Annotated in this window: 106 protein-coding genes, 3 tRNA genes, 2 pseudogenes and 1 riboswitch (2 of these 112 running past the window's edge); of the genes and pseudogenes, 62 read left to right on the top strand and 49 right to left on the bottom strand. The window is 62.1% G+C overall.

Features of this window, described 5'->3' with window-relative positions; translation table 11 throughout:
• A protein-coding gene (dapD, locus tag KYK29_RS15805; RefSeq protein WP_254691866.1) for a 2,3,4,5-tetrahydropyridine-2,6-dicarboxylate N-succinyltransferase crosses the window boundary here: on the bottom strand, positions 1-396 show its 5' portion. The gene continues 465 nt to the left of window position 1, outside the view; 396 of the gene's 861 nt are visible here — the first part of the coding sequence; it begins with the start codon at positions 394-396; its stop codon lies off the left edge, out of view.
• A gap of 168 nt (positions 397-564) precedes the next feature.
• On the opposite strand from dapD, the gene KYK29_RS15800 reads away from it, so the two are divergent.
• Complete coding sequence (locus tag KYK29_RS15800; RefSeq protein ID WP_254691865.1) at positions 565-1,467, top strand: LOG family protein; 903 nt, start codon at positions 565-567, stop codon at positions 1,465-1,467.
• 58 nt (positions 1,468-1,525) lie between these two features.
• On the opposite strand, the gene KYK29_RS15795 is transcribed toward KYK29_RS15800, so the two are convergent.
• A complete protein-coding gene (locus KYK29_RS15795; protein ID WP_254691864.1) occupies positions 1,526-2,233 on the bottom strand; it encodes an EF-hand domain-containing protein in 708 nt (235 codons plus the stop codon).
• Positions 2,234-2,372: 139 nt separating this feature from the next.
• Complete coding sequence (locus KYK29_RS15790; RefSeq protein WP_254691863.1) at positions 2,373-3,068, bottom strand: pyrimidine 5'-nucleotidase; 696 nt, start codon at positions 3,066-3,068, stop codon at positions 2,373-2,375.
• A 98-nt stretch (positions 3,069-3,166) separates the two neighbouring features.
• Here KYK29_RS15790 and KYK29_RS15785 point away from each other — a divergent pair, with 98 nt between their 5' ends.
• Complete coding sequence (locus tag KYK29_RS15785; protein ID WP_254691886.1) at positions 3,167-4,069, top strand: DMT family transporter; 903 nt, start codon at positions 3,167-3,169, stop codon at positions 4,067-4,069.
• Positions 4,070-4,084: 15 nt separating this feature from the next.
• On the opposite strand, the gene argB is transcribed toward KYK29_RS15785, so the two are convergent.
• Positions 4,085-4,972: an acetylglutamate kinase gene (argB, locus tag KYK29_RS15780; protein WP_254691862.1), complete on the bottom strand. Its 888-nt coding sequence runs from the start codon at positions 4,970-4,972 to the stop codon at positions 4,085-4,087.
• 180 nt (positions 4,973-5,152) lie between these two features.
• On the opposite strand from argB, the gene KYK29_RS15775 reads away from it, so the two are divergent.
• Positions 5,153-5,857, top strand: a complete 705-nt coding sequence (locus KYK29_RS15775) for an anti-sigma factor (RefSeq protein WP_254691861.1) — start codon at positions 5,153-5,155, stop codon at positions 5,855-5,857.
• Positions 5,858-5,875: 18 nt separating this feature from the next.
• Here the strand turns inward: KYK29_RS15775 and yihA are convergent, their stop codons facing one another.
• The 4 genes from yihA to rpmH all read right to left on the bottom strand — a co-directional run bounded on the left by yihA (position 5,876) and on the right by rpmH (position 9,048).
• Positions 5,876-6,529, bottom strand: a complete 654-nt coding sequence (gene yihA / locus KYK29_RS15770; protein ID WP_254691860.1) for a ribosome biogenesis GTP-binding protein YihA/YsxC — start codon at positions 6,527-6,529, stop codon at positions 5,876-5,878.
• A gap of 157 nt (positions 6,530-6,686) precedes the next feature.
• Positions 6,687-8,486 carry a membrane protein insertase YidC gene (yidC, locus tag KYK29_RS15765; RefSeq protein WP_254691885.1) on the bottom strand — a complete coding sequence of 600 codons (1,800 nt, stop codon included), beginning with the start codon at positions 8,484-8,486 and terminating at the stop codon, positions 6,687-6,689.
• Entirely contained in the window at positions 8,486-8,878 is a 393-nt protein-coding gene (gene rnpA / locus KYK29_RS15760; protein ID WP_254691859.1) for a ribonuclease P protein component, read from the bottom strand. Before rnpA ends, yidC begins: the two co-directional genes overlap by 1 nt.
• Before the next feature lie 32 nt (positions 8,879-8,910).
• Entirely contained in the window at positions 8,911-9,048 is a 138-nt protein-coding gene (rpmH, locus tag KYK29_RS15755; RefSeq protein ID WP_119257473.1) for a 50S ribosomal protein L34, read from the bottom strand.
• A gap of 309 nt (positions 9,049-9,357) precedes the next feature.
• On the opposite strand from rpmH, the gene KYK29_RS15750 reads away from it, so the two are divergent.
• The 3 genes from KYK29_RS15750 (at position 9,358) to KYK29_RS15740 (ending at position 13,137) form a co-directional block, all read left to right on the top strand.
• On the top strand, positions 9,358-11,259 hold the full coding sequence (locus tag KYK29_RS15750) for a methyl-accepting chemotaxis protein (protein WP_254691858.1): 1,902 nt from the start codon (positions 9,358-9,360) through the stop codon (positions 11,257-11,259).
• A 207-nt stretch (positions 11,260-11,466) separates the two neighbouring features.
• Entirely contained in the window at positions 11,467-12,930 is a 1,464-nt protein-coding gene (locus KYK29_RS15745; RefSeq protein WP_254691857.1) for a sensor histidine kinase, read from the top strand.
• Between the two features lie 130 nt (positions 12,931-13,060).
• A tRNA-Arg gene (locus KYK29_RS15740) sits at positions 13,061-13,137 on the top strand.
• Between the two features lie 243 nt (positions 13,138-13,380).
• Here the strand turns inward: KYK29_RS15740 and KYK29_RS15735 are convergent.
• Both KYK29_RS15735 and KYK29_RS15730 read right to left on the bottom strand, forming a co-directional pair.
• Positions 13,381-13,584 (bottom strand): GcrA family cell cycle regulator, encoded by a 204-nt coding sequence (locus tag KYK29_RS15735; RefSeq protein WP_254691856.1) that lies wholly within the window; start codon positions 13,582-13,584, stop codon positions 13,381-13,383.
• Positions 13,581-13,802: a hypothetical protein gene (locus KYK29_RS15730; RefSeq protein ID WP_254691855.1), complete on the bottom strand. Its 222-nt coding sequence runs from the start codon at positions 13,800-13,802 to the stop codon at positions 13,581-13,583. Before KYK29_RS15730 ends, KYK29_RS15735 begins: the two co-directional genes overlap by 4 nt.
• Before the next feature lie 264 nt (positions 13,803-14,066).
• Here KYK29_RS15730 and KYK29_RS15725 point away from each other — a divergent pair, with 264 nt between their 5' ends.
• The 3 genes from KYK29_RS15725 to KYK29_RS15715 are packed head-to-tail and all read left to right on the top strand — an operon-like array spanning position 14,067 to position 15,715.
• A complete protein-coding gene (locus KYK29_RS15725) occupies positions 14,067-14,312 on the top strand; it encodes a helix-turn-helix domain-containing protein (protein WP_254691854.1) in 246 nt (81 codons plus the stop codon).
• Positions 14,309-14,743: a hypothetical protein gene (locus KYK29_RS15720; protein WP_254691853.1), complete on the top strand. Its 435-nt coding sequence runs from the start codon at positions 14,309-14,311 to the stop codon at positions 14,741-14,743. The genes KYK29_RS15725 and KYK29_RS15720 overlap by 4 nt, the downstream gene beginning before the upstream one ends.
• Positions 14,744-14,794: 51 nt before the next feature.
• Positions 14,795-15,715 carry an HIRAN domain-containing protein gene (locus tag KYK29_RS15715; protein WP_254691852.1) on the top strand — a complete coding sequence of 307 codons (921 nt, stop codon included), beginning with the start codon at positions 14,795-14,797 and terminating at the stop codon, positions 15,713-15,715.
• On the opposite strand, the gene KYK29_RS15710 is transcribed toward KYK29_RS15715, so the two are convergent.
• The 13 genes from KYK29_RS15710 to KYK29_RS15650 form a co-directional block, all read right to left on the bottom strand.
• Positions 15,712-16,131 (bottom strand): PIN-like domain-containing protein, encoded by a 420-nt coding sequence (locus KYK29_RS15710; protein ID WP_254691851.1) that lies wholly within the window; start codon positions 16,129-16,131, stop codon positions 15,712-15,714. The genes KYK29_RS15715 and KYK29_RS15710 overlap by 4 nt on opposite strands.
• Complete coding sequence (locus KYK29_RS15705; protein ID WP_254691850.1) at positions 16,128-16,820, bottom strand: hypothetical protein; 693 nt, start codon at positions 16,818-16,820, stop codon at positions 16,128-16,130. The genes KYK29_RS15710 and KYK29_RS15705 overlap by 4 nt, the downstream gene beginning before the upstream one ends.
• An 81-nt stretch (positions 16,821-16,901) precedes the next feature.
• Positions 16,902-17,381, bottom strand: a complete 480-nt coding sequence (locus KYK29_RS15700; RefSeq protein ID WP_254691849.1) for a TubC N-terminal docking domain-related protein — start codon at positions 17,379-17,381, stop codon at positions 16,902-16,904.
• Positions 17,378-18,859 carry a DUF3631 domain-containing protein gene (locus KYK29_RS15695; RefSeq protein ID WP_254691848.1) on the bottom strand — a complete coding sequence of 494 codons (1,482 nt, stop codon included), beginning with the start codon at positions 18,857-18,859 and terminating at the stop codon, positions 17,378-17,380. The genes KYK29_RS15700 and KYK29_RS15695 overlap by 4 nt, the downstream gene beginning before the upstream one ends.
• Complete coding sequence (locus KYK29_RS15690) at positions 18,856-19,776, bottom strand: DUF7146 domain-containing protein (protein WP_254691847.1); 921 nt, start codon at positions 19,774-19,776, stop codon at positions 18,856-18,858. Before KYK29_RS15690 ends, KYK29_RS15695 begins: the two co-directional genes overlap by 4 nt.
• Positions 19,773-20,087 (bottom strand): winged helix domain-containing protein, encoded by a 315-nt coding sequence (locus KYK29_RS15685; protein WP_254691846.1) that lies wholly within the window; start codon positions 20,085-20,087, stop codon positions 19,773-19,775. Before KYK29_RS15685 ends, KYK29_RS15690 begins: the two co-directional genes overlap by 4 nt.
• Positions 20,088-20,187: 100 nt before the next feature.
• On the bottom strand, positions 20,188-20,373 hold the full coding sequence (locus tag KYK29_RS15680; RefSeq protein ID WP_254691845.1) for a helix-turn-helix transcriptional regulator: 186 nt from the start codon (positions 20,371-20,373) through the stop codon (positions 20,188-20,190).
• Between the two features lie 265 nt (positions 20,374-20,638).
• On the bottom strand, positions 20,639-21,844 hold the full coding sequence (locus KYK29_RS15675; RefSeq protein WP_254691844.1) for a tyrosine-type recombinase/integrase: 1,206 nt from the start codon (positions 21,842-21,844) through the stop codon (positions 20,639-20,641).
• An 82-nt stretch (positions 21,845-21,926) separates the two neighbouring features.
• Positions 21,927-23,504, bottom strand: a complete 1,578-nt coding sequence (locus KYK29_RS15670; protein ID WP_254691843.1) for a recombinase family protein — start codon at positions 23,502-23,504, stop codon at positions 21,927-21,929.
• Positions 23,501-23,845 carry a hypothetical protein gene (locus KYK29_RS15665; protein WP_254691842.1) on the bottom strand — a complete coding sequence of 115 codons (345 nt, stop codon included), beginning with the start codon at positions 23,843-23,845 and terminating at the stop codon, positions 23,501-23,503. Before KYK29_RS15665 ends, KYK29_RS15670 begins: the two co-directional genes overlap by 4 nt.
• Before the next feature lie 148 nt (positions 23,846-23,993).
• On the bottom strand, positions 23,994-24,311 hold the full coding sequence (locus tag KYK29_RS15660; protein ID WP_254691841.1) for a hypothetical protein: 318 nt from the start codon (positions 24,309-24,311) through the stop codon (positions 23,994-23,996).
• A 326-nt stretch (positions 24,312-24,637) separates the two neighbouring features.
• A complete protein-coding gene (locus KYK29_RS15655) occupies positions 24,638-25,159 on the bottom strand; it encodes a helix-turn-helix transcriptional regulator (protein ID WP_254691840.1) in 522 nt (173 codons plus the stop codon).
• Positions 25,160-25,684: 525 nt separating this feature from the next.
• Positions 25,685-26,281, bottom strand: coding sequence for a recombinase family protein (locus tag KYK29_RS15650; protein ID WP_254691839.1), 597 nt, complete (start codon positions 26,279-26,281; stop codon positions 25,685-25,687).
• Positions 26,282-26,492: 211 nt separating this feature from the next.
• Here KYK29_RS15650 and KYK29_RS15645 point away from each other — a divergent pair, with 211 nt between their 5' ends.
• The 7 genes from KYK29_RS15645 (at position 26,493) to KYK29_RS15615 (ending at position 30,536) form a co-directional block, all read left to right on the top strand.
• Positions 26,493-26,831 (top strand): hypothetical protein, encoded by a 339-nt coding sequence (locus KYK29_RS15645; protein WP_254691838.1) that lies wholly within the window; start codon positions 26,493-26,495, stop codon positions 26,829-26,831.
• On the top strand, positions 26,828-27,580 hold the full coding sequence (locus KYK29_RS15640; protein WP_254691837.1) for a hypothetical protein: 753 nt from the start codon (positions 26,828-26,830) through the stop codon (positions 27,578-27,580). Before KYK29_RS15645 ends, KYK29_RS15640 begins: the two co-directional genes overlap by 4 nt.
• Positions 27,581-27,667: 87 nt before the next feature.
• A complete protein-coding gene (locus tag KYK29_RS15635) occupies positions 27,668-28,222 on the top strand; it encodes a hypothetical protein (protein WP_254691836.1) in 555 nt (184 codons plus the stop codon).
• 70 nt (positions 28,223-28,292) lie between these two features.
• Positions 28,293-28,568 (top strand): hypothetical protein, encoded by a 276-nt coding sequence (locus KYK29_RS15630; protein WP_254691835.1) that lies wholly within the window; start codon positions 28,293-28,295, stop codon positions 28,566-28,568.
• A gap of 259 nt (positions 28,569-28,827) precedes the next feature.
• Entirely contained in the window at positions 28,828-29,175 is a 348-nt protein-coding gene (locus KYK29_RS15625) for a type II toxin-antitoxin system RelE/ParE family toxin (RefSeq protein WP_254691834.1), read from the top strand.
• Positions 29,172-29,495 (top strand): helix-turn-helix domain-containing protein, encoded by a 324-nt coding sequence (locus tag KYK29_RS15620; protein WP_254691833.1) that lies wholly within the window; start codon positions 29,172-29,174, stop codon positions 29,493-29,495. The genes KYK29_RS15625 and KYK29_RS15620 overlap by 4 nt, the downstream gene beginning before the upstream one ends.
• A gap of 111 nt (positions 29,496-29,606) precedes the next feature.
• Complete coding sequence (locus tag KYK29_RS15615; RefSeq protein ID WP_254691832.1) at positions 29,607-30,536, top strand: HNH endonuclease; 930 nt, start codon at positions 29,607-29,609, stop codon at positions 30,534-30,536.
• Between the two features lie 6 nt (positions 30,537-30,542).
• Here the strand turns inward: KYK29_RS15615 and KYK29_RS15610 are convergent, their stop codons facing one another.
• The 8 genes from KYK29_RS15610 to KYK29_RS15575 form a co-directional block, all read right to left on the bottom strand.
• Positions 30,543-32,951: a nucleoside triphosphate pyrophosphohydrolase gene (locus KYK29_RS15610; RefSeq protein WP_254691831.1), complete on the bottom strand. Its 2,409-nt coding sequence runs from the start codon at positions 32,949-32,951 to the stop codon at positions 30,543-30,545.
• A 3-nt stretch (positions 32,952-32,954) separates the two neighbouring features.
• Positions 32,955-33,521 (bottom strand): hypothetical protein, encoded by a 567-nt coding sequence (locus tag KYK29_RS15605; protein ID WP_254691830.1) that lies wholly within the window; start codon positions 33,519-33,521, stop codon positions 32,955-32,957.
• The gene (locus KYK29_RS15600) at positions 33,514-34,152 is read right to left on the bottom strand and encodes an HIT family protein (RefSeq protein ID WP_254691829.1); all 639 of its coding nucleotides are present in this window, start codon (positions 34,150-34,152) and stop codon (positions 33,514-33,516) included. Before KYK29_RS15600 ends, KYK29_RS15605 begins: the two co-directional genes overlap by 8 nt.
• Positions 34,153-34,339: 187 nt before the next feature.
• Entirely contained in the window at positions 34,340-35,746 is a 1,407-nt protein-coding gene (locus KYK29_RS15595; RefSeq protein ID WP_254691828.1) for a type IV secretory system conjugative DNA transfer family protein, read from the bottom strand.
• On the bottom strand, positions 35,743-35,973 hold the full coding sequence (locus KYK29_RS15590; protein ID WP_254691827.1) for a hypothetical protein: 231 nt from the start codon (positions 35,971-35,973) through the stop codon (positions 35,743-35,745). Before KYK29_RS15590 ends, KYK29_RS15595 begins: the two co-directional genes overlap by 4 nt.
• Positions 35,970-36,494: a hypothetical protein gene (locus KYK29_RS15585; RefSeq protein WP_254691826.1), complete on the bottom strand. Its 525-nt coding sequence runs from the start codon at positions 36,492-36,494 to the stop codon at positions 35,970-35,972. The genes KYK29_RS15590 and KYK29_RS15585 overlap by 4 nt, the downstream gene beginning before the upstream one ends.
• 22 nt (positions 36,495-36,516) lie before the next feature.
• Complete coding sequence (locus KYK29_RS15580) at positions 36,517-37,800, bottom strand: relaxase/mobilization nuclease domain-containing protein (RefSeq protein WP_254691825.1); 1,284 nt, start codon at positions 37,798-37,800, stop codon at positions 36,517-36,519.
• Complete coding sequence (locus tag KYK29_RS15575) at positions 37,797-38,234, bottom strand: hypothetical protein (protein WP_254691824.1); 438 nt, start codon at positions 38,232-38,234, stop codon at positions 37,797-37,799. Before KYK29_RS15575 ends, KYK29_RS15580 begins: the two co-directional genes overlap by 4 nt.
• Before the next feature lie 618 nt (positions 38,235-38,852).
• Between KYK29_RS15575 and KYK29_RS15570 the strand changes: the two genes are divergently transcribed.
• From KYK29_RS15570 to KYK29_RS15535, 8 genes are all read left to right on the top strand, one after another.
• Complete coding sequence (locus KYK29_RS15570) at positions 38,853-39,701, top strand: sulfotransferase family 2 domain-containing protein (RefSeq protein ID WP_254691823.1); 849 nt, start codon at positions 38,853-38,855, stop codon at positions 39,699-39,701.
• Between the two features lie 525 nt (positions 39,702-40,226).
• Complete coding sequence (cysD, locus tag KYK29_RS15565; RefSeq protein ID WP_254691822.1) at positions 40,227-41,126, top strand: sulfate adenylyltransferase subunit CysD; 900 nt, start codon at positions 40,227-40,229, stop codon at positions 41,124-41,126.
• Positions 41,126-43,027, top strand: a complete 1,902-nt coding sequence (gene nodQ, locus KYK29_RS15560) for a bifunctional sulfate adenylyltransferase/adenylyl-sulfate kinase NodQ (RefSeq protein WP_254691821.1) — start codon at positions 41,126-41,128, stop codon at positions 43,025-43,027. Before cysD ends, nodQ begins: the two co-directional genes overlap by 1 nt.
• The gene (gene cysQ, locus KYK29_RS15555; protein WP_437437263.1) at positions 43,008-43,832 is read left to right on the top strand and encodes a 3'(2'),5'-bisphosphate nucleotidase CysQ; all 825 of its coding nucleotides are present in this window, start codon (positions 43,008-43,010) and stop codon (positions 43,830-43,832) included. Before nodQ ends, cysQ begins: the two co-directional genes overlap by 20 nt.
• A 9-nt stretch (positions 43,833-43,841) precedes the next feature.
• Positions 43,842-44,633 carry a sulfite exporter TauE/SafE family protein gene (locus tag KYK29_RS15550; protein WP_254691820.1) on the top strand — a complete coding sequence of 264 codons (792 nt, stop codon included), beginning with the start codon at positions 43,842-43,844 and terminating at the stop codon, positions 44,631-44,633.
• A 79-nt stretch (positions 44,634-44,712) separates the two neighbouring features.
• Positions 44,713-45,768 carry a glycosyltransferase family 2 protein gene (locus KYK29_RS15545; protein ID WP_254691819.1) on the top strand — a complete coding sequence of 352 codons (1,056 nt, stop codon included), beginning with the start codon at positions 44,713-44,715 and terminating at the stop codon, positions 45,766-45,768.
• Between the two features lie 138 nt (positions 45,769-45,906).
• On the top strand, positions 45,907-46,602 hold the full coding sequence (locus tag KYK29_RS15540; protein WP_254691818.1) for a sulfotransferase family 2 domain-containing protein: 696 nt from the start codon (positions 45,907-45,909) through the stop codon (positions 46,600-46,602).
• Positions 46,603-46,828: 226 nt separating this feature from the next.
• Positions 46,829-47,725, top strand: coding sequence for a hypothetical protein (locus KYK29_RS15535; protein ID WP_254691817.1), 897 nt, complete (start codon positions 46,829-46,831; stop codon positions 47,723-47,725).
• Positions 47,726-47,797: 72 nt separating this feature from the next.
• On the opposite strand, the gene KYK29_RS15530 is transcribed toward KYK29_RS15535, so the two are convergent.
• Both KYK29_RS15530 and KYK29_RS15525 read right to left on the bottom strand, forming a co-directional pair.
• Positions 47,798-48,811: a glycosyltransferase family 2 protein gene (locus KYK29_RS15530; RefSeq protein WP_254691816.1), complete on the bottom strand. Its 1,014-nt coding sequence runs from the start codon at positions 48,809-48,811 to the stop codon at positions 47,798-47,800.
• Positions 48,808-50,502 carry a beta-1,6-N-acetylglucosaminyltransferase gene (locus tag KYK29_RS15525; RefSeq protein ID WP_254691815.1) on the bottom strand — a complete coding sequence of 565 codons (1,695 nt, stop codon included), beginning with the start codon at positions 50,500-50,502 and terminating at the stop codon, positions 48,808-48,810. Before KYK29_RS15525 ends, KYK29_RS15530 begins: the two co-directional genes overlap by 4 nt.
• 335 nt (positions 50,503-50,837) lie before the next feature.
• Here KYK29_RS15525 and ytfQ point away from each other — a divergent pair, with 335 nt between their 5' ends.
• From ytfQ to KYK29_RS15475, 10 genes are all read left to right on the top strand, one after another.
• Entirely contained in the window at positions 50,838-51,800 is a 963-nt protein-coding gene (gene ytfQ, locus KYK29_RS15520; protein ID WP_254691814.1) for a galactofuranose ABC transporter, galactofuranose-binding protein YtfQ, read from the top strand.
• A gap of 107 nt (positions 51,801-51,907) precedes the next feature.
• Positions 51,908-53,455, top strand: coding sequence for a galactofuranose ABC transporter, ATP-binding protein YtfR (ytfR, locus tag KYK29_RS15515; RefSeq protein WP_437437262.1), 1,548 nt, complete (start codon positions 51,908-51,910; stop codon positions 53,453-53,455).
• Positions 53,452-54,507, top strand: coding sequence for an ABC transporter permease (locus KYK29_RS15510; RefSeq protein WP_254691813.1), 1,056 nt, complete (start codon positions 53,452-53,454; stop codon positions 54,505-54,507). The genes ytfR and KYK29_RS15510 overlap by 4 nt, the downstream gene beginning before the upstream one ends.
• Positions 54,504-55,493, top strand: a complete 990-nt coding sequence (gene yjfF / locus KYK29_RS15505) for a galactofuranose ABC transporter, permease protein YjfF (protein WP_254691812.1) — start codon at positions 54,504-54,506, stop codon at positions 55,491-55,493. Before KYK29_RS15510 ends, yjfF begins: the two co-directional genes overlap by 4 nt.
• A gap of 56 nt (positions 55,494-55,549) precedes the next feature.
• A complete protein-coding gene (locus tag KYK29_RS15500) occupies positions 55,550-56,251 on the top strand; it encodes a FadR/GntR family transcriptional regulator (protein WP_437437261.1) in 702 nt (233 codons plus the stop codon).
• A 185-nt stretch (positions 56,252-56,436) separates the two neighbouring features.
• Positions 56,437-57,645, top strand: a complete 1,209-nt coding sequence (locus KYK29_RS15495) for an alpha/beta hydrolase (protein WP_437437266.1) — start codon at positions 56,437-56,439, stop codon at positions 57,643-57,645.
• 163 nt (positions 57,646-57,808) lie between these two features.
• The gene (locus KYK29_RS15490) at positions 57,809-58,843 is read left to right on the top strand and encodes a proline racemase family protein (protein WP_254691809.1); all 1,035 of its coding nucleotides are present in this window, start codon (positions 57,809-57,811) and stop codon (positions 58,841-58,843) included.
• Positions 58,844-59,010: 167 nt separating this feature from the next.
• Positions 59,011-59,439, top strand: coding sequence for a DoxX family protein (locus KYK29_RS15485; protein ID WP_254691808.1), 429 nt, complete (start codon positions 59,011-59,013; stop codon positions 59,437-59,439).
• Positions 59,440-59,597: 158 nt separating this feature from the next.
• On the top strand, positions 59,598-60,296 hold the full coding sequence (locus tag KYK29_RS15480) for an orotate phosphoribosyltransferase (protein ID WP_254691807.1): 699 nt from the start codon (positions 59,598-59,600) through the stop codon (positions 60,294-60,296).
• 66 nt (positions 60,297-60,362) lie between these two features.
• Complete coding sequence (locus KYK29_RS15475; RefSeq protein ID WP_254691806.1) at positions 60,363-61,292, top strand: carbohydrate kinase family protein; 930 nt, start codon at positions 60,363-60,365, stop codon at positions 61,290-61,292.
• 121 nt (positions 61,293-61,413) lie between these two features.
• Here the strand turns inward: KYK29_RS15475 and pgi are convergent, their stop codons facing one another.
• On the bottom strand, positions 61,414-63,039 hold the full coding sequence (gene pgi / locus KYK29_RS15470; RefSeq protein ID WP_254691805.1) for a glucose-6-phosphate isomerase: 1,626 nt from the start codon (positions 63,037-63,039) through the stop codon (positions 61,414-61,416).
• A gap of 99 nt (positions 63,040-63,138) precedes the next feature.
• Positions 63,139-64,851: a long-chain-fatty-acid--CoA ligase gene (locus KYK29_RS15465; RefSeq protein WP_254691804.1), complete on the bottom strand. Its 1,713-nt coding sequence runs from the start codon at positions 64,849-64,851 to the stop codon at positions 63,139-63,141.
• A 292-nt stretch (positions 64,852-65,143) separates the two neighbouring features.
• Here KYK29_RS15465 and KYK29_RS15460 point away from each other — a divergent pair, with 292 nt between their 5' ends.
• Positions 65,144-66,331, top strand: coding sequence for an AI-2E family transporter (locus tag KYK29_RS15460; protein ID WP_437437260.1), 1,188 nt, complete (start codon positions 65,144-65,146; stop codon positions 66,329-66,331).
• A gap of 111 nt (positions 66,332-66,442) precedes the next feature.
• Here KYK29_RS15460 and KYK29_RS15455 read toward each other — a convergent pair.
• Together KYK29_RS15455 and KYK29_RS15450 are read right to left on the bottom strand one after the other, a co-directional pair.
• Positions 66,443-66,518, bottom strand: a tRNA-Thr gene (locus KYK29_RS15455).
• Between the two features lie 114 nt (positions 66,519-66,632).
• Complete coding sequence (locus KYK29_RS15450; protein WP_254691803.1) at positions 66,633-67,601, bottom strand: NAD(P)H-dependent flavin oxidoreductase; 969 nt, start codon at positions 67,599-67,601, stop codon at positions 66,633-66,635.
• A 386-nt stretch (positions 67,602-67,987) separates the two neighbouring features.
• Between KYK29_RS15450 and KYK29_RS15445 the strand changes: the two genes are divergently transcribed.
• Positions 67,988-69,052 carry a biotin transporter BioY gene (locus tag KYK29_RS15445; protein ID WP_254691802.1) on the top strand — a complete coding sequence of 355 codons (1,065 nt, stop codon included), beginning with the start codon at positions 67,988-67,990 and terminating at the stop codon, positions 69,050-69,052.
• Positions 69,053-69,055: 3 nt separating this feature from the next.
• Here KYK29_RS15445 and ppk2 read toward each other — a convergent pair whose 3' ends face one another.
• Positions 69,056-69,937: a polyphosphate kinase 2 gene (ppk2, locus tag KYK29_RS15440; protein ID WP_254691801.1), complete on the bottom strand. Its 882-nt coding sequence runs from the start codon at positions 69,935-69,937 to the stop codon at positions 69,056-69,058.
• Positions 69,938-70,087: 150 nt separating this feature from the next.
• Between ppk2 and KYK29_RS15435 the strand changes: the two genes are divergently transcribed.
• The 7 genes from KYK29_RS15435 (at position 70,088) to phoB (ending at position 77,835) form a co-directional block, all read left to right on the top strand.
• Positions 70,088-71,389 (top strand): ATP-binding protein, encoded by a 1,302-nt coding sequence (locus KYK29_RS15435; protein WP_437437265.1) that lies wholly within the window; start codon positions 70,088-70,090, stop codon positions 71,387-71,389.
• A gap of 189 nt (positions 71,390-71,578) precedes the next feature.
• On the top strand, positions 71,579-72,613 hold the full coding sequence (locus KYK29_RS15430; RefSeq protein ID WP_254691799.1) for a PstS family phosphate ABC transporter substrate-binding protein: 1,035 nt from the start codon (positions 71,579-71,581) through the stop codon (positions 72,611-72,613).
• Positions 72,614-72,726: 113 nt separating this feature from the next.
• Complete coding sequence (pstC, locus tag KYK29_RS15425; protein WP_254691798.1) at positions 72,727-74,211, top strand: phosphate ABC transporter permease subunit PstC; 1,485 nt, start codon at positions 72,727-72,729, stop codon at positions 74,209-74,211.
• Positions 74,212-74,234: 23 nt separating this feature from the next.
• Positions 74,235-75,536: a phosphate ABC transporter permease PstA gene (gene pstA / locus KYK29_RS15420; protein WP_437437264.1), complete on the top strand. Its 1,302-nt coding sequence runs from the start codon at positions 74,235-74,237 to the stop codon at positions 75,534-75,536.
• 13 nt (positions 75,537-75,549) lie between these two features.
• A complete protein-coding gene (pstB, locus tag KYK29_RS15415) occupies positions 75,550-76,365 on the top strand; it encodes a phosphate ABC transporter ATP-binding protein PstB (protein WP_254691796.1) in 816 nt (271 codons plus the stop codon).
• Positions 76,366-76,411: 46 nt separating this feature from the next.
• A complete protein-coding gene (gene phoU, locus KYK29_RS15410; RefSeq protein WP_254691795.1) occupies positions 76,412-77,137 on the top strand; it encodes a phosphate signaling complex protein PhoU in 726 nt (241 codons plus the stop codon).
• 14 nt (positions 77,138-77,151) lie between these two features.
• Positions 77,152-77,835, top strand: coding sequence for a phosphate regulon transcriptional regulator PhoB (phoB, locus tag KYK29_RS15405; RefSeq protein WP_254691794.1), 684 nt, complete (start codon positions 77,152-77,154; stop codon positions 77,833-77,835).
• Between the two features lie 172 nt (positions 77,836-78,007).
• Here the strand turns inward: phoB and KYK29_RS15400 are convergent, their stop codons facing one another.
• On the bottom strand, positions 78,008-78,535 hold the full coding sequence (locus KYK29_RS15400; RefSeq protein WP_254691793.1) for a GcrA family cell cycle regulator: 528 nt from the start codon (positions 78,533-78,535) through the stop codon (positions 78,008-78,010).
• A 424-nt stretch (positions 78,536-78,959) separates the two neighbouring features.
• Between KYK29_RS15400 and KYK29_RS15395 the strand changes: the two genes are divergently transcribed.
• The 3 genes from KYK29_RS15395 (at position 78,960) to KYK29_RS15385 (ending at position 82,321) form a co-directional block, all read left to right on the top strand.
• The gene (locus KYK29_RS15395) at positions 78,960-80,153 is read left to right on the top strand and encodes an aspartate aminotransferase family protein (protein ID WP_254691792.1); all 1,194 of its coding nucleotides are present in this window, start codon (positions 78,960-78,962) and stop codon (positions 80,151-80,153) included.
• 72 nt (positions 80,154-80,225) lie between these two features.
• The gene (gene argF, locus KYK29_RS15390; RefSeq protein ID WP_254691791.1) at positions 80,226-81,137 is read left to right on the top strand and encodes an ornithine carbamoyltransferase; all 912 of its coding nucleotides are present in this window, start codon (positions 80,226-80,228) and stop codon (positions 81,135-81,137) included.
• Positions 81,138-81,322: 185 nt separating this feature from the next.
• The gene (locus KYK29_RS15385) at positions 81,323-82,321 is read left to right on the top strand and encodes an Hsp33 family molecular chaperone (protein WP_302795572.1); all 999 of its coding nucleotides are present in this window, start codon (positions 81,323-81,325) and stop codon (positions 82,319-82,321) included.
• Between the two features lie 126 nt (positions 82,322-82,447).
• Here the strand turns inward: KYK29_RS15385 and apaG are convergent, their stop codons facing one another.
• On the bottom strand, positions 82,448-82,840 hold the full coding sequence (gene apaG, locus KYK29_RS15380; RefSeq protein ID WP_254691790.1) for a Co2+/Mg2+ efflux facilitator ApaG/CorD: 393 nt from the start codon (positions 82,838-82,840) through the stop codon (positions 82,448-82,450).
• Between the two features lie 122 nt (positions 82,841-82,962).
• Positions 82,963-84,147, bottom strand: coding sequence for an O-succinylhomoserine sulfhydrylase (locus KYK29_RS15375; protein ID WP_254691789.1), 1,185 nt, complete (start codon positions 84,145-84,147; stop codon positions 82,963-82,965).
• A gap of 43 nt (positions 84,148-84,190) precedes the next feature.
• Positions 84,191-84,269, bottom strand: a riboswitch (SAM riboswitch).
• Positions 84,270-84,346: 77 nt separating this feature from the next.
• Here KYK29_RS15375 and KYK29_RS15370 point away from each other — a divergent pair.
• On the top strand, positions 84,347-85,456 hold the full coding sequence (locus KYK29_RS15370) for a 2'-deoxycytidine 5'-triphosphate deaminase (RefSeq protein ID WP_254691880.1): 1,110 nt from the start codon (positions 84,347-84,349) through the stop codon (positions 85,454-85,456).
• A gap of 77 nt (positions 85,457-85,533) precedes the next feature.
• A tRNA-Gly gene (locus KYK29_RS15365) sits at positions 85,534-85,607 on the top strand.
• Between the two features lie 187 nt (positions 85,608-85,794).
• Here the strand turns inward: KYK29_RS15365 and KYK29_RS15360 are convergent.
• Positions 85,795-86,691: a LysR substrate-binding domain-containing protein gene (locus KYK29_RS15360; protein ID WP_254691788.1), complete on the bottom strand. Its 897-nt coding sequence runs from the start codon at positions 86,689-86,691 to the stop codon at positions 85,795-85,797.
• A 104-nt stretch (positions 86,692-86,795) separates the two neighbouring features.
• Between KYK29_RS15360 and KYK29_RS15355 the strand changes: the two are divergent.
• The 5 genes and pseudogenes from KYK29_RS15355 to KYK29_RS15335 all read left to right on the top strand — a co-directional run.
• Positions 86,796-86,945, top strand: a pseudogene (locus KYK29_RS15355) (aldo/keto reductase); the annotation flags it as partial.
• 16 nt (positions 86,946-86,961) lie between these two features.
• Complete coding sequence (locus KYK29_RS15350) at positions 86,962-87,756, top strand: SDR family NAD(P)-dependent oxidoreductase (protein ID WP_254691879.1); 795 nt, start codon at positions 86,962-86,964, stop codon at positions 87,754-87,756.
• Positions 87,757-87,841: 85 nt separating this feature from the next.
• Positions 87,842-88,480, top strand: coding sequence for a glutaredoxin 2 (gene grxB / locus KYK29_RS15345; protein ID WP_254691787.1), 639 nt, complete (start codon positions 87,842-87,844; stop codon positions 88,478-88,480).
• A 541-nt stretch (positions 88,481-89,021) separates the two neighbouring features.
• Positions 89,022-89,225 carry a hypothetical protein gene (locus KYK29_RS15340; RefSeq protein ID WP_254691786.1) on the top strand — a complete coding sequence of 68 codons (204 nt, stop codon included), beginning with the start codon at positions 89,022-89,024 and terminating at the stop codon, positions 89,223-89,225.
• 56 nt (positions 89,226-89,281) lie between these two features.
• The gene (locus KYK29_RS15335) at positions 89,282-89,920 is read left to right on the top strand and encodes a hypothetical protein (protein WP_254691785.1); all 639 of its coding nucleotides are present in this window, start codon (positions 89,282-89,284) and stop codon (positions 89,918-89,920) included.
• A gap of 52 nt (positions 89,921-89,972) precedes the next feature.
• Here KYK29_RS15335 and KYK29_RS15330 read toward each other — a convergent pair whose 3' ends face one another.
• Positions 89,973-91,943, bottom strand: coding sequence for a glycosyltransferase family 2 protein (locus tag KYK29_RS15330; protein WP_254691784.1), 1,971 nt, complete (start codon positions 91,941-91,943; stop codon positions 89,973-89,975).
• 92 nt (positions 91,944-92,035) lie between these two features.
• Here KYK29_RS15330 and KYK29_RS15325 point away from each other — a divergent pair, with 92 nt between their 5' ends.
• On the top strand, positions 92,036-92,914 hold the full coding sequence (locus KYK29_RS15325; protein ID WP_437437259.1) for a transporter substrate-binding domain-containing protein: 879 nt from the start codon (positions 92,036-92,038) through the stop codon (positions 92,912-92,914).
• Between the two features lie 12 nt (positions 92,915-92,926).
• On the opposite strand, the gene KYK29_RS15320 is transcribed toward KYK29_RS15325, so the two are convergent.
• The gene (locus KYK29_RS15320) at positions 92,927-93,592 is read right to left on the bottom strand and encodes a S24 family peptidase (protein WP_254691782.1); all 666 of its coding nucleotides are present in this window, start codon (positions 93,590-93,592) and stop codon (positions 92,927-92,929) included.
• Positions 93,593-93,870: 278 nt separating this feature from the next.
• Between KYK29_RS15320 and KYK29_RS15315 the strand changes: the two are divergent.
• The 4 genes and pseudogenes from KYK29_RS15315 (at position 93,871) to KYK29_RS15300 (ending at position 97,870) form a co-directional block, all read left to right on the top strand.
• Positions 93,871-94,746, top strand: a pseudogene (locus KYK29_RS15315) (DMT family transporter).
• A 128-nt stretch (positions 94,747-94,874) separates the two neighbouring features.
• The gene (locus KYK29_RS15310) at positions 94,875-96,371 is read left to right on the top strand and encodes a sensor histidine kinase (RefSeq protein ID WP_254691781.1); all 1,497 of its coding nucleotides are present in this window, start codon (positions 94,875-94,877) and stop codon (positions 96,369-96,371) included.
• Complete coding sequence (locus KYK29_RS15305) at positions 96,368-96,814, top strand: response regulator (protein ID WP_302795571.1); 447 nt, start codon at positions 96,368-96,370, stop codon at positions 96,812-96,814. The genes KYK29_RS15310 and KYK29_RS15305 overlap by 4 nt, the downstream gene beginning before the upstream one ends.
• Entirely contained in the window at positions 96,815-97,870 is a 1,056-nt protein-coding gene (locus KYK29_RS15300; protein WP_254691780.1) for a histidine kinase dimerization/phosphoacceptor domain -containing protein, read from the top strand.
• Positions 97,871-97,906: 36 nt separating this feature from the next.
• Here the strand turns inward: KYK29_RS15300 and KYK29_RS15295 are convergent, their stop codons facing one another.
• From KYK29_RS15295 to KYK29_RS15285, 3 genes are all read right to left on the bottom strand, one after another.
• Positions 97,907-100,114 carry an FAD-dependent oxidoreductase gene (locus tag KYK29_RS15295; protein ID WP_254691779.1) on the bottom strand — a complete coding sequence of 736 codons (2,208 nt, stop codon included), beginning with the start codon at positions 100,112-100,114 and terminating at the stop codon, positions 97,907-97,909.
• A gap of 13 nt (positions 100,115-100,127) precedes the next feature.
• The gene (locus tag KYK29_RS15290) at positions 100,128-101,336 is read right to left on the bottom strand and encodes an acetyl-CoA C-acetyltransferase (protein WP_254691778.1); all 1,209 of its coding nucleotides are present in this window, start codon (positions 101,334-101,336) and stop codon (positions 100,128-100,130) included.
• 85 nt (positions 101,337-101,421) lie between these two features.
• On the bottom strand, positions 101,422-103,218 hold the full coding sequence (locus tag KYK29_RS15285) for an acyl-CoA dehydrogenase (protein ID WP_254691777.1): 1,797 nt from the start codon (positions 103,216-103,218) through the stop codon (positions 101,422-101,424).
• A gap of 453 nt (positions 103,219-103,671) precedes the next feature.
• Here KYK29_RS15285 and KYK29_RS15280 point away from each other — a divergent pair, with 453 nt between their 5' ends.
• The 4 genes from KYK29_RS15280 (at position 103,672) to rnk (ending at position 110,222) form a co-directional block, all read left to right on the top strand.
• Positions 103,672-107,409: a peptidoglycan-binding protein gene (locus KYK29_RS15280; protein WP_254691776.1), complete on the top strand. Its 3,738-nt coding sequence runs from the start codon at positions 103,672-103,674 to the stop codon at positions 107,407-107,409.
• Between the two features lie 323 nt (positions 107,410-107,732).
• Positions 107,733-108,659, top strand: a complete 927-nt coding sequence (locus KYK29_RS15275) for a sulfite exporter TauE/SafE family protein (protein ID WP_254691775.1) — start codon at positions 107,733-107,735, stop codon at positions 108,657-108,659.
• The gene (locus tag KYK29_RS15270; protein ID WP_254691774.1) at positions 108,656-109,453 is read left to right on the top strand and encodes a TIGR02186 family protein; all 798 of its coding nucleotides are present in this window, start codon (positions 108,656-108,658) and stop codon (positions 109,451-109,453) included. The genes KYK29_RS15275 and KYK29_RS15270 overlap by 4 nt, the downstream gene beginning before the upstream one ends.
• 340 nt (positions 109,454-109,793) lie before the next feature.
• Entirely contained in the window at positions 109,794-110,222 is a 429-nt protein-coding gene (gene rnk, locus KYK29_RS15265) for a nucleoside diphosphate kinase regulator (RefSeq protein ID WP_254691773.1), read from the top strand.
• Positions 110,223-110,288: 66 nt separating this feature from the next.
• Here the strand turns inward: rnk and pdeM are convergent, their stop codons facing one another.
• Positions 110,289-111,014 carry a ligase-associated DNA damage response endonuclease PdeM gene (gene pdeM / locus KYK29_RS15260; protein WP_254691772.1) on the bottom strand — a complete coding sequence of 242 codons (726 nt, stop codon included), beginning with the start codon at positions 111,012-111,014 and terminating at the stop codon, positions 110,289-110,291.
• Positions 111,014-112,486, bottom strand: the 3' portion of a protein-coding gene (locus KYK29_RS15255) for a ligase-associated DNA damage response DEXH box helicase (RefSeq protein ID WP_254691771.1). Its footprint extends 1,059 nt past the window's final position; 1,473 of the gene's 2,532 nt are visible here — the last part of the coding sequence; its start codon lies beyond the right edge, outside the window — the gene reads right to left on this strand; the stop codon is at positions 111,014-111,016. Before KYK29_RS15255 ends, pdeM begins: the two co-directional genes overlap by 1 nt.

Raw genomic sequence — 112,486 nt, 5'->3', positions numbered from 1 at the left:
CGGCATGAGAACCGCGCCGGGCGCGATATAGGCGGAATGGCGGACCACGCAATTCGGCACGGCGCGGAAGCCGGCCCTTTCGAATTCGTTGATGCTCCAGCCGTCGAACTTGGAGGGCACCTTGTCCCACCAAGCCGACTGGCCGGGACCGCCCTTGACGATTTCCATGGGGTTCAGGCGGAAGGAAAGGAGCACGGCCTTCTTCAGCCACTGGTTGACCGTCCAGTTGCCGTCGGCCCCGCGCTCGGCGACGCGCGCCTTGCCGCTGTCGAGCAGGTTCAAAGAGGCCTCGACCGCCTGGCGGACCTCGCCGCGCGTCGATGTGCTGATGCTGTCGCGTTCCTCGAAAGCGCGTTCGATTGTGGCGGAGAGGGTGGAGAGATCGGGCGTGCTCATCGGAATTCCTTAAACTTCGACACTTACTTTCGGTGTCGGGATGCCGGAAGGTCGATTTCATCGAACTGCGAACTGCTCTAGAGCAAGTGGCGGGAAAGATGAAGCCCTTTCGGGCGGATCATGGTTCGCGACCTTGGCGCGAAATGGAAAGGCAGGACAGGAAAAGACATGGCAAGACTGAAGAAGAAGAATCTCCGCCGCAGGGACGGCGTCTGGGACCCATTGGCCGACAGCGCGCAGGACAAGCGCCGCGCCCTGGCGATCCCGCAGACGCCGCAGTCGGCCGATCCCGCCTATCGGCTCGCCTATATCGACGACGATTTCCTGTGTCGCGAGGAACTGCGGCCGGTGCGCCTTCAGCTGGAACTGCTGAAGGTGGAAATGATGCTTGCCGAGCGCGGTATCAAGTCGACCGTCGTGATGTTCGGCGGCGCGCGCATCCCCGCGCCCGGCACGGCGGCCTGGGCGGCCCGCAACGAGACGCAGCGCGTCAATCTGGAAGCCGCCTCGGTCTATTACGACGAGGCCCGCAAGTTCGCCCGGCTCTGCTCGGAGCGCTCGGCGGAATTCGGTTTCAAGGAATATGTCGTGGTCACCGGCGGCGGCCCGGGCGTCATGGAGGCGGGAAACCGCGGTGCTGCCGATGTCGGCGCACCGTCGATCGGTCTCAACGTCGTCCTGCCGCACGAACAGGCGCCCAATGCCTATGTGACGCCGGAACTCAGCTTCAATTTCCACTATTTCGCCATCCGCAAGATGCATTTCCTGCTGCGCGCCAAGGCCATCACGGTGTTTCCGGGCGGCTTCGGAACGCTCGACGAACTGTTCGAAACGGTGACGCTGATGCAGACCGGGCGCATGGCGCTGGTGCCGCTGATCCTGTTCGGCAAGGCGTTCTGGCACAAGATCATCGATTTCCAGGCGCTGGCCGATTTCGGCACCATCGCGCCGGGCGACGTGGACCTGCTGCAATTCGTGGAGACGGCCGAGGAGGCCTGGGACATCATCGTCCGCTTCTACGAGAAGCTGGAGGCGGAACAGGCCGCAGCCAGTGCGCTGCCGGAAGGCTGAGACGGATATGCCCCGGCGGATATGCGCCGGGGCATCACCTGACGGGGCAGACGGGGGCTTACTTGCCGCGCTTGCCCATCTCGTCGGCGGAGATGAAGCCGTCGCCGTTGGCGTCGAGCCGCTTGAACATTTTCTCCGCGCCCTGCGTGAATTCCACCAGGGAGACCTTGCCGTCGCCATCGGTGTCCGCGCGCTTCAGCATCCGGCCGGCGTGATGCGCCCGGTCCTTGCCCTTGCCCTTGCGGCCCTTCCAGTCCTTGCCCTTGCGGGCGTCGGCCTGATCGATGGCGCCGTCCTTGTTGCTGTCGTGGCGCTCGAAGATCTTTTCCGCCGCCGCCAGAACTTCCGCTTCGCTCAAGGTTCCGCTCTTGTCCGTATCGGTGCGGTCGAACATGCGGCCGGTGCCGGGCAGCATGAAGGGGCCGGAGGTGCGCAACGCCTCACGCGCGGCAGCCTTGTCGGCGTCATCCGCCTTGCGAAGGGTCTTGCGGGCGTCCTTGAACGCCGTGTGACGGGCCTCGATTTCGCTCTTGGTCACCGTGCCGTCACCATCGGCATCGAAGGCCTTGAAGGCCGCCGATGCGCCGGCCTTGAACTCGTCGAGCGTGACCTTGCCGTCCTTGTTGGTATCCATGCGGGTGATCGTCCGGTCGCCGTGCATGGCGCGCCGGCCCTCTCCCTTGGTGTCGGCAAAGGCCGGAGCCGTATAGCCTGCAAGAAGAAGTCCCGCCGTTACGGCCCCGAGAAGAGCAGCTTTTCCTGCCATGATCGTTCCTTTCATCCATCGTCGTCCCTGAAAGGCAGGATAGGGAGAAAGGCGGTCGGCACCAGTTACAAATTCGTAATTCAGTCCTGTGGCGGAGTCGTGTCGGGAACGGGTCTTCTTTGTGTCCGGATCAGGCCTGCTAGAGCAGCGCTTTCAGGAAGCCGAGGAGATCGGAGGTGGCATAATCGATATGCCGGTCCTCGTCGGAGGGTTTCTCCCAGGCGTCGGCAAATTCGGGATGGCCGTCGCGCGGCGTCAGAAGCACCGTCTTCATGCCGAGCTTCTTCGGCACGAGCAGATTGCGGGGCAGGTCCTCGAACATGACGGCGTGCTGCGTGTCGACCCGGTGCAGCGACATGAACTTGTCATAGGTCGTATCGGCGGGCTTCGGCACGTAATCCGCAGCCACGATGTCGAAGATGTCGTCGAAATGGTCGAGAATGCCGAGCGCCCGGGCGGCTTGCTCGGCGTGTTTGACGCTGCCGTTGGTGAAGATGAACTTGCGGCCGGGCAATGTCCTGATCGCCTCGCCAAGCTCGAGGTCCGGCGAGAGCACGGCATAATCGATGGCGTGGGCCTTCTCGAGGAAATCGAGCGGGTCGATGCCGTAATGCAGCATCAGGCCCTGCAACGTCGTTCCATGATCGCGATAATAACGCTTCTGCAAGGCCCGCGCCTCGTCGCGCGGCAGATCGAGCAGCGCGGAGACATAGGCCGTCATGTTGCGGTCGATCTGCGCGAAGAGGTCGACGTGATGCGGATAGAGCGTATTGTCCAGGTCGAAGACCCAGTCGCGTATCGTGGCGAAATCGGTTTTTATCGGCAGGTCGGTCATGGCCGTCTTATGGCATGGGCGGCGCGATAGGCAAACGGAATTCTCTGTCCGGCCCTCCCGGCGGTGGATTTGACATGGCGCGCATGGTAGCGGCGGGGATGGAACTCTGGATCCCCATCACCATTGCCGCGGCCTTTCTTCAGAACCTGCGGTCCGCCCTGCAAAAGCAGCTTCAGGGTTCGCTCGGCACGCGCGGGGCGAGTTTCGTGCGCTTCGGCTACGGCTTCCCCCTGGCGATCCTTTATGTACTCGCTCTGCACTGGCTCGGTGGTCTCCCGCTGCCGGCGTTCAACTGGAGCTTCGCCCTATGGTCGGTGATCGGCGGGCTGGCGCAGATTTTTGCGACGATGATGCTCGTCTATCTCTTCTCGCTTCGCAACTTCGCCGTCGGAACGGCCTATTCGAAGACCGAGCCGGTGCAGGCGGCCTTCTTCGGTTTCGTGCTTCTTGGCGAAAAGCCGTCGCCCGGGGCGATCGTCGCGATCATCGTCGGTGTCGCGGGGGTCATGCTGATATCGCTTTCGCGCGCGCCGCTTTCCTGGCGCAATGCCTTTGCGGCGCTGACCGCCCGTTCCTCGCTGATCGGGATCGCCTCGGGCGGCGTCTTCGGCATTTCGGCCGTCGCCTATCGCAGCGCCTCGCTGTCGCTCGACGGGCCGGGCCCCATCATGAATGCCGCCGTGACGCTCGCCTGCGTTACGACCTTCCAGACGGCGTTCATGCTGATCTGGATGGGCTGGCGCGATCCGCCGGAGATTGCGCAGGTGCTGAAAAGCTGGCGGTCGTCGGCGCTGGTCGGCGTTTCGGGCGTTCTCGGCTCCGCCTGCTGGTTCACGGCCATGTCGTTGCAGCAGGTTGCCTATGTCCGCGCGCTCGGCCAGATCGAACTGGTCTTCACCTTCACGGCGTCCTACTTCCTGTTCCGCGAGCGGGTGAGCCCGGCCGAACTGGCCGGCTGCCTGCTGATCGTGGGCGGGATATTCGGACTGCTTTTCTGGTAGCCGCGCGCCTCCCGATCAGGGAACGATCAGCGTGCCTGCGCCATGTTCGGTGAAGAGTTCGAGCAGGACGGAATGGGCGGTCTTGCCGTTGAGGATGACCACGCCCTGCACGCCCGCGCCGATCGCCTCGATGCAGGTTTCCACTTTCGGGATCATGCCGCCGGAAATCGTGCCGTCCCTGATGAGTGCGCGGGCTTCCGCGACGGAAAGCTCCTTGATCAGCCGGCCGTTTCCGTCGAGCACGCCGGGAACGTCGGTCAGGAAAAGCAGGCGCGTGGCATGCAATGCGCCGGCGATCGCGCCGGCGAATGTGTCGGCGTTGATATTGTAGGTATGGCCGTCGCGGCCGGGCGCGACCGGGGCGATGACCGGAATCATCTCCGATTTCGCCAGAAGGTCGATGAGCGTACGGTCGACTTCGACCACTTCGCCGACGAAGCCGAGGTCGAGGATGCGCTCGATATTGCTGTCGGGGTCGATCACGGTTTTCTTCGCCTTCTGCGCGAAGACCATGTTGCCGTCCTTGCCGCAAAGACCGATCGCCCATTCTCCGGTCTGGTTGATGAGCGCGACGATCTCCTTGTTGATGGAGCCCGCCAACACCATTTCGACGATCTCGACCGTCTTTTCGTCGGTAACGCGCAGGCCCCCTTCGAATTTCGATTCGATGCCCATCTTGGTCAGCATCGCCCCGATCTGCGGGCCGCCGCCGTGAACGACGATGGGATTGACGCCGGATTGCTTGAGAAGCGCGATGTCGCTGGCGAAAGCCTTGCCGAGATCGGGATTGCCCATGGCGTGGCCGCCATATTTCACGACGATGGTCGTATTCTCGTAGCGCTGCATGAAGGGAAGCGCCTGGGCGAGAAGGCGGGCTTGGGTTTCGCTTTCGGTTTGGGTCATGGCGGCCTCGTCTAACTGCTGCGGCCTCTTTAGCTCATGTTGCGCGGCGAGGGAATGAGGGACGAAGAGAATGCGCGTCGCATTGGGGGAAGGCGTGGTAAGCTGTCCCGACAGGACTTATGTTAAGTCGGATCCGCGCCGGTCACAGCGGCGTGGCGGAAGTCGGAGACTGCATCGCCGATGACGGCCCCAGACAACAGGAAGACCGGAAGCCCGCGCAGCGACGAGGTGATCGCCAGCGAATATGTGATGGGCGCCCTGTCGCGGGAAGATTGCCGCGTGGTCGAGGAGCGGCTGGCCCGCGATGGCCGCTTTGCCGCCATCGTCAGGCGCTGGGAGCGCAGTCTTGCCGATCTCACCCTCGATGGCGACCCGCCGCCGGTTCTTGCCGTGCCGCGGTTTTCACCCCGCGCCGAAGCCTGCGACGTGGTGTTTTCGGGCCGGGTTTCCGGCGGTTTCTGGAATTCGCTCGCCTTCTGGCGCTCGTTCGGCTGTCTGGCGCTGGCCGCCGGCGCGGGACTGGTGGTGGCCGTTCTGTTCACCCCTCCCGCCGAACGCGGGCGCGCCGCCGCGGTCCTGACGGGCGAAGGGCTGCCGATCGGCATCCATGCCCGCTATGACGCGCGAAGCGGACGCATTCACCTGACGCCGGCCGCGGGTCAGGGCAGGAATACCGCGCTGAAGCTCTGGATCGTCGAGAACGGCAAGCCCGGTATCGCGCTCGGTCGTCTGCCGGCGGACGGCGACGGGACGCTTTCCGTTCCGGCCGGCCTGCGGCAGCGGCTGGTCGAGGGAGCGGTGCTGGCCGTCAGCGCAGAGACACCGCGGACGGCGCCGGGCAGGGGCGATACGGTCGCCGTCTCGGGGCCGCTGGTCTTCGAATAGGGTCTTGCGGGCCGAAGTTCAGAGCCGGATCGCCGTGACGATCGCGGCGCGCAATTCGTCCAGTCCTCTTCCCTTTTCGGATGACGTCGCGATGACCTCGGGATAGGCGGCCGGCCGTTTGGCGATCTTCTGCAGGGTTTCCTCGTGCAGTCGCGGCACGCCCGCCTCCTTGATCTTGTCGGTCTTGGTCAGCACGATCTGGTAGGAGACGGCCGCCCTGTCGAGCAGCGCGAAGACCTCCTCGTCATTCTTCTTGATGCCGTGGCGGCTGTCGATCAGCATATAGACGCGCTTCAGCGTGGCGCGGCCGCGCAGATAGTCGAAGACGAGCCGCGTCCAGGCGTCGACCTGCTCCTTCGGAGCCTGCGCATAGCCGTATCCCGGCATGTCGACGAGCGCCATCGGCGGCAGGTCGCCAGCCTCGCCCGAATAGCCGTCGGGAACGAAATAGTTCAGTTCCTGCGTGCGTCCAGGCGTGTTGGAGGTTCGCGCCAGTCCCCTGTGGCCGACGAGCGCGTTGATCAGCGAGGACTTGCCGACATTGGATCGGCCGGCGAAGGCGACTTCCGGCGGGCCTTCCGGCGGCAGGAACTTCATGGCCGGCACGCCGCGGATGAAGATCCAGGGTCGGCCGAACAGCGGCTTTTCGCCGGGTGCTTTGGTGTCGGTCATGCGGGTCGTCCCCTGTCGTTGCGGTCCCCGCTTCCGGGTTTTGGCGGGGAATGTCAAGCGCCGGAATGGCGGATGCGATACGTGGAAGCCTTGTGGCGAGGAAAGGAAAACCCGGCGCGGGGGCCGGGTTCTCGTTGTCGCCGTCGTCCGGTTCCGGTCAGGCCGATCCCGCCTTTTTGCCGAACAATCCCTTGAGGTTGTTGAACAGTTCGATCTTCACGCCGTGGCGCTTCATGATGATTGCCTGCTGGGTGATCGAGAGCAGGTTGTTCCAGGCCCAGTAGATGACGAGGCCGGCCGGGAAGCTCGCCAGCATGAAGGTGAAGATCAGCGGCATCCAGTTGAAGATCATCGCCTGGGTCGGATCGGGCGGCGTCGGGTTCATGCGCATTTGCAGGAACATCGTAATGCCCATCACGATCGGCCAGATGCCGATCAGCAGGAAATGCGGCACATCGTAGGGCAGAAGGCCGAACAGGTTGAAAAGCGAGGTCGGATCCGGCGCCGACAGGTCCTGGATCCAGCCGAAGAACGGCGCGTGCCGCATCTCGATGGTCACGTAAATGACCTTGTAGAGCGCGAAGAACACCGGAATCTGAAGCAGGATCGGCCAGCAGCCCGCCAGCGGATTGATCTTCTCCTCCTTGTAGAGCTGCATCATGGCCTGTTGCAGCCCCATGCGGTCGTCGCCGTGCTTGGCCTTCAGTTCCTCCATTTTCGGCTGGATTTTCTTCATGTTCGCCATGGATGCGTATTGCTTGTTGGCGAGCGGGAAGAACAGCGCCTTGACGACGATGGTCGTCAGCAGGATGGCGATGCCGAAATTGCCGAAGTAGCGGTAGAAATAGTCCATGAGCTGGAACATCGGCTTGGTGAAGAACCAGAACCAGCCCCAGTCGATCATCAGGTCGAACTGCTTGATGGAGTATTCGGTCTCGTAGCGGTCGATGATCGGAACTTCCTTGGCGCCGCCGAAGACGAGGTTTTTCAGCTCGGTCGACTGGCCGGGTGCGATGCTGATGGCATCCTGGCGATAATCGGCCTGGTAGCGCGGCCGTCCGTCGGAGAAATGCGAGAAGCGCGTTTCGTAGGGCGTCGCCTGCGGCGGAACCAGTGCGGCCGCCCAATATTTGTCGGTGATGCCAAGCCAGCCGCCGGTCGCCTTTCCAGGTTCGATGGTGGTGCTCTTCTCGGTATCGCTGTAGTCGACCTCTTGCAGGCCGAGGTCGCCGAGCACGCCGATGAAGCCTTCATGGAGGACGTAGATCGACGGGCCCGTAGGCTTGTAGAGGCGGGTGACGCGGCCGTAGGGCGAAATCGAGACGGCTGCGTCCGAGCGGTTCTCGATCGTATCGGCGACGGTGAACATATAGTGGTCGTCGACGGAGACCGTGCGGGTGAAGGTGACGCCCTTGTCGTTCGTGAAGGTCAGCGTCACCGGCGTCGTCGTCGTCAGTTTGCCGTCGCCTTCCTGGGTCCAGACCGTCTGGGGGCCGGGCACCTGTCCGCTCGCCTGGTCGCCGACATAGCCGAGTTCGGCGAAATAGCCGTCCGGGCTCTCGGCCGGGCTCCACAGCGTGATGATCGGGCTCGACTTGTCGACCGTTTCGTGGAACCGCTTCAGGCGCAGGTCGTCGAAGCGCGCGCCGGTTAGGTTGATGGAGCCGGAAAGTTCCGGCGTATCGATTGCGACGCGGGCCGATCTTGCGACGGCCTCGTCGCGATTTTCGCTCGACCCGCCCGGTACCGTCGCGCCCGGCAATGCGCCGTTCGTCGCCGGGCCTGTGGCCGCCGGGGTCCCGTCGGCGGACGTGCCCGCGCCGGCGTCGAGGGTCTGCTGGAGTTCGAGCGCGGCGCGATCGGCCTCGATCTTCGGGTTCACGTAGAGAAATTGCCACGCGATGAGAATCAGCACCGACAATGCGATCGCCACGAAGTAATTGCGGTTGTTTTGCATCATTTTTTCCCGGGAGCTGCGGGTCGCGGCCGCTGCTTCTGTTGCTGCCTTGTCGTGATCCTGTCCTTGAGACCGGCCTGCAGGGTTTCAAAGGGCGCGCTGAGCACGTCCCGCCTGGCGACAATGACATAGTCGTGTCCGGGCTGCATTGCAAACCCGGCGGAGAGCCGGACGGCCTCCTTGAGACGTCGCCGCATGCGGTTGCGCTCGACGGCGTTGCCATGTTTCTTGGTGACGGTGAAGCCGACGCGCGGCGGCTCGTCCGGCGCATTCCGGTCGCGGACCTCAAGCAGGAAGGTCGGCCCCTTGCGCTTTTCGCCGTCGCGCACAAAAAGAAACTGCGGACGGCTTTTCAGCCGTCCGACAGCAGGATGTTTCACTGTTTTCGTCATTGCCCGTCGCCTCGGTTCGGGCCGACGCGGCCTTAGGCCGACAGGCGGGCGCGACCGCGAGCGCGGCGGGCGGACAGGACCTTGCGGCCGCCGGCAGTGGCCATGCGAGCGCGGAAGCCGTGGCGACGCTTGCGAACGAGCTTGGAGGGTTGGTAGGTACGCTTCGACATTTATTTAATACCGCGGTGTGCGGCCCTTCTTGGGTTTGCATTCAGCAAGGAGCGTTAAAGGCCCGGCATACGTCAACCCTCGCGGGAAGACGGCTTCCGAACGTGCGCGGCTTATAAGGGAAAGGACAGGCCCGAGTCAATTGCGGGATTGTTCGCCGCCGGCGCGCGATGGCCATCGGGCGGTCCGTCGCGGATCTGCAAGGCCGGCATCGTTAAAATACTGCTTAACTTTTTGCCGATAGGGTCCCGAGACGACAGGTTTGGGGGGGTGTCCTTCCGGGAAGACTGTTGAAACCGAGGGGGGACGCGATGCGGATTCAAGGAAAAATCTATCTGGTTGTCGGTGTCATGGGGCTGGTGGCGGTGTTGATCGCCGGTATCGCGCTCCATGTGGTTTCGGAATACAGCCGCAAGCTCGCCGATTACGAGAACGCGGCCGATCGCGCCTTCTATGGCGAGCATCTGAACCGTGAGGTGACGGCCGTGGTGATGGAGGCGCGGGGAATTTACGCCTCCAGGGATCTTGAGGAAGGGAAGAAATTCGCCGCCGGTATCGCCAGGGAACTGGATGAGATGGATGCGACGCTCGAAAAATGGCGTCCGCTCGTTCCGCAAGTCCAGAAGGCGGCTTTCGACGCCGTGGTTGCGCGGGCCGCCGAGTTTCGCACGTTCCGCATGGAGACGGCCCGTCTCGGCACACAGGTCTCGATCCTGGCCGCCAACGAGCAGGGCAACAATGAGGCCAACCGGGCCAACCGCAAGGCGTTCCAGCAGGAGATCGACGCCGTCGTGGAGACGGACAACCGTAATCTCGAGGCGATCAAGGCGGATGTCGAGGCTTTCCGGCTGCTGATGCTGACCATGGTGCTCGGCACCGCCGCTGTCGGCCTGGCGCTCGGTTGCGGCACGGCCTTCTATATCGCGACGAATGAACTGAGCCGGCCGATCCGCAATGTGACGGAGACGATGAAGCGGCTTGCCGGCGGCGACCTCGAGACCGAAGTGCCCTATGCCGGCCGCAAGGACGAGATCGGCGAGATGGCAGCCGCCGTGGCGGTGTTCCGCGAAAATGCGCGCACCGTGCGCGATCTCAATGCTCAGGAACGGGTTCTGCGCGAAAAGAGCGCCGATCTCCAGTCTTCCATCGCCGCCGTCGTCCATGCCGCCGCCGCCGGGGACTTCAGCGCCCGGATCGACAGGGATTACGACAACGAGGATCTCAACCGCTTCGCCGGCAGCGTCAACGCGCTGGTGGCCGGCGTCGAGGAAGGCATTGCCGAAACCCGCCGGGTCGTCGGCGCGCTTGCGGAAGGCGATCTGACGCAGACCATGGACGGCCGGTTCAGCGGCGCGTTCGCCGAATTGCAGCAGAACGTCAACGCCACGCTCGCCATCTTGCAAAGCACGATGCGCGAGGTGCGCATCTCGACTCATTCGATCAATGCCGGCTCGGGCGAACTGAGCGCGGCCACCGACGATCTCTCCCGCCGCACGGAGCAGCAGGCTGCCGCGCTGGAGGAGACCTCGTCCGCGCTGGAGGAGATCACCGCGGCCGTCAGGAATTCGACGGAGCGGGCGCAGGAGGCGACCGTCATGGTCGGTGAGGCCACCCGCAGCGCCCACCAGTCCGGCGAGGTCGTGCGCAACGCCGTCGACGCCATGGGCCGGATCGAGCAGGCTTCCGGCGAGATCACCCAGATCATCAACGTGATCGACGAAATCGCCTTCCAGACCAACCTTCTCGCCCTGAACGCAGGCGTCGAGGCGGCGCGCGCCGGCGAGGCCGGCAAGGGTTTCGCCGTCGTGGCGCAGGAGGTTCGCGAACTCGCCCAGCGCGCGGCAAGTGCGGCCAAGGATATCAAGGGCCTCATCACCAAGTCCGGCGAGGAGGTGGCCGTCGGCGTCAAATATGTGCAGGCGACCGGGGATGCGCTCTCCGATATCGAGAGCCGGGTCCTGAGGATCGACGAGCATATCCATTCGATCGCCACCGCGGCGCGCGAGCAGTCCACCGGATTGCAGGAGGTCAGCACCGCCGTCAACCAGATGGACCAGGTGACGCAGCACAATGCCGCCATGGTGGAGGAGACGTCCGCCGTCACGCACAAGCTGAAGGGCGAGGCCGACGGGCTCGCCGGACTGGTCGCCCGCTTCCGCACTGAAGAGGCCGGCCTGGCCGCCGGCGTGCGGACCGAGGCGCGCGCCGCCTGAGCCGCCGGAGCGGGACGCGTCCCGGCCGATGGATCCGGATGTGAAACGGGCGCTGTGGCCGGATGGTCGCAGCGCCCTTCGCTTGCGCGGCGTTGGAAAATCCGCGGCAAGCGCCTAATATGCCTGATACGATGTCCCGTCGATGCAGGCGCGGCGGCCAGCCATGCCGCTTTCCGCCGCGCCGGCGGCAAGCCGGGGAGTGGCAGAATGGTGGAGAGCGGGCCTCCTTCCGCGCAGGGCAGAATGCCGATGGCCGGTTTCCTTTCCGGCCTGTCGGGCAAGCTTCTCCTGCTCACCGTTGCCTTCTCGATGATCGCCGAAGTGCTGATCTTTGTTCCTTCGGTCGCCAATATGCGGCTGATGTGGCTGCGCGACCGGCTCAATACGGCCGCTGCCGCAAGCGTGGTCATCGAGGGCCTGCCGGACCGGGAGTTGCCGCGGCTGGTGCAGGACGACACGCTGATGGCGACCGGCACCAAGGCGATCGTGCTGCGGCGCGCCGATGCCTCCCGCATGGTGGCGGCCGTCGATATGCCGCCCCGTGTCGACGGGCAATATGACATCGCCGATGTCTCGATCCCCGCCGCCATCTACGACGCCTTCGGGACGTTGCTTTTCGGGGGCGACCGGGTGATCCGCGTCTATGGCCCGGTCGGAGATTCGGATACCACCATCGAGTTGCTGCTCGATGAAAGCGCGCTTCGAAAGGCCATGCTGACCTATGCGCGCAACGTTTTTGTGCTCTCCATCGCCATCGCGCTGATCACCGCCGGCCTCATCTTCTTCGCGATCAACCGGATGTTCATCCGTCCGATCCGGCAGATGACGGTGAGCGTGCGCGCTTTTGCCGCCGACCCGTCGAACCCGGCGCGGGTTCTCGTTCCTTCCGATGGCAAGGACGAACTGGCCGTCGCCGGCCGGCATCTTTCCGAAATGCAGCAGGCGCTCCAGCGGACGCTCAAGGAGCAGAAGAACCTCGCCGATCTCGGGTTGGCCGTTTCGAAGATCAACCACGACATGCGCAACATCCTTGCCTCGGCGCAGCTCATGTCCGACCGGCTGGCCGATGTCGACGATCCGGTCGTCAAGCGGTTCGCGCCGAAACTCCTGCGCAGCATCGACCGGGCCGTATCCTATACCAACGATGTGCTGTCCTACGGGCGCATGCACGAACCGGAGCCGCGCCGGCGTTTCATCCCGCTTCGGCCGCTGGTGCTGGAAGTCCGGGAGATGCTGGCGCTCGATGCGCGCGCCGATATCGAATTTTCCCTGGAGATCGAGCCCGGGCTGGAGGTCGACGCCGATGGCGAGCAGCTCTTCCGGGTGGTCCACAATCTCTGCCGGAATGCCGCGGAGGCGCTGTCGCAGCCGGTCGAGGTCGGATCGCGGCGTATCCTGGTATCGGCCATCCGCACCGGCGGCGTCGTGACGATCGCGATCGAGGACAATGGTCCCGGCATGCCGGAAAAGGCGCGTGAAAATCTGTTTTCCGCCTTCCGTGGATCGGTGCGGGCGGGTGGCACCGGACTGGGGCTTGCGATCGCCCGCGAACTCGTTCTTGCCCATGGCGGCACGATCGCGCTTGTCGAGAAATCCGCCCCCGGCACGCTTTTCCGCATAGAGCTTCCGGACCGGCCCCTGCCCCTCGACGCCTTCCGCCATCGCGCCTGAGCCGCAACGCCGGAGGAATTCTCTCCGGGAACGAAAAAATTGCGCTTTTCGCCGAATTGCGCTTGCAATGCCGCCGCCGACGCTTTAGGAGATCGCCTCGCAGCCGGACACCACGCCCAGCGCTGCCAGCGCACCCGTAGCTCAGCTGGATAGAGCACCAGACTACGAATCTGGGGGTCAGAGGTTCGAATCCTTTCGGGTGCGCCACTTCCTTTCGTTAAATAGCTGATGGAAATACGCTTTTTCGAGCGTTTCTTTTCGCCTTCCCCCAATAGTTCCCCCAATGCGTTTCGGAAGGTGGCAAATCTCGCTGGACGGCGCAGGACGAATGCCGGTCTGATTTCAGCGCCAGACAAAAAAATCCCAATTCGGTCATATCTTGCGTGATGCTCCCCGCGCCGGTCCCCGAGCGGTCGCAAAAGTCTGGAACCACCCCCCGGGGGTATGGGGTCACGCCGCATCGGTTTCGGCTCCACGCTTGCGGTAGGCCAGCAGGCAATGCGCCTTGCAATATGGCTTTGTCCCTTCGGTTCGCTGACCACAGAACAGGTGCAGCTCGGCCGGCTTGGCATCGTTCACCGGCCACCGGCAGGCGTAGCGTGACAGATCGGCAAGAGGCATGGCAGATCGAGAAGGGGAAGGCTGGTGCATCATGCCCGTGCCCTCTGGTTGATACGGTACTGCCCACTCAGGTCTTCATGCACCTGCTTCGCCCATGAGTGTGCGCAGACGAGGCAGCGGGCCAGGTCGTCCACCATGTCCTTGTCGTCATCCTCGGCCATCCGCTCGGCCACATAGGTGCAGACGGACAGGAGCGATACCACGTCATGCGACAGGGCAACTTGATCCTCGGTGATTTGAACAACGGGCATTGCGGTGGCCTCACTATGATGTGCTTGCTGATTAGCGCGGGCTCGATATTCGAGATGCGGAAGGGGCGGCGGATCAGCGAAAGGGCGTCTTGAGCGGTTAACTTCAGGCATGGCTTCGCCAGCGGCCGGAACGCTGTTGTTCGGCATTGGTCATCTCTCCGATTTCGATTTTGTTTCGCTCGTTATCGAACTGATAACTACTTATCACTAGACAATGACTGATAGCAAGTGCATCAGTGATAAAAAGTTATCAGAGGGCAGAGGATGAAAATGCTTATCAAGGCGGGCCGGGATTTGCTCGGCATGACGCAGGCGGAATTGTGCGAGAGGGCGGGTGTCCCGCTCATCACGCTACGGCGGATCGAAGGGAAACCCGACCATGCCGGCCTTGTGTCTCAAGACACGGTGGAGAAGGTGAAAGCAGCGCTACAGGCGCAGGGCGTCCAGTTCCTTGAAGATGGACAGGTGGCAGCCGGCCCGGGCGTGGCCTTGAAGGGCAAATGCCCATGACTGGAAAGGTCGCCACTGACCAGTTCACAATTGCTAAGGCACCCTTTGAGGATATCGGTAAGGACAGGGTTCGCCTTCACTGGAAGCGACGGCTAGGGAAGAGGCGCTTCGTCATCCTCAAACTGCAGCATGGGACAAGACGCGCGCTCGTGTCGGCATTGGGTCATGAGGAAAGTGAAGACGTGATCCAGATGGACATCGACCTTCGCGACAAGTTGGGGCTTGAGCCGGGAAAGCAGGCGGAAATCTCTGTTGCCCTTGCGCCCTGGCACCAGCAATTGTGCTGGTATCTCAACGCAACAGACCCCGCTGTCCGCATCCCCGCATGGCTTGGTATCTGGTCATTTGCGATTGGGGTCTTGAGTATATTTCCCGTCTTTGCGTGGCTCACCTGCGCCGCCCGCGTCTTGATCAGCGCGATAGCTCGTTGACTCTGCTCCTCGTCTCCACAACGCTGCGGAAATCAGCGCGGGGGGCGAGGCATGCACAAGCAATACCATCTTGACGAATATCCAATACCGGACGGCTTTCGCATCTACCGGGACCGCGTGCCGGTCATGGGGGTAACGATGCGGAAGGCCGATGCCGCCGCGTTCTGCAAAGGCTCGGGCAAGCAGGTGGCCTTTGAGCGGGAGCCGAACAACCGCCATGACCCGAATGCAATCCGCATCATGGGCTCATGGAAAGGATGGTTCTCGCGGAAGGAAAAGATGCTCGGCTATGTGCCGGCAGAGGATGCCGTAAAGCTGGTGCGGCTCGGCCTTGCGGACAGCGTGCGCCCGAGGCTCATGAAGACGTACCTGGGCACCGATGGTTTCGTGGAAATCGAGATCCAGATTATCGGGCCGAAACACCTATACCCGACCTTCAATCCACCGCCGCCGCCGAAAGTCGTCAGCCCCGCCGAATCAAGCGCGGACGATGCAGCCGCCTTGGCTCGGCTGGACACGCTCACCACGTTCTTGAAGGGCGAGGCGATAGTCACGCCGCAACAGCTCGAGAAATTGAGAAAGGCGCAGAGCCGAAAGACGGTATCGAGGATGATGGAAACCGGGGAGACTTATGGGCAGGCATCCGGTGCGCCCGCCTTCCTCAATCAGCCCGAAGGCGATTTCCGCGCTCACTTGCAATCGATCGACAATGACCTTTCGGCGCAGCTCGATATTGTGGACAAGGCGTGCAGATCATATTTCGAGACAGGCGAGGTGCCAGCGCCTTACTATCCGTGGCGCATCGCGGTCATTCTCAGCAAGGCAAAGATGAGGGACAGAGAACGTGAGTTTCTGGCCGCATGGTGCCGCCACTTCGCGGAAGGTCGAGGCAAGCGCTATGGCGAACTTGTCGAGCGAGCGAATAAGCTGAACGCGACGGTAGGCGGACCGGGCGTGGCGTTCAAGCGTTAAAACGGCAAAGGGCGCAACTTCGCGCCCCGCTGTATCGCAATTTCGTGCATGGTTGGCGCGCTCAGCAAGTCCGTCACCCGCAATAGGTCCGGCCATTTCCAGATCAACAATGAGGCAATCTGATTGAGCGACGTTTTCTGATAACCGGATGCCAGAATGAACCCGTGAAGGCCGGCAGACCTCAACGCAGCGCGTTCGGCCGGATTTTTCACCAGTCGCCTATCGCCAGTGATGAACATCCACCTTTCAGGCGTTTGCCGTAGCAGATCAATCCATTCCAGATCAGCGGAATGCCGCCCCTTCGGCAAGCCGGGAATATCACGAATATGAAACGCGGCGTGGCCTTCATGTTGGATGAAGCCATGCAAGGTCGATGCGAAAACTGGCGGGGTGCAGTTGTCGAAGAAAACCTTCACGCTGCCAATCGCTGCTCCATGCCGGCCTCGAAGTCCACAGCCCGACGCACAGCCGTCACCGGCACGTCATATGCGTGGGCGGCTTCGGCCACACCAAGGCCATCAGCAGCGGCAGCGAGCACGGATGTTGGCACGCTCGTCTCTCCGTCTATGGGCGCACCGAAGGCACGCGACGGATCAACGACGATGTTCGTGCGGCGACCAGCAGGCCACCACAATCTGGGGCTTCCATCCTCCCCAAAATCGACGGAACGCAATATCGGCTCAAGAATACCCTTGAACTCGTACTGCCTGCGAAACAGGTTGAGCAACCGTTCGCGCTGGTTCCCATCCTCGTCGGTCTCGATAACCTGAAGAAAGATTTCCCGCCCTGCCGTCATAAAACGGTTGGTAGAAAGCGGATGGTCCTGCTCGATAATTTCACGCGCCAATTGGATGGCGGCACGAACGCGGATTGCCGATACACCATTCTTGATAAAGGCGTCGGCGACACGAACTTCCATAAGGTCGCGGAAACCCAGGAACACGCGGTCGTCACCCAAGCCGACCTCCGGTTCCCACAATGGATCATATCGTTTTCCACCGGCTTCATGTCCGCGCAACCAGCGTGAAATCTTCGCGGCGGGGATGCGCAGAAGCCGTCCAGCTTCCGCTGGAGTGTATAGCCCTACACCGATTAATCCATCCATTGCGCACTCTTTCGGTCCAGAACAAGCCGAACTCATCTTGTATTGTCCGTAGCACATAGAATGGGCCGTCTGCCAGTTCGTTCAAGCCTCCCGATTAGGACTTGGCGTCCCGCACTGAACGTCGCCATCCTCGACCAGCACGGCGCGTCCCAGCTTGTTGAAGGTGATACGTCCGGCATCTTGCAGCGACGCTTCTGCCTGTGCCGCCCGCGTACCGCCCCAGCGCAGCACCCGCATTGCCATGCCGTATGTCATGGGACCGTGAAGGCGAAGGGTATCCGCATATCGGTCGGCATCATTGGGTCGGGCGACCGGATCAAGTTTTAGGTCGCGGCGAAGGTCGCGCTTCATATCCTCCAAGTTGGCGGATTTGGCCGGCGCATCTTCCGCCGCCTTGCCAGTCAGGAAGTCGATGACGGTCCCTTTTTCAGCGGCCAGCGCGGCGACGATTTCCGGCGTCACCTTGCCGTCACCATTGCGCCAGCGGATGCGCTCGCCATCGGTCGAGAACTCGACGCCATCCGATGCGAGCGCCTTCACCAGATCGACGGCGGCGCTCATATCTCGCCCTCCCATCTGTCACCGGTGACAGTTTCTCCCGTCATGTCAGAATAAGCGTCACAAGTGCCACAAGTGCCGTTGTTGTTGTTTTTACTGCGCTTTTCTGTTGCACTTAGAACGCCGGTGACACTTGGGGCACTTGTGGCAGTTTTTTCAGTGCTGTCTGAGAGATACCTATTGAAGGCATCCGCGAAGTCCATGCGGCGATAAGAGCTACCTTCTCGCCCCCGTTGAGGGTTGATGCTGTATGGCTTCAACAGCTTCGCAATGCCGCGTGTGGTGATAGGTGATCCGCGCCGCCATTCCTGCCAAGGGCTTTCCTCAAGCCCGCATAGTGCGCTGCAAAGGTCAGTCGAGCTTATTCCCGTTGCCTGCCTTGCCTCGAATATCTCGGCAATATCGCGAAGGAGAAGGACGCCGGCCGATTGAGGCTCATCATCGCCCTGCACCGCCGCCGCGCCGACCAGCGCCGACCGGATCAATTCCGGCCACCGACCACCAGCAGCATCGGCAATGGCGCAGATGGCGCGAGCATTATCCTGCGCACGGTCATTGAGCGCATCGGGGATAATCGGATCCATGTCGCGAAGGCGGAATGCGTTTTCTTCCACCCAGCGTGCAGCCTTTCGCCTCAGATGCAGGAACTCATTCAGACGGTCGGCACGGAACCGCTCGACCTTCTCGCCTTCCTGCTTCCTGCGCAGCCGGACCACCAGCGCCCGGTCTTCCAGCGTATCCGGTAGCTTGCCAATCATGGCGATGCACTTCGGCGACCAGACCTTGAACTGGCGCGGCTCATGGTCGTCGCCGACCGTGCGCCAGACATAGGCGCTCAGGCGGTTATGCCCGCCGTTGAGAACGCCACGCAGTTCCTCGTTCGCTTCAAGGAACGTGTCGGCCTCGTCTATCAGCATGGTCGGCATATACTTCTCGACCACACGGAACAGGACGGCCGTGCTGATATTGACCGCGTGCATGGTGCGCGGTGCCAGCGCCCAGATGACCGACAAGGCCGTGGTCTTCCCGCACCGCTTCTCAGGCGAGACAAAGGCCAGTATCGGGGAAATGTCGCTGACATCATGCGCCCAGGCATGAAGCACCCATGCCGCCATGAGCGGCGCGGAATGCTCCGGCAGGACACAGAACCGCTCGACCGTCGATTGCAGCGCGTCGAGAAGCGCAGCGCCGTCAACCGGATCGGGCCACGGTTCGACCGCCTCGAACGGGTCGCCGCCTTCCTCGCTTCCGCCATCCGGCCGGGTTGCTTCCACCAGACTGTCGAGAACAGAGACACGGATTTTCAGTGCCTTGGCCTCGGCCTCCCGGCAGACCTCATATTTCAGGCGGGGAAGCTGCGCCAGCTCGGCAATCCGCGCCTCGGCCTTCTCATGGTCGCCAAGCTCAAAGGGCGTTTCCTCGATGCCCTCAACCCCTTCCATGTCTTCCATATCGTTCAATGCCGCATCGGGAGAACTCATGCCGCTTTCCCCTTCACGCTAACAATCGACGCGCGCGGGTGCTTCGGTATCCCCGCCAGCACGTCATTCCAGTCCCGTCCGCCCGGCGCAGGCAGCAGGCCGACTTTCCAGCCTGCATTCGTCGCCTTGACCGCCAGCGCGCGCCCGGCATCCTTGCCGGCGTCGTCGCCATCGGTTGCGACCGTGAGGACGCCAGCCACTTCCGGCAGCGTCAGCGCTTTCATGCCGCTCGTGGAAAGCGCCGCCCAGATAGAGCCATTACCGCGAAGCAGACCGGACGCCAGAGACAGGCCGGTTTCAATGCCTTCGCACACCACCAGCTTGTCGCCGCCGGCCGTGAGACGGACAGCGCCACCGGCAACCGCGCCCAGCATCGCCTTGGCCGGCTCGACCTCGGCCTTGCCTAAACCGTCCGACCGCAAATAGGTCCGATGGATGGCGAGGCGCGGCGCACCCTCGACCAGCGCCACCATCGCGGGCCAGCGTTTCCCGGTCGGATGCCAGCAATCGGCATGGAAGCGCAGCGTGTCGGGAAGCTCAGCCCTGATGCCGCGATGGCGCAGATAGGTTTCGGCAATCGTGCCGCAGATCGGCAACGCCTCACGCCAGCAGGCCAGCGCACGCGCCTCTTGCTTCTCGGCCTGCTCTTTCTCGGCCTTCCGGATGCGTGCCAGTTCCTCGACCGATGGCCGGGAATATCGGCTTATGCCTTCGACCAGCCCCAGCCCCTTCAAGGCGTCGAGAATGGCCGTGAAGGAACAACCGGCATGGCAATGGAGAAGAAGCCGGCCGCCCTCGCCATCGGCAATGCTGAGGCTGGGGGTGCGGGTATTCGCATGGGCAGGGCAGCATGTAATACCGTAACGCCCGAACCATTTTCCGCGAAGGGAAAGGGTGATGCTCTTTGCGTCTGTCAAGCCGTCGCCCTCCCGGCCTCGGGCTTCGCGGTCACAATGGATCGCAGGACGTAGCGGGCATGATTGCCCCGGAACGGCCCACCATGCTTTTCGTGCACGGTCTCGATAAGCAGCCCGAGTCCGCGCAGGGCGTGGACATAGGCCGACCAGCGCGGCCCCGGTTGATCGATCGGAGTGCAGCCCTTTGCTCCGGCCTGCATCAGCCGTTCCAGCGCCCAGCGCTCACGGCCTTTGACCGTGAAGGCGAAGGGCGCGGCGTCGGGATTATGTGCCGTGAACTGGACGGCTTCCCAGCTTTCGCTTTTCGTCATGCTTCTGTCCTCGTGGATTGCGCCACGGGACGGGCGGCCCTATTCTCTTTCCGTCGCTGAGAGAATATCCGGCCCCGTCCTGCAATGGCGGGGTCGTTTCTTAGGCGGCGACACGGGCACGCTCGGTCAGCCATTTCGTGATGGTGCTTTCCGGCCAAGCGACCAGGCGCTTTCCCAGCGTGACAGGACGCGGGAAACTTCCTTCATTCATCATTGCGTAGATGGTGCTGCGGCTCAGGCCTGTGGTCTCGATGACGGCCGGCAGTCTCAGGTGCTTCTCAGGCATGTCTTGGCTCCCTCGGGTGCGCGTTGAACATGCAGAGAGCTTGCCGGAACATTCAGGGAACTGGAAGGGCTGAGAGGTGCTTGGAGACTGGCCTATCGCATTGATCAGGCTCAATTATCGGCAACGAATGCGGACTAGATGATACTGGCCGTAACTGGACAGTAATGGACGATACAGAGCGGCATGAAATCGGAAGGTGATTGTGCCCTAATTTTCCATCAAATAGCCTGTGGATAACTTCCCGGCGGGACTTGGAAAGGCGCCATCAGCCCATCCTTAACACGTTGTCGGCTCGCTTCTCGCCAAGGAAGGCCGCCCAGGCATCCATCATCTTTCGCCGCTTCTCGAACACGTCAGAGCGAGCATAGGCGCGTTCCACCGTGTCGCCTGTCAGGTGGGCAAGCGCGGCCTCTGCCACCTCTCGGGGGAAGTTGGTTCGCTCCTGCGCCCATGTTCTGAAACTGGTTCGGAAGCCGTGAACATCGGCGTCAAAGCCCAGCTCTTTCACCAGCTTGGAGAGCGTCATGTCGGACAGTGGCTTCCCCTTCTTTGTGCCGGGAAAGACAAGGCCGGAACCATCGTCCAGCACCTTCGCCTCTGTCAGCACGGCCACAGCTCGGGGAGAGAGCGGGATGCGATGCAGCCGCTTCATCTTCATTCGCTCGGCTGGTATCTCCCATACCTTCGCCGCCAGATCGATTTCGGGCCATGCCGCAAGCCGGACCTCGCCAGAGCGTGAAGCAGTCAGCACCAGAAGCTCAAGCGCCAGCTTCGTTCCAAGCCCAGCGCCGGACGCCTTCACGGTCTCGATGCAGCCGGCCACGTCCGTATAGGCCAACGCCTTCCGATGCTCCCGCTTCATCTCGAGGCGAGGCAGCGCCAAGGCATCGGCCTTTGCCGGATTGTCTTTGCGCATCCCCTCGGCAATCGCCCATTTGAAGACAGCCGAAACGCGAAACACCAGCTTGCGGGCAACCTCGGGCGCGGTCTTTCTGGCAGTCAGGATGGCTTGCCGGATATCGGCGCTCGTCACCTCGGGAATGGACACCGTGCCGATGCGAGGGAATACATGGCTTTCGAGTGTCGATAGGAAGGCGGCACGGTCCTTCGGGTTTTTCCATGTGGGTGACAGCTCGGCATGCGCCTGCTTCGCGGCTTCCTCGAAGGTGAGGACGGCCTTGGCCTTTCGCTTCGCGGCCAGAGGGTCGCCACCGTCCCGGGCGAGACGGCGGTTCTCGATGGCGACGGCTCGGGCATCGGCAAGGGACACCAGCGACGGCGGGCCAAGCCCCAGCTCGCACCGCTTGCCGCGAATTGTGATGCGCTGGACCCAGAAGCGGGAGCCGTTCGGCTCGACGCGAAGGAACAAGCCGTGCCCATCGAAATACTTCCCCGGCTCCTGCACGGTGCGGACAAACTGCGCTGTCAGTGCTTTCTCGGGCCTTCGGTTCAACGTCATCGCCAAATCCATTCCCTCGTTTCTTCCCCCAATACACCTTGGAAGCCAGTGAACAATACCGGAACGCGCTGGACGATGAAAGATGGACCTTTCCTTATTTCACAATGGATACAGGACGATGCTGGACCTTGCCGGAAAACAGCTTGGCGCATTTCGGGTGCGCCATTCCTATTTTTTCACCGGAAATCTGCGTTAACACCTTGAATGGTAACGATAAGTCTATCGTTCTAAATCCTTCATTTCGCGCGTATTGAAGTGGCTTTGGGAAGGTCAGTTTTAGTACTGTTCGCTTCTCTTCCAAATCACCTTTCTTCCAAATATTCCAAGGGCTTGATATAAATTCAAGCGCCGTTCTAAGTGCTTTGTCGAAGCTGGCGGCGGGGCGATGTCCGTTTGCCATTCTTTCTTGCACGGCGAACTTCTCTTCTTGCAGTTTGCGAATGCGTTCCTCATAGGCCGTTATGACGGCGGGCATGTTCGTTTCGACAATGCGTTGGAGGAACTGATCCACTTCGCGGTCGATTTTGACGAGCTGCGCGCCGAGCGCCTTTGTCTGGCTTTGCGTTTGCGCGGCGCGATGGTCCCATAAATCCTTGAACATTGCCCGCGCGACCTTGAACAGGCTTTCGCTCGGTTGCACGGTCGCAAGCAGGGCCTCGAACTCGCTTTCGATCTTGTCGCGGCGGATGGACTTGCCATAATTCTCGCATCCGCGCTTCGGGCAGAGATAATATGGATATTTGCCATGCGAGCCTTTCGACCAGCAAGCGGTCAAAGGCGTTCGGCAACTGCACATGACGAATCCGCGCAGAGGAAAGTCCTCATTCACATTGCGCTTGCGCGGCGCATAGACGCCGCCATGCAGGCGTTCCTGTATCTTCTGGTACGTCTGGAAGCTGATAAGCCCTTCGTGCTCTGCGGGCCGCAGAGACACGCCCCAATCGGGCAGCTCCAGATACCCCGCGTAGAGCGGCTGATTCAGCATCTGCGTAACCCGGAAATGCCGCACGATCCCTGTGCCGTCTTTCGGGAACAAAGGGTGGTGCTGTAGAAAATGCTGAACGGCGGCTTGCGTCTCGAAACGACCGTAGGCGAAACCCTCAAGGGCTTCCTGCACGACTGATGCCACAGGCTCGTCGCGCACGAGCATCTTGCCGCGTCCGGCGCGCTTATAGCGAAATCCCGCGGGGGCCTGAAAAACCCAAAACCCGTTGAGGGCGCGCGCTTTCATCCTGCTTTTGGTTTGTTCGGCATTATGCTGGCGCTGATATTGCGACACGCTGGCGACGACGTTCTCGACCAGCAGGGAGGAAGAGGAATCGCCGAATTCCATGACGGGGCATTCCAGAATGCCCCCCATCTTCCTGATCTCTTCGCGTAAAAGCAGATAGTTTAGGAGGTCGCGGCCCAGTCTGTTGGGGTGGTCGATAATAAGGATCGTGCCCTTATGTCGGCGAATGTAATTCTTCGCTTCGATAAGACCGGGGCGGTCGGCGCGCTCACCCGTCATCATGTCCTCGAACACATGCCGGATATTGTATCGCTTGTTGAGGCCGTAATCGCGACATGTCCGCTCTTGCGAATGCAGCCCATCCCCACGCACGGAAGCCTGTTTGGGGTCGGACACCCTGCAATAGATGATCGCGTCTTTTTGTATCTCGTTGTCAATCATACGGGGCCTTCCTTTCCGATCGTCGTGGCGTCTGTCTCCGTTGTAGTGGGATGAGAAGATTGTACCTGATCCGCGCCGCTTTCGGCGCGTTCATTGAAAGTGCCGAAAATCGGCCCACAAAAATCGACGGTGCGAATATCCGCGCCGAGATCAACAAAGCCTTTCATGATAGACCAAATGGCCTCCAGCATCGCCTGTGTCTGTGCCTCGTCCATGTCCAAGTCCGCGACCAGCGGCGCGTATTTGGCGGGGTCGAGTTCAAGCGGCGGCAGGTTGGGTGCGGCGCTGCCCTCTATAACGGCGGTTAAGGTATCGGTGCCGTCTACTGTCCTGTTATTCATAATCGGCCTCCTTTTCGCCGCTCCCCATTTTGGGGAGCGAAATGAGGTAGATCGAAGTAGTCCCACGTCAAGGAATAAAATCCTAGGTTTATTGCTGGGCTACTCCAAGAAAAGAAAGCGCCGCGCTAGACTGGCGCGGCGCTAACACTCAGATATTCAGGGGACGGCCAAGCGCGAGTTTTACGTTTTCGTAGAGTTCGCCGCGTTGCCGCAACTCGAACACAAACACGTCGATAGACGCGCGGGGAAACATCAAGTGGCAACTTCCGTCCAACCGTTCCCCAGCAGGAAACAGCTTGAGGGCGTGGAGAGTCAGCACTTCATCGCGGGAGAGGTCCAAAAGTTCGACAGTCTGACTGAATGAAAGCGGCATCCTTCTTCCTTCCTTTCTTTCCTGCGTCAATTGTTTGGTCTGGCTGTTTTCGCCGCGCTCGGCGGCCATAGGGTGTCGGCGGTCGTCGGGCATTTCGCTCTCCTTCCTTGGGGACACGTTCTCCCTGCGCGCTCTGAATGCCGGAGCGACGTTGCTGAAGATCAGATGTGCGTGCTCGTTGCCAACGCCAAGGCGGTGGTTTAGGGCGGTCAAGCCACGGCCATTCCGTGATAATTGGGCATTCTTGGCGATTGCGGAAAACCGCCACAGCCTATGAATGCACTATGAATCAAATTTCATCCTGCGTCAATATTGGGCGCCCAATAAAATATTGCTGCTCCTTGGCTCGCGCTCTTATGTCGGCAGGTTGGATGGGGGTTTACGTGTGTGCTTCGTAGGCACATAACATGGTAAAATTACTATATTAGATCAAGCTTAAGCAATATCGCTTGCTCGATCCACTTGTTTCTATCGATGTCGACGCCATCGCTTTTTAACTTTTCAACGTCAAAATCAATCTTTTCAATTACAGCCTCTTCAAATCGCAATGTAATTTTCTTTTTTGTTCTATTTTTTTCGGAAAAAGCAGGTAATTCTGGGTGCGGCATGTCACCAAGCTTTCTGTATTCTTTCCGTTTTTTTCCTATATCAGACAAATAATTTTCACTGAATAATTTAAATGCTTCAAGCTTATAGTAATTTAGATTTACATTATTTGGTATATTTTTTTTCTTTGTAAGTTTCTTTATAGAAGATTTCAATAAATTCTGGATAGTATGCGTGCTTAATCCCATAGACTCCGCTACCATCTCTGGTATTAATCCATTATACGAAAGACTCATCACCTGCCTCTCTCTTTCTGTCAGCTTAATAGAATTATCGGGATCAGGCAGTATTGCCTCGTCCGTGCTGAAACGGAGTGATTTGCTTTTTGCGGTCATTTTTTTACCCTAGGCAAGTGTTGGGCGTCCATTATAGGTTATGGATTGGCACACGTCACGGAGTTTTCTTGGCATCACCCTAGGGCAGGCTATCGTTCCTTGATCGAAAAATGACCCCCAATCACCTATCCGCGAACACAATGCTCGGAGCGAGCCTGACCTGCATCCCGTCAGGATGCTATATCGCTGAAGGCAAGGTGTGCAGGGTATTACCCTGCAACCTTGGCAAGAGGGCGTTGCACGCCCCCGTTGCATCCCCCCAGCCGTGGTGCATGTCAGGCATTGAGCCTGCCATGCACCATCAACCGTTCCGCCGCTTGACCACGAGGCGGGGAGCCTTCGAGCTACCCCGCCACCCCATGACAAGAGAAGACGCCGCGCCTTCCCTTGACCTATCCGGCCAAAGCGTTCCGCCTTGGAACCGACGAAAGGCTTTCGCGCCCCTCGACCTGCGCCCGCCGTTTCGGCTGCGGCATCCGACATGGGCAAGATTGACGCTTTCCCCATGCGCCCATGGCGTAAACGTCAACGCGCTTCGGCACCCGCCCATCTTCGCAGCGAGCGTGTCAGCGTCCACGGATCGACCTTGTACTCTGCCGCGACGGCCCCGATGGTCGCCGCTTTCCCCTCAAGCTTTTGCCGCACTTCCGATAGCTGGTCGTCCGTCAGCTTCGGCGGTCGGCCCAGCCGCGTGCCGCGCTGGCGCGTCGCGGCCAGCCCTTCCTTGGTGCGGCGGGAGATATGCCGCCGCTCCAGCCGTGCCTGTGCGGTCAGGATTGTGAAGACGAACTCGCCTTCCGCCGTCGAGGTGTCAATGGCCGCATTGACAATGTGAAGGAAGACGCCGCGCTTGCTCAATATCTCTTCGGTAAGCAGCGCGTCGATAGGCGATCTGAAGGCGCGATCTACGTCCAGGACAACCATTACGTCGCCTTGCCGCAAGTCATTGATAATCCGCTCGAACACGGGCCGCTTGCGGGCGACAGCACTGCCGGATTCCAGATGCAGTTCATCGCAATGGGGCCGCAGCCCGTCGATCTGGCGGTCAGGGGACTGGTCGGCTCGCGAACAGCGCAAGTAACCGATGCGCCTGCCGTTGTATTCGTTGAGTTTTTCGATCATTTCGTTTGTGAATCAAAGTGTTAGATGGACGATTCACCCTCGATTTATATTGACATAAACGACCGTTTTTGCGGGATGCCCGTGTGCGCCATCTGCAAATCTGCTTCGCCTGCCAACATTTTGATTTTTCTTAATTCCTGCACTATTGTCTCATAGCAAAGATCGACTTTTCAAATTCCAACATAAACGGTCGTTTTCGCGGGCCACCAACATGGCGGCTTCCGCTGCATTTCTGCTGGCTCTCGGGATCGCCGCGCCTGCGAATGCCGACACCGCCATGACGGCGGGCACCCTCATGGAGAAGCTGCCCACCCGCGAGCGCTCGACTTACATCATGGGACTTGTCGAAGGGCTGGCCTATGCCCGTTTTCAGAAGGACAGCGCAAAGCTCGGCAGCAAGGATTCCGAAGGGATGAACTGCATTTACGGCTTCTTCTACGGCGACAGCATGAAGGCTCTCGACCGCATCGAAGCGGCCTTCAAGAAATACAGCGATCATTTTCCCGCCGTGGTGCTGACCGCCATCGTTAAGAAGGAGTGCGGGGAATGACGCAGCTTCTCGTCGCGGGCGGATTGGGGCAGGCGTTCAGGCACAGCGCCAATACCGCCGCGTATCTCAAGCACTTTGCCCGCCAGCAGGAAGAAGAACGCCTTCGCCGCGACCGGAAGGAAGACCTCGCCAGCGAGACCAGCGAAGTATTCGATTTCGCGCTTGCCGTTATCACCGCATCAGAAGCCGCCGAACTTCGTTTCGAGCTTGATCTATACGGCACGGGTTCAGTTGCGGCCCTCCAGCAAAATGAAATTGAATTGGCCGACGTTCAGAAGCGTTTGGACAAGATATTCGCCAAATCCTATACGCTGCCCGATGGTCGAAAAGTCTGGAAGACGGCGGACGGTAGCGAAGTCTACGACGAACGCGGCGAAAAACTCGACCTGTCTGTAATCGATCCGGCGGAAATCGCGGACGAATATCCGAAATGGGAAACCGTCAAGCCTATGCTTGATGAACGCGAGCTTCTTTTGAAAGAGCGCACCGAGATCCTCGACTATCAGGACAAGCTCGATGCAGCCCGCGACCGCCTCGACTCCGGCAATATGACCCGCAAGGAGTTCGAGGAACTGCGCGAGGAACTGAAAGCCGACATGCCGGATGCCGTTCGCGCGCAAATCCCCGGCATGGAAGCCGAACCTTCCCAAGACCACGCCGCCGCACCTGCGGAGGAACTGGATCTTTCCGACGACATGGTGCCGACCGCACCCATAGCCCGCATATCGACGCCCAACTTCGGCGGCTAATCCGCCGCTGCATCATTCACCCGCACCGCAGCGCCACCGCTGCCAGTGTTCGCAGTCGAGTCCACCAGCCACACAAAGGAGAACGACATGTGGGGCGATTCCTACAATCGGGGAAAAAACACCGGCCATAATGACGGCACCATGGGCGGGATGCTCGGAGCCGTCGATTACAACCGCAACAAACAGAGTCAGGAATCCTATCTCGAACGGCATTTGCGCGAAGAACGGGAAGCAAAGGAAAAAGCACGCAGGAAAGCGAAACAGGATGATAGCGCCAAGGTCATTTGCACGGAACTGCACCGGCAGGGGTTGATGGGCCGCGCGGATTATGCGCTCGGGGCGGAGTATGCCCGCGCGCATCTGACAGATCGCCATTATCGTGGCTATCACGCATGGGCGCTTGCCGTGGTCCGCCACATGCGCCGCTCGAAACGGGCGAGCGCCTTCTGGCGCACGCTGGCGCAGGCCCGCGCCGATCATATCGCCTATCTCCACGGCGACGCCACGCGCCGCAACCGCTTCGGCGCGGTGCTGTGCGCCGTTGGCTATCCGACCTGCTATCTCATCGGCGGCCTGATCGGCGAGCGCGATTGGCGTGCCCTCTATGAACAGCGGAACGCACTGGATTCGGAGCTGGTGTAGCCAAAAGAACTGCGGCCCGCCGATGAGTCTCATCGGCGGGCAAACCTCATGCATCGTAAAGGGAGTTTCCATGTCGGGCAGCAGCGCCACCGATGGTTTCAAGAAGTTCGGTTGGATGTTCAATCTTGTCGGTGCATGGATTGGCCTGTGCATCGCCATGCACTTCATCTACTCGCCCGACCAGCAATACAACGATATTGTGAAGCATTGCGGAAATAGCTCGGCCTTCTGCGCTTGTCAGGCGCAGGCGATAGTCGATCAGCGCAGTTTCCTCGTACAGCCGCTTTTCCTTGTCGGCCTCAAGACGTATCGGAATGTCGCGCCCATGTGCGCGCAGTACAAATAATTCCCCATGACGTCAGCACAGGATAGCGCGGCGCAGGCAACCGGCTTGCCCCGTTGGGGCATTTTTCGGCAAGCCGAAAAACCGCCTATTGCAACGCTGCACTTATGCAATTTGCCCGCTTCCACGCTGTCCGGTGCCTATCGGGACGGGGAACATCGTTCCGCCCTGCGGGCGGGTTCTCGCGGCCTGCGGCCCGCATCGAACAGGGAACAGGTCATTTTTCTTGCATTTCGTTGTCAAATTTGACATCATTTAGGTGATGAAAGACACCACGCGCCCGATTTCTTGGATCAAAGCCGCCCGCAAGTCCTTCGAGGAGTTTCCCGAGGCGGTCCAGCTGGAGGCGCTGCGGGCGTTGACGATTGCCGCCGAGGGCCAGAAATCGGACAACGCCAAACCCATGCAGGGACTTGGTTCCGGTGTCATGGAAATCGCCCTCAAGCACCGTGGGGATGCATGGCGCGTGATTTACGCCTTGCAGATCGGCACGGATGTTTGGGTGATTCACGCCTTTCAGAAGAAGTCGAAGACGGGGATCGCCACGCCCAAGCAGGAAATCGACCTCATACGGGAGCGGATCAAACGACTACAGGAGATATTACGATGAACGAAGATTTTGAAGTGGTACGCGGCAGCGGGAATGTCTTCCGCGATTTTGGCCACCCCAACGCCGACGCCGAACAGCTGAAAGCCATTCTGGCCGCGCAGATTATCCGCGTGCTGGACACCCGTGAACTCACCACGCGCCGCGCCGGAGAGTTGACGGGCATCGCCGCTGCCGATTTTTCCCGCATCCGTAAGGCCAAGCTGGAGCGCTTCACGATTGACCGCCTCATGACGATCCTCAACCGCTTCGATCAGCGCGTGGATGTGAGCGTCAGCTTTCAACCTCGCGCGGGCAATGGGACGCAGCCCGCTATGTCCTGATCAATGAAATACGTCAAAACTGCGAACGCTCTGCATGCGCATCAGCCAAGCCTTGTGTAAGGGAAACTGTTCGGAGATATTGCAAGTAGCAGCTGGACAAAGGAATTAAGTGTGCGTTGCATATTTTGCAAAAATACATCTGCCTCGTCGTTGAGCGTAGAGCATATTGTACCGCACTCATTTGGTAATCGGCACGCAATTTTACCCAAGGGCGTTGTGTGTGATTCATGTAATAACTATTTTGCGCGCAAAATTGAGCAGCCGCTTCTTAATGATAAGTCCTTTAGAAATCTTCGTGCTTGGTATCAAGTTCCAAACAAACGTGGAAAGCCACCTTCACTACATGGATTTCTAGCCGGAACGGAACTTGAAATCGGACTGCGTGTGAATAAAGAGGGATATACGCTTGAGGCGGAGCGGAAGAGAGAATCTGAAGAGATCAATAGAATTATCAGCCATCGTGAAGAAGCAGGGCATCCAATAGCTTTTCTTTTTCATAGGTCTATGACACCTCCGGCTGCTTTAATGTCGAGATTGCTCGCTAAAATGGCACTGGAACCTATCAGTCTAAGGATGCTGCACGATCCCGTGCTTCTAGAAAACCTTGTAGACGAACCTCATTGGGACCGCTTACGCCGTTGGGTTCGCGTTGGGGATAATCTTGAGCATTGGCCTTATTCCATGCGAAAGGTCTTCCCCGAGGAAACGCTTATGCGACATCCCGAAACAGATGGTTGGGTGCAAGCCGGCTATAGTTTAGATTTATTCATTACAACACGCCGAGAAACGTATTTAGCATTTATTTTCTATGGATATGAATTTGTTATCAATTCGGGGGGGCCTTCAATAAAGGGTTACGAGGAGTGGCTTGTACAGCAAAACGGAAATAGTCCACTTATTGAACGCTTGGGATTGAGAATTGAAAGCAGAGATGAAGATAAGTCTTCTCAATCTTACTTAATTGGAAGCCCAAATATAAGAGCAGGCATAGAATTTGACCTAAACCAAGGTATTGTTGGTATTGAAAAGAAAAAGATGTGATTAGGGTTATTCGAAGTCAAAAAGCTCTCGCTGAGCTTTGTTTTCTTGCGGGACTTTTTGGTCTATCTTGGTTATTTGCAGTCTACCTTGTCTCATGGCGACCCTAAAGCGCACTGGGTCATCCTCAAATGAGAATATTACACCGGGGCCGAATGCCGTTGCCATAAGGCTGCTGGAAGGAATCTCAGCCCTAGTGTCAGTGCAATCTACCCGACCCAAGTCAGTAATTCTAACATGTTCATCTCGTTCCAACAGGCTATCGCGGTGGGGAAGTGCAGTCTCTATTAACACCCGTCCGTCCTCAAAGCCTCCTCGCTTTTCAGCTTTTTGCAGGGCTAGGGTTTCTACGTCCGACCATTCAACGTTATATGCCTTCGCTAGCCCCTTCAGTACTTCCAGAATATCGGAAAGCTCGGCAGCCTGATCTTCTCTCGAAGAAGCCTTGAGAAGCTCCTCAACCTCCTCCAAAAGCTTTCCAGCCAATGCTATATTTAGGTCCGATTTGGCGATCTTGGCTTCTCTAACGGCTTCCCCGCCTGCGGCGATATTTGTCGGTATTTTATCGCGTACTAGCTTCCCAAAAATCTTTTTCTGCCTCTTCCGATAGTATTTAGGAGAGTTTGAAAGAACTACAGAGATGCCGGCTTGATTTAGTTTATAAAACACATGGCTTAGAATTGACCCTTCAAGCTGAACGGGCAATTGCTTTTCTTTCGCAATATCGACAATTTTATCCAGAAAACTTTCATCGCGGATTAAGTTCGCCTCCGGTAATAGTTGAATTGTAACTTTCTCAGGCGGAAGCTTTATGAGGTCCTCAGGTTTTGATACCGGAAAAGGCTTGAACTGAACTTCTTGCCTAGGAGCCGGATCAAATTTCTCGCGCGACCGAAACCAAGGCAAATTCCTTCCGACTTTGTAACCATCAGGAATATCGCAAAACCACATAATCTGGGCTTCATCACCCAATTTGTCGGAAATGTCTTTAGTTCTTTTGGCGATTTCCACCTTATCGGAAAGGCTGAGAACCTGATTCCTTCCGGATTTACTCTTTACGTGTCTATAGTCCCAAGTACCATCTTCAAGTTCCGTAAGGAATTTTGGTTTAAAGGTAGATTTTGTTTTTACAACTTCGTTTCTGGCAACGTTTACTTCGTACGTATCAACTGGTAAAACTTGCAGGCCGTCTGGCAAGCCCCATAAGGCATCTACAATTACCGTTGGGCTGTTTGGTTTTGCGTAAGCCCATGCAGATGCTCTGGCCGGCAGGAACGCGTGAAAGAGGAACATATAATTTTCCTCCTCAACCCCTCTGCCTTCCAGAGCAGTAATCTTTTCTCGACACCAGCTTATAGCATCCTCAACGGTTTTAGTGTCGGTACGAGGTAAGTTAAAGTGGCCGATACCCTCTTGTATGCAGTCTGTCCGCACAACCAAACGATTTCCCGTCAGCGCCACCATGTCTTGTTTTAACGAAGACATTAGCTCCTGATCTCCAAATGCCGCCTTCAACGTCTTTGGGTCGAGAGGGTATATTCTGGGGGAGGCCCTTTCTGAGTTGAAATCAAAATCGCTTAAATTCTTAAGTTTCGGCCAATGTGTCTGAGTGCCTATTTCGTACGGCTTTAAGCTCACATTCTTGTCTAGGTCGAGCTCAGGAGGGGCAATTGCCTTTATATCTTTCTTAGGGTCTAGTCCAACATCATGCTCCGGCCATTCAAAGTCAATCTGAGCGAGAAACAGTGTGCTGCGATATACCATCCATTCTAAGTGGCAACGTTGCTTGAACTGCGCAGCGAGAAAGTGAGCTACCGATCTTAGTGGTTGATGGGGAATCTGGTTGCCGCAGTGAAGCGGGCTATTTGGATCCGGAGAAGTCGTGAATTTCGAGTTTATACCCTTTGAAGGTGCCCAGTTTGGAAATTCAAGTTCATAAGACCACTGATTAATAGTCGGGCTGACTCGATGTTCATTTGACAAATGTCCTGCAAAATCTGGCTTTAAGAACTCTTGCACAACGATCCCCAGCTTCGCCTTCGCATCTGTTTGCAGGGCGTGCCGGAAAATATCGTTAATTGTTGCTTCTAACTGCGAGTAATCCCATCCCTGCTTCAAAATTACAGAACGGAATTTTCCGCGATCATATAGCGTTTCATCGATCCCGCTTGAACGGACGATGATCGACGTGAAATTCTTTTTTTTGAGCCACACTTTTAAGGATGCAATTTCGGGGCAACCAGCCACCGTTTTATTTTTAAGCCAATAATCGTAACTCTCTATGGAAAGGGCGGCGAAATCTAATCTCCACTGCGGAGGCAGCATCGCCAAGCCAGCAGCTTTTGCACCATATCTTTGACTTATTGATAGGTGGTTCTCGAAATTCTTTGGTCCGCTTGGCTTTGCGTCAACAAGCATGAGTTAGCCATCATTCAGCGTGCCAAATATTTGTTTGGCCAAGTTTTGAAGAGCTGCCAGAATGTTATCGGAGAAATATCCAAATACGAAACCAAAGCCCAGAAGGGCATAAATATCATCGAAGCTTTCGTTTTTCAGGAAGGGTATGATTCCGGACGCGAATAAAAATCCTGTAAACAGCGATACCATTGATGAATTGAAGGGGACAATAATACGCCACAAGCAGCGATCCCGATTCCATATTCCTTTAGCGACCGAGTGATAAAGCCATTTCAGATCGAATACAGCTCCCCCAACAAATCCGGCTAGCGCGAGTGCCATCCATTTCAGGTTTGCTTCGGCGACATAGGCGTCCAGTGGTGAAAGATATATAAAGCCCGATTTAACGGCAGTATCTGGCTGCACCAGAATGGCTTGTAACATGAGAAAATTTGCTACTAACAAATAGCTCAGTAAAAGAACAAATTCGATGCCGATTTGCCACCATGCCTCGGCCTTGTAGCGGGACGTCCAATTTCCGACAGTTCTACCATCGTCATAATTCGGTTGCTCTTCGGTATCGTCAGCCATGGCCACCCATGACTTTAATCGTCTTATGTACGTTATCTAAAAAGGAATACTCTTTATAGTTCCACTCACTTGGAGAACCTATCTTCTCGGCGATAAGTTTGCGAAACCATTGTGAAACAGGCGTCTGTATTTCGGCAAAGCTCGCTTTTTTTCTTGAGGATACAAAGAAGTATTCCTGCTTGGTGGGTACATCGGCAGGAGTTTGTCCCGCCTTAAGAGGCTGCCAATGATAGGAGCCTTCTTCATGGGCCGCCTTGGTAAGGTTGAAATGCAGCGGAACAAAGTGCAAATGGGCCTGATCAACACCGCAGGAAATTTGGGAGCCGGCATAGCCGCCGTGCTCAAAAATAAACGTTTCCCCGAATTTGCTTTCAAGTTCGCCCCAAACACAGTCGATGAGATATTTAAATTCATCGTGATGCGCGGCTTGCAAGTCAGCCAGACGGCTAATTGGAAATTTGGGAATTAATAGCAGCCAGCCCGGCACCAGGGAGCCGAGGGTGGGCAGAACGACAAAATTATCTGTTTCTCGCAAAGCTTGGTCATAACAAGCCCGCCCATTGTCATCTCCTTGAAGAGATAGCCAATGGAATTTGCTTTTTTTTGCGGCGGTGTTCTCTATATGTCTCATATCTCATGATACGGTTTGGGATTCGCCGAATTTTATACCAAATACCCTAGAGGGGAAAGAGCTTCTCATTGCAAACTGTAGAGGTGCTTGATGGATATTTTTCTAATTTATTACAATAGGTTAAAATGCGCGTATTTTGCGACTGATGGGTGATCCGTAAGGGTTTAGCGCGTTTTTCAAACCACATTCAATCTGGATCGCGCCCTAATAGATGGGTATTCGAAAGCCACGCATATTTGTCTGGCCTTTCGCGCACGTCACGGAGCAAGCCGCTCATTTCTTCGCGCTCCCAGAAGTTCGGCATATCGACGGTAAAATATCCATGGTCGCGGGATTCGAGCAGGCCGCTTTCCCCACCCGTCGCGGCCCGAATGTCCTCAACCTGTAACAGCGGGCGGGCCTGTTCCGAGAGATTGTCGCCGGAGCCGTTCACCTGATTATTGTTGACGTTGAAGCCGCGCACCATGACCGAGGTTTTGCCCGAACGGTGCTCGATTTCTTTCAGCGTGTCGGTATCGGGCAGGCCGCGATAGAGCGTGTGCGCCACGGCCTTCTTCCAGATACGGGCGGTCTCGCGCCCATACTTGGCCTCGATCTGCGCCGCCGCGTTCTGGAACACGCCGAGGAAATTGACGCCGCCTTGGCGGTACAGGGTGAGGATTTCATAGAAATTGGACACGTAAAGCTGCCCCCATTCCTCGCCGACGAGAAGGGCGCGCAGCGGTCCGTGCGCGTCGGCGAAGCGCTCGACGATGGCGGCGGTCATGGAGCCGACGAAATTCCGGCTGGTTTCCGAGCGGGCCGAGCCAATGATGAAGAGCGCCGTGCGCTCGTGCTTCATTTCGGCAGGGTCGAAAGAGTTGCGTTCTGTCGCGGCCCGTGCCGCCGAACCTGGTTGGAAGCCTTGCAGCCGTTCGACAATGACGGACGAATAGGCGTTCCACTGGTCGCGCGATTGCGTCAGGCTGGCGATCTGGCGGCACATGCCGGAATCTTCCTCCATGCGTCCGTCACTCGCCCAGACATAAAGATCGTCGGCGATTTCCTCGCGGCCCCGCCCGAAGAAGTCCCACAGGCCCCCCGCCGTGCAGGGCCAGCGTTTCGAGGGATAGAGCGCCGTTATCTTGTTGTAGAGCGCGAAGGCCGTTCGTACGCCTTGCCCGATCCAGCGGTGCGTGGGGTGCGGGTCGATGGGGACAAGGTAACTCGCGCAATCATAGGCGACCTCGCCGACGATTGAGCGCAGCGCGAGCTGCGCCGCCACTTCCAGCAGCCGCGTATTGAAATTATAGGTTTCGGACGGATAACCGTAGAGCTGGCCCGCGTTGATGAAGCGCACGACGTACCCTTGCCGCTCCAGCGTCTTCCATGAAATCCACGCCAGTTCGGCGTCCTTTGGGTCGGTGATGATCTTGGTCAGGTGCGCCGTGCGCGGCGATACCAAATTGACGCCGAGAAAGCGGGCCAGCTTGCCCTTGCCTGCCTGCGCGTCGATGGCGACGGGTTCCGTGCCGCCATAGACGAGGGCGGTTCCATTGAGGAATCCCATTTCGATCCCGCGCCGGATATTCCGGTAGGTCGTTACGTCCTTCATAGCAGCCCCGAATCCTCAAGGTTTTGCGGATCGTTCAGCTGCGCATTGCCAAGCTGGCCGCTCGGGTTGGCGTCCAGCATGGCTTGCAGTTGCGCCGCTGCCTGTGCTTCGGCGCGCTCGCGGGCTATCCGTGCCTCGGCGGCGTCCTCCCATGCAAGGCGCTGCTGCGCGTGGGATTCCAGCATCCAGAAGAATTGATAGATGTCCACGAGGCGGCGGAAGCTCATTCCTGATCGTCCTCGTCTTCCCAATTTCGCTCCGATTCCTCGTCGTCCCAACTGGCGAAGCGGAAATTCTCCGGCTGTTGGCGCGGCAAGGCGCGTTGCGGCGGGGCCGGAAGCTGATGGCGCGGCGGCGTGTATTCCGTGGGCGGGGCGGCCTGCTGCCCTTCTTGCCCCAGCATCATCATGAGGCCGAGCGAACCGAGCATGTACCCGCCTAGCATCATGTAGGAGAGATAGTTCCAGTTGATATGAATGTTGAGGAACAGGCTCGCGAACAGGATGAAGGCGGGCACGAGCAGCGACCCCGCAAGGCCGAAATGCACGAAAGCGCGGGATTCTTCCGGCATAAAGACAATCCTGCCGATATGGAGCGGCTTGTTCCAAGACAGCAGGCACAGGATTGTGAGCACGAAGGTTGCAAAGGCGGCAATCGTGAAGATCACAAAAAAGAACATCATTACGGCGACACCCGCAAACGCCATGACCATAGCGATTGCGGTGGTTTCATCGTTCTTTTGGGACATGACCTATCTCCTTGCTTGAAGGTCAGCGTTCGAGTTTCAGATGAAGGGAAGGCGCGCGGGATGCCTCGCGGCCCTGTGATGGCGGCTCGACGCCGCGCGTGAATTTGAGGAAGCGGCCGATGTCCTTGCGCAGGTCGAGAAGCTGTTCGGCCTGCGCTTTACGCAGTTCCTTGAACCGTTCTTGCAGCACCGCGCGTTCCTCGCGCTGCCTGTCGATCAACTCTTGCCGTTCTTCGGCCTGCCGCATCGCGGAGCGTTGGGCTTCCACTTCATTCAGGCGGCGCACATCCCGATAGTGTCCGGTGAGGCGGTGCCAGAGGCCGCGCAATCCCTTCGGCAGACGAGCGGTGCGGGAAAGGGTCTCAAGGTCCCATTCCTGCTTCTGGCGCTCTTCCTGTTCGGCCCGCGCGGCGCGGTGCGCCCGCGTCATGTCCTCTTTCTTGCGGGCAAGCTGCGCCGAGCGCTGCACGAACCGTTCGCGGGATTCCTCGATATGGCGGCGGATGGCGGGCGTCATGCGCGCGCCGATCACCTTGCGCGTATCGGTAACGGACGAGAGGTTTTCTCCGTCACCGAGCCGTGCGCGAACGTCTTTCGTTTTGACATCGAGCAGACGCGGCAGCGACCAGACCTCGCCGCCATGGTCGAGGACGACGAAACCGCGCTTGTCACCCTTGGCGAGGAAGAAACCGCGATCCTGCAAGGCATGTTCAAATGCCTTGCGGTCGTCGGCCTGTTTCCAGCAATCCTGCACGGCCTGCTTGAGCCAGCGCGGGTCGATGTTTTGCCGTTTGGCTTGCTGCCACTCGGCAAGGCTGAAGTTCGTCGGGTTGCGTTCGGCGGCGTTCTCTAGGCCGCGCGGCATCTTCCATCCATGTTCCAGATACAAGTTGCGGGAAATCCCCATGAGTTTCGTCTTGAAGAAACTCATCTGCTTCGCGGTGAGTGTTTCGGCGTCGATGCGCGACCATACGCAATGCGCGTGGGTTCGCCCTTCCTTGGTGTAAAACACCGTCGCGCGGGGCTGGCCTTGCAGACCGAGGCGGTCTTCGATCCGGTCGATGGTGAGTTCAAAAGTTTCGATGGACACATGCGCGTCGGCAGGCGGGCTTAAACTCAGGGAAAAGAGGTATTGCGTGCATTTCGTGCCGCGACTGATCGCTTCCGCTTCCTTGAAGGCGTCCTTGAGATTGTCGGATGCGAAGCCGCGCAGCTCGTGCAGCCGCACATGCTCGTTGTCGTCGGTACGCATCAAGTGAGCGGCTAAATCCTGCCCGCCCGCGCGTTGGGACGCCTTCAGGATCATGACCGGCCCTCCGGCTTGAGACCGAGGGCGGTCATGAGCAGGCGGCGGATTTCGCGAATGTCGGCGAGCGCGCCGAACAGTTCCAGTTCCGTTTCCGGCGTGACGGGCAGGACGCCAATATTCACCGCATGGGCGATCTGGTTAAGGTTGCTGGAAAGGCGCGACTGGCCGAGCAGGGCCAACGCCCGCGCATGGGCTTGCCGATCTTCGACGGACAGGCCCGTCCGGCGCATCCGTAAGGGCGCTTCTCCGAGAACCTTCGCCTTGATGTAGGCACCGAGCGGAGCGCCCGCAGCCTCGACAGCTAGGCGGGCGCGGTCGGCATCCGACAGCCTTATACAAAACGGCGCAGGGCGTTTACGCCTCTGTTTCGGAGTGGCTTTGCCGTGAGCCGTTTCAATGGTTGTAGAATTAAACGCATCGCTTAGGGGCATGGCGGCACCGGAGAATCTTTCGATTCCCGACGCTCAAGAAATTCGCACCAGTCCGTCAAAACCTCGAACAATTCGTTCGAGGTCTCCTCACTGAGGCGCGCCATTTCAATGCAAAGATGAGTGTTGCTGCGGCAATGACGCTATCCCCTGTAGCGAAGCGTTCAAAATCGCTCTTGCGGCTGCGATCCTGATCTCTTCATGACCGACTTTGGCCGACTGGATAATCACGCGTAGGTAAGCGGGAAAGTCACAGGGTTATTTGTGATGTTTCCTCGTATCGGTCGGATGAAAGGGCCAACGATTATGTCGAACGGGTGTCGCCGTTCCTGAGGAGATCGTGAAGGGGCTGATGGTCTTCCCGCCTGCTCCTACGATGCCGATCCAGCCGCCGACACGCCGTCAAAAAACACCACAAAGCACGGTTACGGCGGATGGCCGGCCCGTGGAGGTGGAGCGGTTTTCACCGGCTCCACCGGGATCATTGATCCGGTATTTACAGCAGGCTAGATTCAAGGAGAAAAAGGTGTGCAGCACCGGGTCCACTCGGGTTGCACGACGGCTTCGAATGAAAATAAACCGGAAATCCAGGCTTGGTTCAATGGGCGGCGGATGAATGACATGAACACGATATTCTTTGATAAGCCCGCCAATTGGCAAACTACCCAGCGACTGATGCAACAGTCGTGGGAACACAGGAAGGCTGAATTTCAGGGGCGCGCCGCGCACGACACGTTCTTCAGCTATGTGATTACTCCAGCGAGTGGCCGCTGGGCGTTCTTCTCTTCAGGAAAAACAGGCACGACCACGGTTCTCGACGCCCTGTTCGAAGTTGAATTCGGTTGTGTGTGCAACACCGTGATAGAGGACCCGACGGATCTCAACAAGGATGCGGCGTTGCATCGGACCGTGCAGGCCGGCGTCTTCCGTCAGTTGCACTTGCGCAACGATGTTGAAAGCCTGGGCGGGTATCTTGATCGTTGCCTACGGATTGCGTCCGTGCGCCATCCGACTGATCGGGCATGGTCGTCGTTTCGCTATCTGTGTCGATCGGCAAGGTTGCGGCACGGACAATTCTCGATGGACCGGCTTCGAATGAATGCGCTCGTTGGCATGGATTGGGAACACCATGCGATGAACCGCGAAGGATTCGAGCGCTTCCTCGATTATATACGCATCAGCCTCGAAGCCGGTGGCGAGATGGAAGTCAACAACCATTGGCGTCCACAGGTTCTGGACGTGCGCCCGGATTTGTTCGCGCCGCATATTCTTGCGCGTCTGGAGGATCCCGGCAGTTGGCGGCGGGAACTTGCCGAGCGGCTGGATAATCCCGCACCCCTCAGCGAACGGCACCGTAATCCGGGTGAGGATAAGACCGAACAGTTGCCGGAATGGTTTGGGCAGAACAGCATCCGGTCGCGGCTCGAGGCTGTTTACGGATGCGATTATGAGGCGTTTGGTTATCGGTAAGAGCGCAATACGCTTGCTTGGCTTTTGGCGCCAATGTCTGTGCGGCGGCTCTTGATCTGAATGATGCAAGAGGTCGCTGCTGCTGAACGGGCCATCTCATCCGTCGGCTTCCCGGTGCAGCCATGCCGTTGCCGCATTGACGGAATAAATCCCCACTTCATCGTGAACAGGGTGGTCGGTGAGCGGGCCTTGGGAATCAATAGCGTCGCCAACGATCTTCTTAAGAAGAATAGGCAGGATTATTAGGAGTTCAATAGATGTGAACTTGTTGCGGGGATTTAGAAGATTAGAGCTGAGGGCCGATTGTTTCCAACACCGTCCTTCTGATGGTTGCAAGTGTCGGGATTGCTCTAATTTCGAAGCGGGCGTGGATTGACTACCCGAAACAAACCCCTTTTTCGGTTGACATCTTCCGCTACTTTTTGAATGAACTGACCTTCTTCCAGCGCCTGTCTGGCAAGGGCAGGCGTAGAACACCGTCTATGGGCTTGCACGTCCAGCTATTCTTCAGAGGACATCTTAGGAATGCATCTTTCGCATCTGGATAGGCTCGAGGCCGAGGCGATACATATATTTCGGGAGGTGGCGGCGAATTTTTCCAATCCGGTCATGCTTTACTCGATCGGCAAGGATTCATCCGTCATGCTTCATCTCGCCATGAAGGCCTTCTATCCCGCGAAGCCGCCTTTCCCCTTCCTGCATGTCGATACGACGTGGAAGTTCCGGGAAATGATTTCGTTCCGGGACAGGATGGCGAAGGATCTCGGCTTCGACCTGCTCGTTCATATCAATCCGGACGGCGTTGCCGAGAACATCAATCCCTTTCGGCACGGCTCCAATTACCACACCCATGTGATGAAGACCGTGGGCCTTCGTCAGGCGCTCGACAAATACGGGTTCGACGCAGCCTTCGGCGGCGCCCGGCGCGACGAGGAGAAGTCGCGCGCCAAGGAGCGGATCTTCTCCTTCCGCACCACCAACCACACCTGGGATCCGAAGAGCCAGCGGCCGGAAATGTGGAAAACCTACAATACCCGCGTCAACAAGGGCGAGACGATCCGCGTCTTCCCCCTGTCGAACTGGACGGAACTCGACATCTGGCAATATATCCTGAAGGAAAATATTCCGATCGTTCCGCTTTACTTCGCGGCGGAACGGCCGGTCGTCGAGCGCGACGGCATGCTGATCATGGTGGATGACGATCGCATGCAACTGGAGAAGGATGAGGTGGTGGCGAAGCGGCTGGTCCGTTTCCGCACGCTCGGCTGCTATCCGCTGACCGGCGCCATCGAGTCCGAGGCCGATACGCTCGAGAAGATCGTTGCGGAAATGCTCACCGCCCGCACCTCGGAGCGCCAGGGCCGCCTGATCGACAAGGATGAGGCGGGCTCGATGGAGAAGAAGAAGCGCGAGGGGTATTTCTGATGAAGATCGACACCGCAAACGTTTCGGCGGGCAACATCGTCGACTATCTGAACGCGCAGGAACACAAGTCGATGCTGCGCTTCCTGACCTGCGGATCCGTCGACGATGGCAAGTCCACGCTCATCGGCCGCCTGCTCTACGATACGAAGCTGATCTTCGAGGATCAGCTGGTGGCGCTCGAAAGCGACAGCAGGAAACACGGTACGGCCGGCGAGAACATCGACTTCGCCCTTCTGGTCGACGGACTGGAGGCCGAGCGGGAGCAAGGCATCACCATCGATGTCGCCTATCGTTTTTTTGCGACGGAAAAGCGCAAGTTCATCGTCGCGGACACGCCCGGTCATGAGGAATATACCCGGAACATGGCGACCGGCGCGTCGACGGCGGATCTCGCCATCGTTCTGGTCGACAGCCGCCAGGGCGTGTTGCGCCAGACGCGCCGTCATTCTTTCATCGCATCGCTTCTGGGCATCCGCCACATCGTCCTGGCCGTGAACAAGATCGATCTGGTCGGTTATGATCAGGCGGTTTTCGACGGTATTGTCGCCGACTACATGGCCTTCGCCAAGGACCTGGGTTTCGAGACGATCCTGCCGATCCCGCTATCGGCGCGCTTCGGCGACAATATCACGACCCGGTCGGAGCAGATGCCGTGGTATGACGGACCGGCTCTTCTGGAACATCTGGAGAGCGTGCCGATCGAGGACGGGGCGCTTGACAGACCGTTCCGCTTTCCCGTGCAATACGTCAATCGCCCGAACCTGAATTTCCGCGGCTTCGCCGGCCAGGTCTCCTCCGGCCGGATCGCCGTCGGTGACGAGGTCATGGTCGCCAAGTCCCGGCAGGTCTCGAAGATCAAGGAAATCGTCACCCATGGCGGAAATCTTCGCGAGGCGGTCGAAGGGCAGGCGGTCACGCTCGTCCTCGAAGACCAGGTAGAGGTCTCGCGGGGCAACATGCTCGTGGCGCCGGCCGACGCTCCGCAGGTCACCGATCAGTTGCAGGCGCATCTCATCTGGTTCGACGCCAATCCCCTGCTGCCGGGGCGCAGCTACATCCTGCGCACCGAAACAGACAGCGTGAATTGTACGATAACCGCGCTGAAGCACGAGATCGACGTCAATACGTTCGCCCAGGAAGCCGTCAAGTCGCTGCCGATGAACGGCGTCGGAGTCTGCAATATCTCGTTGCAGGCGCCCATCGCCTTCGATCCCTATAAGCACAACCGATCCACGGGCAATTTCGTCATTATCGACCGCTATTCGAATGCCACGCTTGGAGCGGGGATGATCGATTTTGCGCTGCGGCGGGCGGACAATGTGCAATGGCAGGCGACGGACGTCCACAAGAAGGCCCGCGCGGAACTGAAGCACCAGAAACCGGCCGTCCTCTGGTTCACCGGTTTTTCCGGGTCCGGCAAGTCGACGATCGCCAACGGCGTGGAGAAACTGCTTCACGCCCGCGGCAGGCATACCTACATGCTGGACGGCGACAATGTGCGCCATGGCCTCAACCGGGACCTCGGCTTCACCCAGGAAGACCGGGTGGAGAACATCCGGCGTGTCGCGGAAGTGGCCAGGCTGATGGTGGATGCGGGCCTGATCGTGCTGGTGTCCTTCATCTCGCCGTTCCGTTCGGAGCGTCGCCTTGCTCGCGAGATGCTGGAGGACGGGGAATTCTTCGAGATTTTCGTCGACACGCCGATCGAGGAATGTGCGAAGCGCGACCCGAAGGGGCTTTACCGCAAGGCCGCAGCCGGCGAGATCGCGAATTTCACCGGCATCAGTTCTCCCTATGAACGGCCGGAAAACCCGGAAATCCATCTGCACACGGTTGGCCATACGCCGCAGGATCTTGCCGTCAGGATCGTCGACTTTCTGCATGAGCAGGGTGAGGACTGACGTGGATTTTCTGGAAAATTTCGAGCGGATCGCGATCGCCGCCGGCCGCGTCATCATGGACGTCTATAATGGCGAGATCGCCGTCGGCTTCAAGGACGACCGGTCGCCGGTGACCGAGGCCGACGAGCGGGCCGAAGCGCTGATCCTCAGGGAGCTTGCGGCGCTGTTTCCGGATATCCCGGTCGTTGCGGAGGAAGAGGTCGCCGCCGGCCGCGTGCCGCAGCTTCACGGAAACGCCTTCATTCTCGTCGATCCGCTCGACGGGACCAAGGAGTTCATCAACCGCCGGCCGGATTTCACCGTGAATATCGCGCTTGTGGAAAACGGCATCCCGGTAGCCGGCGTCGTCTATGCGCCGGCGCAGGGGGTCGCCTACGTCGGGGCGGAGACAGGGGCGGAGAAGCTCACGGTCTCGCAAGACGGCGTCGTCGTCGCACGGCAGCCGATCGGATGCCGCACGCCGGCCGGCCGCCTCGTCGCTGTGGCGAGCCGCTCGCATAACAATCCGGAGACCATGGCGTTTCTTGCAGAAAACGGCATCGAGGAAAACACGTCCATAGGCTCCTCCCTGAAGTTCTGCCTTGTCGCGGAAGGGGCGGCCGATGTCTATCCCCGTTTCGGCCGGACGATGGAATGGGACACGGCGGCGGGAGACGCGGTTCTGCGGGCCGCGGGCGGCGCGACGGTGAAGGTGGACGGATCGCTGTTTGTCTATGGGAAGATCGACCAGCCCGACGACGCCGACTTCGCCAATCCGCACTTCATCTGCTGGGGGCACGCCAGGACACGGCCGGCGAACAGGTGATCGAACGCCTTGATTGATTGGCACTACTCGATATCGGGTCTGTTTGTCGGCGCTTTCGTCGGTATCACCGGCGTGGGGGGCGGCTCTCTCATGACGCCGATCCTGGTATTGCTCTTCGGCGTTCATCCGGTTACCGCCGTCGGCACCGATCTGCTTTATGCGGCCATCACCAAATCTGTCGGTACGATCGTTCATGGCCGCAAACAGACCGTGAACTGGAAGATCGTGCGCTTTCTGGCCCTGGGAAGCATTCCTGGCGCGCTCCTGACGATCCTGCTGATCTCCACCACCGGAAAGCCGGACGACGGGATCGCCAGCCTGATCATGACCACGCTTGGCTGTACGCTTCTGCTGACGTCCCTGCTTTTGATGTTCCGCGACAGGCTGGTGATGATGATGGGGCGCATGCAGCGGCCGGCGCAGAGGAAGCGCCTGCCTCAGGATTATCCCGGGCCGGCGATCATCCTGGGCTTCATCCTCGGTGCGCTGGTGACGCTGACCTCGGTCGGCGCCGGCGCGCTCGGCGTCACGCTGATGCTGTTTCTCTATCCGCGCCTGCGCCTGACCGACATCATCGGCTCCGATATCGCCCATGCCGTCCCGCTGACGCTGATCAGCGGCATCGGCTATTGGGTCATGGGCGGCGTCGATTGGGGCATGCTCGGATCGTTGCTGGTGGGCTCCATACCGGGCATCATCATCGGCAGCCTTATCGCGGTGTCCGTTTCCGATCGGTTCATCCGTCCCGTTCTTGCGCTGGTTCTTGCGGTCGTCGGCCTGAAACTCGTGCTAGCCTCCTAGATATGGCGTAATGCCGCCTTCCGGCCGGCGCGGCGGGGAAGAACAGAAAGAGGGCGTTCGTGACTGGAGACTGCGGCAGATGAAATACTCGATCATCGTCGTCGCCTATAATATCGAGGCCTTCATCGGAGACTGTCTGGAGAGCTGTATTTTTCCGGGCCGGGGCGATTATGAGGTGATCGTCGTTTACAATGCATCGACCGACGGAACGCTCGACGCGATCCGGCGTGTGACGGTCCGCCATCCGCATCTTTTCACCGTCATCGAAAACAAGGAGAATCTCGGCCTTGGCGAGGGACGGAACCAGGGCATGCGAGCGGCCGCGGGCGATTACTATATCTTTGTCGACGGGGACGATTTGCTGACGCCCGACGCGCTGCCCGTGATCGCAAGCCATATCGGACGGGAAACGCCCGACATACTGATGATCAATTTCTCGCGCCTTTACATGGACGGCCGGAAGGAGCCGAACAGATTCACCAAATGGCTGGAGCAGGGAGCCCGCAACAGCGTACCCGAACGCCGGCATTTGCTTCAGAACTTCGGCGTCGCCTGGAACAAGGTCTATGCGCGCAGCTTCGTAATGCAGGGAAACCTGAACTTTCCGACCTGCTACTATGAAGATATCGTCTGGAATGCCGAATGCATCATGCGCGCCGCATCCATATATGTCATTCCCGATGTTCTGGTGCTGTATCGGCAAAGGCCGGGTTCGATCCTGCGATCGACCGACATAAGGCACTTCGATGCGATCCGGCAGCACCGCCGGATTGCCGAAATCCTCTCGCGCGAGGCGGATCTGGCGGTGAACTATGCGAGAGAGTTGCGCAATTATTCCCGCAAGCAGATGTTCGCCACGCTGCATAACGGGGGGCGGGTTCCGGCAGGTTCGGAAGGCCGCTTCCTACTGGAAATCGTCCGGACGCTTGCGATATACGATCGCCTGATGGATCCGCCGAAACGCAGCTTGCGCGAACGCGTGGCGAGCCTCGGCTCCTTTCCTCTCTATAGAGCTTACCGCTTCGTGGACGTCCAGGTGACGAAGATCCGGAAATTCTATCGGCGCAACAAGGAGAATCTCGCCCACGGACTGCTGGCCCGATATCGCGGCCGGACGCCCACCCGCAGCGAATGAAACGTGGTGATGTCTTCGACGGGTTTCCGGTGGGTGCCTTGTCGTGGAAAGCGGGAAGATTGATGCAACGGATGGCGTTCTGCGGGACTTGCCTTTCTGTCGTCGATCAGATTGGATGTTGAAAAACAGGGACAGGGCATGCCGGCATTTATAGCATCCTCCAAATTCGATTTCGTCTATCTCAGCGTCCCGAAAGCCGGATGCACATCGGTCAAGAACTGGATGTACCATCTGGAGCACGGCCGTTACCCGGAAAAGCCTCTCGATATCCATAAGATCGAGCAGTCGCGACTGATTCATTTCGACAACAACAGATCGAAAGTCTATGAGGCGCTTCGTCGTTCTTTTGTATTCACGCTGGTGCGGCATCCGCTGAAGCGGGCCTATTCGCTGTTCAACGAGAAGATCTTGCATCAAAGCCAATATGCATTCGGCGATGCGCAGGTCCTGTTGAAGAACAGATACGGCGCTTCCCTGCGCAACGAAAGCCTGGAGGAATGTCGGGCGGATTTTCTGGCGTTTCTCAATCTCGTCCGCGACACGCAACGCAAAACGGTCGATTTCCGGCTGGACTGGCACTGGATTCCGCAAACGGTGATCATCAACGATGCGCTGCGGTTCAGGACGCTCGATTTCATCGGACGCGTCGAAACGATGGATCAGGACATGGAGTTCGTCATGAAGCGTACCGGCGCCACGACGATCCCGTTTCCGCGTTTCAACGAAGGCCCGAAAAGCAAGTTCGCCTATGAAGAGGTGCTGACGGACCGTATCCGTGATCTCGGCAAGCAGATTTATGCAACCGATCTGGAGAACTTCGCCTATTCCATCTGAGCGATAGCCGATGAGAAAGGCCGCCCGTGCAAGCCGGAAGCCGGACTGGCGCAATCCGTGAACGGGTCGCCCGGCAGCGTCCTTTTCGGGTTGACAATATTGCGACAAATGCCAATGCAAAATCCGATATCTCGAGGCGGCTGGTAGAACCTGCCGCTGCGCCGGGGAGATCGTGATGGCCATCGCGATGCCTCGCGTGGGAAACCGGTTCGATAAGGTTGATAGGATGAAGATCAATTTTCACGTCGGGGTACACAAGACCGCAACGACATACATGCAGAAGCGGCTTGAGGTCGCGCGTCCCGACCTGATGAAATCCGGTATCGATTATATGCCGCGAGACCCCTTCAGGAAGGCCTTCACGTCGCGCCTCAAGGACATCGAGCCGGGGGATTTCCGGATCGGCGATCTCGCGGCGCAGGTCTTCGAGGGCGTCCCCCACGGTCCCCTCGACCGGTTGATCCTGTCGGACGAGAACCTGATCGGCAATTGCGCCCGCATCCTTGCAAGCGGCGAGCCCTTCGACACGGGAAAGGGGAGGTTGAGCCGGGTGAGGGCGCTTTTCCCCGATGCGGATATCACGCTTTACTGCTGTATCCGATCCTACGATTCCTTCCTCGCCTCAGCCTATTGCGAAACCCTGCGCTTCAGACGGAAATTCCTGTCTTTCGACGCTTTCGTCGAGCATCTGCGATTCGAGGCGTTGAGGTGGCCATCGGTTCTCGACCGGCTTATCAAAGGGCTCCGTCCCGATCGAACGAAAATCTGGCGGTATGAAGATTTCCGCGAGCATTCCGATCGCATATTGCAGGATATGGCGTTCGGAACCCCGGTTCCTGTGGTGGCGAAAACCCAGGACAAGCCGGAACGGGAATCCTTCTCGCAGATGGCCATCGATGTGCTTGACCTGATCGATGCGCAGAAAGGCCCCGATGTCGCCGGCCTGCTCATCAATGTGATCGGCAACAAGCTGCTGAAATCCGAAGGATTCGACGGTTTCGCGCCCTGGTCCGACGAAAAACGGAAGAGCCTGGGCAAGGCCTATGAGGAGGATTGCGCCGCGCTCGACAGCGCTCTCTGGCTTATCCCCCCGAAAGTTGAGCGCCCCTTGCTGGCCGGATAGGCAGGCGCGGCTGGAGCGTTTCCGGCGCAACGGGAACCGGTTTCTACCGATTCTGTGAAAACCGGAACCGCTCTAGAACCATTGCCCGGGAGACATCAGCCCGAGCGCGACGAGTTGTCCGGGCCTCTCGTAACGGCAACTGATCCCCGGCTCGTAGAAGCTAACCTGTTCGGCCGCCAGATACCGGTCGTATTCCCGGCCGTCCGCATAGTGTTCCTTGCGCTGGCTTTCCTCCTCCGCCTTGGCGATGAGGGAGGAAACCATCTTGAAATGGAACAGCACGCCCGAGGTCGATACGTTGCCGATCCGATGGGCGCGGTTCAGGTAGAAGGGCCGCGCGTCATGCATGGACATATTGTAGTGATAGTGGAAGCGCCACTTGATCAGCGGGACCTTGTTGAGCGCCGGCGCCTCGTCGGGATTTTCGGCGAAATGCACGCGTAGCCGCGGTCCGCCGCGAATCCAGGTGGAATGCCCCCAGCTCGGGACCTGCAAATAGCCGTCCTTGTCGAAATAGGGGCAGACTTCGAACGGATCCTGCCCTTCCGCAAGGAGGCTTTCCTCCAGCGGGCCCTTGCCATAGGCGTCCAGCATCAGCGTATGCATGCAGGGACGTTTTTCCTCGTCGAGAAACTGGGTCAGCGCGGCGAGGCTTCGGGTCTCCATATAGGGATAGACGAGAAATTCGTCCGGATCGACGACCACGCACCAGTGGCCGCGGCAATGCCGCCGCAGGATGTCGTTGAGCCAGAGCATCCCGAATTTCGCATCCCGGTAGCTTGCCGCGGTGTGCCAGACCGTCACGTCCTCCTGCGTTCCGGCCCAGTCCATGAAGCCGTCCGTGGAGTCGTTGTCCACGAACAGGAAATGGCTGACGCCCAGCTTGCGATAGTAGTCGACGAAGGCCGGCATGCGGAAGCGTTCGTTCCGCAGGCACGAGACGAGAAGAATGTCCCGTTTCCTTATCGCGCCCAATCTGTCCTGAACGAGGGTCAGGCTCCGGCCCGCCAGGCGGTCTTCGAGGAAAAGCCGGAAGTACAGATAAAAGTCGGAGATTTCCTTTGAAATCTTTTTCAGGAGTTTCATGGATTTCCTCCATGTTTTTCCGGTCGGTCGCCGGTCTCCCCTGCTGTCAGCGACGCCAGCGTTTCATGGATATGGGTAAGCCAGGCCGACGACCGATGCTTCAGCCTCGTGAAGCTCTGGCGGTATATGTCGGCGCACGCCTGCATCTCGGCCGGTGTCGCGTCACGGGGCCGGGGGCATGCCAGCACGCGGGCGTCGTAATGGCCGCCGATGCCTGACAACAATGCGGCATGGATGGGGACGGGGGGCTGCGGTTGCGTGACGTTCGGATCCGATGACGGCTTCCCATCCCCTTGCCGGCAGGGAGCGGATATGGATTGTCGCCACCGGTCCGCGCTTTCCTTCGCGCTGCGCCCGATCGGCGGCAGGGAGATGACCAGGGCATTCGGATCGTCGATTGCGCCCTCCAGCATCCGGCGGCAATCTCCGGGCGCCCATGACAATACGGGGATCTTGTCGGTTCTCTGAAGAATCCTGACCAGAAAGAGAAAGGGATGCATGTCGCGTATGTGGACGCCGTTCCGCCGGAGACCGCCGAATGTGCTCCGTCCCTTGCCGAAATCGATATCGCCCGCTTTGTACAGCCGCCCGAACGTCTCGAAAATTCGGGGATCGAGCGCGGACAGGACGGTGTCGACCTGCGATGGCGGCCCGCAAACGATCACATAGGGTCTTGCCAGCCGCCGCACCATCGCGGCGTTCACGTCGCAGAACTGATCGCGGTAGAAGATCTGCCCCGGCACGGGGTGGTTGATCTGGGCGTCGATCCTGATCCGGTAATCGGTGTTCGGCCGTCCGATGCCGGAGAGATCCTCGCCGCCATCTGCCGCGCGCGCTATCGCAAGCGCCGTCCGGCGCAGGTTCACCGCTTCGCTGGAGGCCTTGCGAAAGAAGAACCTGTCGAGCGTGAAGGGATAATTCCGGTGGTCGTCGTAAAAGGTGACGGGTTTGCCGAAATTGGTGAACTGGAAGAACGTCAGCCCGAAACCGCCGACCCTTGGGGCGGCCAGATGGTTGACGATCGTCGGGAAGACCATTTCATCCGGTATGTAGGTCTTGCGGAAGAAGGCTTCGACTGACGGATTTTCCGCCATGAAATCCAGAAGCTTCAGGCATGTTTGCCAGGTCAGGCCCCACCATTGGGAGCCGAATTTGACGTCGAGGCCCGCTGGCGCCTTCCGCTTGATTTTCAGGCGGCGTTGCAGGGCGACGATGGAATTCTCGATCCTGCTTTTGGTCGGAGAGGCCGGCACCGGGTAGTAGAACTCGTGGCGCTCGCGGCGCAGGCCGCCGGTTATCCAGGTTTCATCGCACGCCTCGATGAATTCCGTGCCGTTGTGTTCGTGAAGATAGCGCTCCAGTTGCCGGATCGGGCGGCATGGCAGGCAGGAACCGCTCAGGAGAACGACATAATCGTACTCCCGGGACGATGCGCGCGCATCGCAAAGGCCGTTTATGACGGCTTGCACGAGGCTGTAGTCGCCCCATTTGCAAGCGATGCGCTCCCGCACGAGCCGGATGCGGTCGGAATGGGCGGTGGCTTTTTCCAGAAGCTCAAAATCCTCGCGCCGGGCGTTGCCGTCGAAATGGATCAGCGCCTCCGCGTTACTGCCCGCCGATACCAGAGTTTGCGCAAGTTCGGCGAGTTGCTGCGGCTCATGGTGGGCAAGGATCAGAAAAAGGACTCGCATACTCGGTCTGTCAATCTCTCGCCATAGCTTGCCGGTGCCGGAGCGTCACGCTGTGGAATATCTGCCCGGTTTTCCCTCCCGGAAAAACGGATTGTCCGGGCTGCCGGTCGAGCGTTTTCGCTAATAGACAATGAAATCCCCTTATTGCAAGTGTTCATCGGGTTTATGTGCCGGCGGCGCGGCGCGGCCGGATCGGCGTTCCCTTGACGGTTCCGGCCGGGCCCGGAGCTTTGGTCCGCGAGGAAAGAGACGGCTAAAATTTACGGTTTACAATAGTAATATAATATGATGTTTTTCTCCTGCTGCCGAGCGGCAGCTTTCTTTGGGAGGACATCATGACAATCAAAGCCGCACTTGCCGGTGCCACAGTTCTTGCCGTCTCGTTTTTCAGCGCTGCTGCGGCTGCGGAAATGACGGTCGGCTTCTCGCAGATCGGATCCGAGTCCGGCTGGCGCGCCGCCGAGACGACGCTGACCAAGCAGCAGGCCGAAGAGCGCGGCATCGACCTGAAGTTCGCCGACGCCCAGCAGAAACAGGAAAATCAGATCAAGGCCCTGCGGTCCTTCATCGCTCAAGGGGTGGATGCCATCCTGCTGGCGCCGGTTGTCGCGACCGGCTGGGACGAGGTGTTGCAGGAAGCGAAAGAGGCGGAAATTCCCGTCGTCCTGCTTGACCGTACCGTCGATGCCGCTGACGATCTCTATCTGACGGCCATCACCTCCGACCTCGTTCATGAGGGCAACGTCGCCGGCCAGTGGCTGGCCGATACGGTGGCAGGCAAGCCGTGCAATGTCGTCGAACTTCAGGGCACCACCGGCTCCTCGCCGGCCATCGACCGCAAGAAGGGTTTCGAGCAGGCGCTGGAAAGCCATGACAACCTGAAGATCATCCGCAGCCAGACCGGCGACTTCACCCGCACCAAGGGCAAGGAGGTCATGGAGAGCTTCCTCAAGGCGGAAGACGGCGGAAAGAACATCTGTGCGCTTTACGCCCATAACGACGACATGGCCGTCGGCGCCATTCAGGCGATCAAGGAAGCGGGCCTGAAGCCGGGCACGGACATTCTCGTCGTCTCCATCGATGCGGTGCCGGACATCTTCGAAGCCATGGCCGCAGGCGAAGCCAATGCCACGGTCGAACTGACGCCGAATATGGCAGGCCCCGCCTTCGACGCCCTCGATGCCTATCGCAAGGACGGAACGGCTCCCCCGAAGTGGATCCAGACCGAATCCAAACTCTATACGCAGGCCGACGATCCGATGAAGGTCTACGAAGAGAAGAAGGGCCTCGGCTACTGATCCTGAGAGGCCGCCGCGTGCCCGGTGCGCGGCGGCCGTCCCGGCCGCATCGCCTTGCGAGGGGCGTTGTGGCTTCCGTTTCGTCCCCGCCTGTTTCTTCGGGACGAATGGCTAACGACAGACAGGTCGCGATCATGCAGTCGGACAATCCTCTTGTTCTTGCGGCGACGGGGATCGACAAGAGCTTTCCCGGCGCCAAGGCGCTCGATCAGGTCGATTTCTCCTTGCGGCGAGGCGAGGTGCACGCCCTGCTCGGAGAGAACGGCGCGGGAAAATCCACGCTCGTGAAATGCCTGACGGGCGCCTATCGGCGCAATGCCGGCCGCATCGTCCTTGACGGCGTGGAGGTCGATCCCCGCGATACGCTGGAGGCGCAGAACCTGGGCATCGGAACGGTCTATCAGGAGGTGAACCTCCTGCCGAACCTCACCGTCGCGGAAAACCTCTTTCTCGGCCGGCAACCGCGTCGCTTCGGCCTCGTCGACACGCGGGAGATGAATCGCCGCGCCCGGGTGCTGCTGGCGCAATACGACCTGGACATCGATGTCGCAGCCGGGCTTTCAGGGTATTCCGTCGCCGTGCAGCAGGTGGTGGCCATCGCGCGCGCGGTCGATCTTTCCGGCAAGGTGCTGATCCTCGACGAGCCGACCGCCAGTCTCGATGCGCATGAGGTGGCGATGCTGTTCCGCATCGTGCGCCGTCTGCGCGATCGGGGTCTCGGCATCGTCTTCATCACGCATTTTCTCGAGCAGGTCTACGAGATTGCCGACCGTATCACCGTGCTGCGCAACGGCCGCCTCGTCGGCACGCAGGAGGCCGCCGGACTGTCACGCCGCGACCTTATCGCGATGATGCTCGGCCGCGAACTCGCGGATGCGGCGGATGATGCCCACGGCCGTGCCGCCGCGGGGGCCGGCGAGGTGCGCTTCCGCTTCCGCAATTATGGCCGCAGCGGCCGCATCCGGCCCTTCGACCTCGACGTCAGGGCCGGCGAGGTGGTCGGCGTCGCCGGCCTGCTGGGCTCGGGCCGCACGGAAACGGCGGAGATCCTGTTCGGGGCGGAGCGCGCCGACAGCGGCACGGCGGAGGCCGGCGGCCGGCGGCTCGATCTGTCCTCGCCGCGCGCGGCGATCCGCGAGAAATTCGGTTTCTGCCCGGAGGACCGGAAGGTCGACGGCATCGTCGGCGACCTGTCGGTGCGCGAGAATATCGCCCTTGCGCTCCAGGCCCGGCGCGGCTGGGCGCGCCCGCTCGGCCGCGCGGAACAGGACCGGCTCGCCGATCACTACATCAAGGCGCTCGACATCCGCACCACCGACCGGGAAAAGCCGATCCGGCTTCTTTCCGGCGGCAACCAGCAGAAAGTCATCCTCGCCCGCTGGCTTGCCACCAATCCGGATTTTCTGATCCTCGACGAGCCGACGCGCGGCATCGATGTGGGGGCGCATGCGGAAATCATCCGTCTCATCGAATCCCTTTGCGAGAACGGCATGTCCCTTATCGTCATCTCCTCCGAACTGGAGGAACTCGTGGCCTATTCGAGCCGGGTCATCGTGTTGCGGGACCGTGCCCATGTGGCCGAACTGAGCGGCGAACGGGTGACGACGGCGGCCATCGTCGAGGCCATCGCCGCCACGGAGAGGGCGCAGGCATGAGCCGCTTTCTCAGCCTTCATGTGCTTCGCCTGCTGCCGCAGGTGGCCGCGCTTGCGGTCATCCTGCTGATGATTTCCTTCGCCTTTCCGGACTTCTTCCGGCTGGAGATCCAGAACGGCCGGCTTTACGGCAGTCTCGTCGATATCCTCAACCGCGGTGCGCCGGTGGCGCTGCTGGCGATCGGCATGACGGTGGTCATCGCCACCAAGGGCATCGATCTTTCGGTCGGCGCGGTCATGGCGATCTGCGGCGCGGTGGCGGCCGCCTGCATCACCTCCGGGCATTCGCTGGCCGTGACGCTTCTCGTCACGCTCGGCGCGGGCGTTCTCTGCGGCCTGTGGAACGGCGTCCTGGTGGCCGTGCTCGATATCCAGCCGATCATCGCGACACTGGTGCTGATGGTGGCCGGACGCGGCATCGCCCAGCTCATCACCGAGGGCGCGATCCTCACCTTCAACGATCCGGGGCTGATCTTCATCGGCAGCGGATCGCTCTTCGGCCTGCCCATGCCGGTGGTGATCTGGCTGGCCTTCGGGATCGTCGTCGCTCTCCTCGTGCGGCGTACCGCTCTGGGCATGCTGATCGAGGCGCTCGGTATCAACCGGCGCGCCTCTACACTATCCGGCGTTTCCACGGGCGTATTGCTGATCGCCGCCTATATGCTTTCGGGCCTTTGCGCGGCGGTCGCCGGCATCATCGCGGCCGCCGATATCCGGGGAGCCGACGCAAACAATGCCGGTCTCTGGCTGGAACTCGACGCCATTCTCGCGGTCGTGATCGGCGGCACCTCGTTGCTCGGCGGGCGCTTCAGCATCGCCGCCTCGCTCATCGGCGCGATGATCATCCAGGCGATCAATACCGGCATCCTGTTGTCCGGCTTTCCGCCCGAGTTCAATCTCATCATCAAGGCGGCGATCATCGTGCTGATCCTTGTCATCCAGTCGCCGCGCGCCCGGACCGTTTTCGCATGGCTGTCGCGCTCGCGCGGAGCGGCGGACGGCGCCGGACAGGATCGCGCCGACCGGGCCGGAACCGGACAGGAGGCGAAATGAACCCGCGCTATTTTCCCCTCGCCGCGACGGTTGCGATCTTCCTGCTCGCCTATCTCGTCTGCTACCTGCAATATCCCAACATGCTGTCGACGCGGGTGATCGGCAACCTCCTGACCGACAACGCCTTCCTGGGGATCGCGGCGGTCGGCATGACCTTCGTCATCCTGTCGGGCGGCATCGATCTTTCGGTCGGCGCCGTCATCGCCTTCACCGGCGTCTTCCTTGCCGTTCTGCTGCAATCGACGGCGATCCATCCCCTTGCCGCCTTCGGGCTCGCCCTCGTCATCACCACCGCCTTCGGTGCGCTGATGGGGGCGATCATCCACCATCTGCAAATGCCGCCTTTCATCGTGACGCTTGCCGGCATGTTCCTGGCGCGAGGCATGGCCTTCGTGCTGTCGATCGATTCGATCCCGATCAGGCATCCCTTCTATGCGACGCTCAAGGGCCTCTACTACAAGCTGCCCGGCGGCGGGCGCATCACGCTGATCGGCGGATTGATGCTCGCCGTCTTCGCGGCCGGCATGCTGATCGCCCATCGCACCCGCTTCGGCGCGAATGTCTATGCGCTGGGCGGCGATATTGCGACGGCGCAGTTGATGGGCGTTCCGGTGGGGCGCACGACCGTGGCGATCTATGCGCTGTCCGGCTTCCTGGCCGGGCTCGCGGGCATCGTCTTCTCGCTCTATACCTCGGCGGGCTATTCGCTCGCCACGGTCGGCGTGGAGCTGGATGCGATCGCCGCCGTGGTCATCGGCGGCACGCTGCTGACCGGCGGTTCCGGCTTTGTCGCGGGAACGCTCGTCGGCCTTCTCATCCAGGGCCTGATCCAGACCTATATCACCTTCGACGGTTCGCTTTCGAGCTGGTGGACGAAGATCCTGATCGGCTTGCTGCTCTTCGCCTTCATTCTGCTTCAGAAAGGGCTGATCCATATTTCGGATCGCCGCCGGCGGGCCGCTGCAACCGTTCCGGCGGCATCATAGGCAAGATCGCGTGTGGACGAACGGTGATGTGGACGGGTAGGGGGCAGGCGGCGGTGTTGAGCAAGGCAGACCGGCGCACCAGCCATTGGCAGGTCGTCGGTGCGCTTGGAAAGGCCATCGTCGCCGGCGAGTTTCCGGTGGGCGTGACGCTTCCGGGCGATGCGGAACTCGAGGCCCGCTTCCGGGTTTCGCGCACCGTGCTGCGCGAGGCGATGAAGACGCTGGCGGCCAAGGGGCTCGTGGTGCCGCGAGCGCGTATCGGCACGCGGGTGACGCCGAAGCACCAGTGGAACCTGTTCGACGCCGACATCCTCACCTGGCATTTCACCGTCGGGGTCGATACCGCCTTCCTGCTGCATCTGATCGAGATCCGCATGGGCTTCGAGCCCCATGCGGCGGCGCTGGCGGCGCGCAACGCCTCGGAGGCGGATATCAGCCGGATGATGCATCTCGCCGTAGCGATGGGTGATCCCGCCCATACGCCCGAGACGCTGGCGCTGGCCGATCTGCGTTTTCACCTGAGCGTCATGGATGCGGCGGCAAACCCCTTCATGCGCACGGTCGGCAGCCTGATCGAGGCGGCGCTGGTCGGCGTATTCAAGCTGAGTTCGCCGAATGCCGACCGTATCCGCGTCGGCGAGGTGGCTGCGTCGCATATGCGTATCGTCGAGGAAATCCGCCGCCGCGACGAGGACGGCGCTCGCCGCGCCATGGAACATGTCATCCGCGTCGGGCGGGAACGCATCGTCGGGGCGTGACCGAAGCGCAACGTCCGCATTCTTCCGGCCGATCCCGCCAAGACATGCCGGGTGTTCCCCTTCAAAACCGCCGCCGGCTCGGCTAAGGAGAAGCATGTCCCGGCCATGACGGCCGGCACCGATGAAGGGAAGGCCGTATGAAGCGGGACAGGACGATCCCCGGTGCGTCGCGCGCGTTCTGCGCGATGATTCTGCTGGCGGCCTTTTCGCTCGCATCCTGCGCCGGTCGGCCGGAGGGCGTGCTGGTTCCCAACGGAAAGGTAGCGTCAGGCGCATCCCCGGTGGATCTGCTCGTCGCCACCACCCGCGCGCCGTCCGAGGAGCCGGGCGTACTTTTCTCCGGCGAGCGCGGTTCCGGCCTGATGCTGAGCGACATCGTCGTATCGGTCCCGCCCGAAAAGAACCGCAAGGTCGGCCAGGTGCAATGGCCCTCGCGGCTGCCGGCCGATCCGCTCAAGGATTTCACAACCGTCAGCGTCAAGCCGATGGACGTGCCGGCGGCACGCGGATGGCTCGACCGCCATCTGCCGAAGAGCGGGCGGGTGCTGGTCTTCGTGCATGGTTTCAACAACCGCTACGAGGATGCGGTCTACCGTTTCACCCAGATCGTCCATGATTCGAAGACCGATGCGGCGCCGATCATCTTCACCTGGCCCTCCCGCGCCAGCATTTTCGATTATTCCTACGACAAGGAAAGCACGAATTATTCGCGTGATGCGCTGGAAAGCCTGCTACGCGCCGCCATCGACACGCCGGACGTCGGGGAAATCACCATCATGGCCCATTCCATGGGGACATGGCTCGCTGTCGAGACGTTGCGCCAGATGGCGATCCGCGACGGCCGCGTGCCGAAGAAGATCGAGCAGGTCATCCTGGCGTCGCCCGACCTCGATGTCGATGTCTTCGGCCAGCAGCTTTACGCGCTCGGCAAGGATAAGCCGAAGTTTACCATCTTCGTCTCACGGGACGACCGGGCGCTGACGCTTTCGAAGCGTCTTTCCGGCAATGTCGACCGGCTGGGGCAGATCGACCCGTCGCAGGAACCCTATCGATCGCTGCTTGAGGCGCAGGGCATAACCGTGCTCGACCTCACCGCACTCAAATCCGGCGACCGGCTGAACCACGGCAAATTCGCGGAAAGCCCGGAGGTCGTGCGGCTGATCGGCAACCGGTTGATCGACGGGCAGACCGTGACGGATTCGGAGATCGGCTTCGGTGACCGGCTCGGCGTCGTGGCGCTCGGCGCGGCCCAGACGGTCGGCAGCGCGGCAAGCATCGCCGTATCGACGCCGATCGCCGTCTTCGACCCGGCGACACGCCGCGGCTATGACGACCAGTGGCGCCGTTTCGGCAGCTCCATCGGCAACACCGCCGATGGCATGGTGGGCCGGTAGGCCGGTCCGCTGACGCTTGCCGGCCGTCTCTGCGACGGCGTCATGGTCCCGATATCGTCCCGAACGGCTGTATAAAGCGGTTGGAACGGCTTTCGATCGGATATATCAGGCTGTGCGACAGGCAATGCACCGCCGCCTGCCGGCAACAAGGGAGCATCACGACATGAGATGGAAACGCACGATCCAGTTGCTGGACGTTCATTGCGAAGGCGAGGTCGGCAAGGTCGCCATCGGCGGCGTTCCGAAGATCCCCGGCGATACGATCGCCGAGCAGCTGAACTACATCAATACGGTGGATGACAGCCTCCGGCGTTTCCTCTGCCTGGAGCCGCGCGCGGCAGCAACGGGCTCGGTCAACCTGCTCCTGCCGGCCAAGCGGCCCGAGGCGGATGCCGGTTTCATCATCCTTCAGGCCGATCAGGCCCATGCCTCTTCCGGCTCCAATTCGATCTGCATCACCACGGCGCTGCTCGAAACCGGCATCGTGGAGATGAAGGAGCCCGAGACGGTCGTCGTGCTCGACACCGCCGCCGGCCTCGTCAAGGCCACGGCCACCTGCCGCGACGGGCGATGCGAGAAGGTGAAGCTCACCATGGTTCCCTCCTTTGTGCACCAGCTCGACGCCGAGATCGAGACACCGCTCTGGGGGCGCGTGCGCTTCGACATCAGCTATGGCGGCATCTTCTACGCCCTGGTCGACGTCGATCAGATCGGCACGAAGATCGAGAAGGCCAATGCCCGTGCTCTCGTCGACGCCGGCATGGTGCTGAAGGACCTGATCAACAAGGCCATGCCCGTCGTCCATCCGGAAATCCCGGAAATCAACGGCATCGCCTATGTCATGTTCCGTGACCGCGACCCGGACGGCACCGTGCGCACCGCGACCACCATGTGGCCCGGCCGCGTCGACCGTTCGCCCTGCGGCACCGGCAATTCGGCCAATCTCGCCACGCTGCATGCCCGCGGACTGGTCAAGGTGGGCGATACGTTCCAGTCGCGCTCGATCATCGGCTCCCGCTTCGAGGTCGGGCTGGAGGCGGAAACGACCGTCGCAGGACGCCCGGCCATCATCCCCACGATCACCGGCCGCGGCTGGACCTTCGGCCTGCACCAGATCGCCCTCGATCCGACCGATCCGCTGGCCGAAGGTTTCGCCATGACCGATACCTGGGGGCCGCAGGCCGGCGAAATCCGCTAAGCGTCGCGCAAAAAGGCGTTGCGCATTTCCTCCCCCATCCGGAGGATGCGAGCGGCCGGGATCGTTCAGAAAATATGAACGATCTGTCTTCTGGGGGGTAGTCTAGTGCAACGGTGGAAAACTGCTATTTTCCCATCATTACAAACGCTGACGCCCCAGGAGATCCCATGCAACAGAACCTTATCGTCCTCGTCGGACGCATCCTGCTTTCCCTGATGTTCATCACCTCAGGCTATCCGAAGCTGATCGATCCGGCCGGCACGGCCGGCATGATCGCCGGCGCCGGCCTGCCGGCCGCCACGGCGCTTGCCTATCTCGCCGGCATTTTCGAACTCGTCGCCGGCCTCTGCATCCTTCTCGGCTTCCAGACGCGGATCGCATCCTGGCTGCTTGCCCTGTTCTGCCTGTTCACCGCGTTCGTTTTCCATAGCGGTTCGATCAACATTCCCGATTTTCCGGAAGGCGCGAACGGCCTGCTCACGGTCTTCAACGGCCTGATCATGTGGAAGAACGTCACGATTGCCGGCGGTTTCCTCGTGCTTGCCGCCTTCGGCCCCGGCGCCTGGTCGCTGGATGCCCGCCGCGCCGCCGCCTGAGACCGGCAAAATCGCGGACCGATGAAAGCCCTCCCCGGCTGCCGGGGAGGGTTTTTACATGCATAGATCCGAAAATGCCGGTTGCGCGGGCGCTCCGGCTGGAAAGCCGGGCCTCTTGCTGCTATGCGCACGCATCGTCAGTCATGCGGGAGATGTCGATGTTTTCCAATTCCTTTCCGGACAGAAACGTGATGGCGGAGCTGATGGCCCGCATGCTCTGGGAGATCCAGGCGGTGCATTTTCGCGCCGATGAGCCCTACAGGCTCGCCTCCGGCATGGCGAGCCCGGTTTATGTGGACTGCCGCAAGCTGCTCTCCTATCCCCGGGTGCGTTCGGCGATCATGGATTTCGCTGCGGCCACGATCACCCGCAGCGCCGGCTTCGAGCGTTTCGACGTGGTGGCCGGCGGCGAAACGGCGGGCATTCCCTTTGCTGCGCTTCTGGCCGACCGTCTCGGCCTGCCGATGATCTACGTCCGCAAGAAGCCCAAGGGCCATGGCCGCGCCGCCCAGATCGAGGGCGTCATGCCGGAGGGCGCGCGGGTCCTCGTCATCGAGGATCTGGTGACGGTCGGCGGCTCCATGTTCACCTTCATCGACGCGATCCGCGCCGCCGGCGGCATCGTCGAGCACGGCATGTCACTGTTCTATTACGGCATCTTCGCCCAGGCCGCGGCGCGTTACGCCAACGGCGGCGTGACGCTGCATCATATCGCCACCTGGCGCGACGTGCTGGCCGTGGCGCGTGCCGACAGGCTGTTCGACGAGGCGACGCTTTCCTCCGTCGAGGCGTTCTTCGACGATCCCCTCGCCTGGTCGTCCGCCCATGGCGGCGTCGCGGAACTGCCGGTTGCCTGAAAAGGGTGCTGGCGCTTTTGGCCGGGATCGTTTAAATCGATTGAAAATCCATGGGGAGGATAGCGGATGATCCTGTGTTGCGGTGAAGCCCTGATCGACATGCTGCCGCGTGTCTCGACGGAGGGTGAGGAGGCCTATGCCCCTTACGCGGGCGGCGCGATCTTCAACACGGCGATCGCGCTCGGCCGGCTCGGCGTGGCGACGGGTTTCTTCACAGGCCTTTCCGACGATATGATGGGCGATATCCTGCGCCGGACGCTTGGCGAAAGCGCGGTGGATTACAGCTATTGCGCCACGCTTTCGCGGCCGACCACCATCGCCTTCGTCAAGCTCGTCGACGGCCACGCGACCTATGCCTTCTACGATGAGAACACGGCCGGCCGGATGATTCGCGAGGCCGATCTTCCCGCACTCGGCGACGATTGCGAGGCGCTGCATTTCGGCGCCATCAGCCTCATTCCGGAACCTTGCGGCTCGACGTACGAAGCGTTGATGCGCCGGGAACATGAGAAACGGGTAATCTCGCTCGATCCCAATATCCGCCCCGGCTTCATCAAGGACAAGGAGGCGCATCTCGGGCGTATCCGTCGCATGGCCGCCATGGCGGATATCGTCAAGTTTTCCGACGAGGACCTCGCCTGGTTCGGGCTGGAGGGGGACGAGGAGACGCTGGCCCGCCATTGGCTGCACCATGGCGCGAAGCTTGTCGTCGTGACCCGGGGCGCGGCCGGCGCGGCCGGCTATACCGCCCGTCACAAGGTCGTCGTGCCGAGCGAGCGCGTGACGGTGGTCGATACCGTCGGGGCGGGCGATACGTTCGACGCCGGCGTGCTCGCCGCGCTGAAGATGCAGAACCTGCTCACCAAGCAGCAGGTCGCCGGGCTTGAGGAAGATCAGATCGCCCGGGCGCTGACGCTCGGCGCGCGCGCCGCCGCCATCACCGTCTCGCGCGCCGGGGCCAACCCGCCATGGGCGCGGGAGATCAAGCTGGGCTGACAAGGCCGACAGGCCCATCGCATCGGGCCCGAGCGGTCGCTTGCCCTCTGCGTCGCACGCTGTGAAAACCTTCTGAAGAAAGAGAAGCGGCCTTGCAGGGAAAGCCGCTTCCGATCGGCGCTTATCGCGCCGCCTTCAGCAGCGCGGAGACGAGGCCGGCCGTCGAGGAATCGTGCCCTGCCGCGCTCTCCTTGCCCTCCACCACCGGCAGGAGGCCGGTTGCCAGTTCCTTGCCCAGTTCCACGCCCCACTGGTCGAAGGAATTGATGTTGAAGAGGGCGCCCTCGACAAAGACCCGGTGCTCGTAAAGCGCGATGAGCCGGCCGAGCGCGAAAGGCGTCAAGCTGTCATAGACCATGGTGATCGACGGCCGGTTGCCGGAGAAGACGCGATGCGGCGCGATCTTGTCCGCCTTTTCCGTCGCCATCCCCTTGGAAGCGAGCTGGGCCCTGGCCTCGTCGAGCGAGCGGCCTTTCATCAGCGCTTCCGACTGGGCAAGGCAGTTGGCGATCAACAGCTGATGCTGGTGGCGCAGGTTCTTCTCGTGGCCGTTCGCCGCGATCATGAATTCGGCGGGAATGATCGTCGTGCCCTGGTGGATGAGCTGATAGAAGGCGTGCTGGCCGTTGGTGCCGGGCTCTCCCCAGACGACCGGTCCCGTCTGCATCTCCACCGGCTTGCTGTCCATCGTCACGGACTTGCCGTTCGATTCCATGTCGAGCTGTTGCAGATAGGCCGGAAAGCGCGAAAGGCGCTGGTCGTAGGGCAGGATCGCCCGCGACGGATAGCCGAGCACGTTGCGGTGATAAAAGCCGAGGAGACCGAGCAGCATCGGGATGTTGCGGCGGATCGGCGCTTCCCGGAAGTGATTGTCGATCGCATGGCCGCCGGCCAGGAACTCCGAAAATCTCTGCTTGCCGATGGCGATCATCAAGGGCAGGCCGATGGCCGACCAGATCGAGTAGCGGCCGCCGACCCAGTCCCAGAAGCCGAACACGCGCTCTTCGCCGATGCCGAAGGCCGCCACCTTGTCGAGCGCGGTGGAAACGGCGCAGAAATGATTGCCGACCGCCGCCTCGCCGAGATTTTCGACGATGAAGCGGCGCGCCGTCTCGGCATTGGTCATCGTCTCGATGGTGGTGAAGGTCTTCGAGGCGACGATGAAGAGCGTCGTTTTCGCATCGAGCGTCCGGAGCGTATCGGCGATATGGGCGCCGTCGATATTGGAGACGAAGTGCAGGCGGGGGCCATCGTGATAGGGCGCGAGCGCCAGCGTCGCCATGACCGGTCCGAGATCGGATCCGCCGATGCCGATATTGACGACATCGGTGATCACCTCGCCCGTCGCGCCCTTGAGCGCGGCGGACCGGATGCCCTCGGCGAAAGATCCCATGGCGTCGAGAACGGCGTTGATATCGGGCATGACATCGCGGCCGGCGACATGGACCGGCGTGTTGGCGCGGTTGCGCAGCGCCGTATGCAGCACCGCCCGCTCCTCGGTGATATTGATGATCTCGCCCGCGAACATGGCGTCGCGCTTGGCCTCGACGCCGGCTTCCTTCGCCAGCGCCTCGAGGCCGTCGAGCACCACTTCGTTCACCGCGCATTTCGAGTAATCGAAGAGGAAATCGTCAAGGGTGAGGCTGTAGCGGGTGAAACGTTCCGGATCGGCCGCAAAAGCGGCGCGCACGTCGGTGGCGTTGGTGTCCCGCACGGTGGATGTCAGCTTTTCGATGCGCGCGTTCATCGGCATACTCCTTCGGTGGACGATCGGCGGTTAGCTAGTCGCTTTGACCGCCGCAAATCAAGGCCGGATTATCCGTTTCGCCGAAAAAATTAAATCGGTTTAACCGTCTGCCGGCCGTCGCAACTCCTTGCGCAGGATCTTGCCGACATTGGATTTAGGCAGTTCGTCGCGGAATTCGATATGCTTGGGCCGTTTGTAGTTTGTCAGGTTTGCGGCGCAATGGGCCTTGATGTCCGCTTCCGTCAATGCCGGATCCCGGCGCACCACGAAAAGCTTCACCGCCTCCCCGGAATGCTGGTCCGCGACGCCGATCGCCGCGCATTCGAGCACGCCCGGCAGCGCCATCGCCACCTCTTCCACTTCGTTGGGAAAGACATTGAAGCCCGAAACGAGGATCATGTCCTTCTTGCGGTCGACGATCTTCGTATAGCCCTCCGGGGTCATGAAGCCGATGTCGCCGGTACGGAAGAAGCCGTCGGCGGTCATGGCCTTTGCCGTTTCGTCGGCGCGCCGCCAGTATCCGGCCATGACCTGCGGGCCGCGGATGCAGATTTCCCCCACGCCGCCAAGCGGCAGCGCATGGCCGTCGTCGTCGAGGATGCTGATCTCCGTCGACGGCAGCGGCAGGCCGATGGTGCCGGTGAAGTCCGCGCGGTCGAAACGATTGGCCGTCGCCACCGGTGAGGTTTCCGAAAGGCCGTAGCCTTCGGTGACGGCGCAGCCGGTCATGCGATGCCATCGCTCGGCCACCGGTCGCTGCACCGCCATGCCGCCGCCGATCGTCAGAAGCAGGCCGGAAAGGTCGAGCGTGGAAAAGCGTGGATGGTTCATCAGCGCGTTGAACAGCGTGTTGAGGCCGGGAAAGACATGGAAGCGATGCCTGCCCAGTTCCTTGATGAAGCCGGGAATATCGCGGGGGTTGGCGATGAGCACATTGTGGCCGCCGAGCGCGACGCCCATCAGCCCGTTCACCGTCAGGGCGAAGATATGGTAGAGCGGCAGGGCGCAGACGAAGACGAGCTGGTCCGGCTGGTTCCTGCGCTGGAATATCGGCTGGATCCACAGCTTGATCTGCTCCATGTTCGACAGGAGGTTGGCGTGGGTGAGGGTCGCGCCCTTCGAAATCCCGGTGGTGCCGCCGGTATATTGCAGGAAGGCGGTGTCCCCGGGCCTCACGTCGGGCGCGCGAAGCGTCATCCGCATGCCCTCCGCGCGGGCGCGGGTGAAGGGAACGTACCCCGGCAGCGACCAGGAAGGCACCAGCTTCTTCACCCGGCGAACGACGACATTGACGATCGCGCCCTTGAGCCCCAGCATATCGCCCATGGTGGCGACGACGATATGCCGAACGGCGGTGCGCGCGACCACCTGCGCCGCGGTGGCGGCGAAGTTCTCCAGAACGAACAGCGCTTTCGCGCCTGAATCGGTCAACTGGTGCTCCAGTTCCCGGGGCGTGTAGAGCGGGTTGACGTTCACGACGACGAGGCCCGCCCGCAGGATGGCGAAGATGATGACCGGATTCTGCAGGATGTTCGGCATCATCACGGCGACGCGGTCGCCCTTTTCAAGCCCGCGCGATTGCAGCCATGCGGCGATTGCCCGCGTCTCTGCCTCGAACTGCCGGAAGGTCAGCGTCCGGCCCATGCTGGTGAAGGCGGGACGCGCCGCGAAGGTCTCGCAACAGGCTTCCACGAAGCGGCCGATGGAAGGATGTGCGAGCGGCGCGATCTCGCTTGCCATGCCCGGCGGATAGGACGCCAGCCAGAACCGTTCTGCGGGTATGCCGGGCGCGGCCTCGACGCTGGCTGACATCTGTTTCCTCCTCGCTTCCCAGGCGGCGGACACCGGTGGGTTCGCCCGCGCCGCGATGAAGACAGGATGATGTTTTCACGGCCCGGCATCAAGCGCATGGATACAGGATATCGCCGTGAACGGGGGGTTCAATATGCGCAGGGCAGGCATTTTTCTTCCTGTCCTGCCGATGGATGGGTGCCTGCGTCGCAAAATCCCCGTATATCGTTAGCATTTTCCGGTTAGATATTCATGGCACCTGGTGATTGCCGGGCACATCGACGTGATGACGGGTTGAACGGGAGTTGACAGGTTGCTGCATTCGGAAGATCGTCGGGGCGAACACAGGTTCTTCGGGTTGCCCCGCTCCAAGAGCGTCGCCCTGGTTTCGCCCGTCACCGCCGCCCGCTGGCTTCTCGTTCTGGTCGTTCTTGCCGGCATCTATTTCTTTCACGGCTTCGTGGTGCCGGTTCTTGCGGCTCTCGTCATCGCCTTTGCGAGCTGGCCGCTTTACGGCCGGCTGCTCGTCCGACTGGGCGGCAACCGGACTCTTGCCGCCACCATCGCGATCCTGTTGATCCTCGGCTTCATCATCGGACCGATCCTGATTGCCTCCACCTATGCCTTTCACGAGATCCGCGAGTGGATCGGCTGGGCGGTGGAGACCAACCGCACGGGTGCGCCGACACCGCTGTGGATCCGCGACCTGCCGGTCATCGGCGGCTGGCTGGATATGCAATGGGCGCGCTTTCTCGATCATCCCGGCGCGATCGGGGAACTGACGCAGATCGTCAGCGGCGCCAATATCGGCAATATCTACCGTGTCGCGCTGGCCGCCAGCGGCAAGGCCTTCAGCCTGCTGCTCGCCATGCTGTTCATGCTGATCGCGCTGTTCTTCATCTATCGCGACGGCGAGACCTTCGCCGGACAGGTCGACCGCCTCGGCGAGCGCATCCTTCCCTCGCGCTGGGAGCGCATCTCGCGCGTGGTGCCGGCGACGATCAGCGCGACGGTGACGGGCATGACGCTGATCGCCATCGGCGAGGGCATCGTGCTCGGGATCGCCTATTGGGTGGCCGGCGTTCCCTCCGCCGTCACGCTCGGCGTGCTGACCGGCATCATGGCGCTGTTCCCCGGCGGCGCGCCGCTCTCCTTCACGCTGGTCTCGCTCTACCTCGTCTCGAGCGGATCGCCGACGGCGGGGCTTGCGCTTTTCGCCTGGGGCTCGGTCGAGCTTTTCATCGTCGACAAGACGTTGCGTCCGCGGCTGGTGGGCGGCCCCGTCAAGCTGCCGTTCCTTCCCACGTTCTTCGGCCTCATCGGCGGCGTGAAGACGATGGGCTTCCTCGGCCTCTTCATCGGCCCCGTTCTCATGGCGCTCCTGGTCGCCATCTGGCGCGAATGGATCCGCGAAGTCGATCTGTCGCTCGCCGAGGAACTGGAAGCCGAAGCCCCGTCCCCGCCGCCGCACCCGGTCGACCCCCGGGATCAAGCGTCCTAGAGCGATCCCGGTGAAATCCGGCTCACCGGGATTGCTCGGTCATCCCGCTGCCGGCAGACGACACAAAGCCCGCTGGGTCGTCATACGCTCGAAATCAAAGGAAGAAGGAAATGGTGCCGCTTAGGTGACTCGAACACCTGACCCCATCATTACGAATGATGTGCTCTACCGACTGAGCTAAAGCGGCCCGACAGGATAGGGGATGATCCCGCACCCGGAATGGGTGCGCTGATAGCCGCAATGCGCATGGATTTCAAGCGGCGATTTTCGGTTTGTCCCTTTTTCCTCGTTCATCGGCGGATCAGGCGGTGGTGACGAGACGCCGGTGGGCGTCGGCATATTCCCGCTCGAGCCGGGTGACGAGCGCTTCGACGGACCCCGTTTCGGTAACCGCGCCGATACCCTGGCCGCATCCCCAGATGTCTTTCCAGGCTCTGGCGCCTTCCGTCTCCGCCCCGCCGAAGTCCAGCTTTGTCGGGTCGGCGTCCGGCAACCGGTCGGGATCCAGGCCGGCGGCGGCGATCGACGGTTTGAGGTAATTGCCGTGGATGCCGGTAAAATAGCTGGAATAGACGATGTCGGCGGCGGAACTGTCGACGATCATCTGCTTGTAGGCCGCGCTTGCGCGCGCCTCATCGGTGGCGATGAAGGGCGATCCGATATAGGCCATGTCCGCGCCCATCGCCCGGGCGGCGAGGATCGCGCTGCCGGTCGCGATCGCGCCGGAAAGAAGCAGCGGCCCATCGAACCAGGCCCGGATTTCCTGCGTGAGCGCGAAGGGTGAAAGCGTGCCGGCATGGCCGCCCGCCCCGGCCGCCACCGCGATCAGCCCGTCGGCACCCTTGCGGATCGCTGAATCGGCGTGGCGGTTGTTGATCACGTCATGCAGCACGATGCCGCCATAGCTCTGGATGGCCGCATTGACGTCGGGCACCGCGCCGAGCGAGGAGATGACGACGGGCACCTTGTATTTCTCGCAGAGCGCCAGGTCCTGTTCCAGGCGTTTGTTGGAACGGTGGACGATCTGGTTGACGGCGAAGGGTGCGGCCGGGCGTTCGGGATGGCGCGCGTCATGGGCGGCGAGCGTCTCGGTGATTTCCGCCAGCCATTCGTCGAGCTGGGATTGCGGCCGGGCGTTCAGGGCCGGGAAAGCCCCGATGACGCCCGCCTTGCATTGCGCGAGCGTGAGCGCGGGATGGGAGACGATGAAGAGCGGGGCGCCGACGACGGGCAGGCGCAGCTTGTCCTTGAGGATCGCGGGCAGAGCCATGAGGCGGGGTCCGGTTGGCAATTTACGCTTACGAAAACGTCAGATTGATAGCAGCCCGCGAGGATGGTGGAAAGAGGCCCGGGCCGTGCCGCGGACAGCCGCGCGAAGAGAGCGGACGGGCGTCGCTCCGTCTCTGCCTGTGGAAAGAATGGCGGGTGACGCGGCGTCGGGCGATCCTTCAGCGAAGCGTAACGGCGGCGCTTGCGAGAGCCGGCCGGGAAGGATGGTGAAGGCCTCTCCCCATCCGGGTGTCGTCCGGAATTGCCGAAAGGCTTGCGCAAATTCCTCGTAAACGTTACGAAATTTCTAACAAAAGCCGGAAAGTAAAGCTCTTTCCACATGGATTGCGTGGCCGCCTTATGGCGGCTCCTTCGGAAGGGTCGGATGTGAGCGGACTGGAAACGGCAATCAGGAATGCGTTGGAACGCTCGGAGCGCGCCAGCCCGGAAGTCCGCGCCCGCATCTATCAGTCGGCCCGAAATGCGCTGGAAGCAGGCCTGCGCAAGCAGCAGATCAACGATCCCGAGACCGTCGCGGCCCAGCGTCATCGCCTTGAAGCGGCCATTCACCGGATCGAGGCGGAGGAGCGGGCCGCCGCCATGGCCGCACCGTCTCGTCCTGCGGCCGGTGGCGCATTCCCGGATCTGCGGCCGGAGCGGGCGGATGGCTTTGCTGCCGGCGGTCCGCCCGCCGGTCATGCTGCAGTCACAGGGGCCGCAGTCACCGGGGCCGCAGCCACCGGGACCGGAACCACAGGAGCCGGGCCAGCGGATATCCGGCCCGAGCGGGTCGTCAAGGCGCGCAAGCGCCGAAGCCGCGTTTTTTCCTTCCTGCTGGTCGTCGCCACGCTGATCGCGGGCTTCGGCACCGCCGCCTGGTGGGTGCAATCGAGCGGTCTCCTGGAAACGCGGGGCGGCGGAGCGGGGTCGGGCGCGACGGTCGATGGCCAACCCTATGCCGGCAACGGCGACGGCCCCCGCTCGCTCGACACGCAGAACCGCTTTTCCTCCGACTGGCGACCGGTTTTCGCCGCCGGTGATATCGCCGCGCTCGCCGCCGGTCCGCGCGCACGCGTGGAGCCTGCCAGCGCCAACGACCGTCCCGCCGCGCGGCTGACCTCCGAGGTGCCCGGGCGCGATGGCGCCATCCGCATCTCCGTTTCGCCGGAAATCCTGCGCGAAATGGCCGGCAAGGCCTCGACAGTGGCGCTGTCGCTCCGCTCGCCGGGCGAAAAGCCGGTGGAAGTCTCGGTGGAATGCGCCTTTTCCACGATGGGCGGCTGCGGTCGCCATCGCTTCACGGTCACCGGCCGGTCGGACGTGCTGTTCAAGGTCGAGTTCGAAGGCTCGCTTTCGCCGAGCGAGCCGGGGCAGTTGCTGCTCAACAGCGACATCGCCGGGGACGGCGCGAGCGTCGACCTCTACGCGGTGCGCATCCTTCCCGGCGGGTGACGGCTACGTCAGGAAGTCGGGGCCGCTGCCGAGAATCGTCTCGTCGACCTTGCCGATCGCCTTTTCGTCCTTGCCGTCATAGTCGAGGGTCTTCAGCATATGGCGAATGATGTTGAGACGGGCGCGACGCTTGTCGTTGCCGCGAACCACGGTCCAGGGGGCATGCTGCGTATGGGTCTCCCGCAGCATGCGGTCACGCTTTTCGGTATAATCGTCCCACTTGTTGAGCGATGCGACGTCCATCGGTGAGAGCTTCCAGACCTTCAACGGATCGTGCCGCCGGTCGTGGAAGCGCTTGAGCTGCATTTCGCGGCCGATATTGACCCAGAACTTGAAGAAATGAATGCCTTCGGCAGCAATCAGCTTCTCGAAGCGCGGCACTTCCTTCAGGAACTTCTCATATTGTTCCGGCGTGCAGAAACCCATGACCGGCTCCACGCCGGCGCGATTGTACCAGGAGCGGTCGAAGAGCACGAATTCCCCGGCGGTGGGAAACGTGGCGACATAACGCTGGAAGTACCATTGGCCGCGCTCGGTCTCGGTGGGTTTGGTCAGCGCCACGATGCGGGCGGAGCGGGGATTCATATAGGCCGAGGTGGCATGGATCGCGCCGCCTTTGCCGGCCGCATCGCGCCCCTCGAAGACCGCCATGACGCGCTTTCCCGTAGCATGCAGCCAGAACTGTACTTTCACCAGTTCGATCTGGAGCAGTTTCAGCGTCTGCTCGTATTCCTTGTTGGAGAGTTTCTTGTCGTAGGGGTAGTCGTCGGAGCCGAGGGCCTTTTCCGCCACCCAGTCGGGAAGTGCCGGGTCGTCGATATCGAAGAGCCGCTTCTTGCCGCGGATCTCCAGTTCCACGCCAGCTCTTGCTGCCTTTTCGCCCATCTATCCACCTCCTTGCAGGTTGCGCTGTGCCTTGCCGACAGTCGCAGGTGGACACAACCGCATTGCGAATTCAAGCGGGTCGTGAAAAACATGTCATGAAGTCGCGCTATCTATGGAGAATCGGGAGACTCGTCGGAGGCGGACATGGTTATGAGGAGCATGGCGGCGGTGGCGGAAGGGCGTGGGCCGATCGGCTGGATCGTGGGGCAGCTCTGGGGCGAGCGGGTGCTGGTGGCTTCGGCCGCCTTCGTCGGCTTCGTCATGTGGGCGGCGGGCGTCCATATCGGCTGGGTGGCATTCGCGATGCTGCTTCTGGTCGCCGCAGGCCTGTTCCGCACGGATCGACGCATGGGGCGGCCCAGCCTCGGGAGAACCGCCTTTTCCGCCGCTCCGGTGCGCGACGAGGCGCCGTCCGCCCCGGCGCCCGATCCGCTCGCCCCCTATGCCGCCGTCCTCGATGCGCTTGACATGCCGGCGCTGCTGATCAACCGGCGGGAGGCCGTCGCGCTGCACAACAGGGCGGCCGAAACGCTCTTCGGGGCCATTGCGCGCAACAGCGACCTTGCCGGGCGCATTCGCGCGCCGGCCATCCTCGATATGATCCGCGAGGCGATCGCCTCCGGTGTGCCGCGCGTGATCGAACATGCCGAGCGGCTGCCTTCGGAAACCGTCTATGTCGTACGCATCGCGCCGCTCGCCCATCGCTGGGCCGATCCGGCGACCGAGCCGCTGTGGCTGCTGACCTTTCGCGACGAATCGCAGGCCCAGCGCATCCAGCGCATGCGTTCGGACTTCGTGGCGAACGCCAGCCATGAGCTTCGTACGCCGCTTGCGTCGCTGCGCGGCTTCATCGAGACCTTGCAGGGGCCGGCGAAGGGCGATGCCGCGGCGCACGAGCGGTTTCTGGCGATCATGCATGAACAGGCGACCCGCATGAGCCGGCTGGTGGACGACCTGCTTTCGCTTTCCCGGCTGGAGATCAAGTCCAACCTTCCGCCGGAACAGACCGTCGAACTCGCGCCGATCCTTTCCCATGTCCGCGATACCCTCATGCCGCTTGCCGAGGAACTCGGGGTCGAGGTCCGGTTGACGGTGCCCGGCCATCCGGTCACGGTGAAGGGGGACCGCGACGAACTGGTCGAGGTCTTCCAGAACCTCGTGGAGAACGGCTGCAAATACGGGCAGGACGGCAAGCGCGTCGATATCCGGCTGACGGGCGGAGACGGGGAGCCGGTCGAGGTCAGCATCACCGACTACGGCCCCGGCATTGCGCCCGAACACGTGCCCCGGATCACCGAGCGTTTTTATCGGGTCAATATCGAGACGAACCGCTGGCGGAAAGGAACGGGGCTCGGCCTGTCTATCGTCAAGCATATCCTTACGCGCCACCGCGCCCGCCTGGCCGTGCGCTCGGAATTGGGCAAGGGCGTCGTCTTCACCGTCAAATTCTGACATGAATATCTCGAATTGACTGCCGATTCTTGGGCTTAGTTGAAATATTTCAATGACTTGAGCTGTCATAAATGTTTCGTCGAAATGACATAAAAGCAAGGGTGATCGGGGTCTAGAGAAAAGCCGCCGGTTAACGGTAAGAGAGCGCTTCAAGACGGCGCTCATCCATGTCCTCTTTGGGAGACCCCGATGACAACTCTTAAGCTCACCGCCGCCGCGCTCGTTGCCTCCGTCGCCTTTGGTGGCGCGGCCATGGCGCGCGACCAGATCCAGATTGCCGGTTCCTCGACCGTTCTCCCCTACGCGAAGATCGTCGCCGAGACGTTCGGCGAGACCTATCCGGACTTCAAGACGCCGATCGTCGAATCCGGTGGCTCCTCGGGTGGTCTGAAGGAATTCTGCAAGGGCGTCGGCCCTGATACCATCGACATCGCCAATGCTTCGCGCGCCATCAAGTCGAGCGAAATCGACGCCTGCAAGGCGGCCGGCGTTACCGAGATCCAGGAAGTCAAGATCGGCTATGACGGCATCGTCTTCGCCACCGACGCCGGCAATGCCGACCTGAAGCTGGAGCCGAAGGATCTCTACCAGGCGCTCGCCGCCGAGATCGTTGTCGACGGCAAGCTCGTCGCCAACCCGCACAAGAAGTGGTCGGAAGTCAATCCGTCGCTTCCCGATGCCGAGATTGCCGCCTATATCCCCGGCGAAAAGCACGGCACGCGCGAAGTTTTCGAAGAGAAGATCCTTGCCGAGGGCTGTGAAGCCGCCGGTGCGCTCGAAGCCATCAAGGCTGCCGTTTCCGATGAAAAGGAACAGTTCGCCAAGTGCGTCGCCGTCCGCAAGGATGGCCTGGCCATCGACATCGACGGCGACTACACCGAGACGCTGGCGCGCATCGACGCCAACAAGTCCGGTATCGGCGTGTTCGGCCTGTCCTTCTACGAGAACAATGCCGACAAGCTGAAGGTCGCCACCGTCAGCGGCGTCACGCCGTCGACCGAGACCATCGCCTCCGGCGAATATCCGGTTTCCCGCCCGCTGTTCTTCTACGTCAAGAAGGCGCATCTCGGCGTGATCCCGGGCCTCAAGGAATATGTCGAGTTCTTCACGAGCGACGACATGATCGGCCCCGACTCCCCGCTCGCCGAATACGGCCTCGTCGCCGCTCCGGATGCCGAGCGCGAAGAGATCCGCGCTTCCTTCGAAGGTGGCAAGACCATGTAATGGCTGCGGCCGGCGCGAAAGCGCCGGCCGTTCCCCTTGATATGCATGCCCGTCAGGCCAGGGCGGGCATATCGAACGATCGGGCGGGATGATCGACCCGGGAGACCTCCTTCATGAGCATGTCCCTACTTCTGTTAATCGTCGCGGCGATAGGTGTTGCGGGTTATCTGGCCGGCAGCTGGCGCGCGCGCGGGCTTGCCGGCGGCAAACTGTCGAACCTGCACTCGCGGCCGGGCTACTACGGCTCCTTCGTGGCCATATGCGCCATGATCCCCGCTCTCCTGCTGCTGCTTGCCTGGAGCATCGCAAGCCCGATCTATATCCAGTCGACGATCCGGGCAGGATTCCCGGAATCGGTGAAGATGCAGCCCGAGGCGACGCAGAACCTCAGTTACAACATGATCTCCGCCATCGCCCGCGGCCTGCCGCGCATGACGCAGGAGGAGCGTCGGGCGCTTGCCGAGGACGGTGCTTCGGCCCGCACGCTGCTGGCCGCGAAAGGCGTTCCCCTGGCCTCCGAGCCGGAGCCCTATATGGTGCAGTCCGCCCAGGACCTCGACCGGGCGACCGTGGCAAGCAGCCTCTGGCGCGCTGTCCTCGTGATCGCCGCCGCTGCCGCCGGTGCTTTCCTTTCGTTCAGGCTCATCGCGCCGCGGCTGCGCGCCCGCAACCGCGTCGAGGGCGTGATGCTGGGGGGGCTCGTGGCGGCTTCGTCGATCGCCATCCTGACGACGGTCGGTATCGTCGCCTCGATGCTCACCGAAGCGGCGCACTTCTTCAATTCCGTGCCGGCATGGGAATTCTTCTTCGGCACGGTCTGGGATCCCCGTTTCGCCGCCGCCGGCGCAACCGGGTCTTCCGGCCAGTTCGGCCTTGTCCCGCTGCTCGCCGGCACGCTCTACATCGGCTTCGTCGCCATGCTGGTGGCGGTTCCCGTCGGGCTGTTTGCGGCGGTCTATATGTCGGAATACGCCTCGCGCGGCTTCCGCTCGGTCGTCAAGCCGCTGCTGGAGGTTCTGGCGGGCATTCCCACCATCGTCTACGGCTTCTTCGCCATGGCCACGGTGGGACCCTTCCTGCGCGATATCTCCGCCCAGATAAGCGGGCTCGCCACGGGCAACTATGCAAGCTTCATTCAGGCGCAGAGCGTGCTGACCGCCGGCTTCGTCATGGGCATCATGCTGATCCCCTACGTCTCGTCGCTGTCGGACGATATCATCACCGCGGTGCCGCGGGCGTTGCGTGATGGTTCCCTGGGGCTCGGCGCGACACGCTCCGAAACGATCAAGAAGGTCGTGCTGCCCGCCGCACTTCCCGGTATTGTCGGCGCGCTCCTGATGACGGCCTCGCGCGCCATCGGCGAAACCATGATCGTGGTGCTCGCCGCCGGCGTCGCCGCGCGCATGCAGCTCAACCCCTTCGAGCCGATGACCACCGTCACGGTGAAGATCGTCAACCAGCTGACCGGCGACCTGGAATTCACCTCGCCGCAGACGCTGGTGGCCTTCGCCCTCGGCATCACGCTTTTCGTGATCACGCTTTGTCTCAATATCTACGCGCTCTATATCGTGCGCAAGTACCGGGAGCAGTACGAATGAGCGAGACTTCCACCACCCCGCCGATGACGGCCATCGGGATTTCCGCAGCGCCGGCGCGACGCGATATCGGCCTCGGCCGCCGCTACGCCGCCGAACGCCGCTTCCGGCTCTACGGCATGGCCGCCATCGGCTTTGGCCTCCTGTTCCTGTTCCTGCTGCTGTTTTCGGTGGTGTCCAAGGGGTACACAGCCTTCCAGCAGTCGATGATCACCATCCCGGTGGAGTTCTCCGAACAGGTCCTCGACCGTAACAACGAGCGGGCGGCCAATCCGCAGAAGCTGATGACGGCCAACTATCCGATCATCGCCCGCGATGCGCTGGCCCGGCAACTCGGTGTGACGGAAGGCGATCGCGCGACGCTGCGTGAGATCTCCGGCATGATTTCCGACAGCGTGCGCGCGCAGCTGCGCGACATCGTCGTGGCCGATCCTTCGGTCATCGGAACGACGCGGGACGTGACGTTCCTCGCGCATGGCAATCTCGACTCGGCCTTCAAGGGACAGATCGACCTCAGTGTCGACGAGAAGAACCGCAAGGTTTCGGACCGGCAGGTCGGCTGGATGAACCAGCTCGCCGAGAGCGGCGTGCTCGCCAAGCATTTCAACACCGGCCTCTTCACCAACGGCGCCTCCAGCCGTCCGGAGGCCGCCGGTGTCGGCGTGGCGCTGATCGGTTCGCTCTATATGATGCTGATCGTGCTGGTGCTTTCCCTGCCGATCGGTGTGGCCGCCTCGATCTATCTTGAGGAGTTCGCGCCGAAGAACCGCCTTACCGACCTGATCGAGGTGAATATCAACAATCTCGCGGCGGTTCCCTCCATCGTCTACGGTCTTCTCGGGCTTGCCGTCTTCATCAATTTCGCCGGCCTGCCGCGTTCGGCGGCGATCGTCGGCGGCCTGGTGCTGACGCTGATGACGCTGCCGACCATCATCATCGCCACCCGCGCCGCGCTGAAGGCGGTGCCGCCGTCGATCCGTTCGGCCGCGCTCGGTCTCGGGGCCTCGAAGATGCAGACGGTTTTCCACCATGTCCTGCCGCTTGCCATGCCCGGGATCCTGACCGGCACGATCATCGGGCTTGCCCATGCGCTCGGCGAAACCGCGCCGTTGCTGCTGATCGGCATGGTGGCTTTCGTCGCCGATGTGCCCGGCACCCCGCTCGATCCCGCAACGGCGCTGCCGGTGCAGATCTACATGTGGGCGAACGAGGCCGAGCGCGCCTTCGTCGAGCGTACTTCGGGCGCCATCATCGTGCTCCTGATCTTCCTCATCCTCATGAATGTTGGCGCAATCCTCTTGCGCCGCCGCTTCGAGCGGCGTTGGTAAAGGAACCAGACCGATGAACATCATGTCCGAAACGGCAGCCGAGAAAGTGCTGGAAAAGAAAATGAACGAGATTTCCTACAAGATGATCGGCGAGGCGGTCTCCGTCTATTACGGCGACAAACGCGCTCTCTACGATGTCGGCCTCAAGGTGCGGGAGAACACCGTAACCGCACTGATCGGCCCGTCGGGCTGCGGCAAGTCGACCTTCCTGCGGACGCTGAACCGCATGAACGACACCATCGAGGGATGCCGCGTCACCGGCCGCATCGTGCTCGACGGCGACGATATCTACGATCCGTCGATCGATGTGGTGGAACTGCGCGCCCGCGTCGGCATGGTCTTCCAGAAGCCGAACCCGTTTCCGAAATCGATCTACGAGAACGTGTCCTACGGCCCGCGCATCCACGGCCTTGCCCGCACCAAGGCGGATATGGACGCCGTCGTCGAAACCAGTCTCCAGCGGGCCGGCCTGTGGAACGAGGTGAAGGATCGCCTGCATGAATCCGGCACCGGCCTTTCCGGCGGCCAGCAGCAGCGCCTTTGCATCGCCCGCGCGGTCGCGGTCAGCCCCGAGGTCATCCTGATGGACGAACCCTGCTCGGCGCTCGACCCCATCGCCACCGCCAAGATCGAGGAACTGATCCACGAACTGCGGGCGAATTTCACCATCGTCATCGTCACGCACTCGATGCAGCAGGCTGCCCGCGTGTCGCAACGCACCGCCATGTTCCATCTCGGCAATCTCGTCGAGGAGAACGACACCGACAAGATGTTCACCAATCCGGATGACCAGCGCACGCAGGATTATATCATGGGCCGCTTCGGCTGATGCCGACGCCGGACCTTGCCAATGCCGAGCGCAGAAGGAAAACGCCATGAATTCCCCCCACATCGCCTCCGCCTATGACGAGGAACTGAAATATCTCACCCGCCGCATCTCCGAGATGGGCGGCACCGCCGAACAGATGGTGGCCGATTCCGTGCGTGCGCTTGTCTCCACGGATGCGGCGCTCGCCCAGAAAGTCATCTCCGAAGACGTCATCCTCGACGAAGCCGAGCGGCAGATCAACGAGAAGGCGATCGTCACCATCGCCCGGCGTCAGCCGGTGGCCGCGGACCTGCGGGAAATCATGGGCGCGATCCGTATCGCCGCCGAACTGGAGCGCGTCGGCGACCTCGGCAAGAACACCGCAAAGCGCGTGTTCGCCGTGCAGAGCGCCGGCATTCCCCGCGCGCTCGCCCGTGGTCTGGAACATCTTGCCGAACTCGCGCTGATGCAGCTCAAGGAAGTGCTCGACGTCTACGCCACCCGCTCGGCCGAGAAGGCGAAGGCGATCCGCGAGCGCGACGACGAGATCGACGCGATCTACACCTCGCTGTTCCGCGAACTCCTCACGTATATGATGGAGGATCCGCGCAACATCACCCCCTGCACGCATCTGCTGTTCTGCGCCAAGAACATCGAGCGTATCGGCGACCATGCCACGAATATCGCCGAGACGATCTATTACATGACGACCGGCTCGCAGCCCGAGGGCGATCGACCCAAGGACGACAACACGACGTCGCTGGTCGCCGGCGTGGCCGATTCAACGGCGTGAGGAGTGCCAGCAAGATGGTTCCGAGAATTGCTGTCGTCGAAGATGAAGAGGCGCTGAGCGTCCTGCTGCGCTACAATCTCGAAGCCGAGGGCTTCGATGTCGACACGATCGCCAGTGGTGACGAGGCCGAAATCCGGCTGCGGGAACGGGTGCCGGACCTGCTCATCCTCGACTGGATGCTGCCCGGCGTTTCCGGGATCGAACTGTGTCGGCGGCTGCGCCAGAAGCCGGAAACTGAGCGCCTGCCGATCATCATGCTAACGGCGCGCGGTGAGGAAAGCGAGCGCGTGCGCGGCCTGAGCACCGGGGCGGACGATTATGTCGTCAAGCCTTTCTCGACGCCTGAACTTGTGGCGCGCGTGCGGGCGATGCTGCGGCGCGCCCGGCCCGAGGTCGTGTCGACGGTGCTGCGTTGCGGCGACATCGAACTCGACCGCGAGACTCATCGGGTCCATCGCAAGAGCCGCGAGGTCCGGCTCGGTCCGACCGAGTTCCGCCTGCTTGAATTCCTGATGGCGGCGCCGGGGCGCGTGTTTTCCCGCGCGCAACTGCTCGATGGCGTCTGGGGGCATGATATCTATGTCGACGAGCGCACTGTCGACGTGCATGTCGGCCGCCTGCGCAAGGCGCTCAATTTCTCCGGTACGCAGGATGTCATCCGCACGGTTCGGGGCGCGGGCTACTCGCTCGAAAGCTGACGGAAAGCTTTCCCTTCCGAAAAAGGAAAAACAGGCCTTTCGGGGCCTGTTTGCGTTTCTGCCCCGTGAGGGCTGACGGTCGTACCTTTGGCTGTCTGCCCGTGGCGAGAGGTCATCCGCAAACGAAAACGGGCCTCGAAAGGCCCGTCGTCGCTTCAAGGCTGCGGATGGCTCAGCGCGCGCGCCGGCGTTCGCCCGAAGGCTGGTAGGCCAGCCGCTGATGGTAGGTGCAATAGGGCGAATTGTCCGGCGATTCATTGCCGCAGAAATGGAAATCCTCGTTCAGCGGATCGCCGATCGGCCATTTGCAGGTGCGTTCGGTAAGCTGTGTCAGCTCCAGCTTTCGCGACATCGGCACGACGACGGCGTTGGCATTGGCGGCGACCGGCAGCTGCTCGCTTGCGATCGTCAGGCTCGTCTCGCTCTCCTCCCTTGCGGCCGCCGGACGGGCGGCGGGACGCGGGGAAGCGGGGCGGGCGGAAAAGCCCGCCGGCCTTGCGGGCGCAGGCGGGGTGCGCTTCGGCCGGCTGGAGACCTGGCTGCCACCGGCCTTGACGCGGCCCGGGAGGTTGAGACGATGCACCTTGCCGATAACGGCGTTGCGGCTGACGCCGCCCAGTTGCGCCGCGATCTGACTTGCGCTCAGCCCTTCGCTCCAGAGTTTCGTAAGTCTTTCGACGCGCTCGTCTGTCCAGCTCATGCCTTTGTCTCCATGCGGCGTCGCAATGGGGGAATCCCTCATCGTCGCTCCGGAGGGAATCCGGAGCCCGAACGCCTTGGTACTGTTGGTGACTAGTTCCGCCGCTTGCAGTCTAGTAATTGAGGCTAACCTAGAGTCCGGGGGACTCCGTGACAAGAGTCGCCGGAATCGAGCCGAATCGATTTTCGAGTTTTCCCCAACTTGCTGCCCGGGTGTGCCCCGCTTGCGACACTTGCACAAAAGCGCGCGAGGCCGTGATCCGCCGCAGTTTCATGCCTTTCGTCTTCCGATTTTGTTGACAGGGCGATGCGAAATGAAGATAGTGAGGCATGCCGCCGCAAGGCGGCTTTTGATTTTTCCGCTCCTGGAAAAGTCAAGCCACCCGATGGAAAATCCAGTCTTCATTTTTCGAAGGACCCGCGCCATGGTCGACGCCGCGCCGCTCTATGATACCTATTTGCGTGCTCCCTTGCGGTTCACGCGCGGGGAGGGCGTCTGGCTGATCGACGAGAGTGGCGAGCGATACCTCGATTTCGCCGCCGGCATCGCCGTCAATTCGCTCGGCCATGCGCATCCTCATCTGGTGGCCGCGCTCAAGGAGCAGGCCGACAAGCTCTGGCATCTGTCCAACCTCTACGACATTCCCGGGCAGGAAACGCTCGGAAGGCGGTTGGTGGAAGCCACTTTCGCGGATAAGGTGTTCTTTGCCAATTCCGGCGCAGAAGCGCTCGAATGCGCGATCAAGACGGCGCGTCGCTATCATTATTCCAAGGGTCACGCCGGCAAGTTCCATATCATCACGTTCGAAGGCGCTTTCCACGGCCGCACGCTGGCGACGCTCGCCGCCGGCGGCCAGGAGAAATATCTCGAGGGCTTCGGCCCCAAGGCGGCGGGTTTCTATCAGATCCCCTTCGGCGATATCGCCGCCGTGAAGGATGCGATCACCGACGAGACCGCCGGAATCCTCATCGAGCCGGTGCAGGGCGAAAGCGGCATCCGCCCCGTGTCGAAGGAATTCTTGCAGGAACTGCGTCGCCTCTGCGACGAATACGGTCTGCTCCTCATCCTCGACGAGGTGCAGACCGGCGTTGGCCGCACCGGCCGCCTTTTCGCCCATGAATGGGCGGGGATCACGCCGGATATCATGGCGGTGGCCAAGGGCATCGGCGGCGGCTTCCCGCTCGGCGCCTGCCTGGCGACCGCCGAGGCCGCATCGGGCATGGTGGCGGGCACGCATGGCACCACCTATGGCGGCAATCCGCTCGCGATGGCGGTCGGTAACGCGGTTCTCGATGTCGTTCTGGAGGACGGTTTCCTCGATCATGTGCGCGACGTGGCGCTGGTCTTCCGCCAGGGGCTCGCCGCTCTCAAGGACAGTTTCCCGGATGTCATCGAGGATATTCGCGGGGAAGGACTGATGCTCGGCGTCAAGTCGAAGGTGCCGGTCGCGGATCTGCTGAAGGCCGTGCGCGCCGAAAAGCTGCTTGCGGTCTCGGCCGGCGACAATGTGCTGCGTCTGTTGCCGCCGCTGACGACGACGGCCGGGGAGGCGCGCGAAGGGTTGTCCCGCCTCGAACGGGCGGCCGCGGCCTTGACGGCCGCCGGCAAGGCCGCGTGAAAACAAACGAACGGAGCGTTGCGGGCGATCTCGTTGTCGCCGGAAATGCTTCCGAGATGGACAGGACATAGCATGGCCAAGCATTTTCTTGATCTTTCCGCCGTGACGGCCGACGATCTCCGCAACATCATGGACGACGCCCACGCCCGCAAGGCGGCCCGCAAGTCAGGCACGGAAGGCAGGCCGCTTTCCGGCAAGATGCTGGCGATGATCTTCGAAAAACCCTCCACCCGCACGCGCGTCTCCTTCGACGTCGGCATGCGCCAGCTCGGCGGCGAGACGCTTTTCCTGTCCGGCACGGAGATGCAGCTCGGCCGCGCGGAGACCATCGGTGATACGGCCAGGGTGCTTTCGCGCTATGTCGACGCCATCATGATCCGCACGACCGATCATTCCCGCCTGCTGGAGCTGGCCGAACATGCGACCGTCCCGGTCATCAATGCGCTCACCGATCTCACCCATCCCTGCCAGATCATGGCGGATATCATGACCTTCGAGGAGCATCGCGGTTCGACCCGGGGGCGTACGTTCGCCTGGAGCGGCGACGGCAACAACGTGCTTCACTCCTTCGTCGAGGGCTCGGCGCGCTTCGGCTACCGGATGAAGATGGCGGTGCCGCTCGGCTCGGAACCGGACGACCGGATCCTCAACTGGGCGCGCGACAACGGCGGCGACATCGTGCTCGGCCATGATCCCGAGGCAACCGTCGAGGGCGCCGACCTTGTCGTTACCGATACCTGGGTCTCCATGAACCAGGAACACCGGGCGCGCGGCCACAACATCTTCCAGCCCTATCAGGTCAACGGCGAGCTGATGGCCCGCGCCAATGAGAACGCGCTTTTCATGCATTGCCTGCCGGCTCATCGCGGTGAGGAGGTGACGGACGAGGTCATCGACGGTCCGCAGTCCGTGGTCTTCGACGAGGCGGAAAATCGCCTGCACGCGCAGAAGTCGATCATCGCCTGGTGCTTCGGCCTCGTCTGAGGCTCTCTTGAAAAGACCGGCCGCCGTTCCGATCTAGGCATCATCGCAAGGCGCCTTCCGGCGCCGCCTCTGGCGCGCGACCGGTCGCCATGGAATGATCGGCCCGGAGCGCATCAATCACGTTGGAACGCCCGCGGGTGCCCGGCCGATCGGATTCGGCGGCATTGCGGCGTGCAGGGAACATCATGACGATAGCACAGACCGCCCCCAAGCTCGGTGAGCCCGGATTTTCCGGCGACGACCACGTCCTGCCGTTCCAGGTGGAGGGCCTCGACGTGCGGGGTCGCGCCGTGCAGCTTGGCCCCATGCTCGACGGTATCCTCGGGCGGCACGATTACCCGCCGCCGGTCGCCCGCCTGCTGGCCGAGGCGATCACCCTGACGGTGCTGCTCGGCACGTCGCTGAAATTCGAGGGCAAGCTGATCGTGCAGACGAAGGGCGATGGCCCGGTCGATCTGCTGGTGGCCGATTTCTCCGCGCCGGAGAACGTGCGCGCCTATGCCCGCTTCGACCAGGCCGCTCTCGACAGCGCGGTGGCGGCAGGACGCACCGAGCCGCATGAACTGCTCGGCAAGGGCGTCCTCGCCTTCACCATCGATCAGGGTCCGCACACCCAGCGCTATCAGGGCATCGTGCCGCTCGATGGTCACACGCTGGAGGAAATCGCCGGCGTCTATTTCCGCCAGTCGGAGCAGATTCCGACCCGGGTGCGCCTTGGCGTGGCGGAACTGTTCGACCGCGACGAGGACGGCCGGGCGCGTCATCGCTGGCGGGCCGGCGGCATGGTGGCGCAGTTCCTGCCGCCCGCCCCGGAACGTATGCGGCAGCCCGATCTTCCCGGCGGCGACGGCGAGACGATGGCGCACAGCCTTGGCGAGGATGACAACTGGGCCGAAGCCCGGGCGATGGTCGAAACGATCGATACCGACGAACTGACGGATCCCAACGTCGGCATCGAGCGGCTGCTGTTCCGGCTGTTCCACGAGCGCGGCGTGCGGGTCTATCCGCCGCAGAAGGTCTTCGACTGCTGCTCCTGTTCGCGCGAGAAGCTGAAGAGCGTGCTTTCCGGCCTCTCCCGCGAGGAGATCGAAGAGAGTGCGGATGCGGAAAACGAGATCGCCGTGACCTGCGAATTCTGCTCGACGACCTATCGCTTCGAGGCGGCGGAAGTCCTGCCCGCGTAAGGGGCGAGGGCCGGGAGCATTTCCAGCAAACGTGTGAAACGGTTTTGCGTCCGGAAATGCGGCCCATACAAAGAGATGGAGCGGTTCTGCCGAACCTGTGAAAACCCGAACCGCTTCAGCCGGCCGTCAGTTCAGCACCCGCACCTGTCCGGGCGTATCGAGGGAGAAGGCGGGGATGGCGACGTCGAAGGCCTCGCCCTCCTCCGTCTCCATGCGATAGCGGCCGAACATGATGCCGGAAGGGGTGTCGAGCGGACAGCCGGAAGAATATTCATAGGTGTCGCCGGGCCGCAGCACCGGCTGCTCGCCGATGACGCCGGGGCCTGTCACCTCATCGACCTGCCCGTTCTCGTCGGTGACGTGCCAGTAGCGCGTCACCAGCCGGACGGCGGTCCCGGAGTGATTGGCGATGACGACACGATACCCCCAGACATAGCGATTGTCCTCCGGGTCCGACTGGTCGGCCAGGTAGTAGGGCTCTACGGTGACTTCGATGTCGCGGGTCAGCGCTCGATACATGCGGAAACCTTGAACTGATGGCCTCGCCCCATTCTACAGCAATTCATTGCGTCAAGAAGAGGCCGTTGAAGCGCCGGCCGCAGACCGGCCAGCGCCTGCCTTGTCATCGCATCGCGCGTCGCTCAGGCGGGAACCCGTGACAGGGCGCGGGCGAAATCCTCCAGGAGGTCATCGCCGTCTTCGATCCCGGCCGAAAAGCGCAGCGTGCCGGCGGCGATACCGAGTTCGGCGCGCGCTTCCTCGGCGAGGTTCTTGTGCGTCGTGGTCGCCGGATGGGTGATCAGGCTCTTGGCGTCGCCCAGATTGTTGGAGATCTTCACCACGTCCAGCGCATTCTGAAGCGCGAAGGCGGCGTCCTTGCCGCCCTTCAGTTCGAGGCAGACCAGCGTCGATCCACCGGTCATCTGGCGCGCGATGATGTCGGCCTGTGGATGATCGCTGCGGCCGGGATAGATCACGCGGGCGACCTGTTTCTGCCCGGCGAGGAAATCGGCGATGCGGCTGGCGTTTTCCGTCTGCTGGCGTACGCGCAGCGGCAAGGTCTCGATGCCCTTGAGCAGGGTCCAGGCATTGAAGGGCGACATCGCCGGGCCGGTATGGCGGAAATAGTCCTGGAGATGGGTGTTGATCCATTCCTTGTCGGAAAGGACGACGCCGCCGAGGCAGCGCCCCTGTCCGTCGATATGCTTGGTGGCCGAATAGACGACGATATGCGCGCCGAGTTCCAGCGGCTTCTGAAACAGGGGCGTGGCGAAGACGTTGTCGACCACCACCTTCGCGCCGATCTGGTCGGCAAGCCTTGCGACGCCTGCGATATCGACGACTTCCAGTGTCGGATTGGTCGGGCTTTCGAGGAAGAAGACCCGGGTGTTCTTGCGGATCGCCTTTTCCCAGTTGGCAAGATCGCGACCGTCGACCAGCGTGCATTCGATCCCGTATCTCGGCGCGAGCGTTTCCACGACCCAGCGGCAGGAGCCGAAGAGGGCGCGCGCAGCGACGATGTGATCGCCGGCCTTGACCTGGCAGAGGATCGCCGCCGCCACGGCAGCCATGCCGGAGGCGGTGGCGCGGGCGTCTTCCGCCCCTTCCAGCATGCACATGCGCTTTTCGAACATGTCGTTCGTGGGGCTGCCGTAGCGGGCATAGATGAAGCCGTCCGTCTCGCCTTTGAAACGCGCCTCGGCGGCCTCCGCCGTGTCGTAGACGAAGCCTTGCGTCAGGAAAATCGCTTCGGCGGTTTCGCCGTGCTGCGAGCGGGTGGTCCCGCCATGTACGAGTTGGGTGGCGGGGCGCCAGGGCTTGCTCATGTGATCATCGCCTTCGAACAAAAAAACCGGCCGCAAAAGCAGGCCGGTCCGATGCCCGGCCTTTTTAGCTACTTGTTTTACGTGGCTGCAAGCCGGCCGGCCAAATCACCACGGGATAAAAGCTCATTACTGCGTGGATGCGCTTGCGTCAATTGCCGGCATTTGGTTTTGTGCGGCCTTCTGACGGGGCGGTATCATGATGGGTGTTTCTACGGCGCGCGATGCGGGAATTCTGGCGGACCGAGCCATTCGCGGCTTGCACGACGCCGGCCGGCTGAGGAGCGAGGCCCCGCTCGACGAAGACCAGATCCAGCCGGCAAGCCTTGACCTGAGGCTCGGGGCCCGGGCGTTCCGCGTCCGCGCCTCCTTCCTTCCGGGGCCGGCGAACCTTGTTTCCGACAAGCTCGACCGGCTGAAGCTGCATGTCATCGACCTGAGCGAGGGAGCGGTGCTTGAAACGGGGTGCGTCTATGTCGTGCCGCTGATGGAAAGCCTCGATCTGCCGGCCGAACTGGCCGCCTCGGCCAATCCGAAGAGCTCCACCGGCCGGCTCGACATCTTCACCCGGGTCATCACCGACCGGGCGCAGGAATTCGACAAGATCCCGCCGGGCTATTCCGGCCCGCTCTATCTCGAGATTTCGCCGCGAACCTTCCCGATCGTCGTGCGCCGCGGTTCGCGTCTTTCCCAGATCCGTTTCCGCAAGGGCAACGCCCTGCTGGATGACGCCGGGCTTCTGGCGCTGCATGCCAGCGATGTTCTGGTCGCCAGCGAGACGCCCAATGTTTCCGCCGGCGGCATTGCGCTATCCATCGATCTCAAGGGGACGGGCAAGGACGGCCTGATCGGCTACCGCGGCAAGCGCCATACGTCGGTCATCGATGTCGACCGCAAGAACCAGCACGATATCTTCGATTTCTGGGAGCCGCTGTTCAGCCGCGGACGCAACGAACTGATCCTCGACCCGGACGAATTCTATATTCTCGTATCGCGCGAGGCGGTGCATGTGCCGCCGCGCTATGCGGCGGAGATGACCCCCTTCGATCCGCTCGTCGGCGAGTTCCGCGTCCATTATGCGGGCTTCTTCGACCCCGGCTTCGGCCATGCGGCGGCGGGCGGCTCCGGCAGTCGCGCGGTGCTGGAGGTGCGTAGCCATGAAGTTCCCTTCATCCTCGAGCACGGGCAGATCGTCGGCCGGCTCGTCTACGAGCATATGCTGGACGCTCCCGCCGGCCTCTACGGCTCCGGCGTCGGCTCCAACTATCAGGCGCAGGGCCTGAAGCTGTCGAAGCATTTCCGCACTCCCTGAAGCCGATGCCCGCTCGCGCGGCTTTACGGGCCAGGTGCTTGACAGCTTCGTCGAACTGTTGAATGACTGCGCTCCTCGCGGGTATGATGTAATGGTAGCCTGCCAGCTTCCCAAGCTGAACGCGCGGGTTCGATTCCCGCTACCCGCTCCAGCCTGGATTTTCGTATAATCGCTTCGGTTGCAGCGCTGCGTCCGACGGGACGGCGAATAATCTTCTCACCTGAGGATTTCGGCAATGACGCGCTTGTCCAGGCCGAAGTCGTTGAGGCTAACGTGGCGTGGATATACCGCACCATATTAGCCTTTTGCTATAACGGTCCACGACCGCTCTGCGTGTTTCATTGTCCACGCAGCGGGAAGCGCTGGGCGATAAATTCGACGAAGCTGGCGAGCTTGCGGGTTCTGCGCCGGTCGGGCGCGGTGAGGATATGCATCGGGCGGGCGGCGTGCCGCCAGTCCGGCAGGAGCGAAACCAGAAGCCCAGCGTCGATGTCGTCCTGAAGCAGGATGCGCGGCTGAAGAATGATTCCAAGTCCCGCCAGCGCCGCCATCCGCAAAGCGTGCCCGATATTGACGGTGAGGGGGCCGTGAACCTCGACCGTCTCCGTCGTTTTGTCCGGACCTTCGAAGCTCCACTGGTTGCGGGGCGCCCAGTGAGCGAAACCCAGGCAGGCGTGGTTGGCCAGATCGGCGGGACGCCGTGGCGCGGGATGAGCCGCCAGATAGGCGGGCGCGGCGCACAGCGCCATTTCATAAGGCGTCATCGCCAGCGCCCGCAATGAGGTGTCGGCAAGTTCGCCGATGCGGATCACCGCGTCGAAGCCCTCGTCGACCAGATCGACCATCCGGTCGGTGATGGTCAGCTCGACGCTGACGTCCGGATGGGCGCGCAGATAGTCGGGCAGCGCGCGGGCAAGGCTGGTGCTGCCGAAAGTCATCGGCGCGTTGACCCGCAAAAGCCCGCGCGGCGCGCTCTGGCTTTCGGCCGCAAGGTTCTCGGCCGCCTCCACCTCGCTGAGGATCGAGCGGCAGCGCTCCAGAAAGCTCAGGCCCACATCGGTCAGGCTCTGCCGCCGGGTCGTGCGGCGGATCAGCGTCACCTGAAGCCGCTCCTCCAGAGTGCGGATATGCTTGGCGACCATGGCCGGCGACAGTTTCAGTTCATTCGCCGCCGCCGCGAAGGAGCCGAGATCGGCGACTTTCACGAAGACCTGCATGCTGGTGAAACGGTCCATGATTGAACACCCTGAATTTCCAATCAAACAATAAAACCGTTATTTAATGCGCATATCAATGTAATTAGATACGGCATGGACCAATTCACACAAGGAATACGACCATGACGAAGAGACCTCTCGGCCGTTCCGGCCTCTCGATCTCGCCGCTGGTGTTCGGCGGCAATGTTTTCGGCTGGACGGCGGACAAGGCCCGCTCGTTCGACCTGCTCGACCGTTTCGTCGACGCCGGCTTCGAGACGATCGACAGCGCCGCATAAGGAGACCATGATGAAAATCGATCTTGCAGAAAAACGCGCCATCGTCACCGGCTCGACCGCCGGCATCGGCTTCGCCATCGCCAAAGGACTGGCCGGTGTGGGAGCGGATGTGGTGGTCACCGGCCGCACGCAGGCGGCGGTCGACAAGGCGGTGTCCGCTATCGTCGGGCAGCAGCCGGATGCGAAAGTCTCCGGCGTCGCCGCCGACCTCGCCACGCCGGAAGGCGCGGCGGAACTGATCGCCAGGGTGCCGCAGGCGGATATCCTTGTCAGCAATCTCGGCATCTATGGCGCGAAGCCGGCTTTCGAACTGGATGATGCCGACTGGGCGCATATCTTCAACGTCAATGTGACCAGCGCCGCACGACTGGCGCGCCATTACGCGCCGGTCATGAAGGAAAACGGCTGGGGCCGGCTGATCTTCATCTCCAGCGAATCGGCGCAGAACATTCCCGTCGAGATGATTCATTACGGTGTATCGAAGGCGGCGTTGCAGGCGCTGTCGCGTGGTTACGCCAAGGCACTGGCGGGCACAGGCGTGACGGCGAATGCCGTTCTGCCGGGGCCGACCCGAACCGAAAGCTCGGTCGCCTTCATCGCCGATCTGGCGCGCGAAGGCGGCATTGACGCGGCCGAGGCCGAAAGCCGGTTCCTTGCCGAAAACCGTCCGTCTACGCTGATCGGGCGCTTCGCCGAGCCGGAGGAAATCGCCAATCTCGCCGTCTATGTCGCCTCGCCACTATCGAGCGCGACCACGGGCGCAGCGCTTCGGGTCGAAGGTGGCATTGTGGAGAGTCCAAGCTGAGCCCGGCCAGGACACGACCCGCGTCATTGCCGATGAATTCCGGGAGAGCGTTACCCGGAATCCGAACTTACACGGAGCCTTACTGATGAAATTGTATGTTTATGACCATTGTCCGTTTTGCGCCAGGGCGCGCATGATCTTCGGGCTAAAGTCGCTGCCGGTCGAGTTGCGTTTCGTTCTGGAAGACGATGCCGACACTCCCACCGGCCTGGTCGGTAAGAAGACGATGCCTATTCTGGAAAAGGCCGATGGCACTCATATGGCCGAGAGCATGGATATCGTGCACTACGTCGACGGCTTGCACGGGACGCCCGTCGTCATCCCGGTGGAAGAAAACAGCGCGATCAAGCTGTGGCACGACGCAGCGTGGCGGCCTATCCTCAATCTTTCCATTCCCCGTCTGGCCCGTGCGGATCTTCCGGAGTTTGCGACGGAAACCGCGCGCGCCGCATTCAAAAGCCGCCAGACAAAGAATTTCGGGGCGTTCGAGGATTTGCTCGGCCAGAGCCCGGAACTGATCCGCGACATTGAAGTGCAATTGACAGAGCTGGATAGCATGCTTGCCGGACGTGACCATGTGGATGCCGACGACTTCGTGCTTTACCCGTCGCTGCGGATGCTGAGCATCGTGAAGGGCGTTCAGTATCCGGCCAACGTCAGGCGCTACATGGAGCGCATGGAGCAGTCCACCGGCGTCGGCCTGCATTTTGGTCAAGCCAGCTGAAGGCAAACGAAGCGACCAGACGTTCACCGAGCGCTGGAAGCCTGCGGTCGGCACGCTGCTCGCCGTCGCATTGTCTCTGCTGGATTCTCCGTGAGGTGCGCGCCCTGGAAGAAACGCCAGGGTCGCCTTTTGTGGAGCTGGATGGCGCACCTGTGAGGGTGGTGTCTGGAAGGGACGATCCCGGTCAGGCTCCTTCGAAGCGTTTCCGACCATCGACAGGGGCACCAGGACGGTGAAGTGGCATCTGCGGATGGTCGAGAAGCAACAGATGCGTCGGTCAATCCACGCTGCTCACGTGCTCATGCACGTCCGAACGGCAGATCTAAACGGCGACCTTGATGATCGATTGCGGGGTCCCTTCCGACAGCCAGAGCCGACCATCCCGGCCATGTTCCAGCCAAAACCGCCGCTCCTTCAAGCCGCTTGAGCCCGGATAAGTCAGCGGTCTCCATTGCCCGGGCGCAAGCGCGACAATTTTTCCCTTGCCTCCCGATTTTCAAAGATACATCTTGAGTGCATCTTTTAGGATCGCGAGGCTGTCATGGTTGCGAAAAGCGAAGCCGCTGACCTGGAAGCGGCGAGATTGGCCGGGCGCATGGAGCGTCTCGAGATGATGTCCGCCATCGGCAGCCAGGGGCTTTGCGATTGCCCGGCCTGGGTCGTCATGGAGCTTGAGGGCTGCGAATGCAGGAGCCGCCAGTCCGCGACGGGCGGTGGCGGAAAGACCATCGGCGAGACGGGATGAGCATCATGTCGGGAAAAGGCCGGAAAGCCGGGCCGGATACCGCGGCGGAGACACATATGGACTTTCCCGCGTTCTTCGACAGGGTTCCCGTTGTCACGCTGCACGAGCCGCTGGCCGTCGTCCTCGGCACGTCGACGAGCGGTGTCATCGTCTATCGCTATGCCGACGCCGTAAAGCTCTCGGGACATTCCTGCCCGACCGTTGCCGGCGCCTATCTCATGATACGCAAGGGGCTCGCCCGTCTGTATGGTGACGGGTTGCCGGAACGCGGCGGCATCGAGATCCATATGCGCGATGCGCGCGACGAGGGTACGACCGGCGTCGTCGCGGCGGTCGCGACGCTGTTGACCGGGGCAGCGCCTGAGACCGGCTTCGGCGGCATCGGGGCGAACCGCCGCTTCGCGCGCCGGGACCTTCTGCAATTCGATGCGCCGATCGACGGTCTTCTGGCGCTCCGGCGGCGCGATACCGGAAAGGGTGTCATCCTCGATCTGGATATGGCAGCGGTGCCGCCCGATCCCGCAATGAGAGCGCTGTTTCCCAGGATTTCGGCGGAGACGGCGGATAAGGACGAAGAGGCCCGGTTCGCGACGCTTTGGCAGCAACGGGTGGAGCGCATGCTGCTGCAACATGCCGACGATCCCCGATTGATCCGGGCCCATGCATGGGATGCCGCCCCCTCCGGTCTTTCATGAGGCCGATGCATCCCGGCGTGATCGGGTTTGCGTTGACGGCTCGCCGGCTTCGTCAAATCCACGCGGCTGCCGGTTCGTTTCCTGGTCTTTCCGGTCCGCCGGCCTTTTCGGGCAGGGTCCCGGAGGGCGGGATGGGCAGGTCTTCGTCCTTGCCCGAGGGCTGGTGGTGCGTCTTGTTCCAGAAGAACGGTTTCACCGGCAGTTCCTGCAACGCGCGCCAGGAGGCATAGGACATGAGCAGCCAATAGGCGGGCGTGTAGATCCACCGGTGGCCGACGGCCGCGCGTTCGGCCGGGCTCATCGCGGTGCGGCCGAGCAGGATGAAGATGGCGTAGCTCCCGAGGATATTGGTGAGGTCGACGGCGAAAAGCAGGCTGGTCAGGAGGTTTGCGTTCTCCATGGATCGCTGCATGAGCCAGACGACAAGCGCCAGATAGACGACAACCAGCGGATGGAAGAAGGCGGAAAGGATAAGGCCGCCGATCAGTACCTGGGCGACGAGTGCCTGCCATAGCCCCATTTCGCGGACGAGACGGGCCGGCGAACGCGTCAGCACGAGCCAGGTCTGGAGCCAGCCCTTGAACCATCGGGTTCGCTGGCCGATCCACGCCGGGGCGTCTGGCGGCGCGTCCTCATAGGTGGGGCGGGTGATCGTGCCGCAGCGGTAACCGTGACGATAGAGACGCAGGCCGAGGTCCGCATCTTCGGTGACATTGTGCGGATCCCAGCCGCCGACCGCCCTGAGCGTCTCGGTCCGGAAATGATTGGAGGTGCCGCCGAGCGGCATCGGCAGGCGTGCGGCGCCCAGCCGGGGCAGAAGCGCCCGGAACAGGCCCGCGTATTCGAGCCCGAACAAGGCGCAGAGCCAGCCATTGCGCAGATTGGTGATGACGAGGGGAGCCTGGAGGCAGGCGATATCCGCGGGACCGTTTTCGAATGTCCGCCAGGCTTCCTCGAGCTGTTGTGGCTCCACCCGATCCTCGGCGTCGTAAATGGCGAGGAACTGTCCGCGCGCCGCACCAAGGGCATAGGACAGCGCCTTGGGTTTGGTGCGCGGTTCGCCGGGCGGCACAAGGACGATCTCATATTGCGGCCCGAGGGGGATTGCGGCGAGCGCGACGAGCGTCTCCGCGTCGTCCGCTTCGCAGATCAGCTTGATGTCGAGGCGGGAGCGCGGCCAGTCGAGACGGTTGAGGGTACGGATCAGTTGCGGCATCACCGCCGCCTCGCGGTGGAGCGCCACGAAGACGGAATAGACGGGCCTCGGCTTGTCGGGACGGGGAGGAAGAGGCGATTTCCGGCCTCCCCGATAGGAGCGCAGGGCCTCGAGGCGGATCGAGAAGGTCGCGAAGAAGAACAGGCTCAGCAGGAGGTGGGTGAACAGCAGCGCAAGGTCCGGGCGCAGGATCGCCAGGCAGAGGCTCGCGGCAAGCCATACTCCGGCGTAGAAACCCTGCCGGCCCCAGAGCGTGACGCGGGCGCTGGCTTCGGGCGTCCGTTTGAAAAGTCCGTCGATGGTTTCACGCAGCCGCCGATGGCTCCCGACCTCCCAGATGGCCTTGCGCAGGGCGGACGGCGTGGTGATGGCGAGGGCGGTGCGAAGCGGCGGACATCGCTCCAGCCTGCCGGCAAGCGTCATGAGGTTTACAGCTTCGGGTACGATGGCGGTGACCGGGGGCCGGCTGGGATGGTGAAGGCGAACCAGCCGCGGCTCGACGAGCTGGCTGTCGGCTCCCGGCAGATCCTGCACCAGTCCTGCATCGAGAACGGGAAGGAAGGGCAGGTCGAGCAGTTCGGCGAGCGCCTCGTAATAGACCGCCTCCTTCATGTGCCCGCCCGCCAGAAGCTCGGCCTCCAGCGATGTGCCATTGCGGTTCGCGCGCAACAGCAGGCTGGAGATCAGCGGTTTGGAAAAGCCGAGGCGCCGGAAAAGCCGGGCTTCCGCCATGAACGGCAGAGGCACCTCGAAGGCAGGCGGCGGCGGTTCGCCTGCCGGCATGGCGATGCCGATTGCGGTGGCCAAGCGGACGTCATGAGGATATTCTCGCGGTCGCATGCAGCCTTCGCGGCCGCGCAAGCGGCTACGTCCCCCCCCAAAACCCTAAGTTGATTGTAATGTGGCAAATAGCAATTTCACCCCCTAAAACTCATGGGTTTCTTGCTCTTTGTCTGTTCTGGATGACGATCTTCTCCTTGCCGGTCGCCGCCGCCGAAAAGGCTTCCGTCGATTTGCCGATCCTGTTCGATACGCGCGAACGCATCGCCCGTCCCGATCTTTCCGGCGTCCTGCGATTGCGGTTCCTGACCACCGTCGACTTCCCGCCCTTCAACTTCATCGACCAGACCGGGAAGCTCTCCGGCTTTCATGTCGATCTGGCGCGGGAAATCTGCCGTGAACTGGCCATGATGGACAAATGCCAGATCCAGGCGGTGGTCTTTTCCGACATCGAGGCCGCGCTTGCCGACGGTAACGGCGAGGCGGTCGTGGCCGGCATCGCGGTGACGGAGGCGTTGCGCAAGCGCTTCGCCTTTTCCCGTCCCTTCATGCGTCTTCCGGCCCGCTTTGCGGTGCCGCGTCAGACGGCGCTTGCGGGCGTCGCCGATCTGGCGGGAAAACCGGTCGGCGTGCTGGCGGGAACGGCGCATGAGGCGATGATGGCGGCATTTTTCCCGACGTTGAAGTCCGAGCCCTTTGCGGACCGGACAACCCTCTTCGCCGCCCTCGGGACGGGAAAGGTGGCGGCGGTGTTCGGGGACGGCATGCAGCTTGCGTTCTGGACGAACGGCACGCAGGCCGCCGGCTGCTGCCGGCTTTTCGGCGGTCCCTATTTTTCCGAGCACTTTCTCGGCGAAGGGCTGACCGTGATGCTGCGCAAGCAGGACCGGGCGATCGCCGAGGCGGTCGATCATGCGCTGCTTGCCCTGTCGCGAAACGGACGCTTGCAGGAAATCTATCTGCGTTACTTCCCGGTCGATCTTTACGGCGGACTGTAAGAGGAGACGTTTCTACTGGCTGGCCCAGATGATGCGGGCGATCCAGTCGATCTCCCGCATTTCGAAACTGCGGTTCGGATGGTCCGGGTTGAGCGACAGGAGTTCGATGGTGCGCGGACCCTGGCGGTGGAGAACCTTGGCCATCACCTCGCCCTCGCGCGTCTTCACCACGACCCGGTCGCCCCGGCGCACCTGCGCGCCAGGTTCGACGATCAGCACATCACCGTCGCGATAGAGCGGCAACATACTGTCGCCCTGGACTTCCAGCGCGTAGACGCCGGCCTTCCGGCCCGGGGAGGATGGAAATTCCACCACGTCCCAGCCTTGTCCGGCAGGAAAGCCGCCGTCGTCGAAGAAACCGCCGGCGCCCGCCTGGGCAAAGCCGAGAAGGGGAATGGTGCCGGCCTGCGGCGGAAAGGAGCCTTGCGGGAGCGCTGTCTCGTCGGCCGGCCCCGTGAAGAAGGAGAAGAATTCGTCGATCGAGGCGCCGGTGGCGTCCAGAACCTTGGCGATCGATTCCGTCGAAGGCCAGCGCTGGCGGCCGTCGGCGCCCTGCCGCTTCGATTTGTTGAAGGATGTCGGATCCAGCCCCGCGCGGCGGGCGAGGCCGGAGGGAGAAAGCCGGTGACGTTCGGCGAGGGCGTCGATCGCGGCCCAGATCCTGTTGTGGGAAAGCATCCTCGAAAACCCTGCCAAGGCGACAGACCGTTCCATGCGGTCCGATCGGTCGCAAGCATAGCCGACGGCAGTTTCGCCGTAAAGTCGAAAAGGATTATTTTCCTTTTTCTGGCCGTCGTTTCCGCAGGCGTCTTCCGGGGGGAAACAACGCTTTCGCGTTGGATCGTGAAGACGGCGCGTGCAGACGCTACCCGGATTTCCGGCCTCTTTCCCTCGGCTGTGCGGTGCGCTATCAGAAAGCGAGGCCGCTTTCCCCCAAGGCCTTGCGGGGCTCTTCCGTGTACAAGACCGTTTCCTCGGGCATCCTGCTCACGTCCTTCGCCTATTTCCTGTTCACCTTGCAGGATGCCGCGGTCAAATGGCTGGTGGTGGCGCTGCCGGTCTGGCAGATCCTGTTCATCCGCAGCATCACCATCTTCGCACTCTGCGCGGTCTATGGCCGGCGGCCGCTTCTTGTGGCGTCCTGGCGCTAGCCGGTGCTGCGGCCGCTCTTTCTGCGCAGTCTTCTTCTGCTTTCGGCATGGCTCTGTTACTACAGCGCCGCCCGTGACCTCGGGCTTGCGGAACTGACGACCCTCTATTACGCCTCGCCCATTCTGATGACGATCCTGTCCGTCCCTCTTCTCGGGGAAAGGGTGCCGGCAAGCCGCTGGTGCGCGATCGCCATCGGTTTTGCGGGCGTCGTCATCGCCTGCGGCGCGGTTGGCGGCCTCACCCTGTCGCTGCCGGTCTATCTCGCGCTTCAGGCCGCCGCTTTCTGGGCCACGGCCACGGTGCTTCTGCGCAAGACGGCGTTGCAGGAGCGCACCGAGGTCCAGATGGCGATCTCCAGCGGCTTCTTCATCCTGCTCACCGGTCTGGTTGTGCCGCTCGTCTGGCAACCGGTCTCGCCGACGGCGTTCCTGTTGATGGCGGGAACGGGCGTGCTGGCCGGCATGGCGCAGTTCGCTCTCTTCGAAGGCATGCGCCGCGCGCCGGTCTCCGTGCTGGCGCCCTTCGAATATTCCTCGCTGGTCTGGGCCTTCGCCCTTGGATATCTGATCTGGGGCGATATCCCCGGTTCGAATGTCGTGGCCGGTGCGGTACTGATCTGCTCGGCGGGCATGATCATCGTCGCCGGCGAGCGGTTCGGCCGGCTGCGGCCGCGCAGCTGACGCAAATACCCCTCGAAGCGCCGGAAAATCGGGGTGTATGAGGTTGCACAGGTTGCAAGTCGATCCGGTCATTATATGGTCGGTCTGTTGCGGGCGCAGCGAAGGCGTCCCGGACGCGGGGGAATGGAATGCCGATATCGAATGCCGCCTTCGTTCGCTCGACGCTCTTGCTGCTCATCGCCGGCATGGTCGCGCTTCTGGGCATCGTCGGTGCGTCGCTCTGGCTTGCCAACAAGGTGAACGGCACTTTTTCCGATGTGGTGGAAGTGCGCCTGGTGCGCAGCGCCGCCGCGGACCTTCTCTCCACGTTGCAGGAAGCCGAAACCGGGCAGCGCGGCTTCCTTCTGACGACCGATCCGGCTTTCCGCAAACCCTACGACGAGGCGTTGCAGGCGATCGCCGAGAAACGGCAGGAACTGAACGCGCACGCCGCCGCCCTTCCGGAATATGCCGCGCAGGTTGGCGATATCGACCCGCTTCTGTCCGAAAAGCTCGTCGAGCTTGCAAACACCGTGGACCTCGCCGAACAGGGACGGACGGCGGAAGCCATCGCGATCGTGCATAATGACCGCGGGCGCGTCCTGATGGACGAGCTTCGCGCGCGGCTTTCCGCCATCATCTCCGGGGCGGAGGAAAACCTTCAGGAAAATGTCGCCGACACGCTACGTTCGGCCGAGGCGTTGCAATGGACGACTGTCGTCGGCGCCATCGCCCTCGTCGCCATCATCGCCGTCGCCATCGTCGTTATCGGCCAGTATACCCGCGATATTCTCGCCGCACGGCGGGAAGTGGAACTGCTGAACACCTCGCTGGAACGCCGGGTCGACGAGCGTACGCAGGAGCTGATCCGCGCCAATCAGGAGGTTCAGCGCTTTGCCTATATCGTCACGCATGACCTGCGTGCGCCGCTCGTCAACATCATGGGCTTCACCAGCGAGTTGCAAGCCTCCCTCGATGCGATCCGGGCCTATGTGCTCGCTGACGGCAGGAAACCGGGCGAGGGCGATATCCTGGAGGCGCGGCGGGCAGCGGAGGAAGACCTTCCCGAGGCGATCGGCTTTATCCGTTCCTCCACCAAGAAGATGGATTCGCTCATCAACGCCATCCTGAAGATTTCCCGTGACGGTCGCCGCGAACTGAGGTTCGAGCGCGTCGATCTCAAGGCGCTGGCCGAGGCGGGCGCCGCCGCGGTCGCCCATCAGGTGGCCGAGGCCGATGGCGCAATCGAAGTCGCCGCCTCCCTGCCGTCGGTCGTTTCCGATCGCCTGTCGCTGGAGCAGGTTTTCGGCAATCTCTTCGACAATGCCATAAAATACCGCTCGACCGGGCGGCCGCTGCGGATTTCCGTGCGTTCGGCCAATCGGGGCCGCGCCGGCGTCACCATCGAATTCACGGATAACGGCCGCGGCATCGCGCCGGAGGATCACGAGCGGATATTCGAGCTTTTCCGCCGCTCCGGCACGCAGGACAAGCCGGGCGAAGGGATCGGCCTTGCGCATGTGCGCTCGCTGATGCGTAATCTCGGCGGCGATATCACCGTTCGATCCGAACCCGGGAAGGGCACGACTTTCGCGCTTTTTCTCCCGCACGATCTCAGCAAGATAGTCAGGAGTTTGCAGACATGAATGGTTTGGGCAAGGAAGTCACCATCGTCATGGTCGAGGATGACGAGGGTCACGCGCGCCTCATCGAGAAGAACATCCGCCGCGCGGGCGTGCACAACGAGGTCGTGCCTTTCACCAACGGTTCGGACGCGCTGGATTTCGTTCTGGGCGAGGACCGCTCCGGCCTCGTGAGTGCCGGCCGCTTCCTGCTGATCCTCCTCGATCTCAATCTGCCGGACATGTCCGGCATCGATATCCTGCAAAAGATCAAGACCAACGTGCATACCAAACGCCTGCCGATCGTCATCCTGACGACGACGGACGACGAGCGCGAAATCCAGCGCTGCTACGATCTGGGAGCGAATGTCTATATTACCAAGCCGGTCGAATACGACAATTTCGCCAATGCGATCCGTCAGCTCGGCCTGTTCTTCTCCGTGATCCAGATACCCGAGACCCAATAGATGACGGACGGCTCCCTGCGTGTTCTCTATGTCGAAGACGACCCGATCCTGGCGCGTCTCGTCCAGAAGGTGTTTCATCGCTACGGCTACGATCTGCTGCATGCCGAGGATGTCGAGGAAGGGCGGGCGATGCTGGCCGATGGCGACTTGGATGTCGTCGTTCTCGATCATTTCCTGAAATCCGGCACGGGGCTTTCCTTCCTCAAGGAGATCGTAGGCATGCCGGGGGCGGCGCCGGTCGTCTATGTGACGGGCTCCAACGAGGCTCAGGTCGCCATCGAGGCGCTGAAGGCCGGTGCGGCCGACTATGTCGTCAAGACGGTTGGCGACGAGTTCATGCCGCTGTTGGCCAGCGCCGTCGGGCAGGCGCTGGAAACCGCCGCGCTGAAGCGTGCCAAGTTGCAGGCCGATCTGGAGATCAAGCAGGCGAAGGAACGCGCGGAAGTGCTGCTGGCCGAGGTGAACCATCGCGTCGGCAATTCGCTGGCGCTGGCCGCCGCTCTGATAAGATTGCAGATTTCGGGGACTGCGGATGAGACGGTGAAGGCGGCACTTGCCGAAACCCAGGCGCGCATCACCGCCATCGCCGGCATTCACCGGCGGCTCTATACGTCGGAAGACGTCCGCAACGTCGACGCCGCCGCCTATCTCAATACGCTTCTCAGCGAGCTTGACGCTTCCATGCGCGGGGAGGGCACCAGAGTGCGGCTGGCGCGCCGGCTGGAGCCGCTCAGCGTGCCCACCGACCGCGCCGTATCGCTCGGCGTCATCGTCACCGAACTGGTGACCAACGCCTTCAAATATGCCTATGACGTGGAAGGCGGGGAGGTCTGCGTGACATTTTCCAGCCTCGACGGAGAAAGCGCGCTCCTTGCGGTCGAGGACGATGGCGTCGGCTGGAACGGACAGGGTACGGTGAAGGGCACCGGGCTCGGCACGAAGATCATCGGCGCGATGGCGATGAACCTCGGTACGACGCTCGACTATGTGCCCCGGCGTGTCGGGACCCGGGCCGAATTGCGCTTCTTTCTTGCAGGAGCGCCGAAACCGTCGTGACGGCGCTCCCGCCGGCCGTTCAAGCGATGGCGACCGTCAGGCCGCCTTGCGTCCCGTCCCGCCGAAACGGCCATAGAAGGTCTCGCCCCTGGAGGCCATCTCCCTGAGCAGCGGCGTCGGCCGGAAGTGCTCGCCGTAGCGTGCTGCAAGCGTCTCGCAGAGATCCGTGAAGACCTGCACGCCCATGCCGTCGATATAGGAGAGCGTGCCGCCGGTATAGGGTGCGAAACCGAAGCCGAGGATCGATCCGACATCGGCCTCGCGCGGATCGGTGACGATGCCTTCCTCCATGGTGCGGGCCGCTTCCAGCGCGATGGTGACGAGCAGGCGCTGCTTGAGAACCGATATGTCCACGTCTTCCGGCTTCTGCTGCGGATAAAGGTCCTTCAGGCCGGGCCACAGCTTCTTCTTCGCCGGCTTCGGCGGGTAGTCGTAGAAGCCCTTGCCGGCCTTGCGGCCGAGGCGGCCTTCGCCTTCCACCAGTTTCGTCACCAGCTCCATATGGCGCGGATCGACCGATTGCGGTCCGAGATCGGCGACGGAGGCCTTGAAGATCTTGTAGGAGAGGTCGACGGCGACCTCGTCGTTGAGCGACAGCGGGCCGACCGGCATGCCGGCCATCCGGGCGGCATTCTCGATTATCGCCGCCGGCACGCCTTCGATCAGCATGTCGTAGGCCTCGGCCATATAGCGGAAGACGCAGCGGTTGACGTAGAAGCCGCGCGTATCGTTGACGACGATCGGTGTCTTGCGGATTGCGGCGACATAATCGAGCGCGGTGGCAAGCGCCCGGTCTCCCGTCTCCTTGCCGAGGATCACCTCCACCAGCATCATCTTCTCGACCGGCGAGAAGAAATGGATCCCGATGAACTGGCCGGGGCGCTTCGAGTTCCCGGCAAGGCCGGTGATCGGCAAGGTCGATGTGTTGGAGGCGAAGATCGCGTCCGCCTTCAGCACCGCCTCGATCTTCTCCGTCACCTCCTTCTTCACCGTGCGGTCCTCGAAGACCGCCTCGATGACGAGATCGGCGTCGGCGAGTGCCGCATAATCGGCGGTGGGCGTGATGCGGGAAAGCAGCGTTTCGCCGTCCTCCTGCGTCAGGCGGCCCTTGCCCACCGCTCCGGCGACGAGGCCTGCGGAGACGCTCCTGCCCTTGTCGGCGGCTTCCTGGTCGCGGTCGATGAGGACCACCGGAATGCCGGCGGCCGCCGTCACATAGGCGATGGAGGCTCCCATGAAGCCCGCGCCGACCACGGCGATCTTGCCAAATTCCGCCTTCGGCTGGCCGGCCGGGCGGCGCGCGCCCTTGCCGAGTTCCTGCATGGAGATGAAGAGCGACCGGATCATCGAGAAGGCTTCGGTCGTCTGGAGAATATGGGTGAAATAGCGCTGCTCGATCCTCAGCCCGGTGTCGAAGGGCACCTGAAGGCCTTCATAGACGCATTTGAGAATTGCAAGCGCGCCCGGATAGTTGCCCGCCGTCTCGCGGCGCAGGATCGCCGGCGCGGCCGGCCAGAGCTGGGCGGAGGCCGGCGTCCAGATGCCGCCGCCGGGCGCCTTGAAGCCCTTTTCGTCCCACGGCTGGACGGGCTTGAGGCCATCCTTGATCATCTGCTTCGCCGCCGGGATCAGTTGCCCGGGCTCGACGACCTGATGGACGAGCCCCATTGCCCGGGCGCGCGCGCCGGTCAGCGACTGGCCGGTGGTCATCATCTGGAGGGCGTCCTGCGCATTGGCGAGTCTCGGCACGCGCTGGGTGCCGCCGGCGCCGGGGAAGATGCCGACCTTGACCTCGGGCAGCGCGATCTTCACCGATCCGGCGTTCGAGGCGACGCGGCCGTGGCAGGCCAGCGACATTTCGAAGGCGCCGCCCATGCAGGTGCCGTTGATCGCCGAAACCCACGGCTTGCCGCAGGTTTCAAGCTTGCGGAAGAGCGCGCTCATCCGGCCCGTCAGCGCAAACAGCTTTTCTGCCGCGCCTGCGGGGTCCTTCGCCTTTTCCGCCTGCTGGAAGGTGAACATCGACTGGATCATCGAAAGGTCGGCGCCGCCGGAGAAGGAGGATTTGCCGGAGGTGATGACGACGCCCTTGATCCCGCCATCGGCGGCGACGGTGTCGATGATCCCGTCCAGCTCATCCATCACTGCGGCGGTGAAGACGTTCATCGATTTGCCGGGCATGTCCCAGGTGATGAGCGCGATGCCGTCGGCGTCGGTCTCGATGGTGAAGTTCTCGTAGCTCATGTCTTCCTCCGGATCAGACGCGTTCGATGATCGTCGCCGTGCCCATGCCGGCGCCGATGCAAAGCGTGACGAGAGCGGTGTTGAGATCGCGGCGCTCCAGTTCGTCGAGAACCGTGCCGAGGATCATCGCGCCCGTCGCGCCGAGGGGATGACCCATGGCGATGGCGCCGCCGTTGACGTTGATCCTGTCGGGCGCGATGTCGAACGCCTGGCAGTAGCGCAGCACCACGGCGGCGAAGGCCTCGTTCAGTTCGAAGAGGTCGATGTCGGCAAGCGTCATGCCGGTGCGGGAAAAGAGCTTCTCCGTCACGTCCACCGGCCCGGTCAGCATCAGCGCCGGATCGGACCCGATATTGGCGAAGGCCCGGATACGGCCGCGCGGCTTGCGGTCGAGGATCGCCCCGCCTTCCTTCGAGCCGATGAGCACGGCGGCCGCGCCGTCGACGATGCCGGAGGAGTTGCCGGCATGATGGACGTAGTCGATCGCCTCGATTTCCGGATGGGCCTGAATGGCGACGGCCTCGAAGCCCCCCATCTCGCCGGGCATCCGGAACGAGGGTTGCAGCTGGGCCAGCGCCTGCATGTCGGTGCCGGGGCGCATATGCTCGTCGCGGTCGAGGATGGTCAGCCCGTTGATGTCCTTCACCGGAATGACGGATTGGCTGAAATAGCCGTTGTCCCAGGCGTGGGCCGCCCGCTTCTGGCTTTCCACGGCATAGGCGTCGACATCGTCGCGCGAGAAGCCGTATTTCGTGGCGATCAGATCCGCCGACACGCCCTGCGGCATGAAATAGGCCGGGAAGTTGACGGAGGGGTCCATGAACCATGCGCCGCCCGACATGCCGAGGCCGACGCGGGACATGCTCTCCACGCCGCCGGCGACGACGAGATCGTCCGCCCCTTGCGCGATCTTCGCTGCGCCGAGGTTCACGGCGTCGAGGCCGGAGGCGCAGAAGCGCGAGATCTGGATGCCCGGTGCCCGGGTGGAATAACCGGCCTCGAAGGCCGCCCCCTTGGGGATGACGGCGCCGGCGTCCATCACCGGATCGACGCAGCCCATGATGATGTCGTCGACCTTTTCCGTATCGAGCCCGTTGCGGTCGCGCACCGCCTCCAGAACCTTTGCGGCGAGGCGGACGGAGGGCACCTCGTGCAGCGCTCCGTCCTTCTTGCCGCGTCCGCGCGGGGTGCGCACATGGTCGTAGATGAAGACGTCTGTCATTGATCTTTCTCCCTGGAGGCGCGTGAGCGCCGTCGAATCTGCGCCGGAGGCGACTCTACGCCTTCCGGCCGGCTGCGGGCAGGCGTCAGAACGCCTCCGCCGGAAGCTCCATCGTCGAATCTGCGCCCGCCTCGATACGCGTGCGGCGCAATGCGGTCTCCGGCATCAGCCGCTCCATGAAGAAGCGCGCCGTGATCAGCTTGTTCCGCAGATCGTCTTCGCGCCCGCTTTTGCCTGCGGCAAGAGCCTGATTGGCGGCTTTCGCCATTCTCGCCCACATGTAACCCACGGTGACGAGGCCGCTGAGATGCATGTAATCGGTCGATCCTGCGCCTGCATTGTCCGGTTTGGCGACCGCGTTCTGCATGAACCACATGGTGGCCGCCTGAAGGTCGTTCAGCCCTTTCTTCAGGTGCTTGGTGAAGAAGGAGAGCGTCTCGTCGTCGCGGTTCTCCTCGCAGAAATCGCCGATCTCCTTGAAAAGCGCCATGATGGCGCGGCCGCCGTTCAGGCCGAGCTTGCGGCCCACGAGGTCGAGCGCCTGAATGCCGTTCGCGCCTTCGTAGATCATGGCGATGCGCGCATCGCGCACATATTGGCTCATGCCCTGCTCCTCGATATAGCCGTGGCCGCCGAAAACCTGCTGGGCCATCACGGCGTGGTCGAAGCCCTTGTCGGTCAGGACACCCTTGAGGATCGGGGTCATCAGGCCGAGCAGGTCGTCGGCCGCCTGTCTTGCCGCTTCGTCCGGCGAACGGCGGGCGATGTCCGATTGCAGCGCGGTCCACAAGGTGAAGGCGCGGCCGCCTTCCGTCCACGCCCGGATGGTCATCAGAGTGCGGCGCACGTCCGGATGGACGATGATCGGGTCCGCCTTGTCCGCGGGGTTCTTCGCGCCGGAAAGCGCGCGCCCCTGCAAGCGCTCGCGGGCATAGGCGGCGGCGTTCTGGTAAGCGGCCTCCGCAATGGCCAGCCCTTGCAGCCCGACGCCGAGCCGCGCCTCGTTCATCATCACGAACATGGCGTTGAGACCCCTGTTCTCCACGCCGATCAGATAGCCCGTCGCCTCGTCGTAGTTCATGACGCAGGTGGCATTGCCGTGGATGCCCATCTTGTGTTCGATCGCGCCGCAGGAAACGGCGTTGCGCTCGCCCGGCGCGCCGTCGTCCTTCAACAGATATTTCGGCACGATGAAGAGCGAGAGACCCTTGGTGCCGTCCGGCGCGCCCTCGATGCGGGCGAGCACCAGATGCACGATGTTGTCCGACATGTCGTGTTCGCCGGCGGAGATGAAGATCTTCTGTCCGGAAATCCTGTAGGAGCCGTCGGCCTGCGGCGTTGCCCTGGTGCGCAGCAGCCCGAGATCGGTGCCGCAATGGGGCTCGGTGAGGTTCATCGTGCCGGTCCAGCTGCCGTCCACCATCTTCGGCAGCCACATGGCCTTCTGCGCGTCGGATCCGTGGGCGAGAAAGGCGGCGATCGCGCCCTGCGTGAGGCCCGGATACATCATCAGCGACATATTGGCCGAGGACATATATTCGCCGACCGCCGTGTGCAGCACGTAGGGCAGGCCCTGGCCGCCGAATTCCTCCGGTACGGCAAGGCCGATCCAGCCGCCCTGGCGATAGAGGTCGTAGGCGTCCCGGAAGCCGTCGGGAACGCTCACCGTGCCGTCGTCCCGGCGCGTGCAGCCCTGCCTGTCGCCGGGAAGATTGAGCGGCAGGAGTTCTTGCTCCGCCAGCCTCGCCGCCTCGCCGGCGATCGCCTCCAGCATGTCGTTCGACAGATCGGCAAAGCCGGCAAGATCGTTATGGCGACCGATCGACAGAACGTCGTTCAGGATGAAGAGTGTGTCACTCACAGGGGCTTTGTAGACGGGCATTTTACGATCCTCACCATTTCCCCGGCCATGTCCGGTCCTTGAAGGCGATCCTATGGAATTCTGACGTGTGCGTAAACGTCAAATATGGTTCTCCGAAATTTCACCCCGGGGGGACTGCCGCCGGTGTTCTGCAATCGTACGGCCTGTGCGTCGATGCGGCAGTCTATGAGCAAATCGTTAAAATTCCCGCCCGGTTTAACGCGTTGTTTACCATGTTTCATGAATTGTGGCGTTTGAAGGCATGGGATCGGGAATCATCCGCACCACCCTTCGCCGGCTGAGACGGCGGAGCCCGGGAAGACGGGAACGGTGCATTTCCCGTGTCGTGCGTGACAGGTGGCGGGCGGCGGAAGCCTCCGGCCGGATTTCAGGAATGATGCGGCGTCCGTCCGGCGGCGTCGCCGTCTAATCCATCTCCCGGCGACCCGGAGGGTCGCCAAAGCGAGGCGAAAGATGAACGGATCGCGAAACCCGCAACGGCATGGTGAAAGGTCCTCGCTGGATGCGCTGAACCGGACGATCGAGGGGCTGGAAGCCCGTATCGAGGGATTGATGGCGGGCAGCCGGGACATGCGGTCGCGCAACGACGACCGGTTCCCGCCGCCTGCCGAGCCCGCCCGCTACGAGAATGCCCGCAGCCTGCCGCTCGGCAACGACCCGGTGTCGGAGATCGTGCAGCGACAGCGGGCCATCGAGGGTGGCCGCGAGCGCGACCGCAACGCCCAGCAGCGCCCGGCGCCGCGCCAGCGCTCGTCCGATCATTATGCCAGCAGCCAGAGCGCCAGGAGTGCTCTTGCCGGATGGCATGAGCAAGCGCCGGTCAAGGAAATCGCCGACGCGCTCGTTTCGTTGCGCCAGGACCTTCGCAGCGACATCGCCGAAGGCCTCGAGCGGGAGATGCAGGCGCTTCGGGACGAATTCCGCGGCATTCGTCAGCTTGCGGAAGGGCGCGGCAATACCGATGGCCTGCGCGAGGAACTGCATCGCCTCTCGGCCGGCATCAGCCAGCTTGGCCGCCAGTCTTCCCAGACGGATGGCCTGCGTACGGAGTTCGACGAATTACGATCGGTGCTCGACGGGCTCGCCCGCGAGGATTCCGTTCGCCGCGTCGAAGATCGCTGGAGCCGCATGGAAGAAAGGATCTCCGCTTCCGATCAGGGGCGCGAGGACGAACTCGTCGCGCTCGCCTACCGGCTCGACGAGTTGAAGGCGCAGATCAACGCGGTCAGCGCAACGCCGGCGATCCGTGCGCTGGAGGGACGCATCGAATCGATCGCGGAAGCCGTCGATACGCTCGCGCGCCGCGCCGAACCCGACAGCGGCCGCTTCGTCTCGCAGTTTGCGGGACTGGATGCCCGGCTGGACGAGATCACCCGCGCCATCGCCGCCAGCTTCCGTATGCAGCAGTCCGGCGCCACCGATGCGGCCGCGTTGCAGCGGCTGGAAAACCGCATCGCCGATCTCGCCGGCCATCTCGATACGCTCGTTCGCAGCCCCGCGCCGGATCAGGCGATCGGCCAGCGGCTGGAGGCGTTGTCGAGCCGTATCGAGGAGCTTGCCGGGGAACGGGCGGCCCAGCGGCTGGAAGAGCGCATCGACGATCTCTCGCGCATGCTGGAGGAAAATCGTCAGGCCCCGGCGCTCGGTGACGATCTCGCCTATTACCTGTCCGACATCTCCCGCAAGATCGAGGCGCTCGATCAGGGCAGTGTCAACGACCAGCTCGCCGACCGGCTCGACGGGATCGCCCGCCGTATCGACGCCTTGGACGCGCCGCTCGGCAGTCCGTTTCCGGAGGAGCGTTTTTCGCATCTGGAAGGCCGTCTCTCGGCGATCGCCGACCGACTCGACGCGACCGGCAGCGCGCCGGCCAGCGATCAGGAGGCGCTGCGCAGCCTCGAAGCGCAGATCGCCAATCTCTCGACGCTGATCGGCACGCCCGCGGCGGGGGCCATGCCGTCCGAGGTGGACCATCGGCTGGCGACCATAGAAGACTATATGGCGACCAATGATGAATATATCATCGAGGCCGCCCGCCATGCGGCCGAGACGGTCATGGACGCCTATCGCCATGCGGCTCCCTCCGGCAATGTGACGGGCTCCGATCTGGAGGCGATCTCGGCGCTTGCCGAAGACCTGCGCGCGCTGGAAGGTTTCACGCGGTCGAGCGAGGAGCGCACCGCCCGCACTTTCGATGCGCTGCACGAGACGCTGGTGCAGATCGCCGGACGGCTGGAGCAGCTCGATGCGCCGCGTGAAAATTTCGGTCGCCGCGAGGCGACGATGCCGCGCGCTGAAATGCCGGTCATGGAATTTGCAGGCGAATTTGCGACCCTGCGTGAAGATGCCGTCGACCTGCGCGACGACGAGAACCCCTTCGAGGAAGAGGACGCCGCCGCCGGAAGACACGCGGGAGACGCCGAGGCTGCGGAGATTTCCGCGCCATTGGCCGGCAACGATCATCGCGCGGCGGTGGATGCCGCCGATGCGACGGTCTTCGCCGAACCGCTGATCGGCGGGCAGGCGATAGAGCCTGCCGACGCCGCGGCCGGCGGGCCGCCGGAAAAGCCGGGCCTGTTTGCCGGCCTCAAGCGCCGTTTCGTTCCGGGCCGACGCGAGCCTGCGCCCGCCCTCGAGCGCCGGCAGATCGATCCGGTGCCTTCCATCGATCCTTCCGACGAACTCGCCCCGGAAGACGCCAACCAGCTGCTGGAGCCGGGCTCCGGCGCGCCGGACGTTCGTCGCATTCTCGAACGGGTCCGGGCAAACCAGGCCGCAGGGACGCGCGCCGGAACGGCCGGCGGGGCCGACAAGGCGGATTTCATCGCCGCCGCTCGCCGCGCCGCCCGCATGGCGGCCGAGGAGACCGATACGGCGGCTGTCGCCCCGGTGCGGAAGGACGAGCAGGACGGGGCTGGCAAGTCCGTGTCCGCCTTCTCCCGCCATCGTCGGCCGATCCTGCTGGCCGTCGGCGCGGTGCTGCTGGCCCTGATGTCCTATCCGCTGGTCAGCACGCTGGTGAAGGACGACGCTGCGCCGGCTGTGACGGAAGAGGTCGCCGCCCGGACTTCCGCACCGTCGGATGCCGCGCCCGTTGCGGAAATTCCGGCCGATGAGCCGGAGCCGGCGACCCGTGCGGCGACGGCTTCCGCAAGCGATGAAATGACGGATGGTTTCACGAATGTCATCGATGGCGGGGTGGAAACCGATGCGCAGGCCGCTGCTGTGCCCGATGCCGGCCCGGATGCCGCTGCCGCGCTCGACGACACGGCCGGCTATGAGCCGATCCCGGTCGATCCGGCGGAGGCTGATGCCAGTGGTCCCATCGTCGTTCCGCAGGCCATCTCGCCGCCCGAACTCGCGCTGGCGGCGACGGATGGCGATCCGCTGGCGCTTTTCGAGGTGGGCGCGCGCTATACGGAAGGCCGGGGTGTGGAAATCGATCTCGCCGAAGCGGCCCGCTGGTACGAACTTTCGGCTGCCCGCGATTTCGCGCCGGCGCAATACCGGCTGGCCAATCTCTACGAGAAGGGGCAGGGCGTCGAACGCGACCTTTCCCGCGCCCGCGATCTTTACGAAAAGGCGGCGCAGAGGGGCAATGCGAGTGCGATGCACAACCTCGCCGTGCTGCTGGCCACCGGCATCGGCAATGCCACCCCGGATTTCACCGGCGCCGCCAGATGGTTCCAGCAGGCCTCGGACCTCGGCGTCCGCGACAGCCAGTTCAATCTGGCCATCCTCTATGCGCGCGGCAACGGCGTGAAGCAGGATCTCGAGGAATCCTACAAGTGGTTCGCCATCGCCGCCCGGGATGGCGACACCGACGCCGCGCAGAAGCGCGACGAGGTGGCGAACGCCATGCGCCCCGAGCAGCTTTCGAACGCCAAGGCAAAAGTCGATCTCTGGACGCCGCAGCCGCTGGACGACGGTGCGAACGATGCCGATGTGCCGGACGCCTGGGTCGGAGCGCCGGTCAAGACCGCGTCGGTCGACGTGGAGAAGGCGATCCGCAACATCCAGGCGATCCTCAACAACGACGGTTTCGACGCCGGACCGCCCGACGGCCGGATGGGCCGCAGGACCGAGGCCGCCATCAAGGCGTTCCAGAAATCGGTGGGACAACCGCAAACCGGCGAGATCGATGATGCGCTGGTCACCGAGCTTCTGAAGCGTAATGGCAAGCAGGATTGATGCGGCAGCCGGCGGCGGGGGGTAAAATATTGCCCGCCGGTTGACTTATCCACAGCCCGCGGGCATGACGCTTCATAGAAAAACCATATGTCGGCCCAGTATGATACGCGTTCTTGAGGACGTCATCGTCCACAGGTCGAAATGATTGGCGACGAACCTTGCAGGATGCGAGGCGCGACCAGCCGGCGGGGGTGATCCTCTCGCGGCGGGGCGCGCCAATCCGTATCCGCCGCGCCCTGACGGTGACCCGCAGGCACGGAAAGGGCGAAAGGCACGGCCGGATACGGGGCCCGCGGCGGGCCCTTTGCACTCGGGGTTTGATTGTGACCGTTTATCTACCCATAGCTGAGCTTTCGGTGAATGTTTTCATCATTCTCGGCATGGGCGCTGCGGTCGGTTTCCTGTCGGGGATGTTCGGCGTCGGCGGCGGCTTTCTGATCACCCCGCTTCTGATCTTCTACAACATCCCGCCGGTAGTGGCGGTGGCGACGGGCGCCAATCAGGTCGTGGCGTCCTCCATGTCGGGCGCATTGTCGCATTTCCGGCGCGGCACGCTCGATGTCAGGCTCGGCGTCGTGCTGCTCCTTGGCGGCCTCGCCGGGGCGACGGCCGGCATCTGGCTGTTCTCGCTGCTGCGCCGCATCGGCCAGCTGGATCTGGTCATCTCGCTGCTCTACGTCGTCCTGCTCGGCGCCGTGGGTACGCTGATGCTGCTTGAGAGCCTGCGGGCCCTGCGCCGCGCCGCGCAGAACCGTCCGGTCTCGCTGCGCCGGCCCGGCCAGCACAACTGGGTGCATCGCCTGCCGCTGAAAATGCGCTTCAAGAAGTCCAGGATCTATCTCAGCATCATTCCGGTGGTCGGACTGGGCTTCGCCATCGGCGTTCTGACCTCCATCATGGGCGTCGGCGGCGGCTTCATCATGGTCCCGGCCATGATCTATCTCCTGCGCATCCCCACCAGCGTCGTCGTCGGCACCTCGTTGTTCCAGATCATCTTCGTCACCGCCTATACGACCGTCGTGCAGGCCACGATGAACCATGCCGTCGACATCGTTCTCGCCTTCATCCTGATGGTGGCCGGGGTGATCGGCGCGCAATACGGCGTGCGCATCGGCCAGAAGCTGCGCGGGGAACAGTTGCGCGCGCTGCTGGCGCTGCTGGTGCTGGCTGTCGGCGCGCGTCTGGCCGTCGATCTCGTCGCCACCCCCGGCGACATCTATTCGGTGGTCAGCGAAAGGATCTACCGATGAGGCGGGCCGCCGCTGTCCTGACGCTTGCCGCAGGCCTTCTTGCGCCTGCCGCCGCCGGCGCGCTGGAAAACGCCCGTTTCGAGCATCCCGAGAAGCTGGAGATCGGCGTCTCCACCGACGAGATCGCCATCTCCTCCGATTTCCGCGGCGTCGATCTCACCATCTTCGGAGCGATCGAGGGCTACGATCCGGACCTGCTCGCGCAGGGAAAATACGGTGTCGTGGTGGCGCTCGAGGGACCGAAGGACGACGCCACCGTGCGCAAGAAGGAGCGGTTTTTCGGCATCTGGGTCAACCGCCATTCCATGACCTTCGAACTGGTGCCGGAATCCTATTCGCTGTCGAGCACCCGCGACGTGGAGACCATCGCGCCGGACGGCGAACTCAACAGTCTCGGGATCGGCATCCAGCACATCCGTCTGTCGCCGACCGGCTATTTCGGCGATGGCAGCAACCTGACGGAATTCCGTGACGCCTTCCGCCGCCTCAAGGAGGCCGGCGGCTTTTATCAGCGTGATCCCGGCGGCGTGCAGTTCATCAGCGCCAGCCTGTTCAAGGCCACCGTGCGGCTGCCGGCAAGCGTGCCCAACGGCACCCATATGGTGCGCGCCCATCTTTTCCGCGATGGCGTCTTCATCTCCGAAAAGGCTTTGCCCCTGCGGGTCATGAAGACCGGCATCGAACAGATGATCTCGAATGCCGCCTATGAGAACGCAACCGCCTATGGCATCTTCGCCGTCATCCTCGCCGTCGTGACGGGATGGATTGCAAGTATCGTGTTCCGGAAGGATTAGGCGGTCCGGCCTTTCCGCACCCGGATGTCCGCTCATGTGTCCGGCGCAGGGCTGCGCGGGACGATTTTCCGCGGCGGATTCGGGCTTCGGTATATCATCGTCTTGACATTTGCCCTCGTCATCGCTTGGTTGTTAATATGAACCGTTCGTTTCACCCTATGCCCGCGAGGGGCTTTTTCCGGGTGTCTCCCATCGCAGGAGGCTAGCCCCCGGGTCGCGACATCTGTCGGGATGCGGGGGGACGCGTTCTTTCCATCGTTCAAAAACATCAGGAGCGGTTTGCGCAGGAGCGCGCCGCCCGACGAGGCTCCACCGGGAGCCATACCGGAAGGCATTCGAAATGACGAACTCCGCACCTTCGGCGCGTCCGCGCGCCGGTCAGGCCAAGCCCCGCATCGTAATCAGCGAAGAAGATCACGCCCGGCTGATGCGTCTGGCCGACAGCCTCTACGACAACGCCCCCGATCTTGCCGAAGCCCTGATCGGCGAACTGGAGCGCGCCACCGTGCGACCGGGCGCGAAGGTGCCGAAGGACACGGCGCAGATGGGCTCGGCCGTTGAATATGCGACCGGGGACGGCCAGACGCGCCGGGTCATCCTGGTCTATCCGGGCGAAGCGGAAATCTCCGCCGGCAAGGTCTCGATCCTGACGCCGATCGGCACGGCCCTGATCGGGCTGTCGCCGGGCCAGTCCATCGCCTGGACGGCGCGTGACGGACGCGAGCATCGCCTCACGGTCAATGCCGTCGAACAGGACGCCGCATCCTGACGGCCATCCGGTAAGGATGTCCGGGCGCTCCCGAGGCGGCCGGGGCTTCGCGCGGCGAGGGTCGCCTCAGCCGATGAGATTGGCGAAACGGACCGAATAGATCCGGTCGCGACCGAGCAGATGGGCCACCAGCCTCGCTCGTTCGAACAGTCCCGTCATCGCCTTGTGGCGCAGATCGAGCCCGCCGCTCATCAGGCCGAAGGCCGGCATCAGCAGGCGCTGGCCGTCGGTGGCGAAACAGGCCCGTCGCACCGCCTTTCCCCGCCGGATGACGGTGGCGAGCGGATGCAGGTGGCCGGCGATCTCCCCGGCAGGGGAAAGCAGTGAGGGTTCGTGGCGGAAAGCGAGCCCGGCAAAGTGCAGTTCGTCGGCCGATTGTCCCGGCAGGCCGGTAACGCCGTCCGGATCATGATTGCCATTGATCCAGATCCAGTCGCGTCCGCGCGCCAGCTGCGTGAGCCTTGCCCGGAAGATTTCCGGCAGATGGGCCGAGCCCGTCCGGTCGTGGAAATTGTCGCCGAGGCTGACGACGATCGCCGGATCGTACCGGTCGACGGCGGCTTCGAGAACCTTCAGTGTCGCCAGCGTATCGTAGGGCGGCAGCATCATGCCGCGCCGGGCGAAGGCCGCGCCTTTTTCCAGATGCAGGTCGGAGACGACGAGCAGCCGTGTCTGCGGCAGATAGAGCGCGCCGAGCGGATCGCAGACCGCGTCGACGCCGGCAACGGCCGTGCGAGCGGAGAGGGAGCCGCAGTCCTGTATGTCCGCCGATGCCAGCGTCAGCCTCTGCATTACCTGTCCTGTGTCGGGTCCTTGCCGATGGCTTCGGCGAGCAACTCGTCCGCCGCTTCCGCGAGCAGGAAATCCTGCGCCTCGCCGGCCACCGGTTCCTTGCCGATTTCCAGCATGATCGGCACGGCGAGCGGCGAGATGCGGTCGAGCCGACGATGCGTGATACGGTCCTTGATTCGCAAAAGCATATCGCCCAATCGCCGAATATCCAAAAGTCCCGCCGCCGCATCGTTGCGTGTGGCCTCCAGCAGGATGTGATCCGGCTCGTGGCTCCTGAGCACGTCATAGATGAGGTCGGCGGAGACCGTGACCTGCCGCCCGGTCTTTTCCTTGCCCGGGTGGCGCTGCTCGATGAGCCCTGCAATCACGGCGCAATTGCGGAAGGTGCGCTTGAGCATGAAACTTTCGTCGAGCCAGGCTTCGAGATCGTCGCCCAGCATGTCCTCGTCGAAGAGGTCGGAAAGGGCGGGCCGCCCGGCGGCAAAGGCGTAGCCGAGGTCGTCGAGCGCCCAGACCGCCAGCGAATAGTCGGTGGCGACGAAGCCGAGCGGCCGGCGGCCGGCGCGCTCCAGCCGTCGTGTCAGCAGCATGCCGAGCGTCTGATGCGCAAGCCGTCCCTCGAAGGGATAGGCCACCATGTAGTGCCGGCTGCCGCGCGGAAAGGTCTCGATCAGCAATTCGTCGCGCCGGGGAAGCGCGGAGACGTCGCGTTGCAGCGCAAGCCAGTCGCGCACCTGTTCCGGCAGCGCTCCCCAGCGCGCCGGATCGTCCAGCATGTCCCGCACGCTTGCGGCGAGATAGGTCGACAGCGGGAATTTTCCGCCGGCGTAGGAGGGGACTTTGGGATCGAGTGAGAAGGCCTGGGAAACGAGGCATTCGTTCTCGCGAATGCCCTCGAAGCGCAGCACCTTGCCGGAAAACAGGAACGTATCGCCCGGCGCGAGCATTTCGAGGAAATATTCCTCCACCTTTCCAAGCGAGGCTCCGCCGCGTCTGGCGGCCCCCTTGGAACCGCGCTTGACCATGCGCACGTTGAGCATCGGCATTTCGACGATGGTTCCGAGATTGAGCCGGTACTGCTGCGCCACCCGCGGATTGGAGATCCGCCACAGTCCTTCCGTCGTGCGGCGGATGCGGGCGTAGCGCTCGTAGGTCTTCAGCGCATAGCCGCCCGTCGCCACGAAGTCGACGATGCGGCGGAATTTTTCCCGCGGAAGTCCGCTGTAGGGCGCGGCCGAGACGATTTCGCGATAGAGCGCGTCCTCGTCGAAGGGCGCGGCGCAGGCCATGCCGAGGACATGCTGGGCCAGCACGTCGAGCGTTCCTTCGCCGACGGGCGGTGTATCCTGTGCGCCGATGTAGTTGGCGTCGAGCGCAGCCTGGCATTCCATCACCTCGAACCGGTTGGCGGGAACGAGGATGGCGCGGCTGGGCTCGTCCATGCGGTGGTTGGCGCGGCCGATGCGCTGGGC

The sequence above is a fragment of the Shinella daejeonensis genome (genome assembly GCF_024281235.1).
Taxonomy (GTDB): domain Bacteria; phylum Pseudomonadota; class Alphaproteobacteria; order Rhizobiales; family Rhizobiaceae; genus Shinella; species Shinella daejeonensis.
Note: the sequence above shows the minus strand (reverse complement) of the source record. Positions and strands in the feature narration are given on the sequence as shown.

Bases quoted from the DNA above. Each gene is read 5' to 3' on its own strand.
- argB (WP_254691862.1), bottom strand. From the start codon at position 4,972: ATGACCCAAACCGAAAGCGAAACCCAAGCCCGCCTTCTCGCCCAGGCG.
- KYK29_RS15395 (WP_254691792.1), top strand. From the start codon at position 78,960: ATGGTCGACGCCGCGCCGCTCTATGATACCTATTTGCGTGCTCCCTTG.
- KYK29_RS15595 (WP_254691828.1), bottom strand. From the start codon at position 35,746: ATGAAGGACGTAACGACCTACCGGAATATCCGGCGCGGGATCGAAATG.
- KYK29_RS15300 (WP_254691780.1), top strand. From the start codon at position 96,815: ATGACGGACGGCTCCCTGCGTGTTCTCTATGTCGAAGACGACCCGATC.
- KYK29_RS15665 (WP_254691842.1), bottom strand. From the start codon at position 23,845: ATGAATAACAGGACAGTAGACGGCACCGATACCTTAACCGCCGTTATA.
- KYK29_RS15580 (WP_254691825.1), bottom strand. From the start codon at position 37,800: ATGATCCTGAAGGCGTCCCAACGCGCGGGCGGGCAGGATTTAGCCGCT.
- rnpA (WP_254691859.1), bottom strand. From the start codon at position 8,878: ATGACGAAAACAGTGAAACATCCTGCTGTCGGACGGCTGAAAAGCCGT.
- KYK29_RS15430 (WP_254691799.1), top strand. From the start codon at position 71,579: ATGACAACTCTTAAGCTCACCGCCGCCGCGCTCGTTGCCTCCGTCGCC.
- KYK29_RS15730 (WP_254691855.1), bottom strand. From the start codon at position 13,802: ATGCCCGTTGTTCAAATCACCGAGGATCAAGTTGCCCTGTCGCATGAC.
- KYK29_RS15290 (WP_254691778.1), bottom strand. From the start codon at position 101,336: ATGACAGACGTCTTCATCTACGACCATGTGCGCACCCCGCGCGGACGC.
- phoB (WP_254691794.1), top strand. From the start codon at position 77,152: ATGGTTCCGAGAATTGCTGTCGTCGAAGATGAAGAGGCGCTGAGCGTC.
- KYK29_RS15620 (WP_254691833.1), top strand. From the start codon at position 29,172: ATGAACGAAGATTTTGAAGTGGTACGCGGCAGCGGGAATGTCTTCCGC.
- argF (WP_254691791.1), top strand. From the start codon at position 80,226: ATGGCCAAGCATTTTCTTGATCTTTCCGCCGTGACGGCCGACGATCTC.
- KYK29_RS15495 (WP_437437266.1), top strand. From the start codon at position 56,437: ATGATTCTGCTGGCGGCCTTTTCGCTCGCATCCTGCGCCGGTCGGCCG.
- KYK29_RS15570 (WP_254691823.1), top strand. From the start codon at position 38,853: ATGAACACGATATTCTTTGATAAGCCCGCCAATTGGCAAACTACCCAG.
- KYK29_RS15670 (WP_254691843.1), bottom strand. From the start codon at position 23,504: ATGATTGACAACGAGATACAAAAAGACGCGATCATCTATTGCAGGGTG.
- KYK29_RS15435 (WP_437437265.1), top strand. From the start codon at position 70,088: ATGAGGAGCATGGCGGCGGTGGCGGAAGGGCGTGGGCCGATCGGCTGG.
- KYK29_RS15680 (WP_254691845.1), bottom strand. From the start codon at position 20,373: ATGCCTGAGAAGCACCTGAGACTGCCGGCCGTCATCGAGACCACAGGC.
- KYK29_RS15745 (WP_254691857.1), top strand. From the start codon at position 11,467: ATGGTGGAGAGCGGGCCTCCTTCCGCGCAGGGCAGAATGCCGATGGCC.
- phoU (WP_254691795.1), top strand. From the start codon at position 76,412: ATGAATTCCCCCCACATCGCCTCCGCCTATGACGAGGAACTGAAATAT.
- KYK29_RS15640 (WP_254691837.1), top strand. From the start codon at position 26,828: ATGACGCAGCTTCTCGTCGCGGGCGGATTGGGGCAGGCGTTCAGGCAC.
- KYK29_RS15400 (WP_254691793.1), bottom strand. From the start codon at position 78,535: ATGAGCTGGACAGACGAGCGCGTCGAAAGACTTACGAAACTCTGGAGC.
- KYK29_RS15750 (WP_254691858.1), top strand. From the start codon at position 9,358: ATGCGGATTCAAGGAAAAATCTATCTGGTTGTCGGTGTCATGGGGCTG.
- pstC (WP_254691798.1), top strand. From the start codon at position 72,727: ATGAGCATGTCCCTACTTCTGTTAATCGTCGCGGCGATAGGTGTTGCG.
- KYK29_RS15475 (WP_254691806.1), top strand. From the start codon at position 60,363: ATGATCCTGTGTTGCGGTGAAGCCCTGATCGACATGCTGCCGCGTGTC.
- KYK29_RS15320 (WP_254691782.1), bottom strand. From the start codon at position 93,592: ATGCTTTCCCACAACAGGATCTGGGCCGCGATCGACGCCCTCGCCGAA.
- grxB (WP_254691787.1), top strand. From the start codon at position 87,842: ATGAAATTGTATGTTTATGACCATTGTCCGTTTTGCGCCAGGGCGCGC.
- KYK29_RS15685 (WP_254691846.1), bottom strand. From the start codon at position 20,087: ATGACGAAAAGCGAAAGCTGGGAAGCCGTCCAGTTCACGGCACATAAT.
- KYK29_RS15715 (WP_254691852.1), top strand. From the start codon at position 14,795: ATGCACAAGCAATACCATCTTGACGAATATCCAATACCGGACGGCTTT.
- cysQ (WP_437437263.1), top strand. From the start codon at position 43,008: ATGAGCAGGGTGAGGACTGACGTGGATTTTCTGGAAAATTTCGAGCGG.
- KYK29_RS15800 (WP_254691865.1), top strand. From the start codon at position 565: ATGGCAAGACTGAAGAAGAAGAATCTCCGCCGCAGGGACGGCGTCTGG.
- KYK29_RS15525 (WP_254691815.1), bottom strand. From the start codon at position 50,502: ATGCGAGTCCTTTTTCTGATCCTTGCCCACCATGAGCCGCAGCAACTC.
- KYK29_RS15650 (WP_254691839.1), bottom strand. From the start codon at position 26,281: ATGATCGAAAAACTCAACGAATACAACGGCAGGCGCATCGGTTACTTG.
- KYK29_RS15700 (WP_254691849.1), bottom strand. From the start codon at position 17,381: ATGAGCGCCGCCGTCGATCTGGTGAAGGCGCTCGCATCGGATGGCGTC.
- KYK29_RS15545 (WP_254691819.1), top strand. From the start codon at position 44,713: ATGAAATACTCGATCATCGTCGTCGCCTATAATATCGAGGCCTTCATC.
- nodQ (WP_254691821.1), top strand. From the start codon at position 41,126: ATGAAGATCGACACCGCAAACGTTTCGGCGGGCAACATCGTCGACTAT.
- yidC (WP_254691885.1), bottom strand. From the start codon at position 8,486: ATGCAAAACAACCGCAATTACTTCGTGGCGATCGCATTGTCGGTGCTG.
- KYK29_RS15535 (WP_254691817.1), top strand. From the start codon at position 46,829: ATGAAGATCAATTTTCACGTCGGGGTACACAAGACCGCAACGACATAC.
- KYK29_RS15705 (WP_254691850.1), bottom strand. From the start codon at position 16,820: ATGGATGGATTAATCGGTGTAGGGCTATACACTCCAGCGGAAGCTGGA.
- apaG (WP_254691790.1), bottom strand. From the start codon at position 82,840: ATGTATCGAGCGCTGACCCGCGACATCGAAGTCACCGTAGAGCCCTAC.
- KYK29_RS15790 (WP_254691863.1), bottom strand. From the start codon at position 3,068: ATGACCGACCTGCCGATAAAAACCGATTTCGCCACGATACGCGACTGG.
- KYK29_RS15465 (WP_254691804.1), bottom strand. From the start codon at position 64,851: ATGTCAGCCAGCGTCGAGGCCGCGCCCGGCATACCCGCAGAACGGTTC.
- cysD (WP_254691822.1), top strand. From the start codon at position 40,227: ATGCATCTTTCGCATCTGGATAGGCTCGAGGCCGAGGCGATACATATA.
- KYK29_RS15310 (WP_254691781.1), top strand. From the start codon at position 94,875: ATGCCGATATCGAATGCCGCCTTCGTTCGCTCGACGCTCTTGCTGCTC.
- pgi (WP_254691805.1), bottom strand. From the start codon at position 63,039: ATGAACGCGCGCATCGAAAAGCTGACATCCACCGTGCGGGACACCAAC.
- KYK29_RS15350 (WP_254691879.1), top strand. From the start codon at position 86,962: ATGAAAATCGATCTTGCAGAAAAACGCGCCATCGTCACCGGCTCGACC.
- KYK29_RS15295 (WP_254691779.1), bottom strand. From the start codon at position 100,114: ATGAGCTACGAGAACTTCACCATCGAGACCGACGCCGACGGCATCGCG.
- ytfQ (WP_254691814.1), top strand. From the start codon at position 50,838: ATGACAATCAAAGCCGCACTTGCCGGTGCCACAGTTCTTGCCGTCTCG.
- KYK29_RS15720 (WP_254691853.1), top strand. From the start codon at position 14,309: ATGACTGGAAAGGTCGCCACTGACCAGTTCACAATTGCTAAGGCACCC.
- KYK29_RS15540 (WP_254691818.1), top strand. From the start codon at position 45,907: ATGCCGGCATTTATAGCATCCTCCAAATTCGATTTCGTCTATCTCAGC.
- KYK29_RS15610 (WP_254691831.1), bottom strand. From the start codon at position 32,951: ATGCTTGTTGACGCAAAGCCAAGCGGACCAAAGAATTTCGAGAACCAC.
- KYK29_RS15625 (WP_254691834.1), top strand. From the start codon at position 28,828: ATGAAAGACACCACGCGCCCGATTTCTTGGATCAAAGCCGCCCGCAAG.
- pdeM (WP_254691772.1), bottom strand. From the start codon at position 111,014: ATGCAGAGGCTGACGCTGGCATCGGCGGACATACAGGACTGCGGCTCC.
- KYK29_RS15645 (WP_254691838.1), top strand. From the start codon at position 26,493: ATGGCGGCTTCCGCTGCATTTCTGCTGGCTCTCGGGATCGCCGCGCCT.
- KYK29_RS15575 (WP_254691824.1), bottom strand. From the start codon at position 38,234: ATGCCCCTAAGCGATGCGTTTAATTCTACAACCATTGAAACGGCTCAC.
- KYK29_RS15375 (WP_254691789.1), bottom strand. From the start codon at position 84,147: ATGAGCAAGCCCTGGCGCCCCGCCACCCAACTCGTACATGGCGGGACC.
- KYK29_RS15450 (WP_254691803.1), bottom strand. From the start codon at position 67,601: ATGGCTCTGCCCGCGATCCTCAAGGACAAGCTGCGCCTGCCCGTCGTC.
- KYK29_RS15485 (WP_254691808.1), top strand. From the start codon at position 59,011: ATGCAACAGAACCTTATCGTCCTCGTCGGACGCATCCTGCTTTCCCTG.
- rnk (WP_254691773.1), top strand. From the start codon at position 109,794: ATGACGAACTCCGCACCTTCGGCGCGTCCGCGCGCCGGTCAGGCCAAG.
- KYK29_RS15795 (WP_254691864.1), bottom strand. From the start codon at position 2,233: ATGGCAGGAAAAGCTGCTCTTCTCGGGGCCGTAACGGCGGGACTTCTT.
- KYK29_RS15340 (WP_254691786.1), top strand. From the start codon at position 89,022: ATGGTTGCGAAAAGCGAAGCCGCTGACCTGGAAGCGGCGAGATTGGCC.
- KYK29_RS15360 (WP_254691788.1), bottom strand. From the start codon at position 86,691: ATGGACCGTTTCACCAGCATGCAGGTCTTCGTGAAAGTCGCCGATCTC.
- KYK29_RS15510 (WP_254691813.1), top strand. From the start codon at position 53,452: ATGAGCCGCTTTCTCAGCCTTCATGTGCTTCGCCTGCTGCCGCAGGTG.
- KYK29_RS15725 (WP_254691854.1), top strand. From the start codon at position 14,067: ATGAAAATGCTTATCAAGGCGGGCCGGGATTTGCTCGGCATGACGCAG.
- KYK29_RS15325 (WP_437437259.1), top strand. From the start codon at position 92,036: ATGTGGCAAATAGCAATTTCACCCCCTAAAACTCATGGGTTTCTTGCT.
- KYK29_RS15590 (WP_254691827.1), bottom strand. From the start codon at position 35,973: ATGAGCTTCCGCCGCCTCGTGGACATCTATCAATTCTTCTGGATGCTG.
- KYK29_RS15270 (WP_254691774.1), top strand. From the start codon at position 108,656: ATGAGGCGGGCCGCCGCTGTCCTGACGCTTGCCGCAGGCCTTCTTGCG.
- yjfF (WP_254691812.1), top strand. From the start codon at position 54,504: ATGAACCCGCGCTATTTTCCCCTCGCCGCGACGGTTGCGATCTTCCTG.
- pstB (WP_254691796.1), top strand. From the start codon at position 75,550: ATGAACATCATGTCCGAAACGGCAGCCGAGAAAGTGCTGGAAAAGAAA.
- KYK29_RS15370 (WP_254691880.1), top strand. From the start codon at position 84,347: ATGGGTGTTTCTACGGCGCGCGATGCGGGAATTCTGGCGGACCGAGCC.
- KYK29_RS15695 (WP_254691848.1), bottom strand. From the start codon at position 18,859: ATGAGTTCTCCCGATGCGGCATTGAACGATATGGAAGACATGGAAGGG.
- KYK29_RS15675 (WP_254691844.1), bottom strand. From the start codon at position 21,844: ATGGATTTGGCGATGACGTTGAACCGAAGGCCCGAGAAAGCACTGACA.
- pstA (WP_437437264.1), top strand. From the start codon at position 74,235: ATGACGGCCATCGGGATTTCCGCAGCGCCGGCGCGACGCGATATCGGC.
- KYK29_RS15605 (WP_254691830.1), bottom strand. From the start codon at position 33,521: ATGGCTGACGATACCGAAGAGCAACCGAATTATGACGATGGTAGAACT.
- KYK29_RS15775 (WP_254691861.1), top strand. From the start codon at position 5,153: ATGACGGCCCCAGACAACAGGAAGACCGGAAGCCCGCGCAGCGACGAG.
- ppk2 (WP_254691801.1), bottom strand. From the start codon at position 69,937: ATGGGCGAAAAGGCAGCAAGAGCTGGCGTGGAACTGGAGATCCGCGGC.
- KYK29_RS15735 (WP_254691856.1), bottom strand. From the start codon at position 13,584: ATGATGCACCAGCCTTCCCCTTCTCGATCTGCCATGCCTCTTGCCGAT.
- ytfR (WP_437437262.1), top strand. From the start codon at position 51,908: ATGGCTAACGACAGACAGGTCGCGATCATGCAGTCGGACAATCCTCTT.
- KYK29_RS15635 (WP_254691836.1), top strand. From the start codon at position 27,668: ATGTGGGGCGATTCCTACAATCGGGGAAAAAACACCGGCCATAATGAC.
- KYK29_RS15785 (WP_254691886.1), top strand. From the start codon at position 3,167: ATGGAACTCTGGATCCCCATCACCATTGCCGCGGCCTTTCTTCAGAAC.
- KYK29_RS15480 (WP_254691807.1), top strand. From the start codon at position 59,598: ATGTTTTCCAATTCCTTTCCGGACAGAAACGTGATGGCGGAGCTGATG.
- KYK29_RS15285 (WP_254691777.1), bottom strand. From the start codon at position 103,218: ATGCCCGTCTACAAAGCCCCTGTGAGTGACACACTCTTCATCCTGAAC.
- KYK29_RS15660 (WP_254691841.1), bottom strand. From the start codon at position 24,311: ATGCCCGACGACCGCCGACACCCTATGGCCGCCGAGCGCGGCGAAAAC.
- KYK29_RS15385 (WP_302795572.1), top strand. From the start codon at position 81,323: ATGACGATAGCACAGACCGCCCCCAAGCTCGGTGAGCCCGGATTTTCC.
- KYK29_RS15630 (WP_254691835.1), top strand. From the start codon at position 28,293: ATGTCGGGCAGCAGCGCCACCGATGGTTTCAAGAAGTTCGGTTGGATG.
- KYK29_RS15280 (WP_254691776.1), top strand. From the start codon at position 103,672: ATGAACGGATCGCGAAACCCGCAACGGCATGGTGAAAGGTCCTCGCTG.
- KYK29_RS15530 (WP_254691816.1), bottom strand. From the start codon at position 48,811: ATGAAACTCCTGAAAAAGATTTCAAAGGAAATCTCCGACTTTTATCTG.
- KYK29_RS15335 (WP_254691785.1), top strand. From the start codon at position 89,282: ATGGACTTTCCCGCGTTCTTCGACAGGGTTCCCGTTGTCACGCTGCAC.
- KYK29_RS15585 (WP_254691826.1), bottom strand. From the start codon at position 36,494: ATGTCCCAAAAGAACGATGAAACCACCGCAATCGCTATGGTCATGGCG.
- rpmH (WP_119257473.1), bottom strand. From the start codon at position 9,048: ATGTCGAAGCGTACCTACCAACCCTCCAAGCTCGTTCGCAAGCGTCGC.
- KYK29_RS15305 (WP_302795571.1), top strand. From the start codon at position 96,368: ATGAATGGTTTGGGCAAGGAAGTCACCATCGTCATGGTCGAGGATGAC.
- KYK29_RS15655 (WP_254691840.1), bottom strand. From the start codon at position 25,159: ATGACCGCAAAAAGCAAATCACTCCGTTTCAGCACGGACGAGGCAATA.
- KYK29_RS15490 (WP_254691809.1), top strand. From the start codon at position 57,809: ATGAGATGGAAACGCACGATCCAGTTGCTGGACGTTCATTGCGAAGGC.
- yihA (WP_254691860.1), bottom strand. From the start codon at position 6,529: ATGACCGACACCAAAGCACCCGGCGAAAAGCCGCTGTTCGGCCGACCC.
- KYK29_RS15600 (WP_254691829.1), bottom strand. From the start codon at position 34,152: ATGAGACATATAGAGAACACCGCCGCAAAAAAAAGCAAATTCCATTGG.